The organism is Streptomyces sp. NBC_00400, assembly GCF_036048035.1.
In the GTDB taxonomy this organism is placed as follows: domain Bacteria; phylum Actinomycetota; class Actinomycetes; order Streptomycetales; family Streptomycetaceae; genus Streptomyces.
In genome coordinates, this window is sequence record NZ_CP107940.1 from 7296790 (window position 1) to 7412132 (window position 115343).

Genomic DNA, 115343 nt, shown 5'->3' on the forward strand with positions numbered 1-115343 from the left:
TCTCCCAGGACCCCTCGGTGTCGTGGATGACGATGGTGCTGATCCGCAGGTCCTCGGGCCGGTCCGCCTTGTCGTGGTTGCCGTAGTCTCCGTCCCCGAACTCCTCGTACGGCGCCGGGACGGACTCGCAGGCGACGCTGTGCGGGCACTCCAGCTTGCGGCCGGCCCGTGTCGGCGAGGCCTTCGCGGCCGGGGTGCCGAGACGTTTCTGCTGCGCGGCGTCGGGGATCAGCCCCGGCGTGGCGGCCAGCGTGACCCGCTGTCCCGCGTCGGTCGTCCGCGTCTGGCCGTGGCGCATGACCGCGTAGACCTCGTCCGCGAAGGCCCGGCCGCCGCGCGTACTGTCCTGACCTCCGTAGCGCGCCACCGCCTCGTACCACTGCGCCGGGTTGCCGCCCGTCCGGTGTCCCAGCTTGCGCTGTTCCGCGGCGAGCAGCGCCGCACCGCCGAGCACATTCGCCGCGGGGTCGGTACGCAGCCGCTCGGCCGACAGCCCGGCCAGCGTGGCGGCTGTCGTCAACGTCCGCAACCGGGCGGGGAGTTCGGCGGGAAGCGCGGCCCGTTTCGCCGGGCCGGCCGGCACCCGCTTACGGGGCCGCGCGCCGTCGCCGCGGGCGTCCTCGGTCCCCCCGCTGAACTCCGGCGTGCGCGTCAGCGCGGTGCGGGCATCGGTCAGATGCATCGGACCGTAGCCCCCGGAGACGCTGGGCGCGCCACCATGGGCGTCCCAGCGCGACTCCAGGTACGAGACGCCGAGCAGCACACTGCGCGGCACCTGGAAGCGGGCGGCGGCATCGGTGAAGGCCTGCTGCAGCGCGTCCGGCCGGGGCTGGCCGGCGTGCGCGGACGGTGCTCCCGAGAGCGGCAGCAGCAGCACCGCCGCCGCAACGGCGGTGGCGGACCTGCGCAGGGCGGGGCGGTGGAATCTCTTCTCGTCTTCCGGGGCGGATCCTCGCAAAGCAACCTCCTCGAGCCGGCCCGAGCCGGGGCGGTGTGACGGTGGGTGCGCAAACGGCCGCACGGGCGGGACCCGAGACTAGAGCCCCCGTCGGCTTAGAGCTATACGTTTGCCGAGGGTCCGTCAATCACCGCGCCCTCTCGGGATTCCGCATGTCAGGGCATCTCCACAGGAGCCTTCCCGGACGGGTGTCCGGCCTGCGGGGCGTCAGTGGAACGGACCAATGGCCGGGCGGATGCGACCTGACGCGGAGGGGGCGCGCAGACGGACGGCCGGGGGAGGGAGGCCCGGGGGCCGGGGGAGGGAGGCCGGTCGGCGCGCATGGGTGAGCGGCGCACCCCGTACCCGGGTGCGCCGCTCACGATCCCCCCTTGCGGTGCCGGGTGACGTCCGGCACCTGTCGGCGGTCAGCGGGTGCCGACCGCCGCCCGTACCGCACGACGCGCCATCTGGCAGTCGTCGTGCAGCCGGCGGAGGAGCAGCCGCTGCTCCTCGCCCGCCGCGGGCACGCCGGGTAGTCCCGGACCCGGTGTCCCCGTCGGCGTGGGTTCGCGCATGGTCCGTTGGACCGCGGTTTCATAGCGTCGGATCTCGCGGGTGAGCACCAGCATCAGATTCACCAGGAAGGCGTCCCGCGAGGCCGGGCCCGCGTTCTGGGCGAGCTGGCTGATGTGCCGGCGGGCGACCGGCGCGTCGCCGAGCACCGACCACAGGGTCGCCAGGTCGTAGCCCGGCAGATACCAGCCCGCGCTGTCCCAGTCCAGCAGGACCGGGCCCGCGGGGGAGAGCAGCACGTTGTTCAGCAGTGCGTCGCCGTGGCAGAACTGGCCCTGGGTGTGCGACAGACCGTGCAGCAGTTTCTGCAGATCGCCCAGGTCACGGTCGGTGAGCAGCCCCAGGTCGTGGTACCGGCCGATCCGCCCCGCGTAGTCCAGCGGGGTGTCGAACAGCCCGGCCGGCGGACGCCAGAGGTTGATCCGGCAGATCGCGCCCAGTGCGGCCCGTACGTCGGCCCGGGGCGGAGCCTCGGACGGATGGCGGGTCAGCGCCGCGACGCGGCCGGGCATCCGCTCCACGATCAGCGTGCAGTTGTCGGGATCGGCCGCCACCAGACGCGGCACCCGTACCGGCGGACGATGCCGGACGAATGCGCGGTATGCACTTATTTCCTGCCGGAACCTGTCCGCCCACGCGGGGGAGTGGTCAAGTAAACACTTGGCGACCGCGGTCATCCGGCCCGTCGTGCCGACGAGGAGGACGGACCTGCCGCTGCGCCGCAGCACCTGTACCGGGTTGAACTCCGGGCAGATGCGGTGCACCGAGGCGACGGCGGCGCGCAACTCGGCGCCCTGCGGGCCGGACAGGTCGATTCTCCCGCTGAGCGGTTGGGAGCTCGTCCCCTGCATCCGCCGGGTACGGCCGCCGGGGAGACCGGTGACCGCTCCCGCGGAAGGTGCGGGGTCGAGATACGGCCCGCTTCCGGTGGGATGCGGGCGGTACGGCCGGGTGGGGGCGGTCACGGCGGACGATGCTGCATACATGGGTGAAACAGATCCCTTCGTGCGCCGGCGAGTTGCGTGCGCTCCCCGGCCCGGTGGTGGGAACCCGTGAACGGGCCCCGTGCAGGAGGCCGATCCAGGGTCCCCGTGAGGGGCGCGCACCCTGGGGAATGCGGTCCCGCCACCAGGCCGGGGGCGGCATATCTACAGAACACGTGCCTGCGGGTGGCAGACCATCTGGCGCACCCTGGCGAACCCTGGCGAATGCCCACAGCCCATGTCAGCGGCCGTTACTGTCAACTCAGTCGAGGAACCTGGGGGCTTGACGTGGACAGGCAGCCGAACACCCGTCTCGCGGACCTTTTCGGCCTGGCCGGCTGGTCCAAAGGAGAGCTGGCGAGAATGGTCAACCGGCAGGCGGCGGCCATGGGGCATCCGCAGCTGGCGACCGACACCTCGCGAGTGCGGCGCTGGATCGACATGGGGGAGACCCCGCGCGATCCGGTGCCCAAGGTCCTGGCTTCCCTGTTCACCGAGCGCCTCGGCCGTGTCGTAACCATCGAGGACCTCGGGTTCGCAAGAACCGGTCGCTCGGGGAAACGGCAGGCCCTGGACGGTCTGCCGTGGGCTCCCGAACGGACCGCCGCGGTCCTCACGGAATTCACGGGAATGGACCTCATGCTCAACCGACGCGGCTTGGTGGGTGCGGGCGCCGCACTCGCCGCGGGCTCCGCACTCACCGGCGCCATGTACGACTGGCTGCACACCGACCCGGCCCCGGCCGGCGCCCCACGCCACGACGCCATGTTCGCCTCCGACTCCTTCGACGAACTCGACCAGATCGGCCTCGACCGCTATGAGGCGGCCCCTGTGGGATCGCAGGAGATCGACGCGCTGGAGCGCTCGGTCGAGGTGTTCCGCGCCTGGGACGCGGCCCGCGGGGGCGGGCTGCAGCGCAAGGCCGTGGTGGGCCAGCTGAACGAAGTGGGCGGCATGCTCGCCTACCGCCACCCCGATCATCTGCAGCGCCGGCTGTGGGGGGTGGCCGCCAATCTGGCGGTGCTGGCGGGCTGGATGTCCCATGACGTGGGCCTGGAGCCCACCGCCCAGAAATACTTCATCATCGCCGCCCACGCGGCGCGCGAGGGCGGCGACCGCCCGCGTGCCGGCGAGGCGCTTTCCCGTGCCGCCCGTCAGATGGTGCATCTGGGCCGTCCCGACGATGCGCTGGATCTGATGAAGCTGGCCAAGTCCGGCTCCGGCGCGGAAACCCTGCCGCGCACCCGCGCCATGCTGCACACCATCGAGGCCTGGGCGCAGGCGTCCAAGGGCCACGGCCAGGCGATGCGCCGCACCCTGGGCGAGGCGGAGGACCTTTTCGTCTCGGACAAGGGCGATGTGCCGCCACCGAGCTGGATGCAGATGTTCGACGAGGCGGATCTGCACGGCATGCAGGCGCTGGCATTCCGTACCCTCGCCGATCACGATCCGTCGGCCGCCAGGATTGCCCAGCACCATGCCCAGCGGGCGCTGAGGCTGCGGGAGAACGGCCGCCAGCGGTCGCAGATCTTCGACTACATCTCGATGGCCTCGGCCTGCTTCATCGGAAACGACCCCGAACAGGCTGACCGCTATGCCCGGTTGGCGCTGGTGTCCATCGGCGAGAACTCCTCGCACCGCACCTGGGACCGGCTCCGCGAAATGTTCCGGCTGACGGGGCAGTATGCGAACTACGCCAAGATCCAGGACCTGCGCGAGGAGATCCAGCATGTCCTGCCGAAGGAGAAGCCCAAGGCCAAGGGGTCAGGCCTCGGCCCCGGCATCGGATCGGGAGTCGCGAAGAACTTCTCGGCCTGAGGCGGGTGGATGCACGGAGCGTGATGGTGCGTCATCCGTAAGGGTGGCGTCCTTCTCAGCTCCGCTGCCTCACCCGGGGGCCGGCGGACTGCCCGCCGACACGGCCGACATGTGCGCCGGCGCGTGCGGGGCGACCGGCTCCGGATGCGCCGGTCCGCCGCCCGCACCCGCCGCGGTGTGTATCAGTCGCCGACCCTGGCGACCAGGACGCAGGCGTCGTCCTCGCGATCGGTGCTGCCGAACTCCTCGACGACGATGCGGACGCCGTCCTGGGCGCTGCGGGCCGCGGCGAACCGCGGTGCCAGGGCGAGGAGCCGTTCGGTGCCTTCGTGGAGGGCTTCCGCGCCATGCGTATGGCGGGGGACGAGGCCATCGGTGTGCAGGACGAGCAGGTCACCGGGCTCCAGTTGCTCGGTGCGCTGGGTGTAGGACGCACCCGAGGTCGCCCCGAGCAGGACACCCTCGGGCGGGTCCAGCGCGCGCCCCGTGCCGCCGCGGAACAGCAGCGGTGCGGGGTGCCCGGCCTGGGCCCACTCCAGGGTCCGCGCAGCGGCGTCGAAGCGGCCGCACACCGTGCTGCCCAGCGCCGGCTGAGCGGCGGTGTCCAGCAGTTGGTTGAGGAAGCACATCAGGGGCCCCGGCCGGTGGCCGGCGACGGCCATACCGCGCAGCGCGCCGAGCACCATCGCCATCCCGGACGTTGCCGTGACGCCGTGCCCGGTGAGATCACCGACGCTCAACAGCGTGGTGCCGTCCGGGAGTTGCAGCGCGTCGTACCAGCCCCCGCCGACCAGGGCGCGGGTGCCGGACGGCAGATACCGCCCGGCGAGGTCGAGGGCTACGGGACCGCCTTGCGGGAACCGCAGGGAGCCGCGCCACGGGGGGAGCACGGCCTCCTGCAGCTCGACCGCAAGCCGGTGCTCGGTCTGCGCGATATGCCGCTCACGGTGCAGCGAGTCACGGGTCTCGCGTACCGCCTGCTGGCTGCGCCGCAGCTCGCTGACGTCCCGCAGCACGGCCCACATACAGGCGGTACTGCCGTCGGCGTCGAGCACCGGCTCGCCCACCATGTGCACCGTGCGCAGGCTTGCGTCCGGGCGCACGATGCGGAATTCGCCGTCGATCGGGCGGCCGTCCACCAGGCAGTCGGTGACCATCGTGGCCAGCCCCTCCTGGTCGTCGGCGTGGACCAGGGACGGCAGCTCGTCGAGGGTGAGCGGGCCGTCGGACGGCGCCCTGCCGAACATCGCGAACAGCTCGTCGGACCAGCTGACCTCGTCGGTGAGGAGGTTCCACTCGGCGCTGCCCACCCGGCGCAGCAGCGCGCCGCGTTCATGGGGCGCGGGCTCCGGCGGTGCCGACGGCGGCCCGGCCTCCGGCGCGTCCTCCTCGCTGTCCTCGCTCTCGGCGGGCAGGCCCTCTCTCAGCTGGTCGAGGTGGCCCCCGAGGTCGTCGAGGTGATGCACGGCGAGATCGCACAGCGCCCGCTGCCAGCGCAGCTGCGGGTCGGCGGGGAGGCCGGTGTCCACCCCGGACTCCCTGCGCACCGCATCGAGGTCACCGCGCAGGCGGCGGGCCTGCGTGATAAGTGACTCGACCGTGTCGCGCTCGGGGGGCCGGTCTGCTGGGTGATCCGCGAAGAGAGGGGACGGCATGACGTACTCCGTGATCAGGCGGCGCCGGGCTGAAGGGCCGGTAACGACTGTTGCACAGGCGGCGACCGTCCGTAAGGGATTTGGCACTACCCGATACGGTGGTGCATCTGGCATATGCCCCCGGCTTTCCGGGGCAATCCCGGGGCGAATCGGCGGAATGACAGCTTCCAAGCTAGGCTTCGGCCGCTGTACAGCAGGCGTTCCCGCCGATCCATGGTGGGAACGAGGCTTACGGCCCGCAGTCACCGGCAAGAATGCCGGTCAGCGGAAATCCCGTTGCCAGCCTGTCCCCCGCACCGGATGCTGACCTCATGTTCGATCCAGACATAGCGCCCAGTGGCACCCTGCTCGGCCTCCTGCAGCGAGGCCGCGGCGACGGGACCCTGCATGCCCTCGCGGCGCCGCGGGCCGAGGCGCTCGCGGCACTCAACGACAGCGTGCTGCGCGATCCCCGTCGCGACTGGCAGGTCGAGAACCGCTCGCTCTACTACGCGCGCCTCTACATGCAGCTCGACGGTGCGCTCGAAGAGATCGAACGCCACCTCTTCCACCCCGACGACCTCGTCGACACGGGCGAGGAGCGCACCGGCCTCGCCCTGGCGGTCCTCGGCCACCTCGCCGCCTACGGCAAGGACGCCGCCCGTCTGCTGCTGCGCAGCTATGCCGCGGCGGGCAGCAACTGGCGCTGGGCCCTGGACGAGCTTGCGCTGCGTGACGACGACGCCGGGCTGATGACCCTCGCCCCCGCCGTCCTCGCCCGCTTCCCGGAGACCGAGGAGGGCGACGCCGAGCTGGCCGTCGCCGTCCGCGACGCCTTCGAGCCCCGGCCCTGGCGGCTGTGGGCCGAGGACCCCCGTTACGGCACGCGGCTGGCCGCCGCCGGGGAACAGGGCTCCTTCGACCGCTGGCAGCGGCAGATGCGGCCCCGGGGGCCGCGCCCCGGCTGGAGCGTGACCGAGGTGCTGCAGTGGGCCGAGGAGAGCCCGGAACAGGCGGGAGAGGAGCACCGCCACCTCGCCGCCGCCCGCTGCCTGGCCGCCGTCGCCGGGCCCGAGGACCGCCCCGAGCTGCTGCGCGCCGCGCGCAGCGCACCGGACGCGGCCCGCGCCGCCGTCCTGCACCACCTCGCCGGACGTGGCGATCCTGACGTGCTCGACCTGATCGAGGACGCGGTCGTCGACCCCTTCTCCTCCGAGCGGCTGGCCTTGGCGGCGCTCGCCGCCTTCGCGCGGATGCGCAGCGTGGCCGCCGTCGCGCGGGCCAGGGTCTGGGCGCCGCGCGCCGACCGGCTGGGTGCGGCCGCCGCCGCCATGCTCGCCCGCCGCGGCGGGCGGCGGGACGCCGAACCGGTGCTGGCCGCCCTGCGCCGGACCATCCGCGAGGAAGGGCCGGACGCCGACGGTCTGTGGGAGCTGGTCGACGGCACCGGACGCCTCGGGGTCGCCTGCGCCGCCCCCGTCCTGCGGCACATCTACCGCGAGACATCCTCCTCGCACCTGCGCGGACGGGCCGCCGGTGCGCTCGCCGCCACCGACCCCGGCTTCGCGGCCGGCTTCGCCGTCGAGTGCCTGTGGGACTGTGAGGAGACCACCAGGGAACTAGCCGCTCGGCACGCCGCCACCGGTGACGACCGGGTCGTCGAACAACTCCGCCGTCTCGCCGCGGACCCGGCCGAGGAGGCCGAGGTCCAAACGGCTGTGCGCAGCCGGATCGGACCCGAGTCCTAGGCTTTTCCCACGTTTTCGGCTTTCCCGCCGTTTCGCTGCGCTTTGCCTCGCCCCGTTTTCGGCTTTCCCGCCGTTTCGCCTGCGGCGGGCGGGGTCCGCTGCGCGGGGCTGTGGGTGCGGTGACGGGCCTGCGGGGCCTGGTGTGTGGACTGCTTCGCTTTACGTCCACACACCAGGCCCCTCCGGCCCGTCCCCTCCCGTGGGTGGGGAAGTGAATGTGGGTGGGGGCGGGCCACGGTCGTAGGCATTTCCACGTGTTCCACGAGCAGCACCGGGCCACCCACGCTCACTCCCACCGGCCTTCTTCCCACCCTCCAACGGGAGGGGACGGGCCGGAGCGGGTGGGGTGCCGGACGTAAAGCGAAGCAGTCCGGCACCCCACCCGCGCAGGCCCGTCACCGCACCCCGACAGCCCCGCGCAGCGGACCCGGCCCGCCGCCAGGCGCAACGGCGAGAAAGCCAAAAACGGGGCGGAAGCAAAGCGCAGCGGATCGGCCCGCCGCCAGGCGCAACGGCGAGAAAGCCAAAAACGGGGCGGAAGCAAAGCGCAGCGGATCGGCCCGCCGCCAGGCGCAACAAAGAGAAACCCCCACGGCGGGACAGCCGAAAACGTGGGGCACAAGCACATCGCAGCGGACGGTCATGGGACGTTCTCCGGCTGGAAAGATCCCTTTGGTCCCCTCCACGCACGGTGCGCCGACAACAGCGGTATGCGTGTCGCCCTGGTCACCGAATCCTTCCCGCCCGATGTCAACGGCGTCTCCCATTGCGCCCTGGAAACCGCCCGGCACCTCGTCCGGCGCGGCCACGATCCGCTGGTCATCGCGCCGCTCGGTGGCCCTTCGCCGGCCGCCGGTACGCACGAGAGTCCCTGCCCCGTCGTGCGGGTGCCCTCGATGCCGCTGCCCGGCTATCCGCAGGTGCGGATCGCGCTCCCCGGACGCCGGCTGTCCGCGGCGCTCGACGGGCACCGCCCCGATCTCGTCCACCTGGCCAGCCCGTTCGTGCTGGGCGCCCGCGGGATGGCGGCCGCCGCCCGCCGCCAGGTGCCCGCGATCGCCGTGTACCAGACCGATCTGGGCCGCTACGCCCGTACCTACCTGGGCGGCGGCGCGGCCACGGCCTGGCGCCGCATCCGGGCGGTGCACGGTGCCGCCGACCGCACCCTGGCGCCCTCCAGCGCGGCGCTGCTGGATCTGACCGAGCACGGTGTGCCCCGGGTCCATCTGTGGCCGCGCGGCGTCGACTCCGAGCGGTTCCACCCCGGGCGGCGCGACGCGGTGCTGCGCAGCTCACTCACCGCGGGCCGGGAGCTGCTGGTGGGGTACGTGGGACGGCTCGCGCCGGAGAAGGACGTAGGGCTGCTGGCCGAGACCTCGCGGCTGCCGGGCGTCCGCACCGTCGTCATCGGTGAGGGGCCCAGCGCCGCCGGGCTGCGGACCGCGCTGCCCGGGGTGCGCTTCCTCGGCCGCCGTACGGGTGATGAACTCGCCCGGCTCTACGCCTCGTTGGACATCTTTGTCCATACCGGGCCGCACGAGACCTTCTGTCAGACCGTGCAGGAGGCAATGGCCTCCGGTGTGCCGGTGGTGGCGCCCCGGGCGGGCGGCCCGCTCGACCTGGTGGACCACGACCGTACGGGGCTGCTGGTGACACCGGGGGACGGTGGCGCGTTCCGGGACGCGGTGCGCCTGCTCGCGGGCAGCGCCGAGCTGCGCGTCCGGTACGGCGCCGCGGGCCGCAGAGCCGTGGAGGACCGTACGTGGGAGGCGGTCGGCGACCAGCTCCTGGGTCACTACGAGGCCGTGCTGAGCGACCGGACGGCGGTGGCGGCATGAACGCGCGACACCCCCGTGGGGCGGGCCTGCGGATCGTCCGGATCGCCAACTTCGTCACGCCGGCCTCCGGTGGGCTGCGCACCGCGCTGCGGGAGCTCGGCGCGGGCTACCGGGCCGCCGGGCACGAGCCGGTGCTCATCGTGCCCGGACCGCCGGGGGCGGGCGGCCCGGACGGATGGTGTGACGAAGTCACCGCGCAGGGACGGGTGATCACCCTGCCGGGGCCGGAACTGCCCGGCAGCGGCGGCTACCGCGTGCTGACCGACCGCCGCAGGATCCAGCGGCTGCTGCACTCGCTGGCTCCCGACCGGCTGGAGGTCTCCGACCGGACGACGCTGCGTTGGACGGGGGAGTGGGCGCGCCGGGCCCGGATCCCCGCGGTGATGGTCTCGCACGAGAGCGTGGACGGGGTGCTGCGCACCTGGGGCGTACCGCAGCCGCTGGCCCGCGCCGCCGCTGACCGGCTCAACCGCCGTACGGCGCACGCCTACAGCCGGGTCGTGTGCACCACCGCATGGGCGGCGGCGGAATTCACCCGGGCCGGTGTGCGCAATGTGGTGCGCGCTCCGCTCGGTGTCGATCTCGCCGCCTGGCACCCCGGCTGCCGCAGCACGGAGCTGCGCCGGCGCTGGGCGGGCCGGGCGGAGGTCCTGCTGCTGCTCTGCTCCCGGCTGTCGCAGGAGAAGCGGCCGGGGCGGGCGCTGGACACGCTGGCGGAGCTGCGGCGGCGCGGGGTCGACGCGACGCTGGTGGTGGCCGGTGACGGGCCGCTGCGGCCCCGCCTGGAGGCCCGGGCACGGTCCGAACGGCTGCCCGCGGCGTTCCTCGGGCACCTCGCCGACCGGTCCCGGCTCGCCGCGCTGCAGGCCGGCGCCGATGTCGCACTGGCGCCGGGCCCGGCCGAGACCTTCGGGCTGGCCGCCCTGGAAGCGCTCGCCTGCGGTACCCCGGTGGTCGCCAGCGCGGCATCGGCGCTGGCGGGGCTGGTCGGCAGCGGCGGCGACACGGCGCTCGACGACGGGCCCTCGTTCGCCGATGCGGTCCAGCGCGTGCTGGCCCGGCCCGGTCCCGCCCGGCGCGCCGCCGCCCGCCGCCGCGCCGAAGGCTACGGCTGGCAGCCCGCCGTCGAGGCCTTCCTGGCGGCGCACGACGTGGCCGCCCCGCTCGACAGGCCGGTCACCGCCTCGCCCTTCCCGTCCCCGGCCGGCCCGCTGGGCGGGTGGTGACGGTGCGGCCCGAGGGAGCGGTGATACCGGGCGGCGGAGCAGTGAAACCGGACAGGGGAGTGGTGACACCGGACGCGCCGGCAGGGACACCGGACGGGGGAGCCGTGATCCCGGGGCAGGCGCCGGAGGGTGGCCGTTTCCCGGCCCCGGCCCGCTTCGTCGCGCTCGGCGACTCGCTGACCGAAGGGCTCGGTGACCCCGTACCGGGCGGCGGCTGGCGCGGGTGGGCGGCTCTGCTCGCCGGGGCGCTGGGCGAGCGGCCGGGCGGCGTGGAACTGGTGAACCTGGCGCGCAGCGGGGCGCTGGCGGCGGAGCTGGCCGAGCGGCAGTTGCCCGCGGCGCGCGACCTCGGGCCGCGCTTCGCCTCGCTCGTCGTCGGCGCGAACGACACCCTGCGCGCGGCCTTCGCCATCGAGCGGGTCGCGGCCGCGCTGGACCGGGCGCACGGCGCACTGAGCGCCGACGGGGCCGTGGTGCTGACGGCATGCCTGCCCGATCCGGGCCGGATGCTGGGCCTGCCCGCGCCGCTGGCGCGTCCGCTGGCCCGCCGGATGCGCGCCGTGAACACCGTCGTCCATGCGGTATCGGCGCGCTACCAGGGAGTTCATCTGCACCTCGCCGAACACCCCTGGGTCGCCGAACGTGCCTGCTGGAGCGTGGACCGGCTGCACCCCAGCGAGCGCGGCCACCGGCTGCTGGCCCGTGGTTTCCATACGGCGCTGACCGCGGCCGGCCTGCCCGTGGGACCGCCGCCCACGCTCACTCCCGACGGCCCGCCGCCGACCCGCGCCGGATCGGCCCGGTGGATGGCGACCCGCGGCACCCGCTGGGTCGCCGACCGGTGCACGGACCTGCTGCCCGGCCTGCTGGGTCTGGCACTCCAGGAGTGCCGGCACGGGTTGGCGGGATCCGGGCGGTTGCTGGACGCCGCGGCCGACCAGGCCACACGTACCGCGCTCGCCGCACTGGACGGGGCGGACAGGGCGGACGGGGCGAAGGGGTCGGAGGGGGCGGACGGGGCGAAGGGGGTGAAGGGGGCGAAGGGGGCGAAGGGGGCGAACGGGCCGTACGGGCCGGACAGGGCTGACGACCCGGCCAGGCCCGGCGGGTCAGGCGATGCCCGGCCGGGGAAAACCGCCGCGACGGTGAAGGGCGCTGCGACAATGACAGGATGACCGGACGCTGGGAGTTCTGGATCGACCGCGGTGGCACGTTCACGGACGTCGTCGGCAGGCGCCCGGACGGACGGCTGGTCACCGGCAAGCTGCTCTCGCACCACCCGGAGCGCTACCGCGACGCCGCGGTGGCCGGTATCCGGATGATGCTGGGGCTCGGCCCGGACGAACCGGTGCCCGCCGAGCGGGTCTCCGTCGTCAAGATGGGCACCACCGTCGCCACCAACGCCCTCCTGGAGCGCAAGGGCGAACCGACCGTGCTGCTGATCACCGAAGGGTTCCGGGACGCGCTGCGGATCGCCTACCAGAACCGGCCGCGGATCTTCGACCGGCACATCGTGCTGCCCGAGGCGCTGTACGACCGGGTGATCGAGGTGCCGGAGCGGATCGGCGCCCGTGGTGAGCCGGTCCGGCCGCTGGACGCCGACGCGGTCCGCCGGGCGCTGATCCGGGCCCGCGCGGACGGCCTGCGCAGCGCCGCCGTCGTCCTGCTGCACGGCTACCGCCACGCCGACCACGAACGAACCGTCGCCGAACTGGCCAGGCAGGCAGGGTTCTCCCAGGTCAGCTGCTCGCACGAGGTCAGCCCGCTGATGAAGCTGGTGCCGCGCGGCGACACCACCGTCGTCGACGCCTATCTCTCCCCGATCCTGGGCCGGTACGTCGACGACATCGCCGTCCAACTCCCCGGTATCCGGCTGATGTTCATGCAGTCCAACGGCGGACTGCGCAAGGCCGCACACTTCCGGGGCAAGGACGCGGTGCTGTCCGGGCCCGCGGGCGGCGTCGTCGGCATGGTGCGTACCGCCGCCGACGCGGGCGGCGGTCACGACCGGGTGATCGGGTTCGACATGGGCGGCACGTCCACCGATGTGTCGCACTACGCCGGTGAGTTCGAGCGGGTCTTCGGCAACGAGGTCGCGGGTGTACGGATGCGCGCGCCCATGATGAACATCCACACCGTCGCGGCCGGCGGCGGCTCCGTCCTGCACTTCGACGGCCGCCGCTACCGGGTCGGCCCCGACTCGGCCGGTGCGGACCCGGGGCCGGCGTGCTACCGGCGCGGCGGCCCGCTCACCGTCACGGACGCCCAGGTGATGCTCGGCCGCATCCAGCCCGCCCACTTCCCCGCGGTGTTCGGGCCGGACGGCGACCAGCCGCTGGACGCCGAGGTGGTCCGTACCCGCTTCGCCGAGCTGGCCGCGCGGGCCGCCGACGAGACCGGGGACGACCGCGGCCCCGAGGAGGTCGCGGCCGGCTTCCTCGACATCGCCGTGCTCAACATGGCCAACGCCGTCAAGAAGATCTCCGTCCAGCGCGGCCGCGACATCACCCGCTACGCCCTCACCAGCTTCGGCGGCGCCGGCGGCCAGCACGCCTGCGCCGTCGCCGACGCACTGGGCATCGACACGGTGCTCGTCCCGCCGCTGGCCGGGGTGCTCTCCGCGTACGGCATCGGGGTCGCCGACGCCACCGCGATGCGCGAGCAGGCCGTCGAGGCGGAGTTCACCGACCCCGCGGCCGTCGAGCGGGTGCACGAGGTGTGCGAGGTCCTTGCCGGACAGACCCGGCGCGAACTCCTCGACGACGGGGTGCCAAAGTCCTCGGTCACCACCCGGGCCCGGGTGCTGATCCGCTACGCCGGGACCGACTCCACCCTCGCCGTCCCGCTGGCCGACGCCGGCACCATGACCGCGGAATTCGTCCGGGCACACCGTGAGCGCTACGCCTTCACCATGGACAAACCGCTGGTGGCCGAGGCGGTGTCGGTCGAAGCGCTGGGCGCGGCCGGCGGCGCGGGCGGGTACGAGGCCCGGGCGGGCAGCAGGGAAGGAGAGCTGGCACCGGCCGCCACGGTACGGATGTACACGGCCGGCCGCCGGCAGGACACCGGCCTCTACCGCCGCACGGACCTGCGCCCCGGTGACACCCTCACCGGTCCGGCCGTCATCGCCGAGGAGGACGCGACCACGGTCCTCGACCCGGGCTGGCAGGCGGCCGCCGGCGAGAACGGGCACCTCCTGCTGACCCGGGCCCGCCCGCGCACCGGCCGGGTCGCCGTCGGCACCGAAGCCGACCCGGTGATGCTGGAGGTCTTCAACAGCCTCTTCATGGCCATCGCCGAGCAGATGGGCGTCCGGCTGGAGAACACCGCACACTCCGTCAACATCAAGGAGCGCCTGGACTTCTCCTGCGCCCTCTTCGAAGCCGACGGCAACCTGATCGCCAACGCCCCGCACATCCCCGTGCACCTGGGCTCGATGGGGGAGTCCATCAAGGAAGTGCTCCGGCGCCGCGGCGGCGAGATGCGGCCGGGCGACGTGTATGCGATCAACGACCCGTACCACGGGGGCACCCACCTCCCCGACGTCACCGTCGTCACCCCCGTCTTCGACACCGACGGGGACGAGCTGCTGTTCCTGGTGGCCTCGCGAGGCCACCACGCCGAGATCGGGGGCATCACCCCGGGCTCGATGCCCGCCTTCAGCAGCACCATCCAGGAGGAGGGCATCCTCTTCGACAACTGGCTGCTGGTGCGCGACGGCGAGCTGCGCGAGGACGCGACCCGCGACCTCCTCGCCGCCGGCCCCTACCCCTCCCGCGCCCCCGACGCCAACCTCGCCGATCTGCGTGCCCAGATCGCCGCCAACGAGAAGGGCATCCAGGAACTGCGGCGGATGACCGGCCAGTTCGGGCCGGCCGTCGTCCGGGCCTATATGGGGCACGTCCAGGACAACGCCGAGGAATCGGTGCGGCGCATCATCGCGCGGCTGTCGGACGGCAGCTGCCGCTACGAGACCGACAGCGGGGCCGAGATCCGGGTCGCGCTGACCGTCGACCGTGCCGCCCGCAGTGCGGTGGTGGACTTCGCCGGCACCTCGCCCCAGCAGCCGGGGAACGCCAATGCGCCCCGCTCGGTGGTGATGGCCGCCGTGCTGTACGTCTTCCGCACCCTGGTCGCCGACGACATCCCGCTCAACAGCGGCTGCCTCAAGCCCGTGGAGGTCCGCATCCCGGAGGGCTCGATGCTCGCGCCCGTCTTTCCGGCGGCCACCGTCGCGGGCAATGTGGAGACCTCCCAGGCGGTCACCGGCGCGCTCTACGCCGCGCTCGGTATCCAGGCCGAGGGCTCCGGCACGATGAACAACCTCACCTTCGGCAACGACCGGGTGCAGTACTACGAGACCGTCGCCAGCGGCTCGGGCGCGGGCGACGGCTTCGACGGCGCGGACGCCGTACAGACCCATATGACCAACTCCCGGCTGACCGACCCCGAAGTGCTGGAGTGGCGCTACCCCGTCCGCGTCGACGCCTTCGCCATCCGCGCCGGCAGCGGCGGCAGGGGCCGCTGGCACGGCGGCTGCGGCGTCGAGCGGCGGCTGCGCTTCCTGGAGCCGATGACCGTCGCCCTGCTGACCAACCACCGCAGGGTCGCGCCGTACGGCATGGCGGGCGGCGCCCCGGGCGCACTGGGCGCCAACTGGGTGGAACGGGCGGACGGTTCGCGGGTGGAACTGGCGGGCTGTGACGTGGCGGACGTCGGAGTGGACGACGTGCTGGTGCTGCGCACCCCGGGCGGCGGCGGATACGGGGCGGTGGGCGAGGGCTGACGGCTGCCGCCCGCCCCCTGCTACCGCATCCGGAGAAACCGGACCGGTGTCCCCGGTGCCGCCTGGGCCGCGGGGGCCAGGTAGCGCTCGGGGACGACGCCGATGACCGGGTAGCCGCCGGTCGTGGGGTGGTCGTGGAGGAAGAGGACCGGCAGGCCGTCGGGCGGGACCTGGAGGGCGCCCAGGGGCATGCCCTCGCTGGGGAGTTCGCCGCTGCGGGCGCGCTCCAGGGGCGGGCCCTCGGTGCGCAGGCCGATGCGGTTGCTGGCGGGGGAGACGCGGAAGCGGCCGGTGGCGAGGGTGTGCAGGCCGGCGGCGGTGAACCAGGCGTCGCGGGGGCCGGGAAGGAACGGCAGGACGAGCTCCGTCACCGGGCCGGCGTGCCAGACGGCGTCGGCGGTGGACGGCGGGCCGTGCGGGGTGCCCAGCGGGAGGACCGCTCCCTCGGTGAGCGGGTCGGGGCCCAGGCCGGAGAGCAGATCGGCGGCGCGGCTGCCGAGGACCGGTTCGGTGTCGATGCCCCCGGCGAAGGCGAGGTGGGAGCGCAGGCCGTGGGTGGCGGGCCCGGCGTCCAGGACGGCGCCCGCCGGGACGCGGACCGGCGCGCCCCAGGGGGCGGGGCGGCCGTCGACGGTCACCGGGCAGGGCGCGCCCGTGACGGCGACGGTGGTGGCCGTACGGACCCGCAGGGCGCAGCCGGTGAGCGTGGTCTCCAGGGCGGCGGCGGACTCGGGGTTGCCGACCAGGCGGTTGGCGAGCCGGTGCGCGGGCGCGTCGAGGGCGCCGGCCCGCGGCACACCGAGGTGGGCATGGCCGGGCCTGCCGAGGTCCTGGACGGTGGTGAGCGCACCGGCCCGGACGACCGAGAAGGCGCGGTCGGTCATCGGGCGGTCTCCTGCGGGACGAAACGGACACGGGTGCCGGGGGCGAGCAGGGCGGCCGGCTCGCGGCGCGGCTCCCACAGCACGGTGTCGGTGGTGCCGATCAACTGCCAGCCGCCGGGGGAGGAGCGCGGATAGACCCCGGTGTACGGGCCGGCCAGGGCGACCGAGCCGACCGGGACCTTCGTGCGGGGAGTGTCCCGGCGCGGTACGTGCAGCGGTTCGGGCAGTCCGGTCAGATAGCCGAAGCCCGGGGCGAAGCCGCAGAAGGCGACATGGAACTCCGTTGCGGAGTGCCGGCGCACCACCTCGTCGGGGGTGCAGTCCCACAGGGCGGCGACGTCGGCGAGGTCGGGGCCGTCGTAGCGGACCGGGATGTCCACGGTGGGCCGGTCGCCGGCGCGGAGCGGCAGGATGTCCCAGGCGGCGAGCTCGGCGAGGAGCCCGCGGGGGTCGGTGAGGCCGTCGAGGAGCACCGTACGGGCGGCCGGCACGATCTCCCGCAGCGGCGGCAGGGCGCCGTCGGCGGCCCGGCGCAGCAGTTCGGCGTGCAGCGCCTCGACCTCCTCGGCGCTGTCCAGCTCGATCAGCAGGCCGTGTTCACCGACCGGCAGCGGCCTCATGCGAAGCTCCGGATGTGCACGCCGGCCGCGGCCAGCTCGGACCGTACGCGCCGGGCGAGGTCGGCGGCGCCGGGGGTGTCACCGTGCAGACACAGCGAGCGGGCGGTGATGCCGACGCGGCGGCCGTCGCGGGAGGTGACGGTGTGGTCGCGGGCCATGCCGAGGGCCCGCTTGACGACCTCGTCGGCGTCGTGGACCACCGCGCCCGGTTCGCGGCGGGGGACGAGGGTGCCCTCGTCGGTGTAGGCGCGGTCGGCGAAGGCCTCGCCGACGACGGGCAGTCCGGCCCGCCGGGCGGCCTCGTGCAGCCGCGAGCCGGGCAGCCCGAGGACCGGCAGGCCGCCGCCCGCGGCGCGGATGCCGTCGATGACGGCAGCGGCCTGCTCCCCGTCGTGGACACAGCGGTTGTAGAGCGCGCCGTGCGGTTTGACGTAGCGGACCCGGGTCCCGGCGGCGCGCGCGAAGACGTCCAGCGCCCCGATCTGGTAGGTGATCTCGGCGGACAGCTCCTCCGGCGGCACCTCCATCGCGCGGCGGCCGAAGCCGGCCAGGTCGCGGTAGGAGACCTGGGCGCCGATGACCACACCGCGCTCGGCGGCGAGTTCACACACCCGGCGCATGGTGGCCGGGTCGCCGGCGTGGAAGCCGCAGGCGACATTGGCGCTGGTGACGACGGAGAGCAGGGCCTCGTCATCGGTGAGCTGCCAGCGGCCGAAGCCTTCCCCGAGGTCGGCGTTGAGGTCGATGACGGGAGGGGGCGCCGGGTCGCTCATGTGGGTCCGTTCCATGGGGCTCGGGGCCGGCCGGGCGTGCGGGGGCACCGGTGCGACGGCTCGGGCGCGGGCAGGGGCGGCGGGACGTTCCGGCCGGCCCGTATCCGTAGTGACTCTCCCCCGAGGGCACTCGAGCCGACCGGTGTCGAGGACAACGTAGAGGATTGTTCAACGATCCGACAAGAGGTGTTCGGGGTGCGATCACGGATGCGTTGTTTCGTTCTCCCATCTGGGATTGACTTTCGCTCATACGACTCCGGGACGGCCCCGACTGCCGCCCGGTACGGCGCGAGAGCGGGGAGCGGCATGGCGGGCGGAGCGGCGAAGAGCGACCAGAGGCGGCTCACCGAGGTCGCGAGCCTGGAAGGCGACCGTGCCCTGCTGGGGCGCTCCAGCACGGCCGAACGGGTCGCCGACATCCTGCGCGACCGGATCACCGAGGGCTACTTCCCGCCCGGCGCCCGGCTCTCGGAGGAGAGCATCGGCGGCGCGCTGGGCGTCTCGCGCAACACGCTGCGCGAGGCGTTCCGGCTGCTGACGCACGAGCGGCTGCTGGTGCACGAGCTCAACCGCGGGGTGTTCGTCCGGGTGGTGACGGTCGAGGACCTGGAGGACATCTACCGGGTGCGGATGCTCGTGGAGTGTGCGGCGGTACGGGGCCTGGGGCCGGGGCCCTACGACGCCGCGGCGACCGACACCATCGCGGCCATCGCGGCCGCGGTGGAGGCCGGCGAGGCGGCGTCCGAAGACCGGGAGTGGCAGGCGCTCTCGACCGCCAACATCCGCTTTCACCAGGCAGTCGTGGCCCTGGCGGGCAGCCCGCGCACGGATGAGCTGATGCGGGGAGTGCTCGCCGAGCTCCGGCTCGTCTTCCATGTCATGGCCGACCCCCGGCGCTTCCATGCGCCCTATTTGACCCGTAATAGGCAAATTATCGAGTCCCTGCAGGCGGGCGATACCGCCGAGGCCGAGCGACTGTTGCTGTCGTATCTGGAGGACTCGCGCACGCAGCTGTCGGGGGCGTACGCGCAGCGCATCGCGGAGGGGTGAGGCCCCGCGGGGGCGCCATGCCGCCCCTGGTGACACCCTCCGTGGAGGCCGCCTGAGATCCGCCCCGGCAGACCCCTTGTCGGATCGTTGAACAATCGCCTAACCTCCGCTGCAATCTCTTCATCTCCCTGTGGACCCGGGCGGGTCCCTGTACGCGGAAGGCGGATCCATGATCGTGCTCCTCGGCGTGCTCGTGGTCGTGATCGGCTTCGCCACGAAACGCAATCCCCTGCTGGTCGTGGGGGTGGCCGGCATCGTGACCGGCCTCCTCGGCGGGCTGTCGCCGGGCAAGGTGCTCGCCGCGTTCGGCGACGGCTTCGCCGGCAGCCGGGCGGTGACGATCTTCGCGATCACCCTCCCGGTCATCGGCCTCCTGGAGCGCTACGGCCTCCAGGAGCAGGCCCGCAACCTCATCGCCCGGTTCGCCGGGCTCACCACCGGACGTTTCCTGGCGCTCTACCTCGGTCTGCGGCAGATCGGCGCCGCGGTCGGGCTGACCAATGTCTTCGGCCCCGCCCAGACCGTCCGCCCGCTCGCCGTCCCGATGGCCGAGGGCGCGGCCGAGCGGAAATACGGCGAACTCCCGGACCGGACACGGGAGAAGGTCAGGTCGTTCGCCGCCAGCGCGGACAACGTCGGCCTCTTCTTCGGGGAGGACGTCTTCCTCGCCGTCGGCTCGATCCTGCTGATCACCGGCTTCGTCAACACCACCTACGGGACCCACCTCGAACCGCTGCAGCTCGCGCTGTGGGCGATCCCCACCGCCGTGTGCGCCTTCGTCGTCCACGGCTGGCGACTGCTGCGCCTGGACCGCCATTTGGAACGCGAACTGCTCACCGCCCATGTCCACGACACCGCCGAAGTGGAGGCCGCCAAGTGATCAAGGCAGAGTGGTTCTACTGGCTGGTGGGCCTCAGCTTCCTGGTGATGGCCGCCCAGATGGTCACCGACCGCAGCAACCCCAAGCGCCTGGGCACCGGCGCCTTCTGGGGCCTGATCGGTGCCGGCTTCTTCTACAGCAGCTGGGTCGTCACCAAGCAGGCGCCGGCCGAGCCGCTGGGCGCCGCGGTACTCGTCATGGCCTGCCTGGCCGGCTTCGGCTTCACCGGGCGCGGCACCCCGCGCACCACGACCTCCGAACAGCGCACCGCCGGCGCCGCCAAGCTCGGCAACAGGCTGTTCGTCCCCGCGCTCACCATCCCCGCCGTCGCCATGGCCTGCGCCATCGGCGTCAAGCACCTGTCCTTCGGGGGCGAGCCGGTCCTCCAGGAGGGCAGTGAGACCATCCTGGGCCTGGGGATCGGTGCCGTCGTCGCCCTCGTCGTCGCGATGATCATGCTCCGCGAGAAGCGGATCTCCGTGCCCGTGCAGTCCGGCCGCTCGATGCTCGAGGCGATGGGCTGGGCGATGCTGCTGCCCCAGATGCTGGCCACGCTGGGCGCCATCTTCCAGGTCTCCGGCGTCGGCGACCAGGTCGGCAAGCTCACCACCTCCGTCCTGCCCGAGGGCTCGCTCTACATCGCGGTCGTCGTCTACTGCGTGGGCATGTTCGCGTTCACCGTGATCATGGGCAACGGTTTCGCCGCCTTCCCTGTGATGACCGCCGCGGTCGGCTGGCCGGTCCTGATAGGCCACTTCGACGGCAACCCCGCCGCCGTCCTGGCCATCGGCATGCTCGCCGGCTTCTGCGGCACCCTGGTGACGCCCATGGCCGCCAACTTCAACATCGTTCCGGCGGCGCTGCTGGAGCTGAAGGACCAGTACGGACCGATCAAGGCGCAGCTGCCCACTGCGGGGATCCTGCTCGGCTGCAACATCCTGATCATGGCGCTGTTCGCCTTCTGACCCCCTGGGCCCATGGTGCCGCGCCCTGCGGCACCATGGGCCCGCCGCCTCCCGCCCCGCTTCCGACGCCGGACGCGCCCACCGCACCGCACCGAGGATGACCGTATGACCCGGGTACTGCTGACCGGATTTGCACCCTTCGACGGCGAATCCACCAACCCCTCCTGGCAGGCGGTCCGCGCCGCCGCCGACGAACCGCCCACCGGCATCGAGGCCTTCGCCGTCGAGCTTCCCTGCGTCTACGGAGCGTCGGTGGCGGTGCTGCGCGCCGCGATCGAGGAGACCCGCCCCGGGATAGTGGTGTGCGTCGGCCAGGCGGGCGGCCGTCCCGACATCACCGTCGAACGCGTCGCCGTCAACGTCGACGACGCCCGGATCCCCGATGCCTCGGGTGCCGAACCGGTCGACGAGCCGATCGTGCCCGGCGGCCCCGCCGCGTACTTCTCCACCCTGCCGGTCAAGGCGTGTGTGGCCGCCGTCCGCGCCGCCGGTCTGCCCGCCTCCGTCTCCAACACCGCGGGCACCTTCGTCTGCAACCACGTCTTCTACGGCCTCGCCCACCTCATCGCCACCGAACTGCCCGACCTGCGCGGCGGATTCGTCCACGTCCCCTACACACCGGACCAGGTCGTCGACCGCGCCCAGCCGTCGCTGCCGGCCGACGCGGCCGCCCGGGCGCTGCGGGAGATCGCGGTCACCGCCGCGCACACCCGCACCGATCTCCGGATCGCGGGAGGGGCAACCCATTGAGAATCCCGTTGAGCACCGGCACGGGCTCCGGCGCACCCGCCACGGGACCTGGCGCCGGGCCGCCGCGGGCCACGCCGTAGACTGACGCGCCGGCCCGGCGAGTGGTCCGTCAACGGATCCACCAGCGGTTCCACCCATGAACGGATCCGCGCCGTTTCGTCCGTTGTCAGTGCGACCGCCTACTCTGTGCGACGTGACTTTTTCCGCCCCGGGGCCCGCTGCGCCCCAGCTCAACGGGCCGAACCGGCCCGCGCCGGGCCCGGCAGCCGACGAAGGCCTGGCCCGTCGGCTGCGCGCCCTCGCGTGCACCGCGCCGCTGCACGACCTCGACGTGCGCAAGGCCAACCTCGCGGGCGAGTACGGGATCTACGCCATGGCGGAGGTGGCGCTCTCCGTCATCGATCTCGTCACCCTCCACATGGACTTCGACACCGGCGCCGACCATGAGGAGATAGTGGCGAAGGTCCTCCCGCGGATCGCCGCCCAGGCTCCCCGCCGTTCCACGGGCGAGCACGAGCGGGTGGCCCGCTGGGTGCTGGAGAACCTGATCAACGTCGGCAGCGTGGACCGCGGCTTCCGGGCCGTCTACGGCACCTTCAACACCGAGGGTCAGTACGTCCGACGCGACTACGACTTCAAGCTCATCGAGGAGGTCCCCGGCGCCGGCGGCACCGTCTTCCTGCGGGCCACCGACGAAGCGGTCAACGTCCTGGTCGGCGCGCTCGACACGGACGTCACCAGCGCCCAGATCGCCGCCGAGGTCAAGCTGGAGGTGCTGATCAACCGCGGCCGGCTGGCCGACGCCCAGCTCGCCGCCGAGCAGGCACGCTACCGCACCGTGCAGTACGCCGAGACGCTGCGCAGGACCCTGGACGCCACCCGCCGCAACGTCCGCGCCGTGGACTGGCTGGAGACCGTCCCGGACATGATCAACGAGGCGCTGGACCACGTCGCGGACCGCTACCGCCACGAGAACGCCATTCTGACGAACATCCGCAAGGCCCGGGACGAGACCGAGGAGCCCGAGCACAAGCGCCGCGCCGCCGAGCTCGTCGACATCGTCAAGGACTGCATCCGCCGCCACACCCAGCTCCAGTCCCGGCTGCTGGAGGCCGGACCGCTCTTCCGCGCCGAGCAGGACCGGCAGGCCTTCGCCACCCCCGTCGCCCGCTCCGGACTCGACCTCTACGGCCAGCTCGTCGCCCCCCTGCTGCCGCTCCCCGCAGAGCAGGCCATCCGCGTCACCGACGCCTTCTTCGCCCATGGCACGGGCCTGCGCACGCCCTCGGCCGTCCGGGTCGGCGACCTCGTCGAGGTGCTGCTCACCCCGCCCGTGGAGCGCGAGCACCTGGGCGCCGAGATGCCCGAGCCCGATCTGGTGGCGACGCCCGACGACAGCCGCTTCAGCGAGGCGCAGCTCGACGCCGCGATGACGCTGCTCGACCTGCCCGCCGACGCACCCCGAAGGCTCTCCGGACTGCTCGCCGACGCACGCCGCAGCGATCCCGAACTCCCCTATCTCGTCGCCCTGCTGGCGGTGCACGCCGCCAGCCCGCCGGTCGGTACGGCGTACCGGCAGGGCGAGCAGCAGCTGCTGTTCGCCGTCGACGACGGCACGGAGCTGACCGACCCCGAGTTCGGCGGCGCCGACCTCATCGTCGGCACGGCCCTGCTGGACTCCGCCGGAATGGCCGCGGACCGTTCGGAGGTGGCGTGATGGCGGACCGTGTCCAGGGCGGGCGGCCGGCGAGCGGCGTGGCGCGCCCGGTCCGGCAGGGTCCCGGCCCGACGCCGCCCGGCCGCCCGGTGTCGTGCCGGCCAGAGATTTCCGAGACCGTCCCCAGCAAGGAGCTTGTTCCGTGACCCAGTACGACGAGACGCCGCAGCCGGATCCGGCGTCCGCGGCCGGTGAACCGGGCTGGGGCGCACCCACCGCCGACACCGAACCGGCCGCGGCGGGACCCGCCCCCGAGTTCTCGGCTTCTGCTCCCCTCTCGCCTCCGCCCTCGCCGTCGCTCGACCGGGGGGACTCCCCTGAGCAGGGGCGGCCCCACCCCCTCACCCCGGCCGACGCCGCCGATGCCGCACGGTTGGTGTCCTTCGGCCTCCAGCCCAAGCTGCTGCCCGCCCGTGACGCCGAATACGGCGAACTGCTGCGCCGCTATCGCGACGAGCCCGCCTTCGCCCGGCTCGCCGACGCCGTCGCCACCGGACTCGGCCTGGTCGTCCTGGAGGTCTCCACCCGCGCCGGGATGGCCGTCACCGCCCATGAGGACTCCGTCTTCGCCGTACGGATGGGTGACTACGCGCGTCGCGCCTCCGCCGACTCCGCCGACCGCTTTCTGCACGGCCTGGCCCATCTCGCCGTCGCCGCACTGGCCTTCCCGCGTCCCGAAGACCTCGCCGACGACGGCTATATCGGCCGGATCACCGTCAACGGCGTCGACGCCTTCGTCCGGCAGGCCTGCCGTCGCCTGGAGGAGCGCGCCGAGCAGGAGGGCGAGAACACCGACCCGGCCACCGATGCCCCCGGCCTGGAATCCGCCTGGCGCCTCTACGCGCGGCGCAGCGCGACCGGCGCCACCAAGGACGCCCGCCGGCTGGCCGGTTCGACCACGGGCATCATCGCCAAGGCCGTCACGTTCCTCGTGGACTCCGGCTTCCTGCAGCGCACCGGCGATGACTCCGGTGGCGCCTACCGCACCACCGCCCGCTATCAGCTCCAGGTCCGCGACATGGCCGGCAGCGCCGCCATGGCCGAGTTGCTGGAGCTGGGCATCGTCCCCGTCGCCGACGGCAGCGCCGCGCTGCTGCCGGGCGAGGACACCGAAGACCTCGACCTGGTCGCGGACGCCGGACTGCCCTTCCACTCCGGATGACGGGCCGGCCCACGACCGCTGACCTTTCGGCCGGCGGGCCGGCGGGCCGGCGACCGCGCCGGCCTGCCGTCAACGACCGCCCGCCGACAACTGACCGCAGACGACCGACCGCCGCCGACCGCCTCTCGCTCCCCCCACCCCCGCCCCCTCCCCCGAAGGGGTAGGAGGGGGAGCGGCACCAGCCCTGCCCGACACGACAACTTCCGACACAACAACGAGAGTCCGCCATGTACGAGCTGTCCCGGGTCCGCCTCTACTCCATCGGGCCCGCCGGTGCGCGCTATGCCGACACCGTGCTGGACCTGCGCGGAGTCGGCGCGCCCGTACCCCGACCGGCCCCGGCCCAGGCGGACTTCTTCGAGGACGAACCGGTCGGCCCGCCGCGCCGCCCGGCGCCCGCGGGCGTGCTCTTCCTGGAGAACGGCGGCGGCAAGTCCGTCCTGCTCAAGCTGATCTTCTCGGTGATGCTGCCCGGCCACCGCAACACGCTCGGCGGCGCCAGCTCCGGCGTCCTGCGCAAATTCCTGCTCGCCGACGACTGCGGCCATGTCGCCCTGGAGTGGCAGCACGTCCTCACCGGCGAGAGCGTGGTCGTCGGCAAGGTCAGCGAATGGCGTGGCCGGCAGGTCTCCAACGACCCCCGGAAGTTTGCCGAGGCCTGGTACAGCTTCCGGCCCGGCCCGGGCATGAGCCTGGACTCCCTCCCCGTCGCCGAGGCCACCGTCGTCCGTCCCCGCCAGGAGAGCGGTGAGGGCAGCTCCGGAGCCCAGGGCCGCCGACGCACGATGAAGGGCTTCCGCGACGTCCTCACCGAGGCGGGGAAGAGCTACCCCAATCTGGACGTGGTCTGGGAGGAGACCCACGAGCGCTGGAACGTGCACCTCGGCGAGCTGGGCCTGGACCCGGAACTCTTCCGCTACCAGCGGGAGATGAACGCCGACGAGGGTGAGGCGGCCGGTCTCTTCGCGGTCAAGAACGACTCGGACTTCACCGACCTCCTCCTGCGCGCCGTCACGGACACCCGGGACACCGACGGCCTCGCCGACCTCGTGCACGGTTTCGCCCACAAGCTCGGCCGGCGCGCCGAACTCACCGCCGAACGGGACTTCACCGCCGGTTCCCTCGATCTGCTCTCCCGCATCGCCGACGCCGCCGAGCAGCGCGAACGTGCCCGTGAGGTGCATGCGGGCGCCGAGCGCCGCACCCGAGCCCTCGCCCAGCGGCTCTCTGCCCGCGGCACCGAGGAGCGCGGCCGCGCCGCCGAGCTGGCCGAACAGGTCGCCGCCGCGGCCCATCGCGTCACCGACGCCGAGCGGGGCCGCGAGCGCCGCTCCCTGGTCTCCGCCGAACTCGCCTACCGGCACGCCTCGCTGGCACTGGCCGCCGCGGAGAAGGGCGCCGCCGCCCAGCGCCGTGAGCTGAACGACGCCCGTACGCTGCACAGCGCCTGGCAGGCCGCCGAGACCGCGCTGCGGCACCGCGCCGCCGCCGACCGCTCGGCGCGGGTCGCCGCCGCCATCCGCGAGGCCGAGCGGGACGCCGCCCCCGCACTCGCCGCCCGGGCCACCGCTGCCGCCGACCTCGTACGTGCCCTGCACAGCGCGGCCGAGGCCGGCGAGCAGGTCGCCAACGAGGAGGAGGAACGCTCCGCGGCCCTCCAGGAGGCCGGTGAATCCGCGCACCGCGATGCCACCACGGCCGCCACCCACGCCCAGCGCGCCCGCAGCGAGGCCGACCACCTCAAACAGCGTCTGGCAGAGGTCACCGAGGAGACCGCCGAAGCCGTCCGGGCCGGCTGGCTGGACGACAGCGCCCCCGACGCCGACCCGGCCCGTGCCGCGCTCGCCGCCTCGGACGCCGAGAAGACCGCCGTCGAGGCCTGGGACTCGGCCCGGGAGACCGCCCGGCAGGCCATCGACCGCGCCCGCGAGGCCACCGCGCGGCACTCCGCCGCCGAGCTGGCGGCGGCCCGTGCCGACGACGCCGCGCAGGCCGCCGAGCGTGCCCACGACGCCGAGCGCCGGGCCGCCGAGTCCATCGGCGCCGAGCAGCGGCTCGCCGACCTCCTCGGGCTCCCGCAGTCCGGGACCAAGTCCCCGGGCGTACCCGGCCCCCGTACGGCCACGCCTGGCACGGACCCGGTCACCCCCCGCCGTCCCTCCGCAGGCCCGCTCACCGCCGAGGAGCTGGACCGCAACGCCGACGAGCTGCACGCCCTGCTGGAGGAGGGCGTCGCGGCCGCCGAACGGCAGCTGTTCGACCTGCGCACGGCCGCCGCCGACGATGCGCGGATCCTCGGCGCGCTGGGTGACGGCGGACTGCTGCCCCCGGGGCCCGATGTGCTGGCCGCCGTGGAATACCTCGGCGAGCACGGCGTCCCCGCGCTGCCCGGCTGGCGCTATCTCGCCCAGTCCGTCGACCCGGCCGACCACACCCGGGTGCTCGCCGCCCGCCCCGAGCTCGTCGACGGCGTGATCATCACCGACCCGGACACCCATGCGCGGGCCCGCGAAGTGCTCGCCCAGGCCGCGCTGCTGCCGCGCTCGGCCGTCGCGGTCGGTACCGCCGCCGCGCTGCTCGCGCCCACGCCCGCGCCCGAGGAGCAGGACTCCGGCGTCTTCCTCGTCCCGCCGAACCCGGCGATGCACGACGAGTCCGCCGCCGACGAGGAGCGCCAGGCGCTGCGGGCACGCGCCATAAAGCGCGACGACGAGATCCGGGCACTGGCCGCCCGGCTCGCCGGGGACCGGGCGCTGGCCGCCCGGCTCGGCTCGTGGCGGGCGGGCTGCCCGGCCGGCCGGCTCGCGGAACTGGCCACCGCCGCGGAAGAGACCGCCGCCGCGGCCGAGGAGGCCGCCGCCGAACTGGCCGAGGCCCGTGCCGCCCGCGCCGAGACCGAGGAGGTCGCGGCCGAGGCCACCCGGGTGCGCGACGAACGCCAGGAGGCCGCACAGCGCGCCCGCCGCGCCGCCGACCTGCTGGCCGGACTCGCCCACCGGCTGCGGGAGCGCGCCTCCTGGCAGTCCCGGATGCGTGAACTCGCCGATGAGGCGGCCGAGTTCGAGGCCCGCGCCGAGGAGTGCGTGGACCGCGCACGGGCCGCCGACGAGGACCGCAGGGCCGCCCAGCGCGCCGCCGACGATGCGCGCCGCACCGCCCGTGCGCTGCGCGCCGAGCGTGCCGAGATCGCCGGCGTACCGGACGAGGTGGGCGAGGCCCCGGAGAGCGCCGGCGCCTCGCTGCCCGCGCTGCGTGAGGCCTACCGCGCCGCCTCCCAGCTCTACGAGAAGGTGGGCGTCGGCGCCGACCTGCGCGCCGAACAGGCCCGCGCCGAGGGCGACGAGAGCGCCGCCCTGGCCGAGCTGAACCGCCTCACCAACAAGGTCCGCACCCGCGCGGAAGCGCTGCTGGAGAGCCCGGACGCCGCCGACGGCCCGTCCCGGCAGGCCGCCGCGGCGCGTGCCGAATCGCTGGTGCACATGCTGGAAACCCGCGCCTCGGCCGCCAGTGAACAGCTCGGCCGGCTGCGTGGCGAGGCCGAGCGGCTGGCCCCCACCGACGGCGAGGCACACACCGAACTGCCCGACGAGCTGGTGCCCAAGGACGCCGACCGCGCCAAGGAGCTGCTGCGCGCGGCCTCGGGTGAACTGGCCACCGCCACCGACACGCTGGAGGCCGCCCGGGCGCAGCACGAGGAGCTGCTGCGCGCCCACCGGGCCGCGGAGGACGCCGCGGGCGGCTTCGACGAGACCGCCGCCCTGCTGCGCGATCTGCTCCGCGACCACCAGGACGCCGAGGACGCCGCCGACGGACCGACCGAGCCGTACGCCGGCCGGGTGGAGGACGCCCGGCAGGCCGCCGCCGAGTCCCGCCGCTCGCTGCGCGGCTGCGCCGCCGACCTCTCCACCGCCGAGTCCGCGGTGCGCGAGGCGAGCGACATCCTCGTACGGCACGCCAACTCCACTCGCTACGAACAGGTCCGTACCCCCGCCCGGCAGCAGATCCGCGAACTGCCCGCCGCGGCCCTGCCGGACCATGCGGCCAAGTGGGCGGAGGCCTTCGCGCCCCGGCTGCGGGTGCTCACCGACGAGCTGGAGCAGCTGGAGCGCAACCGCGACTCCATCGTCGACCGGCTGCGCGGGCTGGTCGAGTCGTCGCTGACGACACTGCGCTCGGCCCAGCGGCTGTCCCGGCTGCCCGAGGGGCTGGGGGAGTGGTCCGGGCAGGAGTTCCTGCGGATCCGCTTCGAGGACCCCGACCAGGCCACGCTCGCCGAGCGGCTGGGCGAGGTGATCGACGAGGCGACCCGGGCGGCCGTCAAGAAGAACAGCGATCTGCGCCGGGACGGGATGTCCCTGCTGCTGCGCGGGGTCAGCGCGGCGCTGCAGCCGCGCGGGGTGGCCGTGGAGATCCTCAAGCCGGACGCGGTGCTGCGCGCCGAGCGGGTGCCGGTCGGGCAGATGGGCGATGTCTTCTCCGGCGGCCAGCTGCTGACCGCCGCCATCGCGCTGTACTGCACGATGGCGGCGCTGCGCAGCAACGACCGGGGCCGCGACAAGCAGCGGCACGCCGGCACGCTGTTCCTGGACAACCCCATCGGCCGCGCCAACGCGACCTATCTGCTGGAGCTCCAGCGCGCCGTCGCCGATGCGCTGGGCGTCCAGCTGCTTTACACCACCGGCCTCTTCGACACCACGGCCCTTGCCGAGTTCCCGCTGGTCATCCGGCTGCGCAATGACGCGGACCTGCGGGCCGGGCTGAAGTACATCAGCGTCGAGGAGCATCTGCGGCCGGGCCTGCCGCAGCCGGACCCCTCCGGTGAGGCGATCCACGGCCAGATCACGGCGACGCGGATGTACCGGCGTCCGGAGGATCAGGCTCCCGAGGAGGAGGCGGATCCGGCCACCGGGTGAGCCGCGGCACGGGAGGTCCTGCGGACGGTCACACCACCACGACCGACCGCAGGACCTCCCCGCGCTGCATCTTCGCGAAGGCCGGTTCGATGTCGTCGAGTGTGACCGTTTCGCTGATGAACCGCTCCAGGTCGAGCTTGCCGCTCAGGAACAGGTCGATCAGCACCGGGAAGTCCCGGCTGGGCAGACAGTCGCCGTACCAGGACGACTTGAGCGCGCCGCCGCGGGAGAAGAGGTCGATCAGCGGCAGTTCGATCCGCATGTCCGGGTCGGGCACGCCGACCTGGACCAGCGTGCCGGCCAGATCGCGCATGTAGAACGCCTGCCGGTAGGTCTCCGGGCGGCCCACCGCATCGATCACCACATCGGCGCCGTGCCCGCCGGTGAGCGCGCGGACCGCCTCGACGGGGTCCGTACCGCGGGAGTTGACGGTGTCGGTGGCGCCGAACCGCTCGGCGGCGTCCAGTTTGCCCTCGTCGAGATCGACGGCGATCACCCGTCGGGCGCCGGCCCGGGAGGCGCCCGCGATCGCGGCGTTGCCGACGCCGCCGCAGCCGATGACGGCGACGGTGTCCCCGCTGCCCACCCCTCCGGTGTGTACGGCCGCGCCGTACCCGGCCATCACCCCGCAGCCGATCAGGCCCGCGGCCTCCGGGCGGGCCGAGGGATCGACCTTCACCGCCTGCCCGGCGGCGACCAAGGTCTTCTCGGCGAAGGCCCCGATGCCCAGGGCCGCCGTCAACTCCGTCCCGTCCAGCAGGGTCATCGGCCGGCCGGCGTTGCGCGAGTCGAAGCAGTACCAGGGACGGGCGCGGCGGCAGGACCGGCACTGTCCGCAGGGTGCCCGCCAGGCCAGCACCACATAGTCGCCGGGCGCCAGGTCCGTGACCCCGGCGCCGACCGCCTCGACGACCCCGGCCGCCTCGTGGCCGAGCAGGTACGGGAAGTCGTCGCCGATCGCGCCGTCGCGGTACTGCAGATCGGTGTGGCACACCCCGCAGGCCTGCACGGTCACGAGCACGTCGCCCGGACCGGGATCGGGTACGAGGATCGGCAGCACCTCGACGGGGGCGCCCTTCTTGAGGGCGACGACGGCGCGGGCTTCGTGCGGCATGTCTCACTCCTAAAACGGCGCCTGCGGGGGCGGCAGGGCGGGTAGCACGCGTGAGGTGGCACGGATGCCTGTGAGGGGTTGGAGTGGTGCGCGGTGCTGGAAACCTGGAGACCAGGAAACCCGGGACGGAGGACGGCGGTGGCGAACGGCCCACCTCTGTCACCGTGTTGCCTATAGCGCGCTGGGTTGCGCTATAGGAGACATGCTGGAAGTCGGGTCAGGATCCGTCAAGGGGGATTTTTCGCTAGGGGACACCCCCTCGGGGCAGTCGCCCCGGCAGGGTCCGGGCCCCGGCGGGCTCAACCCGGGTACCCCATCAGGCGGGACAGCTCCGCGGCTGCCTTCGCGGCCCGCTCCGCCAGCTCCGGCAGCAGCTCACGCTCCATCCGGTACGCCGGGCCCGAGACGCCGATCGCGCCGATCACCGCACCGTCGTGCGCATGGACCGGTGCCGCCACCGCGTTCAGGCCGATCTCCAACTCCTCGCTGGTGCAGGCGAATCCGTCCGCGAGCGCGGCGGCGAGCTGTGCGCGCAGACCGGCCGCCGTGGTCAGGGTGTTCTCGGTGAACCGCGGCAGCTTGCGGGTCACCAGGGTCTCCCGGCGCTCCGGCGGCAGATGCGCCAGCAGTACCTTGCCGCTGGCGGTGGCGTGCAGCGGGGTGCGGCGGCCCAGCCAGTTGTACGCGGTGACCGCGGCGGAGCCCCTGGCCTGCATGATGTTGACCGCCGCATCGCCGTCGAGCACCGCGATGTTGGCGGTCTCCCCGGTGTCCTCGGCGAGCGCGCGGCACACCGGCTGGCCCTCCTGCGAGATGTCCAGCCGGATGGCGGCGGCGCCGGCCAGCCGCAGCACCCCGGCGCCCAGGTAGTACTTCCCGCGGTCCCGCTCCTGCTCCACCAGTCCGCGGTTCTCCAGCACCCCCAGGATCCGGAACGCGGTCGATTTGTGGACGCCCAGTTCCTCGGAGATCTCGGTCACCCCGGCCTCGCCCAGCTTGGCCAGGATCTCCAGCACGCTCACCGCGCGGTCCACGGACTGGACGGATCCCGCCCCGCCGCGCCGCTCCTCGGACCGGTCGTCTGCCGTATCGGAAGTCTTCGACATGGGTCTTTGCGTCACCACCCGGTGGCCCCGCGGGCCACGTCTGAGGGCATCTGCCGGGAAGCCCTTGACGGCCCGGTCCCCGGCTTGGATTCTGTTGCGCATCGCGCTCTGCGGTGCGTTATTCAGAACACATGATACCGATCAGCGAGAGGGGGGCCAGATGATTCCCGTCTGCCGCATCGAGGACCTGCCCGAGGGCGAGTCCGTACGGATCGAGATCGACGACCTCACACCGGCCATCGCGGTCTTTCATGCCGAGGGCGGCTACTACGCCGTCGACGACACCTGCAGCCATCAGGACGCCTCGCTCTCCGAGGGCTGGGTCGAGGGCTGCTTCGTCGAATGCCCGCTGCACGCGGCCCTGTTCGACCTGCGTACCGGTGCGCCGACCTGTCTGCCGGCCCGCCGGCCGGTGCACACCCACGAGGTCAGTGTCCTGGACGGCATGATTCATGTCCGGCCCGCCGTGAGGGAAGAGGCGGTGGCGTAAGGACCCGGCCGCTCAGGCGGCCGCCCGGTCGATCCGCGACGGGCCCTCCCGTGAGGCCCGGCGCTGCCGACGGCGTGCCCTGCGCCGCTCGCGGCGCAGCTCCCGGGCCGTACTGCTCGGCTGCGACTGCACCCCGTTGCGCTGCACCCACACCTGGCGGGTCACCCAGACGTCCAGCACCGCCCAGGTGGCGACCACGGTGCTGGCGACCGTGCTGAGCACCGCGGGGAACGCGAACCAGGAGCCCGCGAGGGTGCACAGAAAGGCCACCATCGCCTGGATCAGGGTGAGCGCCACGATGATCACGGCACGCACCGCGGCGGTACGCACCGGATCCGCCATCCGGCGCCGGACCGCCGGTTCCTCCTGCCACAACGGCTGTCTGCCGGTGTCCATGAACGCGTCACTCTCCCCGCACTCTCCCCGCGTGTCCGACTCCTCAGTGGCTGCCCGGATTTCGCCGGGTATATGCCCTTGGTGTCGCACCCCGTCCCTCCTCATCGTCACGTACCGGAGCCGCGCAGAGTTACCCGGGGTAGAGCAAAACCGGCCAACCGTCCGGCATGGTGCCGCAGGGTACGGAGGCGGTCCGGGGTGTGAACGCGGGCGGGTTGTCCGGGAATCGGTGGACAACGGACCGCGATCTTGCTCCGGTTGCTTCCCGACGGCAGGAGAGGTCTTCGGGTTGGTCCCCCGACAGTAGTAGGCTCGCGCCGTTTGTTGACGGAACACCACCCCCGTGCGCCGGGGTTGACGTAGGGGAGGCCATGCGCTTTCGCGGGAAGTCGGTCCGCCGGAAGATCGTGGCGTTGCTGCTCGTACCACTGGTGTCCCTGACGGCCTTGTGGGCGTTCACGACCTATATCACCGGGCGCGAGGCGAACCAGCTGCTGGACGTCGGCAACATCGTGAAGAACCTGGGCTATCCGGTCGAGGACGTCATCCAGGCCCTCCAGCGGGAGCGCCGGCAGAGCCTCCTGTACCTCGCCGACCGGCGCGGCGCCAACGCGCTCGACGAGCTCCACCGGCAGACCCGGGCCACCGACGACGCGGTCACCCAGCTGCGCGCCGACATCGACCTGCGCGACATCCATGAGGACCTGAGCGCCGGCAACGCCGACCGGATGAACGGCGTCCTCAAGGGCCTGGGCACCCTCGGCGCACTGCGGGCCCAGGTCGAGCACAACACCGTCTCCCGCGACGAGGCCATGGAGAGCTACAACTCCCTCGTCGACCCCGGCTATGACTTCCTCGCCGCGCTCCACGCCCTGGAGAACGTGGAGATGGACAAGCAGGCCCGGGTGCTGGTCAACCTCACCCGGGCCCGGGAGGCGGTCTCCCGCGAGGACGCCCTGATGTCCGCGGTGTTCCTCTCCGGCAGCATGAGCAAGCGCGATCTGCGCGCGCTGTCCGACCGGGTCGCCGAACGCCGGGTCCTCTACAGCACCGGCCTGCCCGGTCTCCCCGCCAAGGACCGCGGTCTCTTCGAGGACTACTGGCGCTCCGCGAAGGCCCGCGAGCTGACCTCGTACGAGGACCGGGTGATCGCGGCCGGCGCACAGGACGGACCGCGTGCGGTCAACGCCGAGCGCTGGAACACCACGGCGGGCAAGGTGCTCGGCGACCTCCAGCGGATGGACAAGGACGCCGGGGACCGCTACCAGGAGCGCGTCGCCCCCGTCGCCATGAACGTCCTGCTCAAGGCCGCCATCGCCGGCGTCCTCGGCTTTGTCGCGCTGCTGGTCTCGGTCGTCGTCTCGTTCCGGATCGGCCGCCGGCACGTCCGGGACCTGATCCGGCTGCGCAAGGCCGCACATGACGTCTCCGGGGTGCGGCTGCCCAGCGTCATGCGCCGGCTGGCGGCCGGCGAACAGGTCGATGTGGAGACCGAGGCGCCCCGGCTCGCCTTCGGACCGGACGAAACCGGCCAGGTCGGGCAGGCGCTCCACACCCTCCAGCGGGCCGCGATCGAGGCCGCCGTCAAACAGGCCGAAATGCGCCGCGGCGTCTCCGAGGTGTTCGTCAACCTCGCCCGCCGCAGCCAGGTCCTGCTGCACCGTCAGCTGACCCTGCTCGACGCCATGGAACGGCGCACCGAGGACACCGACGAACTCGCCGACCTCTTCCGGATCGACCATCTGACCACCCGTATGCGACGGCACGCGGAGGGCCTGGTCATCCTCTCCGGTGCGGTGGCTTCCCGGCAGTGGCGCAAACCGGTCCAGCTGATGGACGTGGTGCGCGCGGCGGTCGCCGAGGTGGAGGACTACGAGCGGATCGAGGTGCGCCGGCTGCCGCGGCTCGCGGTGGAGGGCCCCGCGGTATCGGACCTCACGCACCTGATCGCCGAACTCCTGGAGAACGCCACGGTCTTCTCCCCGCCGCACACCGCCGTACAGGTCCTGGGCGAGCGGGTCGCCAACGGCTACACCCTGGAGATCCACGACCGCGGGCTGGGCATGGCCCCCGACCTGCTGCTGGAGGCCAACCTCCGGCTCGCCGAGACCCCCGAGTTCGAACTGTCCGACACCGACCGGCTCGGCCTGTTCGTGGTCAGCCGGCTCGCCCAGCGGCAGGATGTACGGGTCTCCCTGCAGCCCTCGCCGTACGGCGGCACCACCGCCGTGGTCTTCATCCCGGCAAGGCTCCTCACCGACGCCGCTGTCGGTGGCCGGGAGGACGACGGCCCGGCGCAGGACGGACTGCCCGGCGGCCCCGTCGGCAATGAACTGGAGCATGCGGCGGGCAAGCTGGCCGCACTCTCCCAGGCACAGCAACCGCACCGGCGGGAGCGGCGCACCCCGTCCGTCATCGACGGACCGGTCGAACTCGAGGCGCCGCTCGGCCCGGACGAGCCGGTCCCCGCCGACGACGAGAACGCGCCCTTGCGGAAGCGGATCCGTGGCGACGGCCGGAAGAAGCCCGCGATCCCGGGCGGCCCGGACGCCGCACCGCGCGGCATCGCACCGGTGCCGCCCGTCCCCGACGGTGAACAGCATCAGCAGACCCAGGACCAGGCGCCCGGCGGGCTGGCACCGCTGCCGCGCCGGCCCCGCCCGCCGGTGCTGGTCTCCGACCACGGCAGAACGGTCGACGACCGTGACGGGAACGGGAACGGGAACCGTGACGGGGACAGGAACGGGAACCGTGACGGGGACGGGAAACGGGCGGCGGAACGCCCCGGCCCCGGGCGCCAGGACCCGGCCGCGGACGGAGCCCGGACCGCCGGGGACCGGGAGACGCCCGCGCCCACCACGGCCCAGGGCCTGCCCCGCCGGGTACGGCAGGCGAGCCTCGCGCCCCAGCTCAAGACCGATCCCACCGGGCAGACCGAAGCGCAGGGGCGGCGGGCGGCGGACGCGGACGACCGCGACGCGGAGGCGGTCCGCGCCCGGATGGCCTCGCTCCAGCGCGGCTGGCAGCGCGGCCGCCGCGACAACGGCGAGGACCCGCGCGCGACCGGAACGCCACCGGGCGAGAACCCGCCGGCCGCCGGCACGGCGCCTGCCGGCAGCACGCTCCCGGACGCCACCGGTCCGGACGCCACCGGCCCGGACACCACCGGTCCCGACACCCTCGGTCCGGACACCACCGACCCGGGCGTCACCGGTCCGGTCACCACAGACCCGGACACCACAGACCCGGGCGTCCGTGACACAGCCACGCACCACGGCAACGGCACGGGCACCACAGCACCACCAGGAACCACATCGGGAGGGGACGGTCCATGACCGCACCGAAGGCAGCAGCTTCCACCGCACCGGTCTTTGAGAGGGGATCCGGGGAGCTGAACTGGCTCCTGGACGAGTTGGTCGAGCGGGTGGGCTCCATCCGCAAGGCCCTGGTCCTCTCCAGCGACGGCCTGGCCACCGGGGCCTCGAAGGATCTGACCCGCGAGGACGGCGAGCATCTGGCCGCGGTCGCCTCGGGCTTCCACAGCCTGGCCAAGGGCGTCGGCCGGCACTTCGACGCGGGCCACGTCCGGCAGACCATGGTCGAACTGGACGAGGCCTTCCTGTTCGTCAGCGCGGCCGGCGACGGCAGTTGCCTTGCCGTACTGGCCGACGCCGACTCCGATGTCGGGCTGATCGCATACGAGATGACGCTGCTGGTCAAGCGTGTCGGCACGCACCTGGGCACCGCGCCCCGGTCCGGCCTTTCCACCTGAGCACGACGACGGTGACGCCATGAGCGAGCGCGGCGAGCGAAGAAGCGAGAGGTGCGCGCCGCGCGAATGCGAGGCCGAGCGAAGCGAGGTTTCGGCATGAGCGAGCAGGACGGCCGGCCGGCCCGGGACCGGGAGGCGGCCCGCTGGTTCGACGACGACGCGGGCCCGGTCGTCCGGCCGTACGCCATGACGCGCGGGCGCACCCGTACGGCTGCGGAGGGGCGCCTCGATCTGATCGCGCTGGTGATCGCCGAGAGCCGGGCGCAGGAGACGGTCGACGACCAGACCCTGTCGCCCGAGCACGTCGAGATCGTCGAGCGGTGCCGGGAGGAGCCCCTGTCGGTCGCCGAGCTGGCGGCCGAACTCGACCTGCCGGTCGGCGTCGTACGGGTCCTGATCGGGGATCTGCTGGATGCCGAGCTGGTCCATGTCAGCCGGCCGGTGCCGCCGGCCGAGCTGCCGGACGAGAAGGTGCTGCGCGAGGTCATCGACGGCCTGCGCGCACTGTGACCCGCCGGGCCCGGCGGCCGCCGTCGCCTCGGCGCCGGTCCGCCGGCCCCGGGAGGGGTGGCCGCCGCGGCGAGTGGCCCGGGTACGGTGCCTGTTGAGCACTTGTCAACAGGAGGAGATCCGCCGCCATGGCCACGGACGCGACCCCGGCACCCGTTGAACACCTGGAGATCCAGGCCGGCCCGCACACCTACGACGCTCTGGCCTGCGGCCCCGCCGACGGTGCGCTCGTCCTGTTGCTGCACGGCTGGCCCGAGTTCGCCGACTCCTGGAGCGCCGTGCTCCCCGCCCTCGGCGCGGCCGGCTACCGCGCCGTCGCCGTCGACCAGCGCGGCTACTCCCCGCGCGCCCGCCCGCCCCGGATCGCCGACTACGCCGTCCCCGAACTCGTCGCCGACGCCCTCGCCTTCGCGGAATCCCAGGGCGCGGACCGCTTCCACCTCGTCTCGCACGACTGGGGCGGCATGGTCGCCTGGGCGCTGGCCGGCGCCCACCCCGAGCGGCTGAAATCCCTGACCGTACTGGCCACCCCGCACCCCGACGCGCTCAACCGGGCCGCCGCCGAGGACCCCGGCCAGCACCACCGCCTCGACTACGTCCGCTTCTTCCGCCGTGACGACGGCGCCGCGGAGACCGCGCTGCTCGCCGACGACGCCGCCCGGCTGCGCGCCGCCTACGCCGGCAAGGTGCCCGCCGCCCTCGTGGACGGCAATGTCCGAAGGCTCTCCGCCCCGGGCGCGCTCACCGCCACGCTGAACTGGTACCGCGCCCCGGAGTCGGTCATCTCGGTGCCCGCGGGCCGGATCACCGTCCCCACCCTCTTCCTGTGGGGCAGCGAGGACACCGCCCTGGGCCGCGGCGCCGCCGAGTCCACGGGGGAGTGGGTGGACGGCCCCTACCGCTTCGAGGCCCTGGAGGGCGCCAGCCACTGGCTGCCCGAAGAGGTCCCCGACGTGGTCACACCCAAGATCCTCGACCACCTCGGGCAGTACGCCTGAAGGCCGGGGCGGGGCCGGGGCGCTGTCCGGGGCAGCTTGGCGGCCTCTGCCCCCCCGGTGCCCCCCGGCGACCCCCGGCGTGACGCATCTCAAGTGGGCGCCGTGCCGAGCACGTTGTACCGTTCCCTTGCGCCTGCTGCCCCGTGCACCGTCGCTCGGGTGACAAGCGTGAGCTCCACCCGTATACACGGCAATTCAGGAGAAGAATCCCATGGCCTTCGGGCGATCCGATCGCCGCCGACGGTCCGCCGCCGTCGAGCCGGTGACGCTCAAGATCCTGGTCGCGGGCGGATTCGGGGTCGGTAAGACCACCCTGGTCGGTGCCGTCAGCGAGATCAAACCACTGCGTACCGAGGAGCGGCTGACCGAGGCAGGGCGGCCGCTCGACGACCTCGACGGGGTGGAGAGCAAGACCACCACCACGGTCGCCATGGACTTCGGGCGGATCACCGTCCACGACAAACTGGTCCTGTACCTCTTCGGCACCCCGGGGCAGGACCGCTTCTGGTTCCTGTGGGACGAACTCGCCCGGGGCGCGCTCGGTGCGGTGGTGCTGGCGGACACCCGGCGGCTGGCGGACAGCTTCGCCGCCATCGACTACTTCGAGCGGCGCGGACTGCCCTTCACGGTCGCCGTCAACTGCTTCGACGGCGCCGACCGCTACCCGCCGGAATCCGTACGCGACGCCCTGGACCTCGACCCCCAGGTGCCGGTGATGCTGTGTGATGCCCGCCTCAAGGACTCCGCGCGGGATGTGCTGATCTCCGTCGTCGAGCATGCCAGGGAGGCCGGCGCCCGCCGCCGGGAGCCCGCGCTCCCCTGACGGGCTCCCTGACGGGCTCCCTGGCGGGGCGCGGAAGTACGGCCCGTACCCCGCCGTCCGGGGTACGGGCCGTACGTCTGCGTGCTGCCGGCGCTGTTACCCCGCCGAGCCGTCCCCGGCCAGCCAGCCGAAGCTGCGCTCCACGGCCCGGCGCCAGTTGGCGAACTCGCGCTCGCGGGTCTGCGTGTCCATCCGCGGTGTCCACTGCGTGTCCCGCTTCCAGTGGGTCCGCAGCTCGTCGAGATCCTGCCAGACACCGGTCGCCAGACCGGCCGCGTACGCCGCTCCCAGACAGGTGGTCTCCGAGATCACCGGCCGGATCACCGGTACGTCCAGCACATCCGCCTGATGCTGCATCAGCAGATGGTTGGCGGTCATGCCCCCGTCGACCTTGAGCTGGGTGATCTGCACACCCGAATCCTGGAACATGGCGTCCACCACCTCCCGGGTCTGCCAGCTGGTCGCCTCCAGTACGGCGCGCGCCAGATGCGCCTTGGTGACGAACCCGGTCAGACCGGTGATCACGCCGCGTGCGTCGGAGCGCCAGTAGGGCGCGAACAGACCGGAGAACGCCGGTACGACATACGCCCCGCCGTTGTCCGGGACGCTCGCCGCCAGCGGCTCGATCTCCTCGGCCGACGCGATGATGCCCAGCTGGTCGCGGAACCACTGCACCAGCGAGCCGGTGACGGCGATGGACCCCTCCAGACAGTAGACCGGCGGCTCGCCGGCGAGCTGGTAGCCCATCGTCGTCAGCAGCCCGTTCTTGGACGGGACCGGGCGGTTTCCGGTGTTCAGCAGCAGGAACGAGCCGGTGCCGTAGGTGTTCTTGGCCTCGCCGACGCCGTAGCAGGTCTGGCCGAAGACGGCCGCCTGCTGGTCGCCGAGGGCGGACGCCACCGGCACGCCGTGCAGCTGCCCCACGGCCGTGCCGTACACCTCGGCCGACGACCTGATCTCCGGCAGCATCGCGGCCGGCACATTCATTGCCGACAGGATCGCCGGATCCCACTGGAGGGTGGCGAGGTTCATCAGCATCGTGCGGCCCGCGTTGGTCACATCGGTGACATGCACCCCGCCGTCGGTGCCGCCGGTCAGATTCCAGATCAGCCAGGAGTCGATGGTGCCGAACGCGATCTCGCCGCGCTCGGCACGGGCCCGCAGCCCCGGCACCTCGTCCAGCAGCCAGGCGGCCTTCGGCCCGGAGAAGTAGCTGGCCAACGGGAGCCCGGTGGCCTCACGGAAACGGTCCTGGCCGTCCGCGCCGCCCAGTTCCGCGCACAGCTGGGCGGTACGGGTGTCCTGCCAGACGATCGCGTGGTGCACCGGCCTGCCGGTGACCCGGTCCCACAGGACCGTGGTCTCCCGCTGGTTGGTGATGCCCAGCGCGCTGAGCTGGTCCGCGCGCAGCCCCGCCCCGGCCAGCGCGCCCGCCACCACGGCCTGCACCTTCGACCAGATCTCGGTGGCATCGTGCTCCACCCAGCCCGGCCTGGGGAAGATCTGCCGGTGCTCGCGCTGGTCGACGGCGACGATCGCCCCGCCGTGGTCGAAGATGATGCAGCGGCTGGAGGTGGTGCCCTGGTCGATCGCGGCTACATACTTCTCGGTCTTCGCGGTTCGCTCCGTCATGCCGTCACGCCTCCTGAAGTCCTGGTGAGTGGGTGCAGCGGGGCCCTGGGCGCCGGGCCCGGGCAACGGGCCGCCCGGGCGGACACGCCCCGGCCGGGGTCAGAACGCCGCGTGGTAGACCAGGCCGGACAGCACCGCGCCGATCAGCGGCCCGGCCACCGGGATCCAGGAGTAACTCCAGTCCGAGGAACCCTTGTTGGGGATCGGCAGCAGCGCGTGCACCAGACGCGGCCCGAGGTCACGGGCGGGGTTGATGGCGTAGCCGGTGGGCCCGCCCAGCGACAGCCCGATCCCGACGACCAGCAGGGCGACCAGCAGCACATTGATCCCGGAGCCGTAGACGCCCACCTGCCCGCCGGGAACCTGGCCGATGCCGATGCCCGGGTTCCGGCCGAAGAACAGCAGCGGCAGCACCAGACCGATGGTGGCGATGATCTCGGTGACGAGGTTGGCGGCCGGCTTGCGGATCTCCGGGCCGGTGGAGAAGATCCCCAGCGTCGGCTGGGCCTTGTCCCGATCCGCGTTGGCGGCGAACTGCGCGTAGTACAGCGCCCAGGCCAGTACGGCCCCGATCGCCGCACCGGCCATCTGGGCCAGGATGTACAGCGGCACCTTCGACCACTCGGTGCCGCCCGCGACCGCCGAGCCGAGCGTCACCGCGGGGTTGAGATGCCCGCCGGACAGCGGCGCCGCGGTGTAGGCGCCGGCCAGCACGCCCATGCCCCAGCCGAAAGCGATCACGACCCAGCCGGCGTCCTTCGCCTTGGAGTGGTGCAGGGTGACGCCGGCGCACACACCGGCCCCGAAGAGTATGAGTATCGCGGTGCCGATCACTTCACCGACGATGATGTCCCCATTGGAATACATGGCGGCTCCTTGGCCCTCGCCCGGGGACGTCCCCCGGTCCTCCGTGCAGGGTGCGTGCCACCGGCGGGCAGCGGACGACCGCTGCCACCGGCCGGGGTGCCTGAGTGCGGCGATGCCGACTGGCATCCGGAAGTGTTCACCGGTGATGAGGGGGCGTCAAGGTCGCGCACCGCGGCGGCTGCCGTCGGCAGCCGACGGGTGGAGTGGGGGCGCGCGTCCGTCATCCAAGGGTCCTCGCGCCACGCGCGTCCACCACGGTCACGGCTCCCCGCACCACCACGTCACCGCACCGCGACCACCGCCGACCCGTGCCCGAACAGCCCTTGGTTGGCGCTCACCCCCACCCGGGCATCCGCCACCTGCCGCGCGCCCGCCTGCCCCCGCAACTGCCAGGTCAGCTCGCAGACCTGGGCGATGGCCTGGGCCGGTACGGCTTCCCCGAAGGAGGCCAGACCGCCGCTGGCATTCACCGGCAGCCGCCCGCCCAGCGCCGTCACCCCGTCCCGCAACAGCTTGGCCGCCTCACCCGCGCCGCACAGCCCCAGGTCCTCGTACCACTCCAACTCCAGCGCGGTGGACAGGTCGTAGACCTCGGCCAGGGACAGTTCCCCGGGTCCGATCCCGGCCTCCTCGTAGGCGGTGTGCGCGACCGACGCCCGGAAGCCGGTCTCCGGTTCCGGAACGGCGGCCGCGGAATCGGTGGCGATTTCCGGCAGATCCAGTACGGTCCGCGGATACCGCGGGGTGGCGGTGGAGACCGCGCGGATCCGTACCGGATCCGTGACGCCATGCCGGCGGGCGAAGTCCATGCTGGTCAGGACCAGTGCCGCGGCGCCGTCGGAGGTGGCACAGATGTCCAGCAGCCGCAGCGGATCGCAGACCACGGCCGACGCGGCGACCTCCCGCGCGGTGACCTGCTTGCGGTAGCGGGCGTACGGATTGGCCGCGCCCGCCGCCGAGTTCTTGACCTTCACCTGCGCGAAGTCGTCGGTCGTCTCGCCGTACAGCGCCATCCGGCGGCGCGCGTACAGCCCGAAGTACGCCGGGTTGGTGGCGCCCAGCACCCGGAACCGCAGCCAGTCGGGATCGTCGGGCCGGTCGCCGCCCGCCGGGGTGAAGAAGCCCTTGGGCGCGGCGTCGGCGCCCACCACCAGGGCCACCTCCGCCATCCCCGAGAGGATCTGTGCCCGCGCGGCGCCGATGGCCTGCGCGCCGGATGCACAGGCGGCATAGACGCTGGTCACCCGGGCGCCCTGCCAGCCCAGCGCCTTGGCGAAGGTCGCGCCCGCCACATAACCGGGATAGCCGCCGCGTACCGTGTCGGCGCCGACGATGCTCTGCACGGCGCGCCAGTCGAGCCCGGCGTCCGCAAGCGCCTCCCTGGCCGCCTTCGTGCCGTACTCGACGAAGCTGCGCCCCCACTTCCCCCAGGGGTGCATACCGGCGCCCAGTACGGCCACGTCGCCGGGCGTGGCCAGGTCGCCGGCTACGGCCAGGTGTAGAGATGCGGTTTCCGCCCGCGGGCCGGCGCTCGCGGCATCCTCGGCACCGGCCACCGCCCCCGCGGCATCGGCCACGCCCTCCGCCGGATCCGTCACAGCCTCCGCGCCCTCCGTCACGGCCCCTTGACCCGGCCCGCACGGCCGCCAATGCCACGTCGTCCGGACGTCCCCGTCGTCCCCGTCGTCGCCCACGTCCGCGGCGACGGTCCCGGGAACCAGCTCGACCTCCGTGCCCACGCCGAGATCCGCGGCGCGGACGCCGGGCGCAGCCTGCCCGAGGACCACCATCCGTTCCTCCGCCAGCTCCACGGCGACCAAGGCGTACGGCCGCCACTCGGCCTCCGGATCGGAGACGTAAGGCGAGGGCGGACGGTAGCGCGCGTCGGTGTAGGACCAGACCGTGCCGCGCCGGGACAGCGGCACCTCCACCAGCTCGTCACTCCCGCACGCGGGGTTGCGGCAGAAGGTGTCCTCGCGGGGGAAGAACACCGCACCACAGGCCCGGCAGCGCGTCCCCAGCAGCCGGAAGTGCGCCGCGTCCTGATCGAACCACCCCGGCACCACCGGCTTCCGTGTCTGTGCCACAGACCCTCCCCGACCGCAGACCGACCACAACGGAGCACAACGGAACTGACCGAACGCAATGGAACTGATGGAACGGTTGGAACTCTTGGAACGGTTGGAACTCTTGGAACTCAAGAACTGACGGAACGTCAGGAGTGTGCCACGCTGCCGCCCCGCACGGAACCCCGGTACAGTCGCCGGGCGATCAAGCCGTTCACGAGGGGGAGCGCCCGTGACCGAAGCCGCCCGTACCGACGCCCGTCCCGCCCCCACGGCAGCTGCGACGCCCGCCGTACGGCTCACTGCCGTCACCAAGCAATTCGGTGCGCTGCGTGCCGTCGACGGCGCCGAGCTGACCATCGGGGAAGGCGAGTTCTTCTCCCTCCTCGGCCCCTCCGGCTCGGGCAAGACCACCCTGCTGCGCCTGATCGCCGGCTTCGAACGGCCCGCCTCGGGCCGCATCGAACTCGCCGGGAGCGATGTCACCGCACTTCCGCCCAGCCGCCGCGACGTCCACACCGTCTTCCAGGACTACGCGCTCTTCCCCCATATGACCGTCGAGCAGAACGTCGCCTACGCGCTCACCGTCGCCGGGGTGCGCAAATCCGAACGCCTCGCCCGCGCCCGTGCGGCCCTGCGCACCGTACGCCTCGACGGCCACGGCGCGCGCCGGCCCGACCGGCTCTCCGGCGGCCAGCGCCAGCGCGTCGCCCTGGCCCGCGTCCTGATCGACGACCCCGGGCTGCTGCTGCTCGACGAACCCCTCGGCGCGCTCGACCTCCAGCTGCGGCAGGAGATGCAGCGCGAACTCCAGCGCATCCAGCGCGCCACCGGCGTCACCTTCCTCCTCGTCACCCACGACCAGGAGGAGGCGCTGACGCTCAGCGACCGCATTGCCGTCCTCGACCACGGCCGTATCGTGCAGACCGGCTCGCCGCTGGAGATCTACGACCGCCCGGCCACCGCGTTCGTCGCGGGCTTCATCGGTACCACCAATCTGCTGCGTGACCAGGCCGCGGTCCGTGTGATCGGCGCCCCGGGCACGTACAGTCTCCGCCCCGAGCGGATCCGGATCGTCGCTCCGGACGGCCCGAACGGCGGCCCGGGCGGCGCCCCGGCACCGGGGGAGCGGTGTGTGCCCGGCAGGGTCACCGAGATCGCGCACGTCGGTGCCCACACGCGCGTGGTGGTCCGACTCGACGCAGGCGACGACCAGCTCACCGCCGTGCGGCTGAACTCCACGGACCTGCCGGACGCCGCCCGTCCTGGCGCCGCAGTCCATCTGCTGTGGAACGCCGCCGACGCCCTTCCGGTGCCGGGCTGAGGCCGGTGCCGGGCTGAGGCCGGTGTCCGGCTGGGGCCGGTGCCCAGGTGAGGCAGATTCCCCAGCTCAGGCCGCTTGTCCCGCCGGGGCCGGTGCCCGCCTGAGGGATCGTCGTACAACGCACCGGGGCGCATCCCGGTTCCCGACGCGCTCTGGTGGCAGACGGTCAGCTTCCGGATACTGGCGGGGCTCGACAGCCGTGTGCGACAGCGGGAGTTCACCATGCGTAACGCGAATCCGTGGAAGGCCGCAGTGGCGGCCGGGGTCCTGGCGCTGGCCGTCGCCTGCGGCTCCGGCGACGGCGGAACGCAGGGCGGGGGAGCCGCCGAACAGCAGACCGTCGGCAAGGGTGAGGGCCGGGTCGACATCATCGCCTGGGCCGGATATGCCGAGGACGGCTCCAACGACCCCAAGGCCGACTGGGTGCACCCCTTCGAGAAGCAGACCGGCTGCAAGGTCAACACCAAGACCGCCGGGACCTCCGACGAGATGGTCTCGCTGATGAAGACCGGCCAGTACGACACCGTGTCCGCGTCCGGCGACGCCACGCTGCGGCTGATCGCCGCCGGGGACGTGGCGCCCGTCAACACCCGTCTGGTGCCGAACTACCGCGACATCTTCAGCGGCCTGAAGATGCGCCCGTTCAACTCCAAGGACGGGAAGATGTACGGCATCCCGCACGGCCGCGGCGCCAATCTGCTGATGTACCGCACCGACAAGGTCTCCCCGGCCCCCGACTCCTGGAAGGCCGTCTTCGACGGCGCGGCGAAGTATGCGGGCAAGGTCACCGCCTACGACTCGCCCATCTACATCGCCGACGCCGCCCTCTACCTGATGAAGACCCGTCCCGCACTCGGCATCAAGGACCCGTACGCCCTGGACCGTACCCAACTCGACGCCGCCGTGGCCCTGTTGAAGAAGCAGCGGCAGCAGATCGGCGAATACTGGAGCGACTACCAGAAGGAAGTCACCGCCTTCAAGGGCGGCGACAGCGTCCTCGGCACCACCTGGCAGGTCATCGCCAACACCGCCGCCGCGGAAAAGGCCCCCGTCAAGGCGGTCCTCCCCAAGGAGGGGGCCACCGGCTGGTCCGACACCTGGATGGTTTCCGCCAAGGCCGCCCACCCCAACTGCGCCTACAAGTGGCTCAACTGGATCGTCTCCCCGAAGGTGAACGCCCAGGTCGCCGAGTACTTCGGCGAGGCGCCCGCCAACGCCAAGGCCTGCAAGGAAACCGCCGACCCTCGTCACTGCGCCGTCTACCACGCCGATGACGAGGCCTACTACCGCCGCATCCACTTCTGGACCACCCCCGTCCCGCAGTGCCTCGACGGCCGCAGGAACGTCACGTGCACCGACTACGCGGAGTGGACCCGTGCCTGGACGGAGATCAAGGGCTGAGCGCGGGCGCCCGGGTGTCCGCCACGCGCCATGAGCCCCGCGCCCGCGGCCGGCTCGCCGCGCTCCTCGCCCCGCCCCTCGTGTGGCTGCTCCTCGCCTACCTCGGCTCCCTCGCCGTCCTCCTGCTCTCCGCCTTCTGGACCACCGACCCCTTCACCTCGGATGTCGTCCACACCTGGACCACCGACAACTTCCGCGACATCCTCACCACCCCCGTCTACCGCACCGTCGCCCTGCGCACCCTCGGTATCGCCGTCGCCGTCACGCTCCTCGACGCCCTGCTCGCGCTGCCGATGGCCTTCTTCATGGCGCGGGTGGCGGCCGGCCGGCTGCGCCGCGCCCTGCTGGTGGCCGTGCTGACCCCGCTGTGGGCCGGCTATCTGGTCAAGGCGTACGCCTGGCGGGTGATGCTCGGCGAGCACGGCATCGTCAACGCGGCACTCGCCCCGCTCGGCCTGCACGGCCCCGGATACGGCACGGCCGCCGTCGTGCTCGTGCTCGCCTACCTCTGGCTGCCGTACATGATCCTTCCGGTCCACGCCGCCCTGGAACGGCTGCCCGCCCACCAGCTGGAGGCCTCCGCCGACCTCGGTGCGGGCACCGTACGGACCCTGCGCTCCGTCGTGGCGCCCGCCGTCCGTCCCGCGCTCCTGGCGGGTTCCGTCTTCACCTTCTCGCTCTCCCTCGGCGACTACCTCACCGTGCAGATCGTCGGCGGCCGCACCCAGCTCCTGGGCAATGTCATCGCCTCCCAGGTCACCCTCGATCTGCCGCTCGCGGCGGCGCTCTCCGCGGTCCCGGTCGCCCTCGTCGTCTGCTACCTCGCCGCCGTCCGCCGGGCCGGCGCGCTCGACTCGCTCTGACCGGAACCGAAGGAGGCAGCCGGATGCACCTCACCCGCACCGCCCGGATCGTCCTCGGCTGCCTCACGGCCGCCGGTCTCGCCCTGATCTACCTCCCCCTCCTCCTGGTCCTCCTCAACTCCGTCAACGCCGACCCCTCGTTCGCCTGGCCGCCCCGCGCGCTGACCGGCGAGTGGTGGAGCCGCGCCCTGCACAGCGCGGGCGCCCGCGACGCCCTGGGGACCTCGTTGCGGGCGGGCCTCGGTGCCACCGCCGTCGCCCTGCTCCTCGGCTCGCTCGCGGCCTTCGCCGTGCACCGCCACCGCTTCTTCGGACGGCAGACCGTCTCGTTCCTGATCGTGCTGCCGATCGCCCTGCCCGGCATCATCACCGGCATCGCCCTCAACGCCGCCTTCCGCACCGTCCTTGCGCCGCTGGGCATCGGCTTCGGCCTCTTCACGGTCGTTGTCGGCCATGCCACCTTCTGCGTCGTCATCGTCTTCAACAACGTCGCCGCCCGGCTCCGCCGGATCGCCCCGTCCCTGGCCGAGGCCTCCGCCGACCTGGGCGCCCGCCCCTGGCAGACCCTGCGGTACGTCACCTTCCCGGCGCTGCGCCCGGCGCTGTTCGCCGGCGCGCTGCTGGCCTTCGCGCTCTCCTTCGACGAGGTCGTGGTGACCACCTTCACGGCGGGCGCGGGCACCAGGACGCTGCCGATCTGGATCTACGAGAACCTGGCCCGCCCCCACCAGGCACCGGTCGTCGATGTGCTCGCCGCGCTGCTGATCGCCCTGTCGGTCATCCCGGTGTACGCCGCCCAGCGACTCTCGTCGGACACCGCCGGCGGCCGGTTGTGAGCGTACGGACCGGCGGCCGGCTCTGAGCGTACGGCGCAGGTTCCCCGAAAGGGTGACTCCGCAGACTTTCATCGAACCGGACACGGTCCGGCCGCGTCCCTCACAGCAGGGTCCGGGGCACGGGATCGACGGGGGTGATTCGGTGCCCCGGCCCGTCGGCGGTGCGACGGCGGAGGAGAGCCCGGTCCACGGCCCTCCTCCCGCTCGCCTTTGGGCACGTGCCACGAGGGAAGCCAACGACGTGCGCGACCGGTCAGTGCCGCACGAGCGACCGCCGCGCGACCGGGAAGTCGAAGTAGGTGTCCGGAAACGTCTCCGGGGTGAAGGTGTAGTGCCACCACTCCTTGTCGTAGTTGACGAATCCGGCCCGCTCCAGGCCGTCCTTCAACAGCAGCCGGTTGGCCCGCTGTTCGCCCTTGATCCGCGGGTCGAGGGTGTGCGCCAGCGTGTCGAAGCAGTCGAAGCCGGTGCCCATGTCCAGCGAATTGTCCGGGAAGCGGGCCGCCTTCGGGCCGTAACACGAGGACAGCGGCTCCCCGGGGACATACGGCCGGGTGGGCAGGGCCGGCAGCCGCACCAGCGTCAGATCCAGGGTGCTGCCCCTGCTGTGCCCGGAGTTCTCCGCGATATAGCCGTCCCGGAACAGCGTCGACTTGTCGACCCGCGGATAGAACTCGGCCTTCATCCGCTGGTCGCCGAGGTCCTTGGCCCAGGCCACGAAGTGGTCCACCGCGCGCTGCGGCCGGTAGCAGTCATAGACCTTGAGGGAGTACCCGCGGCGCAGGAACGAGCGCTGCGCCCGGTGCAACGCCCGTGCCGCGTCCCGGGTCAGCAGGCACATCGGCGCCCGGTAGCCGGTCACCGGCACTCCCATGAAGTCGTGCGGGGTGAAGTAGCGCATCTCCTGGATGACGGTGGGATCCACGTCCCGCAGCGCGACGAACTCCGCAGGTGCCTTGGGGGCGTTGGCCGGCTGCGACGACGGCGCCGGGAGGTGCGGGACGGTGTCCGCCGCCGCACCCGAAGGGACGGCGGTCACAGTGATCAGCGCGGCGGCAGCGGCAGCAAGGCCGCGCAGCGCGGCAGCAAGTCTCGGCATGGCCCCCGTCTACCAGGCGCGGCAGGGAGGAGGGAAGCCCTGCCGCACAACCGCTCAACCGCGCAACTGCGTAACCGCACAGCCGCGCAACCACTCCGCCGCGCAGCCCGCTCCGCCCCGTAGCGCGCTCGTCTCCCCCTCCAGCCCGCTACGTCCCTACCCCCTCCTCCCACCCCCGTACCCGCACCGGATACCCCACCGCGCCCCCGTCCCGCCGCTCCACGACCACCCGGTCGCCCTCCCACCGCGAGGTGAACCGCTCCACCGTCGGTCGCTGCCAGCCGTCCCCGGCGTCCGGCACCACCAGCCCGCTGCCCCCGCGCCCGGCCACCGGCGCCCACACCTCCAGCTCCGTCCCGCCGTCCGCCCCGGTCACCGGCAGCACCGCACCGGCCCGTGCCAGCACCGGTATCCGCGACAGCGGCGCCTCCACCCACACCTGCCCGGGACCGTCGTACGCCCGCCCCGTCGCGGTGTCGTACCACCGGCCACGCGGCAGCCGCACCGGCCGCCGGGTGACGCCGGCCGCCAGGGCCGGCGCCACCAGCAGCGCATCCCCCAGCAGAAAGGCGTCCTCGCAGTCCCGCAGCGCCCGGTCCCGCGGGGCGCTCCACCACACCGGCCGGACGTACGGCGCGCCGGTCAGCCGCGCCAACTGGCCCAGCGTCCCGAAGTACGGCAGCAGCCGCTGCCGTTCGCGCAGCGCCGTACGGGCGTGTTCGAGCACCTCGTCCCCGTACTCCCACGGCTCCCGCCGCCCCGCCCCGAGCGCCGAATGGGTACGGAACAGCGGCAGGAAGGCCCCCAGTTGGAACCACCGCAGATACAGCTCCGGGGACGGCACCCCGGAGAACCCGCCGATATCGGGACCGCTGTACGGCACCCCGCACAGGCCCAGCCCCAGCACCAGCGACAGCGAAGCCCGCAGCCCCGCCCAGCCCGTCGCCACATCGCCCGACCAGCTGCCGCCGTAGCGCTGCAGCCCCGCCCAGCCCGAACGGGAGAACAGGAACGGCCGCTCGGCAGGACGCAGTTCGCACAGCCCCTCGAAGCCGGCCCGTGCCATGGCAAGGCCGTAGACGTTGTGTGCCTCCCGGTGATCGCCGCCCCGGCCCTCCAGGGCGTGCCGTGCCGAGCGCGGCAGCGTCCGTTCACCGAACGCGGCAAAGGAGACCGGCTCGTTCATGTCGTGCCACACACCCGCGAAGCCCTGCGCCAGCCGTTCCGCGTACAGCGCCCCCCACCACTTGCGCGCCCGCGCATCGGTGAAATCCGGGTACACCGACTCGCCCGGCCACACCACCCCGCGCACCTCCCGCCCGCGCGCGTCCCGTACGAAGGCATCGGCCGCCGCCCCGCCCTCGTACACCGCGTCCCCCGGCTCCGCCTTCACCGCCGGATCCACGATCGACACCAGCCGCACCCCGTCCGCCCGCAACTCCCGCGCCAGACCGGGCAGATCCGGATAGCGCTGCCGGTCGACGGTGAAGACCCGGTGCCGGTCGTAATGGTCGATGTCCAAATGGACGGCGGACAGCGGAAGCCCGCGCTCCTTGTAGCCCGCCACCACCCGGCGCACCTCGGCCTGGCCGCCGAAGCCCCAGCGGGCGTGCTGGTACCCCAGCGCCCACTGCGGCGGCAGCGCGGGCGCCCCGGTCAGTGCCGTCCAGCCCTGCAGCACCCGGGCCGGGGTGCCCGCCAGCACCCAGTAGCGCAGCGGTCCGCCGTCCATCCGCACTTCACAGGTGCCCGGCCGGTCATGCCCCGAGCCCGCACCCTCCGTGCCCTCGCGCAGCGTCACCCGGCCGTCCCAGGAGTTGTCGTGGAAGACCAGATGCGTACCGGCGTCCGCCACCACCAGCTGCACCGGCATCGTCAGCGACAGCGGATCGTCCCCCGGTGCGAAGGCGCCGCCCGGATCCGTGTTCCACAGCCGGTACGCACCGTCCCGCAGCCGCGGCCCGTGCGCCCGGCCGCCGAGCCCGAAGAACCGGGCATCGGCGGCGACCTGTGCCCGCTGCACCCAGCGCGAGGCGCCGCTCCCTCCGGGCCGCCCGCCCGCTCCCTCCGCGGCTGTGCGGTCCCACCAGCGCGGCGGCAACTCCCGCCGCAGCACCGCCCCGCCGGGCGTCCGCACCTCCACCGCACCGTGCCGGGACACCACCACCAGCACCCGCTCGGAAACCACCCGCCAGCCGCCCTCGGTGTCGGGTTCCAGCACCGCCCGCGCGTCCACCTCGGGGCACGCCCCGGCCAGCGCGTACGAGGGCTCCGGCTCGGCGCCCTCCCAGCCGCAGAACACCGCACCGCCCGAGGCCACCCGCACCCGCAGCGACGACCGCTCGAAGTGGATCAGCCCGCCGCCCGGCTGGGGCTCCGCGCCGCGAGCCGCCCCCGGCACCCGCGCCCGCTCGGCGGTGTGCCGCGGCAGCGCCAGCGCATCCGCCCGCCGCGCCCGCCACGCCGTACGCACGGACCGGAGCCCCTGCACCGGCCCGACCGCCTTGATCATCCGTACCGACCGCACCAGATCCCGCCCGTCCATGCCGGTCAGCCTGCCATTGACGGCGGGGTGCGCGGGCACCGTTCAACTGCCGTTCACCTGCGCGGGGTCACGCTCGGCCACCTTCAGGCCCGCGGATCGTCACCCGATGGCCGAATCCCGCCGTATGTCCCACCACCACCCCCGGAACCGGCCCGTAGCACGTGCCGCCACCACACCCGCCACCCCCCGAATGTGGGCAGTCCACCCTGGTGCACAAGTCGATCACATGGCATCGTCCAGGCAAGCCGTGTCACGCGCACACGCCCACCGACTGGGCCGGGGGAACCTCACCGCCGTGCGCACCCGACGCCCACGACGCGTAACCGCCCGGGAGCCGCATCATGACCACCGCACCGCAGTCCGCCCCGCAGCCGGAACCCCTCTGGCAACCAGGCCCGGACCGGATCGCGGGCGCACAGGTCACCCGCTTCCACACCTGGGCGGCCGCGCACCACGGCGCGCCCGCACCCGCCCCCGGTGACCCCGCCACGAGCTACGCCGCCCTGCACCGCTGGTCCGTCGACGACCTCCCCGCCTTCTGGCAGGCCACCGCCGAGTGGTTCGACGTCCGCTTCGCCACCCCGTACGAGACCGTCCTCGCCGACCGCGCGATGCCCGGCGCCCGCTGGTTCCCCGGCGCCACCCTCAACTACGCCGAGCACGCCCTGCGCGCCGCCGAGGACCCGGCCCGCGCCGGCGAGCCCGCGCTGCTGTACGTCGACGAGACCCATGAGCCCACCCCGGTCACCTGGGCGGAGCTGCGCGCCCAGGTCGCCTCGCTGGCCGCCGGACTCCGCCGCCTCGGCGTCCGCCCCGGCGACCGGGTCAGCGCCTACGTCCCGAACATCCCGCAGGCCGTCGTCGCGCTCCTCGCCACCGCCGCGGTCGGCGGTGTCTGGACCTCCTGCGCCCCCGACTTCGGCGCCCGCAGCGTGCTGGACCGCTTCCAGCAGATCGAACCCGTCGTCCTGTTCACCGTCGACGGCTACCGCTACGGCGGCAAGGAGCACGACCGCCGCGACACCGTCGCCGAACTCCGCGCCGAGCTGCCCACCCTGCGCGCCGTCGTCCACATCCCGCTGCTCGGCACCCCCGCCCCCGAAGGCGCCCTGAACTGGTCGGACCTGACCTCGGACGACACCGAACCGGTCTTCGAACAGGTCCCCTTCGACCACCCGCTGTGGGTCCTGTACTCCTCCGGCACCACCGGCCTGCCCAAGGCCATCGTCCAGTCCCAGGGCGGCATCCTCCTCGAACACCTCAAGCAGACCGGCCTGCACTGCGACCTGGGGCCCGATGACCGGTTCTTCTGGTACACCTCCACCGGCTGGATGATGTGGAACTTCCTCGTCGCCGGCCTCCTGGTGGGCGCCACGATCGTGCTCTACGACGGCAGCCCGGGACACCCCGACATCTCCGCCCAGTGGCGGGTCGCCGAAACCACCCGCGCCACCGTCTTCGGCACCTCCGCGGCCTACGTCATGGCCTGCCGCAAGGCCGGCATCCACCCGGCCCGCGACCTCGACCTCTCCGCCGTCACCTGCGTCGCCACCACCGGCTCCCCGCTCCCGCCCGACGGCTTCCGCTGGCTCCACGACTGCTTCGCGGAGAGCGGCGCCGACCTGTGGACCGCCTCCGTCAGCGGCGGCACCGACGTCTGCAGCTGCTTCGCCGGCGCCGTCCCCACCCTCCCCGTCCACATCGGCGAACTCCAGGCCGCCTGCCTCGGCACCGACCTGCAGGCCTGGGACCCCCAGGGCAAACCGGTCATCGACGAGGTCGGCGAACTCGTCGTCACCCACCCCATGCCGTCCATGCCCACCCGCTTCTGGAACGACCCCGACGGCACCCGCTACCACGACAGCTACTTCGACATGTACCCCGGCGTCTGGCGGCACGGCGACTGGATCACCGTCACCTCCCGCGGCAGCGTCGTCATCCACGGCCGCTCCGACTCCACCCTCAACCGCCAGGGCGTCCGGATGGGCTCCGCCGACATCTACGAGGCCGTCGAACGGCTCCCCGAGATCCGCGAATCCCTCGTCATCGGCCTGGAACTCCCCGACGGCGGCTACTGGATGCCCCTCTTCGTCCACCTCGCCCCCGGCGCCACCCTCGACGACGCCCTGCGCGACCGCATCAAGCGCACCATCCGCGAACAGCTCTCGCCCCGCCACGTCCCCGACGACATCATCGAAGCCCCCGGCGTCCCGCACACCCTCACCGGCAAGCGCATCGAGGTCCCCGTCAAGCGCCTCCTCCAGGGCACCCCGCTCGACAAGGCCGTCAACCCCGGCTCCGTCGACAACCTCGAACTGCTCCGGTTCTACGAGCGGGTGGCCCGCGACCGCACCGCCGACAGCGCGCAGTAGGCCCGCCGGCGCGCCGGACCACCAGGCCATCCACGCCCACCGGTCCGGCGCCCGGCCGCATTGTCAGACCCCCCGATTACTCTCAGTGACAAGTGATGTTCGGCCGCCACCGCTCACACAGAGCCGGCGCATCTCACTCAGGGGGAGTCATGACATCCGCATCCCGGCCCACCGACCCGTCCACCGCCCGCCGCGCACTACGCCGCGAAATCCCCAGTAGCGCCGCCGTCCTGGCCGACGAACAGGACTTCACGGCCATGCGCCGCTACCCCACCTTCCCCTTCGACGACCACCGCAGCTACCTCCAGCAGGTGGAGACCTTGCTGCGCAGCCTCGCCGCCCAGGGCGTGCTCACGACCCTCAGTCTCTTCGACCCGGCCGCCTACGAGAAATACTGCGCGGACCTCGCCCTGGACCCCGACCGCCCCGACAGCCGCAGCCGTTACACCGCCGAGGTCGCCCGCACCGGCGCCACGCTGACCTACCAGGGCGAACCGCTGACCGAGCTGCTGCCGCTCCTCGTCGAAGAAGCCGACCGCCAGGCGACCTGGGACCACGCCTCGGGCGTCCTGGCCCGCGCCGGCAGCTGCGAGGAGTGCGGCGAAGACCTCGCCCGCGCCGCCTTCGCCCGCGCCACCCAGGCCCTCCAGGCGCTCCTGGCCTCCCTCGGCGACGGCACCCACCACCTCGTCTGCTCCGTCGCGGCCGGCGAGCCGTCCCTCCTGGCCGTCCTGCACGCCACCAGCAGCGACGGCGCCCGGCCCCAACTCGCCGAATCCGAAACCCTCGTCTTCTGCACGGTCCTCGCCGCCGGTTTCGCCCTGCGCAGCCCGGGCGGCCTCGTCTCCCGCACCACCGCTCCCGCCGCCCGCGACGTCACCGGCGACCGCACCCACGACACGGTCCGCGGCTGGACCCTCGGTGACTCCTGGCCCCGCCCCCTCGGCGCCGCCGAGGTCTTCACCGCCTACTGCACCGACGCCGACACCGGCGAACCGATCCCACCCGAGCACGGCGTCGACTACGCCCCCGGCCTCCCCCTCACACCCCCACCCGACCCGCACAGCCACTGACCGGGCCACCCACCCGGCCCCCAAACACCATGGCCGCCCCGCCACAAGGGCGGGACGGCCATCAACACTCCTGACTGCGACGCACCGCGCCGCGCGGGATCACTCCCCGGAGAGCACCGCCTGCGCGGCAGCCCGCGCATCGTCGGCGGTGTCCGCGGCACGCGCCGCGGCCGCCGCCCGCTCGCACTGCGCCAGCGTGTGCTTGGACAACGTCGCCCGTACGTACGGAATCGACGCCGCCCCCATCGAAAGACTGGTGACACCGAGCCCCGTCAGCACACACGCCAACAGCGGATCGGAGGCCGCCTCACCACAGACACCACAGCTCTTGCCCTCGGCCTTCGCCGCCTCGGCCGAAGCCGCCACCAGGTCCAGCAGCGCCGGCTGCCAGGGGTCCTGCAGACGCGAGACGGCACCCACCTGACGGTCGGCGGCGAAGGTGTACTGCGCCAGGTCGTTGGTCCCCAGCGAAAGGAACTCCACCTCCTGGAGAATCGACCGTGCCCGAAGCGCCGCGGACGGAATCTCCACCATCGCTCCGAACTTCGCCCGCAGCCCGGCCTCCCGGCAAGCATCCGCGAACGCCTTGGCGTCGATCCGGTCCGCCACCATCGGCGCCATGACCTCGAGATAGACCGGCAGCCCCTCGGCCGCCCTGGCCAGCGCCGTGAGCTGCGTACGCAGCACATCCGGGTGGTCGAGCAGGGTCCGCAGCCCCCGTACACCCAGCGCGGGGTTCGGCTCATCGCCCGGCGTCAGGAACTCCAGCGGCTTATCGGCCCCGGCGTCCAGAACGCGCACGACCACGCGGCCCTCCGGAAACGCCTCCAGCACCGCCCGGTACGCCCCGACCTGCTTCTCCTCGGACGGCGCCTTCTTGCTGTCGTCCAGGAACAAGAACTCCGTACGGAAGAGCCCGACACCCTCGGCCCCGGCCTCGACCGCCGCGGGAACATCACCGGGACCACCGACATTCGCCAGCAGCGGCACCTTGTGCCCGTCGGAGGTGGCACCCGGACCGGACGACGCCGCCAGCGCCGCCCGCCGCTCCGCCGCGGCCTGCTCCAGCGCCGCCCGCTTCTCGGCGCCCGGCTCGACAAAGACCTCACCGGTGCTGCCGTCGACGGCGATGACCGTGCCCTCGACGAGCTCACCCGCGCCCGGGAGCGCAACGATGGCCGGCACCCCCAGCGCCCGCGCAAGAATCGCGCTGTGGCTGGTCGGCCCGCCCTCCTCGGTCACAAACCCGAGCACCAGCGTCGGGTCCAGCAGCGCGGTGTCGGCCGGCGCCAGATCCCGCGCGATCAGCACATACGGCTCATCGCTGTCCGGCACACCCGGCATCGGCACACCGAGCAGCCGGGCGACGATCCGGTTGCGCACATCATCGAGGTCGGCCACCCGGCCCGCGAGGTACTCACCCGCACCTGCAAGCAGTGCCCGGTAGGCGGCGAACGCGTCGTACACACCACGCTCGGCGGTGGACCCGACGGCGATCCGCCGCTCGACATCAGCGATCAGCTCGGGGTCCTGAGCCATCAGGGCCTGGGCCTCCAGCACGGCCTGGGCCTCGCCGCCCGCCAGGTTGCCCCGCGCTATCAGGTCAGCGGCGACAGCCTCCACGGCCTGGCGGGCACGCCCCTGTTCGCGCTCCGCCTCGTCCGCAGGGATCTGCTTGGCCGGCGGCTCCAGGACCGCCGTGCCCATGTGCCGCACCTCGCCGATCGCCACGCCGTGGCTGACGCCGACGCCTCGCAGCGTTGTCTCCATTGCACCCGTCTCCGGTTGATGCGGCGGTCCGGGCCGCCGCGATGGATGTCGTCCTGCCGTACGGGACGGCGCCCGGCTACTGCCAGGAGAAGAGCTGGTCGCCCGCCTTGATATCGCCGGCCTCGCTCACCTCACCGAGCGAATCGGCGGTGGCCTCCAGCGCGACGACCGGGCACACCGGCGACTTTCCGGCCTCTTCGACCGCGGCCGGGTTCCAGCGCACGATCTCCTGCCCACGAGCGACGGTGTCACCCTTGTTCACGAGCAGCTCGAAGCCCTCGCCATTGAGCTGAACGGTGTCGATACCGAGGTGGGTGAGCACACCGTGCCCCTCGGAGTCGACGACGACGAACGCGTGCGGGTGCAGTGATACGAGAACGCCGTCCACGGGCGAAACCGCAGCAGACGGCTCACGTACCGGATCGATGGCGGTACCGGGACCCACCATCGCTCCGGAGAACACCGGATCGGGCACAGCCGCGAGTCCGATGGCGCGTCCGGTAAGAGGGGACGTCACGGTGGTCATGGGAAGCCTCCCAGGGGTGGAGATTCATCAGGCCGCCGTCACTACCTGTCCTGGACGGCGCACCGTTCAGAAGCGTAAGTCATAAGAACTGACGGTTCCGCATGAGAGACGCCGGTTGCCCACCGCGCGTCACGCCGAATCGATTTGCCTCGCCCACAGCAGAGCTGTACTGTCTGAGACCTGCCCCGGACAGCAAGGACGCATTCAACTGCGTCCGGCTGAGGTGGGCGGCACTCCTAGCGTCTTGATCGCGACTCAAGAATTGCGCTTTTCTGCTTGCCTGCAGAAAAGCAGCGGTTCGAAATCCGGAAAAGGCCTGATAGAGTGTGAAACACCGAAGGGAAGCGCCCGGCGGAAACCCGAGAGGGAATCCCAAGGAAGCGTCCGTTCCTTGAGAACTCAACAGCGTGCCAAAAGTCAACGCCAGATATGTTGATACCCCGTCCACCGGAAACATCCGGGGGATGAGGTTCCTTTGAAAGTCCACCACGGCCCATGCGGTCGGGGTGGCACACACAGCGAGGACGCTGTGAACGACCGGACCTATTCCGTCTGGTTGTTCCGCTCTCGTGTGTGTTTCACCCGATTACGGGTAAACATTCACGGAGAGTTTGATCCTGGCTCAGGACGAACGCTGGCGGCGTGCTTAACACATGCAAGTCGAACGATGAACCTCCTTCGGGAGGGGATTAGTGGCGAACGGGTGAGTAACACGTGGGCAATCTGCCCTTCACTCTGGGACAAGCCCTGGAAACGGGGTCTAATACCGGATACGACTACCGACCGCATGGTCTGGTGGTGGAAAGCTCCGGCGGTGAAGGATGAGCCCGCGGCCTATCAGCTTGTTGGTGGGGTGATGGCCTACCAAGGCGACGACGGGTAGCCGGCCTGAGAGGGCGACCGGCCACACTGGGACTGAGACACGGCCCAGACTCCTACGGGAGGCAGCAGTGGGGAATATTGCACAATGGGCGAAAGCCTGATGCAGCGACGCCGCGTGAGGGATGACGGCCTTCGGGTTGTAAACCTCTTTCAGCAGGGAAGAAGCGAGAGTGACGGTACCTGCAGAAGAAGCGCCGGCTAACTACGTGCCAGCAGCCGCGGTAATACGTAGGGCGCAAGCGTTGTCCGGAATTATTGGGCGTAAAGAGCTCGTAGGCGGCTTGTCACGTCGGATGTGAAAGCCCGGGGCTTAACCCCGGGTCTGCATTCGATACGGGCAGGCTAGAGTTCGGTAGGGGAGATCGGAATTCCTGGTGTAGCGGTGAAATGCGCAGATATCAGGAGGAACACCGGTGGCGAAGGCGGATCTCTGGGCCGATACTGACGCTGAGGAGCGAAAGCGTGGGGAGCGAACAGGATTAGATACCCTGGTAGTCCACGCCGTAAACGTTGGGAACTAGGTGTGGGCGACATTCCACGTCGTCCGTGCCGCAGCTAACGCATTAAGTTCCCCGCCTGGGGAGTACGGCCGCAAGGCTAAAACTCAAAGGAATTGACGGGGGCCCGCACAAGCAGCGGAGCATGTGGCTTAATTCGACGCAACGCGAAGAACCTTACCAAGGCTTGACATACACCGGAAAACCCTGGAGACAGGGTCCCCCTTGTGGTCGGTGTACAGGTGGTGCATGGCTGTCGTCAGCTCGTGTCGTGAGATGTTGGGTTAAGTCCCGCAACGAGCGCAACCCTTGTTCTGTGTTGCCAGCATGCCCTTCGGGGTGATGGGGACTCACAGGAGACTGCCGGGGTCAACTCGGAGGAAGGTGGGGACGACGTCAAGTCATCATGCCCCTTATGTCTTGGGCTGCACACGTGCTACAATGGCCGGTACAATGAGCTGCGATACCGCGAGGTGGAGCGAATCTCAAAAAGCCGGTCTCAGTTCGGATTGGGGTCTGCAACTCGACCCCATGAAGTCGGAGTTGCTAGTAATCGCAGATCAGCATTGCTGCGGTGAATACGTTCCCGGGCCTTGTACACACCGCCCGTCACGTCACGAAAGTCGGTAACACCCGAAGCCGGTGGCCCAACCCCTTGTGGGAGGGAATCGTCGAAGGTGGGACTGGCGATTGGGACGAAGTCGTAACAAGGTAGCCGTACCGGAAGGTGCGGCTGGATCACCTCCTTTCTAAGGAGCACTTCTTACTCGGACTTGTCCGGGTCAGAGGCCAGTACATCAGCGAATGTCTGATGCTGGTTGCTCATGGGTGGAACGTTGACTATTCGGCACACTTGATTCTCTGGAAGTTAGTACTGCTTCGGCGTGGAACGCATCTGGGGGTTGAGTGGGCCGGGCACGTTGTTGGGTATCTGAGGGTACGGACTGTGAGTCTGGACCTTCGCGATGCCGGCCCCAGTGAACTCAGCCTTCGGGTTGGGGTGGTGGGTGGCTGGTCGTTGCTTGAGAACTGCACAGTGGACGCGAGCATCTGTGGCCAAGTTTTTAAGGGCGCACGGTGGATGCCTTGGCACCAGGAACCGATGAAGGACGTGGGAGGCCGCGATAGGCCCCGGGGAGCTGTCAACCGAGCTTTGATCCGGGGGTGTCCGAATGGGGAAACCCGGCAGTCGTCATGGGCTGTCACCCGCTGCTGAACACATAGGCAGTGTGGAGGGAACGCGGGGAAGTGAAACATCTCAGTACCCGCAGGAAGAGAAAACAACCGTGATTCCGGGAGTAGTGGCGAGCGAAACCGGATGAGGCCAAACCAGTCACGTGTGATACCCGGCAGGGGTTGCGTGGTTGGGGTTGTGGGAGTTCTCTTGATCGGTCTGCCGGCCGGTCGACGAGTCAGAAACCGTTGATGTAGGCGAAGGACATGCGAAAGGTCCGGCGTAGAGGGTAAGACCCCCGTAGCTGAAACATTAGCGGCTCGTTTGAGAACCACCCAAGTAGCACGGGGCCCGAGAAATCCCGTGTGAATCTGGCGGGACCACCCGTTAAGCCTAAATATTCCCTGGTGACCGATAGCGGATAGTACCGTGAGGGAATGGTGAAAAGTACCGCGGGAGCGGAGTGAAATAGTACCTGAAACCGTGTGCCTACAAGCCGTGGGAGCGTCGCGCATCGAGCTTGCTCGGTGCGTCGTGACTGCGTGCCTTTTGAAGAATGAGCCTGCGAGTTTGCGGTATGTTGCGAGGTTAACCCGTGTGGGGAAGCCGTAGCGAAAGCGAGTCCGAATAGGGCGTTGAGTAGCGTGCCCAAGACCCGAAGCGGAGTGATCTAGCCATGGGCAGGTTGAAGCGGAGGTAAGACTTCGTGGAGGACCGAACCCACCAGGGTTGAAAACCTGGGGGATGACCTGTGGTTAGGGGTGAAAGGCCAATCAAACTCCGTGATAGCTGGTTCTCCCCGAAATGCATTTAGGTGCAGCGTCGTGTGTTTCTTGCCGGAGGTAGAGCACTGGATAGGCGATGGGCCCTACCGGGTTACTGACCTTAGCCAAACTCCGAATGCCGGTAAGTGAGAGCGCGGCAGTGAGACTGTGGGGGATAAGCTCCATGGTCGAGAGGGAAACAGCCCAGAGCATCGACTAAGGCCCCTAAGCGTGTGCTAAGTGGGAAAGGATGTGGAGTCGCAGAGACAACCAGGAGGTTGGCTTAGAAGCAGCCACCCTTGAAAGAGTGCGTAATAGCTCACTGGTCAAGTGATTCCGCGCCGACAATGTAGCGGGGCTCAAGCACACCGCCGAAGTCGTGTCATTGCAGCAATACTCCCAACGGAGGCTGTGATGGGTAGGGGAGCGTCGTGTGCCGGGTGAAGCAGCCGTGGAAACGAGTTGTGGACGGTTCACGAGTGAGAATGCAGGCATGAGTAGCGATACACACGTGGGAAACGTGTGCGCCGATTGACTAAGGGTTCCTGGGTCAAGCTGATCTGCCCAGGGTAAGTCGGGACCTAAGGCGAGGCCGACAGGCGTAGTCGATGGACAACCGGTTGATATTCCGGTACCCGCTTTGAAGCGCCCAATATCGAATCCATTAATGCTAAGGCCGTGAAGCCGCCCTGGAGTCTTCGGACAAAGGGGAGTGGTGGAGCCGCTGATCCAAGGTGGTAGTAGGTAAGTGATGGGGTGACGCAGGAAGGTAGTCCAGCCCGGGCGGTGGTTGTCCCGGGGTAAGGGTGTAGCCCGTCATCCAGGCAAATCCGGATGACATGAGGGTGAGACCTGATGCCGAGCCGATTGTGGTGAAGTGGATGATCCTATGCTGTCGAGAAAAGCCTCTAGCGAGTTTCATGGCGGCCCGTACCCTAAACCGACTCAGGTGGTCAGGTAGAGAATACCGAGGCGTTCGGGTGAACTATGGTTAAGGAACTCGGCAAAATGCCCCCGTAACTTCGGGAGAAGGGGGGCCATTGCTGGTGATGGAATTTACTTCCTGAGCTGGTGGTGGCCGCAGAGACCAGCGAGAAGCGACTGTTTACTAAAAACACAGGTCCGTGCGAAGCCGTAAGGCGATGTATACGGACTGACGCCTGCCCGGTGCTGGAACGTTAAGGGGACCGGTTAGTCACATTTCGGTGTGGCGAAGCTGAGAACTTAAGCGCCAGTAAACGGCGGTGGTAACTATAACCATCCTAAGGTAGCGAAATTCCTTGTCGGGTAAGTTCCGACCTGCACGAATGGCGTAACGACTTCTCGACTGTCTCAACCATAGGCCCGGTGAAATTGCATTACGAGTAAAGATGCTCGTTTCGCGCAGCAGGACGGAAAGACCCCGGGACCTTTACTATAGCTTGATATTGGTGTTCGGTTCGGCTTGTGTAGGATAGGTGGGAGACTTTGAAGCCGTGACGCCAGTCATGGTGGAGTCATTGTTGAAATACCACTCTGGTCGTGCTGGATGTCTAACCTGGGTCCGTGATCCGGATCAGGGACAGTGTCTGGTGGGTAGTTTAACTGGGGCGGTTGCCTCCTAAAGAGTAACGGAGGCGCCCAAAGGTTCCCTCAGCCTGGTTGGCAATCAGGTGTTGAGTGTAAGTGCACAAGGGAGCTTGACTGTGAGACTGACGGGTCGAGCAGGTACGAAAGTAGGGACTAGTGATCCGGCGGTGGCTTGTGGAAGCGCCGTCGCTCAACGGATAAAAGGTACCCCGGGGATAACAGGCTGATCTTCCCCAAGAGTCCATATCGACGGGATGGTTTGGCACCTCGATGTCGGCTCGTCGCATCCTGGGGCTGGAGTCGGTCCCAAGGGTTGGGCTGTTCGCCCATTAAAGCGGTACGCGAGCTGGGTTTAGAACGTCGTGAGACAGTTCGGTCCCTATCCGCTGTGCGCGTAGGAGTATTGAGAAGGGCTGTCCCTAGTACGAGAGGACCGGGACGGACGAACCTCTGGTGTGCCAGTTGTCCTGCCAAGGGCATGGCTGGTTGGCTACGTTCGGAAAGGATAACCGCTGAAAGCATCTAAGCGGGAAGCCTGCTTCGAGATGAGTACTCCCACCCCCTTTGAGGGGTTAAGGCTCCCAGTAGACGACTGGGTTGATAGGCCAGATATGGAAGCCCGGTAACGGGTGGAGTTGACTGGTACTAATAGGCCGAGGGCTTGTCCTCAGTTGCTCGCGTCCACTGTGTAGGTTCTGAAGTAACGACCTGTGATGATGCCGGGTTGGTTAACTTCATAGTGTTTCGGTGGTCATTGCGTTAGGGAAACGCCCGGTTACATTCCGAACCCGGAAGCTAAGCCTTTCAGCGCCGATGGTACTGCAGGGGGGACCCTGTGGGAGAGTAGGACGCCGCCGAACAAATTTTAAGAAAGCCCCGTGGGAACCAACATTCCCGCGGGGCTTTTCTGCTTTGTCGTGATCTGGGGACCCGGGGGACGGCCCGGCCGGGGGGGCAGGTAAGGTCAGGGGGCATCGTTGGCACATTTCCCCCACAGGAGGCCCCCGCGTGGAGGTCCAGGAGACGCGGGTCCAGACGGATCGCGTCCTCACCATCCCGAATATCCTGAGCATGGCCCGTCTCGTTGGCGTGCCGGTGTTCCTGTGGCTGATCCTGTGGCCGGAATTCGGTGGCCCGAACGCTGACCTCTGGGCGCTCCTGATCCTCGCTCTGAGCGGCGTCAGCGACTACCTGGACGGCAAACTCGCCCGGCGCTGGAACCAGATCAGCAGCCTCGGACGCATCCTCGACCCGGCCGCCGACCGCCTCTACATCCTGTCGACCCTCGTCGGTCTGACATGGCGCGAGATCCTGCCACTCTGGCTGACCGCGGCCCTGCTGGCGCGCGAGCTGATGCTGCTCATCGCGGTCGGTTTCCTCGGACGCCACCGTTACGGGCCTCCCCAGGTGAACTTCCTGGGCAAAGCGGCTACGTTCAACTTGATGTATGCCTTCCCGTTGCTCCTCCTGAGCGACCGGAGGGGCTGGCTTCACGAACTCGCCACTGTTTTCGGATGGGCGTTCGCAGGATGGGGTACGGCCCTCTACTGGTGGGCAGGGATCCTCTACGTGGTCCAGGTCCGTCGAATCATCAGGGCGGACGCCACGGCCGACTGAACTCTCCGAACCGGCAGGTTGTGTCAGGGCCCGGCGCCCGTACGTAAAACAGGATCAGCGGGTGATTTGGACAGGTGAAGTCGGCAAGACCGTCGTCTCTTAGAGGAGGACGCTTCCGACATGAAGGCCGTTGTGATGGCCGGCGGCGAAGGAACACGCCTTCGCCCCATGACGTCCAGCATGCCCAAGCCCCTGCTTCCGGTCGCCAACCGGCCGATCATGGAGCATGTACTCAGGCTGCTGAAACGGCATGGTCTCAATGAGACCGTCGTAACCGTGCAATTCCTTGCCTCGCTCGTCAAGAACTATTTCGGCGACGGCGAAGAGCTCGGGATGGAGCTCACCTACGCCAATGAGGAAAAGCCACTCGGTACCGCAGGCAGCGTGAAGAACGCCGAGGAAGCCCTCAAGGACGACGCCTTCCTCGTCATCTCCGGTGATGCCCTCACTGACTTCGATCTCACCGATCTGATCAGGTTCCACAAGGAAAAGGGCGCCCTCGTCACCGTCTGTCTCACACGGGTTCCCAACCCGCTCGAGTTCGGCATCACCATCGTGGACGAGGCCGGCAAGGTCGAACGTTTCCTGGAAAAACCCACCTGGGGCCAGGTCTTCTCGGACACCGTCAACACCGGTATCTACGTCATGGAGCCGGAGGTCTTCGACTACTTCGAGCCCGATGTGCCGGTCGACTGGTCGGGCGATGTCTTTCCGCAGCTCATGAAGGAAGGCAAGCCGATCTACGGCTATATCGCCGAGGGTTATTGGGAAGACGTCGGCACACACGAAAGCTATGTGAAGGCACAGGCCGATGTGCTCGAAGGCAAGGTCGATGTCGAGATCGACGGCTTTGAGATCTCGCCGGGCGTCTGGGTCGCCGAGGGCGCCGAGGTCCACCCCGACGCGGTGCTCCGCGGGCCGTTGTACATCGGCGACTACGCCAAGATCGAAGCGGATGCGGAGCTTCGGGAGCACACCGTCGTCGGCTCGAATGTCGTCGTCAAGAGTGGTGCCTTCCTGCACCGTGCCGTGGTGCACGACAACGTCTACATCGGGCAGCAGAGCAATCTGCGCGGCTGCGTGATCGGCAAGAACACCGACATCATGCGGGCCGCCCGTATCGAGGACGGCGCCGTCATCGGCGATGAATGCCTCATCGGTGAAGAATCGATCGTGCAGGGCAATGTACGGGTCTACCCGTTCAAGACCATCGAGGCCGGCGCATTCGTCAATACGTCGGTGATCTGGGAGTCCCGGGGCCAGGCGCATCTGTTCGGCGCCCGCGGTGTGTCCGGGATCCTCAACGTCGAGATCACGCCGGAACTCGCCGTACGACTCGCGGGCGCCTATGCCACCACGCTCAAGAAGGGCTCCACGGTCACCACCGCGCGCGACCACTCCCGTGGCGCCCGGGCCCTCAAGCGCGCGGTGATCTCCGCACTGCAGGCCAGCGCCATCGACGTACGCGACCTGGAGAACGTCCCGCTGCCCGTCGCCCGCCAGCAGACCGCCCGCGGCAGCGCCGGCGGCATCATGGTCCGTACGACGCCCGGCGTGCCGGACTCCGTGGACATCATGTTCTTCGACGAGCGGGGCGCGGACCTCTCGCAGGCCGGGCAGCGCAAGCTCGACCGGGTCTTCGCGCGCCAGGAGTACCGTCGCGCCTTCCCCGGCGAGATCGGCGATCTGATCTTCCCGGCCAGCGTCTTCGACTCCTACACCGGTTCCCTGCTGCGGGCCGTGGACATCACGGGCATCAGCGAGTCCGGGCTGAAGGTCGTCGTGGACGCCTCGAACGGCAGCGCGGGCCTGGTCCTGCCCAGCCTGCTGGGACGGCTCGGCGTGGACTCCCTGACGATCAACCCCGGGCTCGACGAGTCCCGGCCGACCGAGACGCCCGACGCGCGGCGCTCGGGGCTCGTCCGGCTCGGCGAGATCGTGGCATCGGCCCGGGCCGCCTTCGGTGTGCGCTTCGACCCCGTGGGCGAACGGCTCTCCCTCGTGGACGAGCGCGGCCGGATCATCGAGGACGACCGTGCGCTCCTGGTGATGCTGGATCTGGTGGCGGCCGAGCGGCGCACCGGGCGGGTGGCGCTGCCGGTCACCACGACCCGGATCGCGGAGCAGGTGGCGGCTTATCACGGGACGCAGGTGGAGTGGACGACGACCTCGCCCGACGATCTGACCCGGGTGGGGCGCGAGGACGGCACCGTCTTCGGCGGGGACGGCAGGGGCGGTTTCATCATCCCCGAGTTCAGCAGCGTCTTCGACGGCGCTGCCGCATTTGTCCGGCTGATCGGCCTGGTGGCCCGCACCCAGCTCACGCTGAGCCAGATCGACGCACGGATCCCGCGGGCGCACGTCCAGCGCCGTGACCTGGCCACCCCCTGGGCGGTCAAGGGGCTCGTCATGCGGCGTGTCGTCGAGGCGGCCGGTGACCGGGACGTGGACACCACCGACGGCGTACGGGTCGTGGAGCCCGACGGCCGCTGGGTCCTGGTGCTGCCCGACCCCGCTGAGGCGGTCACCCACCTGTGGGCGGAAGGGCCGGACGACGCCTCCGCCCAGCAGCTGCTGGACGAATGGTCCGCAGTGGTGGACAGCGCGGGACGCTGACCCGGACCCCACCGGCGGCCCGTGCCTCGGCACGCCGGTGGGGCCATTGGGAGACCACGCGGCCGACGTGCGACGATGTGCGGCATGTCGCAGCAGCGCCCCGATCGGAGCAACCCGAATACCTCGGCCGCGCGCCCCGATGCGTCCATGTCGCTGCTGACCAATGTGATGGATCACAGCCTCGACGACGGATACGCCGAGGCGGCCGCCCGGAAGTCCGAGGCCGGGGTGCGCGGTCTGCCGCGTACCCTGCGGGCGAAGTTGGGCCTCGCGGCCGGTCTGGTGCTCGCCGCGCTGGTGGTGACGGTGGGTGCGGCGCAGGCGCGGATATCCGCACCGACGCTCGCCAAGGAGCGCGAAGAGCTGATCAACCGCATCCAGAAGGGCACCGGCGAGGCGGACCGGCAGCAGCAGCGGGTCGATGCCCTCCGGGACGACGTCAGCAAGATGCAGCGCGAGGCGCTGAAGCAGCACGGCAGCGACAAAGCGGAACTGCTGGCCCTGCTGTCCGGTTCGACCCAGGTTTCCGGACCTGGCGTGAAACTGGTCGTGGACGACGCCAAGGACGCGGAGTCCAGCGGCGGCGGACCGCGCGAGAGCAGTGGTTTCTCGGACACCGGGCGGGTACGCGACAGAGACATGCAGCGCGTGGTCAACGGCCTGTGGGCGTCCGGTGCGGAGGCCATCTCCGTCAATGGACAGCGGCTTACGTCACTCTCGGCGATCAGAGCCGCAGGAGACGCCATACTGGTCGACAACAAGCCACTGGCGCCGCCTTATACGGTGCTGGCGGTGGGGGACGGGCAACGGCTGAGCACCGCTTTCCAGGACAGCGCCGACGGTCAGTACCTCCACGTGCTGCAGGAGAACTACGGGGTACGCACCAGGATTTCCGTGGAGAACGAGGTCAGGCTGACGCCCGCGCCCAGTTTGATCGTACGTACCGCAAAGCCGCAGGCCGGTGCCGCCAAGGCGGACGGCACCGACACAGGGAAGGGCACATCGTGATCGCCGTATTGGGCCTCATCGTGGGAGTCGTGGTCGGGCTTGTCGTCCGACCCGTGGTGCCGACGGTGGTCGAGCCCTACTTGCCGATCGCTGTCGTCGCGGCGCTGGATGCCGTGTTCGGCGGTCTGCGCGCGATGCTGGACGGCATCTTCGACGACAAGGTCTTCGTGGTCTCCTTCCTGTCGAATGTCGTCGTCGCCGCGCTGATCGTCTTCCTCGGTGACAAGTTGGGCGTCGGTGCCCAACTCTCCACCGGCGTCGTCGTGGTGCTGGGTATCCGGATCTTCTCCAACGCCGCCGCGATTCGCCGGCACGTCTTCCGGGCGTGAGGCGGATGTCGACGGAGGAGATCCCGGAGCCGGAGAAGAAGCCGGAGCAGGCGGAACAGCCGGAGCCCGAGAAGCAGCCGGAGCCCGAGGAGAAGACCGAGCCGGAGAAGGAGTCGGAGCAGCCGGAGCGGGACCAGGACAGCGGCCCGGCCGGCCGGCGGCCGATGCCGCCCGAGAGCCGGACCACGCCGGAGTGGTCGGAGGCCGAGGAAGATACCGAAGCTCCGGAACCGGACAGTGCTGGACAGAAGGCCGACAAAGGGGCAGACTCCTCGACTCCGGAGGCGGTTGCCGATAACGGGAGTGCGGAGCGCCCGAAGAGCGGTCGGGAGCGGCTGGTGGCGAGCCTGTGGCCGCCGCGGCTGACCCGGGCTCAACTGATCGTTGCGTTGCTCCTGTTCATTCTCGGCCTCGGCCTGGCGATTCAGGTACGTTCCACAAGTGACAGCAGTGCGCTGCGGGGTGCGCGTCAGGAGGACTTGGTGCGCATTCTGGACGAGCTGGACAATCGCTCCCAGCGGTTGACCGACGAACAGCGGCGCCTGGAAGGGCAGAAGACCGAGCTGGCGAACAGCTCGGACCAGGCCGAGGAGGCCCGTAAGCAGACCGTGGAGAAGGAACAGCAGCTGGGTGTGCTGGCCGGGACCGTCGCGGCGCAAGGGCCCGGCATCAGCCTGACCATCGACGACCCCACGCACTCCGTCGAGGCGGACAAGCTGCTGGACACCATCCAGGAGCTGCGGGCGGCCGGCGCCGAGGCCATCCAGGTCAATGATGTCCGGGTCGTCGCCAACACTTCTCTCTCGGATCTCCGGGGTGGCGTGGGGATCGACGGCAAGCGCGTCGTGCAGCCGTACCGCTTCAAGGTGATCGGTAAGCCGCAGGACCTGGAACCGGCGCTGAACATCCCCGGTGGAGTGGTCCAGACGCTGGAAAAGGAGCAGGCCAAGGTGTCTGTGACCCGTGAGGAGAAGATCATTGTGGACGCCTTGCGAGAGGCGAAGCGGCCTGACTACGCTCGGTCGTCATCGCAGTGAGGCGTACACGTATGTCGAGTGCCCGGCGAGGGCATGAGGTAGCGGGGGGTCGACGCACCGTGCGTGTGGTGTGTGGTGGAAACTGTCTGAAGGCCACGGACGTTCACAGGATGTCCGGATCGGCCGGTGTGTGCATCGAGGGTTCGTCCTGCCCCACGGGCGGGTCTATGTCGTTCAAGGGGAATCGCCCGTGAAGTTGTTTGGAAAGCTGTTCGGCAAGAGCGCCCGCCAGGATGGCGGCAGCGGCTCCGCGCGGCACCGTGCGTCGGGCCGGCCCGACGAGAGTGGCGCGGCGGAGGACCGTCCGCTCTTCCGTGACGAGGTCAGCGGTCCGTCCGGGGGGCACGGCGCGGGTTCTGTTGACCCCTCCGGTGCCGGCCGCATAGGTTCCCAGGAACCATCAGCCGCACGCACGGGTGGAGGGTCGGCCTTGCCGGTTTGTACGAGGTGTGGGAACCGGAACGCCGAGGCGAGCCGGTTCTGCTCCAACTGTGGTGCGCCGCTGCGTCCGGGCGCTCAGCCCGAGCGGGCATCCGAGACGACCTCCACCATCTCCATTTCGGGGCTGGAGGCCTACGACTCGGAGGCGACGGGCCAGAATCTGTCGCCGTCGCTGTCCCCCGAGGCCCAGGCGGCTGTCGATGCCCTCCCGCTGGGATCGGCGCTGCTGGTCGTCCGCCGGGGCCCGAATTCGGGCAGCCGCTTCCTTCTGGACAGCGAGCTGACGACGGCGGGCCGGCATCCGCAGGGCGACATCTTCCTCGACGACGTGACGGTCTCGCGCCGTCACGTGGAATTCCGCCGGGGTCCGGACGGGCTCTTCACGGTCGCCGACGTCGGCAGCCTGAACGGCACCTACGTGAACCGCGAGCGGATCGACTCCGTCACCCTTGCCAACGGCGACGAGGTCCAGATCGGCAAGTTCCGCCTGGTCTTCTACGCCAGCCAGCGAGGCGCCGGTATCTGACCGGCCGGGGAAGGTATATGCGCGATACACCGAAAGGCGGTGCCGGCTTCGCCGGCGCCGCCTCCTCGGACGGTAAGCCGGTGAGCATCGGCACGGTGCTCACCCTGCTGCGCGAGGAGTTTCCCGAGGTCACCATCTCCAAGATTCGCTTCCTGGAGGCCGAGGGATTGGTAGAGCCGAAGCGCACGCCTTCCGGATACCGCAAATTCGCGGCGGCGGACGTCGAGCGGCTGGCCGCCGTCCTGCGGATGCAGCGGGACCACTATCTGCCGCTGAAGGTCATCCGGGAGCATCTGGACGCCCTGGAGCGCGGTGAGCGGGTACAGCTGCCCGCTCCGGCGACACCCTCCCGCGACCTCGTCGAAGGCGTGCACGAGCCGGGTGAGGACCGTCCCACGGCTGCCCGCATCGGCCGGGCGGAGCTGCTGGCCGCCGCGGAGGTGGACGAGGCGGCCCTCGCCGACTGGGAGTCCTACGGACTCATCGTCCCTCATGCGGAGGGCGGATACGACATCGAGGCCGTCACGGTGGCCAAGCTCGTTGCGGACCTGGGCCGTTTCGGTCTGGAACCGCGGCATCTGCGTGCCGTGAAGGCGGCCGCCGAGCGCGAGGCGGGCCTGGTCGAGCAGGTCGTTGCACCCCTTCGGCGGCACCGTAATCCGCAGACCAGGGCCCATGCCGAGGCCACTGCCAGAGAGCTGGCGACGCTGTCCGTACGGCTGCATGCGGCACTGGTGCAGAGCGCTTTGCGGGTCCGGCTGTAGTGAGCAAACGAGTGCCCGACTACCCAAACCGGCCGGGCACGTCCTAGGGTTGCTGTGTGAACGAGCTCGACGTCGTGGGTGTCCGGGTGGAAATGCCTTCCAGCCAACCGATCGTGCTCCTGCGGGAGGTGGGAGGCGACCGATACTTGCCCATTTGGATCGGGCCAGGGGAGGCCACCGCCATCGCCTTTGCCCAGCAGGGCATGGTCCCTGCCAGGCCGCTGACGCATGACCTTTTCAAGGACGTGCTCGAAGCGGTGGGCCAGGAACTGACGCAGGTCCGCATCACGGATCTGCGCGAGGGGGTTTTCTATGCCGAACTTGTCTTCGCGAGCGGAGTCGAGGTCAGCGCGCGTCCGTCCGACGCGATAGCGCTGGCATTGCGCACCGGAACGCCGATCTTCGGTACCGACGGTGTGCTGGACGACGCGGGCATCGCCATCCCGGACGAGCAGGAGGACGAGGTGGAGAAGTTCCGCGAGTTCCTCGACCAGATCTCGCCCGAGGACTTCGGGACCAACAGCCAGTAATACCGGCCAGGCGAACCACCTGTTTCCGGCCAAACCTGTAGCCGTTCCCCGTGTGGGGTCACGAGAAACCACTCGTAGGGTGATTATCACTCGGCGTGGCGAGCGCGGCGATCGTTGACGCACCCCGAGTGACTGCATACCGTCGATGTGGCAGGTCCCGTCCGGGACGTGGAGGACGGAGGGCGGCGTGGCAATCACCGGCGACGGTATGGCGGCGGAAGGGGCGTTGCCGCTCCACTCGGGCGCAGCAGCGAACCCTGCCCCGGCACCGGCCGCGGCGGTGTCGGGGGACTGCGAGGCTCAGAACATCGGCTATCGCGGCCCGACCGCCTGTGCGGCAGCGGGCATCACCTATCGGCAGCTCGACTACTGGGCGCGTACGGGCCTGGTGGAGCCGAGCATCCGGCCGGCGTACGGCTCCGGCACCCAGCGGCTCTACAGCTTCCGGGACGTCGTGGTCCTGAAGATCGTCAAGCGGCTGCTGGACACCGGGGTGTCGCTGCAGAACATCCGCACCGCGGTCCAGCATCTGCGGGCGCGCGGACTGGCGGATCTGACACGGATGACGCTGATGAGCGACGGTGCGACGGTTTACGAGTGCACCTCGCCCGACCAGGTCGTGGATCTGCTCCAGGGCGGCCAGGGCGTCTTCGGGATCGCCGTGGGCGTGGTGTGGCGGGACGTGGAGGGCGTGCTGTCACAGCTCCACGGGGAGCGGGTGGACACCGGCGAGACCCTGATCGGGAAGAACCCGCACGACGAGCTGGCGCGGCGGCGCAACCGGGCGGGCTGAGTCCCTGACCGCGTCACCGGCCCGGCACGGGGCCGATTGTCAGTGGCATGGGGCAGCATCGGAGATGTGAGACCCGCGCCGACGATCCTGCATCTCGACATGGATGCGTTCTTCGCGGCCGCCGAGCAGGCGGCCAAGCCGAGCCTTCGCGGCAAGCCCGTGGTGGTCGGCGGGATCGGCCTGCGCGGGGTGGTCTCCACGGCGTCGTACGAAGCCCGGGTGTTCGGGATCCGCTCCGCGATGCCCACGGCCCAGGCGCGCCGGCTGTGCCCCAACGCCGCTTACCTCACCCCGCGCTTCTCGCTGTACCGCCAGGTGAGTGAGACGGTGATGGAGCTGCTGCACGGGCTGTCGCCGCTGGTGGAGCCGCTGAGCCTGGACGAGGCCTTCGTCGACCTGGAAGCGGGCGGGGTGCCGCCTCGGACGGCCGCCGCGCGGGCCGTGGGGGAGCGACTGCGCCGCGAGATCCGTTCCGCCACGGGCCTGACCGGCTCGGTGGGGCTGGCCGGCGCCAAGATGCTGGCGAAGATCGCGTCCGAGGCGGCCAAGCCGAACGGTCTGGTGGTGATCGAGCCCGGTACCGAACGCGAGCTGCTGGGCCCGATGACGGTGCGGACACTGCCCGGGGTGGGGCCCGCGACGGCCGAGACGCTGCGCCGGGCCGGGATCCACACCGTCGCGGAGACCGCGGAGGCCGGGGAGGCCGAGCTGGTGCGGCTGCTGGGCAAGGCGCACGGTGCCGGGCTGTATGCGATGGCGCTGGGCCGGGACGACCGGCCGGTGGTGGCCGAGCGGGACGCGAAGTCCATCTCGGTCGAGGACACCTTCGAGGTCGATCTGACCGACCGGACGCGGGTACGGAGCGAGGTGCTGCGGCTGGCGGACCGCTGTGTGGAGCGGCTGCGGTCCGCCGGGCGCTCCGGGCGGACGGTGGTCATCAAGGTGCGCAACTACGACTTCTCGACCCTGACCCGCTCCGAGACGCTCCGTGGGCCCACCGACGACCCCGCGGTGATACGGGAGGCCGCCGTGCGGCTGCTGGAGATGGTGGACACCACCGGCGGGGTCCGGCTGCTGGGCGTAGGGGTCAGCGGCCTGGCCGACTTCACACAGGAGGATCTGTTCGCCCAGTTCGCGACGGAGCGCGAGGCGAAGGAGGCGGAGAAGGCCGCGAGAGCGGCGGCGGAGCTGTCCGGTGGCGCGGCGGCGGCTCGGGAGGCCGAGGAGGAGCGGCCTCGGCGCTGGCATCCCGGACTGGACGTGGTGCACGACGAGTACGGCGCGGGCTGGGTGCAGGGGAGCGGGGTGGGGAGGGTGACCGTGCGCTTCGAAACGCCGTGGTCCGCACCGGGGAGGGTGCGGACCTTTGCTGTGGAGGATCCGGCGCTGCGGCCGGGGGAGCCCCTGCCGCTGGTGGGCGGGGGACCGGCGGACGGTCAGTCGTCCGAGCCGGCGATCCTGCCGAAGTCCTTGTCACCGGAGCCGGGCGAGGACACCGGGTCGGATGTCGGGGAGGAGATATCCAGTCGGTAGTGGTGATAGAGCTGAAGTTCCTGCTCAGGGGAGAGATGGCGGCCGACGCCGAAGTCCGGCGCGTCCTTGATCAGCTTGCGGTCGTAAGGAATGTGCAGGCCCTCACCGACCATCTTGCTGGGTTCGAGGGGGACGAACGCGTCCCGGCTGAAGAGTCCGGTGCGCACGGCCGCCCACTCCGGTTCCCCCGTCGCGTCGTCGAGATACACCTCGTCGATCGTGCCTATTTTGGCGCCGTTACGGTCGAACGCTTTGCGGCCGATCAGGCTCCGGGGATCGATATCGGTTTGCACGGTCCCTCCAATTGGTCGCAACTGCCCTCTGACAACAACCAAACGGCACATTTCATGCCCTGGCCACTCGAAGGATCCTTCGAGTGCCGCGCTGGTAGGCTGGCCAATGGCCGCAGACCCCGTGCGGGAGAGTCCTTTGCCGTTCGCGGCGAGGGCGCCGAAGGAGCAAATCCTCCCCGGAATCTCTCAGGCACACGTACCGCGTGGGCGAGGTCACTCTGGAAAGCAGGGCGGGCCGCGGAAGGCACACCTCCGGGACCCCTCCTCACCGACGGTGAAAGCCGGGCCGCTTCGCGCGGGCCGGTGAAGCTCTCAGGTTGAGATGACAGAGGGGGAGGCCGTCCGGGCACCCGCGCCGTGGTGCCCCTCGTAGGTCGCACGACCAGGAGGCCCCCGCAGATGACCACCAATCGCATCTCCTTGACCGAGCTGGAAAGCGGCACTCCCTTCGAGCACCGGCACATCGGTCCCGACCACGAGGCGCAGGCCAAGATGCTCGCGCACATCGGGTTCGGATCGCTGGACGAGCTCACCGCCACCGCCGTGCCCGATGTCATCAAGAGTGCCGAGGCGCTCGGCCTGCCGCAGGCCCGTACCGAGGCCGAGGTGCTGCAGGAGCTGCACGGCCTCGCGGACCGCAACCAGGTGCTGGCGTCCATGATCGGACTCGGCTACTACGGCACGTTCACCCCGCCGGTGATCCTGCGCAATGTCATGGAGAACCCGGCCTGGTACACGGCCTACACGCCCTACCAGCCGGAGATCTCGCAGGGCCGCCTCGAGGCGCTGCTCAACTTCCAGACGATGGTCGCCGACCTGACCGGTCTGCCCACCTCCGGCTCCTCGCTGCTGGACGAGGGCACCGCGGCCGCCGAGGCGATGGCGCTCTCCCGCCGGGTCGGCAAGGTCAAGCAGGGCGTCTTCCTGGTCGACGCCGACTGTCTGCCGCAGACCATCGCCGTGATCGAGACCCGTGCGGAGCCCACCGGCGTCGAGGTCGTGGTCGCCGACCTGTCCGACGGCATCCCGGCCGGGATCGCCGAGCGCGGGGTGTTCGGTGTGCTGCTGCAGTACCCCGGCGCCTCCGGTGCGGTCCGCGACCCGCGCGCCGTCATCGAGCAGGCCCACGAGCTGGGCGCGGTCGTCACCGTCGCCGCCGATCTGCTCGCCCTGACGCTGCTGACCTCGCCCGGCGAGCTCGGCGCGGACATCGCCGTCGGCACCACCCAGCGCTTCGGCGTCCCGATGGGCTTCGGCGGACCGCACGCCGGCTTCATGGCCGTCCGCGACCAGTTCGCCCGCAGCCTGCCCGGCCGCCTGGTGGGCGTCTCCGTCGACGCCGACGGCAACAAGGCCTACCGCCTCGCACTGCAGACGCGCGAGCAGCACATCCGCCGGGAGAAGGCCACCAGCAACATCTGCACCGCGCAGGTGCTGCTCGCCGTCATGGCCGGCATGTACGCGGTCTACCACGGCCCCGAGGGTCTGCGGACGATCGCCCGGCGCACCCACCGCTACGCCGCGGTCCTCGCCGAGGGCCTGCGGGCCGGCGGGGTGGAGATCGTGCACGGCGCGTACTTCGACACGCTGACCGCGCGGGTGCCCGGCCGGGCCGCCGAGGTCGTGGCTGCCGCTCGCGAGGCCGGCGTCAACCTCCGGCAGGTCGACGCCGACCTCGTCGGCATCGCGTGCGACGAGACCACCGGGCGCGCGCAGCTGGCCGGCGTCTGGGGCGCCTTCGGGGTGCACGGCGACGTCGAGCAGCTGGACGCGGCCGCCGCCGAGGCGCTGCCGCAGGACCTGCTGCGCGGCGACGACTACCTCGCCCACCCGGTCTTCCACCAGTACCGCTCCGAGACCGCGATGCTGCGCTACCTGCGCACCCTCGCGGACAAGGACTACGCACTGGACCGCGGCATGATCCCGCTCGGCTCCTGCACCATGAAGCTGAACGCGACCACCGAGATGGAGCCGGTCACCTGGCCCGCCTTCGGGCAGCTGCACCCGTTCGCGCCGGCCGCCCAGGCGCAGGGCTACCTCACCCTGATCCAGGAGCTGGAGGAGCGGCTGGCCACCGTCACCGGCTATGACAAGGTCTCCATCCAGCCCAACGCCGGATCGCAGGGCGAGCTGGCCGGTCTGCTGGCGGTGCGTGCCTACCACCGCGCCAACGGTGACGAGCAGCGCACGGTCTGCCTGATCCCGTCCTCCGCGCACGGCACCAACGCCGCCAGCGCGGTGATGGCCGGGATGAAGGTCGTCGTCGTCAAGACCGGTGAGGACGGCGAGGTCGACGCCGACGATCTCCATGCCAAGATCGAGAAGCACCGTGACGAGCTCGCGGTCCTGATGGTCACCTACCCCTCCACCCACGGCGTGTTCGAGGAGCACATCACCCAGATCTGCGCCACGGTGCACGAGGCGGGCGGCCAGGTCTACGTCGACGGCGCCAACCTCAATGCGCTGGTCGGCCTCGCCGAGCCCGGCAAGTTCGGCGGCGATGTTTCGCACCTCAACCTGCACAAGACGTTCTGCATCCCGCACGGCGGCGGTGGCCCGGGCGTCGGCCCGGTCGGCGTACGCGCCCACCTGGCGCCGTACCTGCCCAACCACCCGCTGCAGCCCGGCGCGGGCCCCGAAACGGGCGTGGGGCCGATCTCCGCGGCGCCCTGGGGCTCGGCCGGCATCCTGCCGATCTCCTGGGCGTACGTCCGCCTGATGGGCGGCGAGGGCCTCAAGCGTGCCACCCAGGTGGCGGTGTTGAGCGCCAACTACATCGCCAAGCGCCTGGAGCCGCACTACCCGGTGCTCTACACCGGCCCCGGCGGTCTGGTCGCGCACGAGTGCATCATCGACGTGCGGCCGCTGACCAAGGCGACCGGTGTGAGCATCGACGACGTCGCCAAGCGGCTCATCGACTACGGCTTCCACGCGCCGACGATGTCGTTCCCGGTGGCCGGTACGCTGATGATCGAGCCGACCGAGAGTGAAGACCTCGGCGAGCTGGACCGGTTCTGCGACGCGATGATCGCCATCCGTGCGGAGATCGAGAAGGTCGGCACGGGGGAGTGGGACAAGGACGACAACCCGCTGCGCAACGCCCCCCACACCGCGGGCGCGCTCGGTGGCGACTGGTCGCACCCGTACACCCGTGAGGAGGCCGTCTTCCCGGCCGGCGTCGAGGCCTCGGAGAAGTACTGGCCGCCGGTGCGCCGCATCGACGGTGCCTTCGGTGACCGCAACCTCGTCTGCTCCTGCCCGCCGCTGGACGCGTACGACAGCTGAGTCACGGTAACGGACTCGCCGTAGGGGATTGACCGCGACGGGTTCACCGCAACATTCAAGGGCCCTCGGCAGATCTGCCGGGGGCCCTGTGGTGCGTGCCGCGCTCGCGGGTCAGGCAGCGGCGGTGGCGCGAGTGCGGTGCGGGGCGATGACCTGCCCGTCCGGCAGCAGCTCACCGGTGTCCTCGAAGAGCAGGACGCCGTTGCAGAGCAGGCTCCAGCCCTGCTCCGGGTGGTGCGCCACAAGGTGTGCGGCCTCCCGGTCGGTGGAGTCGGCTGACGGGCATGGCGGTTGGTGCTGGCACATGGAAGTTGTCTTTCGCTGCGGTGTGGTGAACGTCGTTGTGCGGCTCGATGAGGTGTGCATGGCCGCTCCCCCGTTTCCATCGGTCGGTCCCAGTGTTGCCCCACGGGCGGGATTCCGCAGGGATTTCGCAGCAGCGGTACTCACTCGGTAGGGACGTGTCACCCGTGCGGGCGGTTGCTCCCAATTGCACTCCTCCCCAAGCGGGTTGGGAGTGGTGGCCGCGGACTAGCCCGCCTGGGTGAGCGCGACAGAGCGCCCCGTGGCCCGAAGAGGCCGCGGGGCATGCTCATGACGGGTGACGGGCGCCCGTCTCCGCTGGGGAGAACCGGGGCCGGCGTGCGGGATCAGGCGGGTTCGGCGAGGAGCGGGGTGGCCGGGGTGAGGCGCAGGGTGAGCCGGGGGAGCAGGTCGGCGATGCGCTGCGGACGGTGCGCGGCGATCCCCGGCGGGGCGGGCGCCAGCGGCACCAGGAGGTCGCCGGGCGCGGCCAGTCCTTCGGTGCCGTCCGAGGTGATGTCGTGGTGCAGCCACAGGGTGAGCATGTAGAGCTCGGGTACGGACAGCAGGCGCGGCTGGTAAGGGGTGGCGAGCGATTCGGCCTGTGCCAGTGCCTGCTCGGTCGCGGCGACATAGGGGCCGCCGCAGAACCGTGCGAAGGTCCAGCCGTCCGCGGTGAGCACCGCTTCGGCGGTCGCCACGGCCCGCTCCCCGCCGCGGACCAGGAAACGCCAGCCGGCCAGGCGGGTCCGCGGCATGCCGCCGCTCCGGCTGACGTCTTCCCAGACGTGGACGGGCAGCGGGTGGTCGGGGCTGAGCGGGCCCTGATGGGTGCGCAGCGCGGAGACCGGGGCTTCGCGGACCGCGGTGGGGGAGCCGAGGGCGGCGAGAACGCAGCGCAGGGCAGGCGTGGGGGCAGGGGGGAGGTGCAGCGGCATGGTGGGTCGCCTCTCACTTCGGAGACACGGTGGAACCTGGCAGGGTGCAAACGACGCTGTCTGCGTGCGGGGTCAGAGCGTGGCCGGCCGGGGCTGCGGCCCGGCGAGGTCAGTCGCTGTGCCCCCGTGCCGGTGGGAACACCGGGACGCTGGGCGCCAAGTCTCTGCCTCGTAAGCGGAGTTTATACGACGTATGTTCTGAAAGTGTTTCGGCTACCGGCCTTGTGGATTTCGGGCAAGGGGAAATCCGGACCCCTGTGTGAGGCGCTTTCTTCCGCTTTGTGCCTCACTTTTACGGCGCCATCTCGTATTCCTTCGGCGGCGCGGTAGGCCGGATCTCGCCGGTATTTCTTGTGACGGATATGCGGAAGGCGATCGCCGCCCAGATATGCCTGGGGGAGGTGCCGGAGGCCGGTCTGATTCGAGCCTATCGGTACCGGCGTGCCGCCGCGGCGTTATCGATCAGATTGCCGGGGCATCATCGACCGTAGCGTGATCCCCGCCGCAGTCGGGGAAGGCCCCAAGTGGTCCGTGGTCGCGGGCCGTTCACTCGAGGAGGGACCCTTCGATGGGGGAGAAGGTCGCCGCGGACGGGATCGATCTGGCGGACCGGGAGCGTTATCGAAGAAAGCTCCACGAGTGTCTTGCGGGATTGCGGAGGCTGCTGGAGGAGGAGAGGTTCGACCGGCCCAAGAATCTCATGGGCCTGGAGATCGAACTCAATCTGGCGGGCGCCGACGGGCTGCCCCGGATGATGAACTCTCAAGTTCTTGAGCGCATCGCCAGCTGTGATTTCCAGACCGAACTCGCCCAGTGCAATCTAGAGGTCAACACCCTGCCGCACCGATTGAGCGGCCGGGTACTGGACCAGCTCGCCGAAGAACTCCGTACGGGACTCGCCTATGCCGAAAGGAAAGCACGCGAGGTCGCCGCCCGGATCGTGATGATCGGCATCCTGCCCACCCTGCACGCCACCGACCTCACGGCCGCCAGCCTCTCCGAGAATGACCGCTATGTCCTGCTCAACGACCAGATGCGGGCGGCTCGCGGCGAGGACTTCGCACTCGACATCCGGGGCGTCGAGCATCTGGTTTCCCGCTCGCCCTCCATCGCGCCGGAGGCCGCCTGCACCTCGGTCCAGCTGCACCTCCAGGTGACACCGGGCCGCTTCGCCGCGGTCTGGAACGCGGCACAGGCCATCGCCGCCGTGCAGGTGGCCGTCGGCGCCAACTCACCCTTCCTCTTCGGCCGTGAGCTGTGGCGTGAATCCCGGCCTCCGGTCTTCCAGCAGGCCACCGATACCCGGGCGCCCGAGCTGCAGGCCCAGGGGGTACGCCCCCGCACCTGGTTCGGCGAGCGCTGGATCGACTCCGCATACGACCTCTTCGAGGAGAATCTGCGCTACTTCCAGCCGCTGCTGCCGTTGTGCGGACCGCAGGAGCCGCTGCGGGTCCTCGACGAGGGCGGGGCCCCCGACCTGGCCGAACTGGTACTGCACAACGGCACCATCTACCGCTGGAACCGCCCCGTCTACGCGGTCGCCGACGGTGTCGCGCATCTCAGGGTCGAGAACCGGGTGCTGCCGGCCGGCCCCACCGTCGCCGACGTCATCGCCAACACCGCCTTCTACTACGGACTGGTACGGGCGCTGGCCGAGGAGCCGCGCCCCCTCTGGTCGCGGCTCCCGTTCGCCGCCGCGTCCCGTAACTTCGACGTCGCCTGCCGGTACGGCATCGACGCCACCCTTGACTGGCCCCGCCCCGGACGGGCCGGTGGGATCGCCGAGATCCCGGCCGTACGGCTGGTGCGCCGGGAGCTGCTGCCCCTGGCGGCTCGCGGGCTGGACGCCTGGGGGGTGGAACCGGCCGACCGTGACCACTACCTCGGCATCATCGAGGAACGCTGCCGGCGCCGGGTCAACGGCGCGTCCTGGCAGGCCGAGGCCTGCCGGCACGCCCGGCGCCAGGGCCTGGACCGGGAGGCCGCGCTCGCCGCGATGACCCGGCGCTACAGCGAGCTGATGCACACCGGGGAGCCGGTGCACACCTGGCCGGTTGCCTGGGCGGTCGGCCGGCGGCCCGCCGTACGGGAGCCACAGGAGGCGGCGGCCGACGGGATGTAGCGGGGCGGCGGGGCGTACCCGGTGGGTGCCGGTGCGGCGGACGGGTTCCGGCCGTCGCGCCCCGTGCTCAGCGCGGCCCCTTGCCGCCCGCCGTCATCAGGGCCTTGAGGAGCACCTGGTGGATCTGTGACGGGGCGCCGACCCGGTGGGCCGATCCGCCGGTCGGCGCCACGATGCGGTCCAGGGCCGCGGTGTCGGCCGCCGGGCCGATCGCGAGGGCGATCACCGGCACCGGTTTCCTGGGGTCGACGAGCTCCTTGACCTTGTCGACCAGGGCGTCGAGGCCGAGGCCGGCGTCGTCGTTGGCCCCGTCGGTGACGATGACCAGGGAGTTGAGCTTGCCGCTCGCATACGTGGCGCAGGCTTCCCGGTACGCCGCGAGCGTGGTGTCGTACAGGCCGGCGGCCGCACGAGGCGCCGGGGCCAGCGAGCCGAACGCGGCGGTGAGGGCGTCACGGTGGGTGCCGCCGGCCGGTTCCCGGTCGCCGAGGCGGCCGGTGGGGGACAGCTCCGCATAGTCCTTGTCGCCGTCCAGGGAGGCGGCGAACTTCCACAGCCCGATCTCGTCCTCGGGCGTGAAGGTGGCCAGCGCCTGGAGCAGGGAATGCTTGGTGAGATCCATCCGGGACCGGCCGCTGCCGCCCGGGACGGGGCTGCCCATCGACGCCGTGGCGTCCACGACCGCGGTGAGGCGGATGTTCTGGACGGTGACCGTCCACCTGCCCATCACCGCCTGGAGTTCCTTGACGGTCGGCGGATCGGCGGGGGCGGCGGAGTACGGCTGCGGGGCGCGCCCGCCGGCCGCGGCAACCACCTTCGGGTCCGCCTCGCCGTTACCGGCCCGGAAGCCGTGCCGGCGCAGCGTGCGCTGTCCGTCGGCCTCGCCCAGCAGCGTCATGAAACGGCTGGCGGCGCGGGTCTGCTCGGGACTCATCTCCACGTCGTCGACCAAGGTGTACGGGTAGTCCAGCCGGGCCGTGCCGTCCTGGGGATAGAACAGGTCCAGACGGGGGCCGCCGCCCGCCGCGGCGTTGTGGGCGTAGGCGGCCTGTTCCGACAGCAACAGCGCCTGATTACGGCGCGGATTGCCCTGCTCCGCACCGGAGCCGTCCCGCGGCAGGGTGGCCAGGGCCTCTCCGTCGCTGTCCGCGATCCGCTGGTGGAGAAGCTTGGCCGTCGCGGCGGTGCGGGTGCCCGCCTCGCCGCTGTCCTGGGTGTCCTTGGCGTTGGCGGCGCCGATCCGGTCCAGCGCGAGCAGCCCGGTGGCACTGTGCGCCGGGTCGGCGACGCCCAGGCGCGGTGCGTCGCCGGAGGTCGCGGTCCGGATCAGCTTCGTCCAGGTGTAGGTCTTCCCGGGCCAGCCCAGCGAGCCGGCGGTCCGGGCCACGACGCCCAGCGCGATGGGGGACGAGGCGAGGGTGCTCGCTGCGGTCAGCGGAGTGCCGCGCTCCGCGTCGACCCGGTCCACCCACAGGCTCGAATCCGGTATCCATACCTGGAATTCGGGGTTGACCGGCCGCTGCCCGAACGCGTCGGCGACGTCGCCCGCGGTGCGTGTGGTGATCCTGACGTCCAGACATCTGCCGTCGGTGCGCGTCGCGTCCTCGCGGGCGGTGTTGGCCACCGCTTCGAGCGCCGGGGCGATATCGGGCGAGGCGGCCACGTCGAGCCGCGCCGACTGGCCGTCGCACGGGCCCCCGAACGGGAGCAGACCGCTGCCCAGCGCCACCACCGAGCCCGCGACGACGGCCAGCACGAGGCCGGTGGAGAGGACGAGGGTGCGCCGGCGTGTACCTGAGCGGGCCCCCGTGCGCTCCGGTGCGGAGCCGTCGGGCAAGCTGTGTCGTCCCATTGCGGTAGCGCCTCTCCTTCTCGGAGCTCGATCGGGATTCGATGAGGAGAGGGGAAGCGCGCCACGTGGATGGCGCCCGTCCCCGGCCTGTCGCGCGCGATCTTCGTACCTGCTGCCGCGACCCTAGCGGGGCGGTGGTGGCGAAGAGGCGGTAATGCGGAAGTGGAGGAAGCGTGCAGTCGGATACAAGTCCCGTGGCTGATGCGGACGTTCCCGGTAAAGGGCCTGGTGCGGGGCCGGGAACGGGAGTGGCCGAGGAGCCGTCCCGGAGCATCCTGCGGAGCGAGACGCTGATCGTCCTGGCCCTCTCGCTGGGCGCCAGCGGGGTGTCGGCGCTGATCAGCTTCATCGGATCGCTGACCAAGCCCGGCGGTCTCAAGCACCAGGCGGCGACGCTCAACGGCTCGCATGCGCCCGGCCGGCCCTGGCTGGATCTTGCCTGGCAGCTGTTCGGTATCGCGACCGCCCTCGTCCCCGTGGTGCTGGTGGCACATTTTCTGCTGCGCGAACGGGCCGGGGGGCTGCGGGCGATCGGCTTCGACCGGCGGCGGCCCGGCTTCGACCTGAGCCGTGGGGCCGGGCTGGCCGCCGTCATCGGCGGCAGCGGGCTGCTGCTCTATCTGGGCGCGCGGGCGGCCGGATTCAACCTGACGGTGGTCCCCGAGGCGCTGCCCGCGGTGTGGTGGAAGATCCCGGTGCTGATCGCCTCCGCGGTGCAGAACGCCGTCCTGGAGGAGGTCATTGTCGTCGGGTATCTGCTGCGCAGGCTGGGGCAGTTGGGCTGGTCCCCGATGGCGGCGCTCGCGGCCAGTTCCTTGCTGCGCGGTTCCTACCACCTCTACCAGGGCATCGGCGGCTTCGTCGGCAACATGGTGATGGGCGTGATCTTCGTCCTGCTCTACCGGCGATGGGGGCGGGTGGGGCCGCTGGTCGCCGCGCATGCCCTGATCGACACCGTGGCGTTCGTCGGTTATGCGGTGCTCGCCGGGCACGTGGGGTGGCTGCCGACGGCGTGAGACGGACGAGGCGCGGAGCACCGCCGGTGCCGGCCGCGCACCCTGAGTGCTGCCCCGTAACCCCTGACGGGCGCAGGGGTTACGGGGCAGCACTCAGGGACTGCTTCTGCCCGGTCCGGCTCAGCCGGTGACCAGCAGCTCGCCGTCGATGACCGTGACCGCCGAGCCGGTCAGCAGCGTACGGTCGCCGCGCAGCTCGGTGCGTACGAAGCCGGTGCGGGCGGCGCCCTGCAGGCCGACGAGCGCGTCACGGCCCAGGCGTGCCGACCAGAACGGGGCGAGCGCGGTGTGCGCGCTGCCCGTCACCGGGTCCTCGTCGATACCCACCCCGGGGAAGAAGCAGCGCGAGACGAAGTCGTAGCCGCCGCCGGGGTTTTCGGCGCGCGCCGTGGTGATCACGCCGCGGCCGCCGTGTCCGGCCAGCGCCTTGAGATCCGGGGCGAGCGCCCGTACGGACTTCTCGTCGGCCAGCTCCACCAGCAGATCCCCGACACCGGGGCCGGTGTCGTGCGCCGAGCGGATCTCGGTGCCCAGGGCGTCCGCGACGAGCGGTGGCACCTCGACGGGCGTGAGCGGGGCGGTCGGGAAGTCCATGGTGATCGCCCCGCCGGTGCCGGCCGTCGTGGTCAGCACCCCGCTCCGGGTGCGGAAGCGGACCGTCCCGGTGGCCGTTCCGGTGGTGTGCAGGACATGTGCGGTGGCCAGTGTGGCGTGCCCGCACATGTTGACCTCGGCGGCCGGGGTGAGCCAGCGCAGTGCCCAGTCGGCGTCCTCGCCCTCGGGCAGCGGGTGCGCAAAGGCGGTCTCGGAGAGGTTGACCTCGGTGGCGACCTGCTGCAGCCAGGCCGTATCGGGGAAGGCGGCGGAGTCGAGGAGCACGACTCCCGCGGGGTTTCCGGCGAACGGACGCGCACTGAAGGCGTCGACGATACGAATCCTCATGGCCGCGAGCGTAGAGGTGCCGCAAAGCCGCAGGCCAAGGCCAATTCGAGGGAATTGGCCACGGGGCGCGGGGCCGGCCATGGCTGCCCGTGGCGCACCGCTTGCACAAGACGTACATCCACCGACTCCACTCGGAGGCTTGCTTCGACGAACAGTCCCGATATATCGTTGAGGTATCGCGACCGATCAACGAGAGAAACGGAGGACGCATCATGCGTTCCCACGGACACGAGCACGGACACGAGCACGGACATGAGCGCTGCGGTCCCGGCCGTCATGGCGGCCGCGGCGACTTCCCGGGCGGCGAGCGGAGGCGTTCCCCCTTCGGCCCGTTCGGCCCGCCGTTCGGGGGTCCGCCCTTCGGTGGGCCGCCCATGGGCGGACGGGGGCGCGGCGGACCGCGCGGCCGGGCGCGGCGCGGCGATGTGCGCGCCTCGATACTGGCGCTGCTCAAGGACCGTCCGATGCACGGCTACGAGATGATCCAGGAGATCGCCGAGCGCAGCGGCGGGGCGTGGAAGCCCAGCCCCGGCTCGGTCTACCCGACGCTGCAGCTCCTCGAGGACGAGGGGCTGATCGCCAGCGCGAGCGAGGGCGGCAAGAAGCTGTTCTCGCTGACCGACGCTGGGCGTTCCGAGGCCGACAGCGGCTCGGACGCTCCCTGGGAGGACGCCGGCCGCGGCGTCGACTGGGAGGCGATGAACGAGATCCGCAAGGCCGGCAGCGGTCTGGTCGAGGCCTTCCGCCAGGTGTGGGCCACGGGCAGCCCCGCCCAGCGGGAGAAGGCGATGGCGGTGGTCAACAGGGCGCGCAAGGAGCTGTACCTGATCCTCGCCGAGGAGGACTGAGCGGCGCGTGGCGGGGATGCGGGCGGCGGAGGCTTCGGGGGCGGGGTGTGTGGGCGGCTCCCGAAGTCTCAGGTGACCAGGCCGGCGAGCCTGCGCAGTGACTCGTTCAGTGCGGCACCCGCCGAGTCCCTGAGTTTGCCGGCCATCAGCGAGACCGCGGCGCCGGTGAACGCCCCGTCGATCCGCACGACCGTCGCCCCGCCGTCCGGAATGAGCTCGTAACGCATCCCCAGGCTGACACCCATCGGGCCCTTGCCCTGGATGTCGAGGAGGCGGCCGGGCTCCAGTTCCCGCACGGTCCAGACGACCTCGGCGGGGAAGCCCATCAGCTTCATGTTCTCCTCGTAGCCCGCGCCGACCTGGAGCGATTCCGGCCCGCCTGTGGGGAAGGCGGTGTGGGTGGCGTTCCACTCCCCGTACGAGTCGAAGTCGGTGAGCCGGTCCCAGAGCTTCTCGGCCGGTGCTTCGATACGGGCCTGCGCGGTCACTTCGGCCATGCGATCACCCCTTCGGTGACGGTCCCTGGCTGGTGCCGCGGAAGGTAGCCGCACGGGGGTGAAGGTTCAATACCGATGACCGCCTCTTGCTGATGGTCCGTCAGGAGATCTGCCAAGGCCCGCCAGGGGTGGCCGCGAGGCGCCGGCGGCCGCCCCGGGCTTGCCTGTCCGGCCTCCACGATTCCCCCGCATCTCCTCCGTAAGGATGAGATGGTGTGGGGCCGTGCCCAACCATCGTGGGATGTACAAATGCTTCCCGCCGGGGATGTTCCGGCGCTCGGGGGCTGGTGGGGTGGGTGGTGTGCAAAACCGTACTGCGTACAGTGGTGGCGACGGGCCCGCCCAGGAGGAGCTCGACAACCTGCTCACCGTCGAGCTCGCGACGGTCGTCTCCGCCGCCCGCAGGCGGGCCACCCGCGACGGCGACCGGCAGGTCGACACCGCGCATCTGCTGCACGGCCTCCTGGAATCGGACCCCGCCGTACGCGACGCCTTCGACGGTGCCCCGCAGATCGCCCGGCTGCTGGGCTACCTCGTCCAGCGCAGCATCGGCTACGGACTCCAGTGGCACGGCACCATCGAGGACTCCGGCGCGGTCCCCATGGTCGCCGAGGGCGGGGTCCCCGGCTGGTCCCCGGCGGCGGCCGCTGCCATGGACGGCGCCCTGGACCGCGCCCATGCCCGCTACGCCACCCGCGCGGGCTGCCTCGACCTGCTCGCCGCTTTGGTGGACGACCCCGAGTCCCGGGCGGTCGAAGTGCTGCGCCGGGCCTCCGTCGACACCGGCCGGCTCGCCGCCCGTCTGGACGGGGAGCCGGCTGCGACGGAGGGAGCGCGCCGGCTGTGACGGACGGGGAACACCCCGGCGGGTGAGGCGGGTAAGGACAGGGACATCGGGGGTGTCACTGCTGACGGCGCCTGCGATGATGACGCGATGCACGCGTCATCGGGGAGCCCGGCAGGTTCATCGACCGGTCCGGGCCAGGGAATGTCCGGGTCCTTTGAGACCCAGCCGTCACCACCCGCTCTCGGGGCGAGCCGTGACGCAGCGCCCCGGGGGCGCGGTGCCGGCCTCGGGATCGCCTTGCTGTCCGCCCTCGCCTTCGGTGGTTCGGGCGTTGCCGCCAAGCCCCTGATATCCGCCGGTCTCGAACCGCTGCACGTCACCTGGCTACGGGTCGCCGGCGCCGCGCTGGTCATGCTGCCCCTCGCCTGGCGCCACCGGGACCTGCCGCGCCGCCGCCCCGCGCTGCTCGCGGGCTACGGACTGCTCGCCGTCGCGGGGGTGCAGGCCTGTTACTTCGCCGCGCTCTCCCGTATCCCCGTCGGTGTGGCGCTGCTCATCGAATATCTGGCGCCCGCCCTTGTGCTGGGCTGGGTGCGGTTCGTTCAGAAACGGCCGGTCACCCGTGCCGCCGCGGTCGGCGTGGTGCTGGCCGTCGGCGGACTGGCCTGTGTCGTCGAGGTCTGGTCCGGGCTGAGTTTCGACGCCCTCGGGCTCGCTCTCGCGCTCGGCGCGGCCTGCTGCCAGGTCGGCTACTTCGTGCTCTCCGATCACGGCACCGACGGCGACGACACGGTGGACCCGCTCGGCGTGATCGCCTACGGCCTGCTGATCGGCGCCGTCGTCCTCACTGCGACCGCCCGGCCCTGGAGCATGGACTGGTCGGTGCTCGGCGGCGGCGCGGAGATGAACGGCACCCGGGTGCCCGCTGTCCTGCTGCTCGCCTGGATCGTGCTGATCGCGACGGTGGCCGCGTACCTCACCGGAGTGGTCTCGATCCGCCGGCTCTCGCCGCAGGTGGCCGGGGTGGTCGCCTGCCTGGAGGCGGTCATCGCGACGGTCCTCGCCTGGGTCCTGCTCGGCGAACACCTCTCCGCGCCGCAGATCGTCGGTGGAGCGGTGGTGCTGGCCGGCGCCTTCATCGCGCAGTCGGCCAAGCCGAAGGCGACGGAGACCGTGCGGGTGGCGGGCGCCGGTGCCGGGCCGGGCACGGGAGCGGAGGACGGGGCGGATGCCGGCGTGCCGGGAAGCGGTGTCTCCCCGGCATCTCCGACCTCGGCATCCTCGGCCTCGTAGGGGCTGTTGCGGGGCGGGCGGGTCAGGGGCGCCGTTCAGGAGGGAGGCGGGCCGGTGGGTGTGCCGGTGCTGCCAGCCGGCGCTGCTGGTGCGTGCGGGCCGCCGCGTCCCCGGGGCCGTCCCGTTCGGCGAGGCGTTCCGAGATGCGCTGCTGGACGGCCTCGCTCCGCTTGCCGCCGTACTTGAACTTGGCGCGGATCTCGCGCACTTCGAGGCGCAGACCGCGGATACCGGACAGCATCCGCCCGTACGGAGCCGCGCCGGCGGTGACCGGGGCCGAGCCGCCGTCCGGCTGGAAGTGGCCCATCTGGCGCTGCAGCAGCTCGGCCTTCTCCTCCGGACCGTCCACCACATGGGCGGTGCAGGTCAGCTGGACCGCTGCGTAGAAGCTGGTGGGGACGCCGTGCTCGGGTGGCTGGTCCTCGGCCGCCTGCCAGGGGCCGGGGATGAAGGTGTAGTCGTCCACCACGCTCAGCAGCACCGTCGGCCGGTCCTCCAGCGCGCCCCAGAGGGGGTTGGGGCGGGCGAGATGGGTGATGACCTCACGGCGGGAGGCGTCGTAGGCGAAGTGCAGCGGTTGCACCACCGGAGGCTCACCGGGCCGTCCGTTGGCGGCCAGCTGGCCGAAGTCGTGCACCGCGAGCCACTGTTGCCACTCGGCATCTTCGGTGGGGGCGTCCCAGGGGTGGATCAGCACGGTCGCTCCTCAGCGGGCGGAGAGGTACGCCGGCTCCGGCGTGCCGGGCGCGAGATCGTCGGAGGGTATGGGCGCGCCGTACACCGGTGCCACGGGGAGGACGCCGCTCCAGTACGGCAGCGCCAGGTCCTCCGGCTCGTCGTTGGGGCCGCCGCTGCGGATCTTGGCGGAGACCTCGCGCAGGTCGAGCCGGAGCACTGCGGTCGCCGCCAGTTCCTTGGCGTTGCCGGGCCGGGAGTCCGCGGCACGTCCCGGCACCACATGGTCGACGAGCGCATCGAGGGCGGCCTTCTTCTCCTCGGGGTCGGTGACCTGGTGTGCGGTGCCGTGGACCACCACGCAGCGGTAGTTGACGGAGTGGTGGAACGCGGACCTGGCCAGCACCAGGCCGTCGACGTGGGTGACGGTGACACACACCTCCAGGCCGGGGTCCGGTGCTTCGCCTGTTGCTTCACCTGCCATCCGCAGCGGGCGGGAGCCGGACGATCCGTGCAGATAGAGGCGGTCGCCGACGCGGCCGTAGAGCGTCGGCAGGACGACGGGGGAGCCGTCGCGGACGAAACCCAGATGGCAGACGTACCCCGCGTCGAGGATGGCGTGCACCGTTTCGTGGTCGTAGGCCGCGCGGTCACGGGCGCGGGTGGGGGTCGTGCGCGTGGTGGGTTCGTACGCCTCGCCTCGGGGCATTGCCAACTCCATTGTGCTAGTGCATAATCATGTTTGTGCTAGGAGAGTATCGGATCGCAGGGCGGCGTGCATCGGAGATTGCCGCCAGTGTCGAGCGGGCCGTCGGTGCCGGTGAGCTCCAACCGGGCGAAGTCCTGCCCCCGATGCGGGAGTTGGCCGTCTATCTCGAAGTCAATCCGAATACGGTCGCGGCCGCGTATCGCACGCTCCGCGACCGCGGGGTGATCGAAACCGCGGGCCGGCGAGGCAGCCGGGTGCGCCCCCGTCCGGCGAGCACGCCCCGGGAGGCGCTGCGGGTGGAGGTCCCGCCCGGCGTCCGTGACGCCTCCGACGGAAACCCCGATCCGGCCCTGCTGCCCCCGCTCGAACGGGCGCTGGCGCAGGCCGCGGCGCGCAGTGCGCGGCGCCCCGTGCTCTATGGCACGCCTGCGATCGACGACGACCTTGCGGCCCTCGCCCGTGCGGCCTTCGACGGTGACGGCGTGCCGGCCGGCCCCGTGGCCGTCACCAGCGGCGCACTGGACGCCATCGAGCGGGTGCTGGCCGCCCATCTGCGGCCCGGCGACACCGTGGTGGTGGAGGATCCGGGGTGGGGCAGCCTGCTGGATCTCATCCCGGCGCTCGGGCTGCGCCCCGCCCCGGTCGGGGTGGACGACGAAGGCCCGCTGCCGGAGCACCTGGCGCGTGCGCTCCAGGACGGCGCGCGTGCCGTCGTCGTCACCGACCGGGCGCAGAATCCCACCGGAGCCGCGGTCAGCCGCGCCCGCGCCACCGAACTCCGCACCCTCCTGGCCGCCCACCCCGGTGTTCTCCTCATCGAGGACGACCACGGCCACGGCATCGTCGATTTCCCGCTTCATCCGCTCTCCGGCGTCACCGACCACTGGGTCCTGGTGCGCTCGACGGCCAAGGCGTACGGCCCGGATCTGCGCCTGGCGGTGCTCACCGGTGACGCGCTGACGATCGACCGGGTGCGGGGTCGTCAGGGCCTCGGTCCGGGCTGGGTCAGCCATCTGCTCCAGGACGTGGTCGTCCACCTCTGGCGGACGTCTGCGGTCGACCCGGGGGCGGTGGCCGGAGCGTACGGACGGCGGCGGGATGCGCTGATACGGGCCCTGGCGGAGCGCGGAGTCCTCGCCCGGGGACGCAGCGGAATGAATGTGTGGGTACCGGTCCCGGACGAGACCGGTGCGGTGGCCCGGCTCCTGCACGCCGGCTGGGCGGTGGCTCCCGGTGCCCGCTTCCGGCTGCACTCCCCGCCGGGCATCCGCATCACCGTCTCCGCCCTCACCGATGACGACATCGTCCCTGTGGCGGACGCCGTTGCCGCGGCACGGGGCGTGGGGGAGGCGCGGCGGTACGAGTGAGGAGGCCCGACCACGGGGCAGGAGCCTCCCGCGCCGAAGTGCGGGAGACCTCGCGCGGAGGTGTGGGAGACCTCGGGATGAGGCGCAAGAGCCCCCGCGCCGGGGTGCGGGGGCTTGGGATCACGGAGTGGGGGGGGCTCGGAAGTACGGGGGTTCGGGAGGACGGGGGTTCGGGAGCCCGGGCTCGATGCCCGGACGGTGCCGTCAGCCGGTGGTGGAGCCGGGCCGGGGGAGTGAGGGGGTGCTCGGGCGGGGCTTGCTCTGGGTGAGGGCGGCGCCGGCCAGGACGACAAGAGCGCCGACGGGCGTGTTCCAGCTCAGCTGTTCGTGCAGGAGGGCCACTCCGGCCGCGGTGGCGATCACGGGGATGAAATACGTGACCATCTGTGCGGTGGTGGGACCGATCTCGGCGACCAGCCCGTACTGGATGAGGAAGGCGAGGCCGGTGCCCAGGGCGCCGAGGGTGATGACGGCGAGCAGCGGGATGACCGGGTAGCCGGCCGGTGCGGTGGTGAACAGGGGTGTCACCACCGCCAGTTGGACGGTTGCCGGCAGCAGTTGGGCGCTGACCATGGACAGGTGGGAGTGCGGGACGCCCGCCAGGGTGCGGCGAACGTAGATCCAGCCGATGGCGTAGCTGAGCGAGCCGCCCAGTGCCATCGCGGTGCCCGTCAGGTCCGTACCGGCGAAGCCCTGCCAGGCGCCGAGCACGGTGAGCACACCCAGGAATCCGAGGCCGAGCCCCGCGACCCGGCGCCGGCTGGGACGGTCCTCGGCGAGCGCGATGACCGACAGCGCCATGCCCCACAGCGGGGAGGTGGCATTGCAGATGCCGGCCAGTGTGGAGGGGATGGTCAGCTCGGAGTAGGCGAAGAGGGAGAACGGCAGTGCATTGAGGAAGAACGCGGCGACGGTGAGGTGGGCCCAGACGCGGGGGGAGCGGGGGAGCCGCTCCCGCTTGAGCACGAGGACGATCAGCAGCACCAGCGCCCCGAACGCCATCCGGCCCAGCGTGACCTGCAGCGGGGCGAAGCCCTGGGTGCCCACCTTGATGAAGAGGAAGTTGAAGCCCCAGACCAGGGAGAGGGCGGCGAAGCGGAGTGGCCAACCGAGGGTCCGGCCAGTGGACTTCGGGGCCTCGGCGCCGGTGCGGGGCGAGGCGCCGGCGCGGGCTGAGGTGGTCGCGGTCGCCGTGGCGTGTGCGTCGGCAGCGGGGGACGTGGTCGTGGCCGTCGTCGAAGAGTTCGTGGTGGTGGTGGAGGAGGCGGTGGCTGCGCCGGTGGCGGTGCTCATGACGACCACGATGCGGCGTACAACTTCGTAGCACAAGCGAGTATTCGTGGCGGGTATCGCTTAGCATTGCTTACATGTTGAACCTTGATCGCCTACGGACGCTGAGTGCGGTCGCCCGGCACGGCTCGGTGAGCGCGGCCGCCGACGGACTGCATGTGACGACCTCTGCCGTCTCCCAGCAGATCGCCAAACTCGAGCGGGAGACCGGACAGCAACTGCTGGCGAAGAGCGGGCGCGGGGTCCGGCTGACCGACGCCGGACGGCTGCTCGCCGACCATGCGATGCGCATCCTCTCCCAGGTCGAGCTGGCCCAGGCCGAACTGGAAGCACATCGCGGCCAGGCGGTGGGCGAACTGCGGCTGGGCGCGTTTCCCACCGCGGCACGGGGGCTCTTCCCCGCCGCGCTGGTCGCCCTCCGGGCCGAGCACCCGCAGCTACGGGCGCGGCTGACGGAAATGGAACCGGGCGAAGCGGTACGCGGCGTGGTGCGCGGCGATATCGACCTGGCCGTCGTCCTCGACTGGTACAACCGGCCGCTGTCGCTGCCCGAAGGGCTGGCGAAGGCCCCGCTCCTGGACGATCCGGCCGATGTGGCGATGCCGTCCACCCACCCGCTCGCCGGACGGCGGTCCGTGGAGCTGGAGGAATTCGCGGACGATGAGTGGATCTCCTGGCCGCAGGGGGAGTTCTGCAATGAATGGCTGATGTTCACGCTGCGCAGCAACGGCATCGAACCGCAGATCGCGCACATGGCCGAGGAGCACCACACCCAGCTGGCTTTGATCGCATCCGGGCTGGGCGTCGCGGTGGCTCCCCGCCTCGGCCGTGGGCCGGTACCGGACGGGGTGAGTGTGGTGCCCGTCCGCCATACGATGCGCCGTCATGTCTACGCCATCTGGCGCGCGGACGCTGACCGCAGGCCCTCGATCCGCGCTGCCGTGGGGGCGCTCCGCGCGGCCGGGAAGGACGTGGAGGCCCGCTGAGACGGAGCCTGCTGCCGGCCGTCTGTCGTCTGCGTCCGCTGCCGTCTGCCGTCTGCCGTCGGTCAGCTCCTGCCTCCTGTCTCTTGACTCCTGCCCCCCGGCTCAGGGCGGTGGGACGATGCCTTGGATGACGCCCAGTTCCAGCAAGTCCTGCGGGCGGATGCGGAGTTGATCGGCGGTGTCGTGGATCTGCGTTTCGTCGCGTTTGAGGATGGCCGCGGCCAGCTCCGGGGCGATCACGGAGAAGTAGCTGTCCGGGGTCGCCCACAGCCGGCCCGGTGCGGCAAGGGCCAGTGCACCGCCCGAACCGCCCTCACCGATGAGCAGGGAGGTGACCGGCACCTCGGCCGTGGCGAGCGCCGCGAAGACCTCGGCGATGGCCGCGCCGGCACCGGCCCGCTCGGCCGCGGCATCGTTGGCGGCGCCCGGGGTGTCCACGAGGGTGAGGACCGGGATACCCAGCCGGTCGGCGAGCCGGATCAGACGTGCGGCGGTACGGAAGCCGGCCGGGCGGGTGGCCGTGCCGCATTGGGCGGCGAAGGCGATCGTGCGCCCCTCACGACGGCCGAATCCGCACCGTATCCCGGGGTCGGCGCCGCCACAGCGGTCCCCGCTGATCTCCTCCCGGTCGTCGAAGTACGCGCCCAGATACGCCTCGGCACGCGGCCGCCCGGGCTCGCGGGCACGGACCACCGCGCCCCAGCCGGTCTCCGGCAGCGCGGGAGCCCCGAGCGCGTACGGCGGAGGCGCGGGCTCCACGGTGCGGGTGCGGGACTGAGGGGGCGGGCACAGCAGGTGCATCCACCGCTGGAGCGTGCCCCGCAGCGGGTCGGGCGGCACGACGGCATCGATCTGACCGGAGGCGAGCTGTCCCTCGGCGGAGTAGGCGTAGGGGTCGGCGTCCAGGGGGCGCACCCGCGAGCCCGCGAAGCCGACCTGCGCCCCGGGAAGCGCGAGGATCACATCGGCAGCCGCGCCGAGGGTGGCCCAGCCGCCGCCGGTCGTCGGATCGCGCAGCACGGCGATCTGCGGCAGCCCCGCGGCGCGGTTCAGCGCCGACTGCCGGGCCACCCGCTGGAGTTGGGTCAGCGCGCGCATCCCCTCCTGCATGCGGCTGCCGCCCGTGGCGATCAGCGAAACAACCGGCAGACCGCGCTCGCGGGCGTGCGCGTAGGCGGCCTCCAGACGGTCGCCGGTGCGCTCGCCGAGGGAGCCGCCCAGATAGCGGAACTCGAAGGAGAGCACGACGCTCTCCCTGCCGCCTATCGTGGCCAGGGCGGTGACCACCGACTCCTCCTCGCCGGTCCGTGCGCGCGCCCGGGCCCGGGCGTCGTCGTAACCACGCCAGCCGAGCGGGCCGTCCGGTGGGGCCGATGCCGCATCCGGCGTTTCGCGGCCGGCGGCAACGGTCGTCACGGTGGTCTCGGTGTACGTATCCGCCACCGCCGCTATGGCTTGACGCGCCGTGAGCCGGGCGCATGGCTTCGTCGTGGGAGTCGTGGGAGTCGTGGGAGTCGTGGGAGTCGTGGGAGCGGTGGTGGCGGCCGGAGTCCGGTTGTCGTCCGCGTCCCGTTCGCCGTTACGCACGGAGCTCACGCTTCAGGATCTTGCCCATGTCGTTGCGCGGCAGGGCGTCCAGGAAGTGCACGGTGCGGGGGCGCTTGTGCGGCGCGAGCTGGCGGGCGACATGCTCGGCGAGCTCCTGGCCCGAGGGCGCGGGGCCTGCGTCCGGACCGGTCTCCGCCACGACCCAGGCGACGATCCGCTCACCGAGGTCTTCGTCCGGCGCGCCGGTGACGGCGGCCTCGGCGACCCCGGGGTGTGCCAGCAGCGCATTCTCGATCTCGCCGGCGCCGATTTTGTAGCCACCGCTTTTGATCAGGTCGGTGGCCTTGCGGCCCACGATGCGGTAGTTCCCTGCACCGTCCCGGATGGCCATGTCGCCGGTGCGGAACCATCCTCCGTCGAAGGCGGCGGCGGTGGCATCGGGGCGGTTGAGGTATTCGACGAAGAGGTTCGGGCCGCGGACCTGGATCTCGCCCACCGTTTCGTCGTCGTTCTCGCCGATGGCCCGGCCCGCGTCGTCGACGAGCCGGACGTACACCCCCGGCAACGGCACGCCCACCGTGCCCGTGGCATCGGGGCCGTCCGCCCGCACGCTGGTGTTCATGAGCGTTTCCGTCATGCCGTAGCGCTCGATCACCCGTCGGCCGGAGGCTGCCGCGATCCGCTCATGATCGGTCAGCGGCAGTGCGGCCGAGCCGGAGACCAGCAGCCGGGCACGGGAGAGCGCCTTGGCGAGCGCGGGGTCACGGCCGGCCTCGGCGGCCAGGCGGTGATACATCGTCGGCACGCCGAACAGCATGGTGCCGTCCGCGGAGAGCTCACGGGCCACCGCGTCGGTGCTGAAGCGCCCCAGGTGGTGGACGCAGCCACCGCGGCGCAGCGGTCCGAGGATGCCGAGAATCAGGCCGTGTACATGGAAGAGCGGCAGGGCGTGGACGAGGACGTCGTCGGCGGTCCACTGCCAGGCGTCCTCCAGGGCGTCGAGGGTGTGCGCAATGGCGCGCCGGGGGAGGACCACGCCCTTGGGCGGGCCGGTCGTGCCGGAGGTGTAGACGATCAGGGCCGGTGCCTCGTCGCCCGGTTCGTTCGGCAGTGGGCCCGGCTCGGCGTCCTCCGGCGGCTGGGCTGTCTCGATGTCGACACGAGGCAGCGCGGCGAGCGGGCCCGGCAGATCGTCGCCCGGTTCGGCGAGGATGAGCGACGGCGCACTGTCCGTCACGATATGCGTCAGCTCGTATGCGCCGACCTTCGGATTCAGGGGCACCACGGCCACTCCGGCGAGCAGCGCGCCCACCACACCGACCGCGGTCTCCAGCGTCGGCGTTGCCCACACGGCGATACGGGTCTCACCGGCGATCCGCTCGGCGACCGCGCCCGCCACCGACGCCAATTGCCGATAGCTGAGGGTGCGGTCACCGAAGCGCAGCGCGGGTGTGGGCGAAGCGTCGCGCAGCGCGGGGAAGAGCACGTTCACCGGATCTCCTTCGTCCTCGTCGGCACCCGGCCCGTCGCGGCCGGACCGTCCCGCTCCCGCACCTGCCGGTACCGAAGCGGGCTGACCCATACCACTCTCGCAGAGACCACTGACAACGCGATCAGATCCCGGGGGCCGATCTCATTTCGTGCGCGGTGATCGCCCTCCCATGCCGCCCCGCACCACCCCGCACCACCCCACTCCCGCCCTGACCCGCTCACCCCGGGATCTTGCGGAAGTCCCACGACGCGACCGACTCCGGCGTCAGGCGCAGCCATGCATGGCGGCCGTCGTGCGGCATCGCGGACATCCCGAAGTACTTCTCCGAGAAGAGCCGTTCCGGGGTAGCCAGCCCGGGGCACGGCTCGCCGGTGCGCGGCGCCTCGCCGACGAAGTCCGCGCGGCCCGTCAGCTCGGCCCCGCGCAGCTCGCCGTACTCGTGCCCGTCGTCGACGACCACCGCGAGCCGCGGGTCCCTGCGCAGCTGTGCCCACCGCTTGCTCCGGGTGATCGAATACAGCCACAGGGCCGTACCGTCCCAGACGAACCAGAGCGCTCCGACGTGCGGCGCGCCGTCGCCACCGACCGTCGCGACCCGGCAGGTGTGCTGCGCCGAGAGAAACGTGTCGAGCTCGCCCCGCGTCATCATGATCCGGCGCCCGCGCCGCTGTGTGTCGGCCATGCTTCATCGCCCTCCGTCGCGTGCCCCCCGGGGGCGGCACTGAACTGTCTGTCCCGCTTGCCTGGCACCGGCCTCGCTGCAACCTGACGAGGTGTCAGAAATCATGCGGGCTCTTCCTGACGTGCGCAATGCCCGGTACCCTCGCTCGGCTCGGCTCGGCTCGGCTCGGCTCGGCCCGGGTGGGGTGAGGGGTCAGACTCGCCGCCAGGCCGGCAGGGAATCACGTCCGTCAGAGGGGAATGCGATGTCTTCGGGCGCTGCACAGCTCATCGAGCAACTGGACCCGGCCTCGACGGTGCTGCTCACCGTCGAGTGCCAGCGCGGCGTGGTCGGCCCGGACAGCGCGCTGCCCGAACTGGCGGACGCGGCCCGCAATTCGGGTGCGCTGGCGCGGGTGGCCCGGTTGGTGGCGGCCGCCCACGACGCCGGCGTCCAGGTGCTGCATGCCGTGGCCGAACGCCGTCCCGACGGCCGCGGCGCCGGCCGCAACGCCCGCCTCTTCCGGGCGGCCGAGCGGTTGCCCGTCCAGCAGCTCACCGGATCCACCGCGGTACGCATTGCCGATCCGATCCCCGTCTCGGAGGACGATCTGGTGGTGCGCAGACTGCACGGCCTTTCGCCGGTCGCCGGCACCGAAGTGGATGCGTTGCTGCGTAACTTCGGATGCCGGACGCTCGTCGTCACCGGGGTGTCGGCGAATGTGGCGATCCCCAATGCCGTGTTCGATGCGGTCAACCTGGGCTACACGGCCGTGGTGCCCGCGGACGCCATCGCGGGGGTGCCCGCCGACTACACCGCCGCGATGGTCCGCAACACCCTCGCTCTGGTCGCCACCGTCACCACCACCGATGACGTCCTGGCCATATGGCGACGACTGCGCGGTGGCCGCTGACCCGCTGACCCGCTGACCCGCTGAACCGGGTCCGGGGCGCCCGGCGTCGGCTTGGCCGCCGGACGCTCCCGGATGTCACGTCCGGCACGGGAGGGAAGGCCACGACCGGCGCCGGAGCGTCAGAGCCGGCCCCATGGCGTCAGGACCGGCACCGGGATATCAGGGCCGGTACGCCTGGCGCAGGGCACAGGTCCAGACGACGGCACGGGAAGTCGACGCGGCGTCGGCCGCGGAACCGCCGACGCGCTGGTCGTCGCTGACCGCGTACGCCTGGGAGGCGCCCTCCGGGGAGAGCCGGGGCAGCGCCAGCAGGGGGCCGGTGCCCGGCCATATCTGGGCCTGTTCCGGGGGAGCCGTCTCCGGCGGGAACGGACCGACCATGTGGCTGTCCATAGCGGTGCCCACACTCACATGGGTGGTGGGGCTGATGGCCTCAAAGGTGCCGCTGGTGCGCTCCCCGAGCAGCCCCGGTTCGTTCTCGGTCGCGTACGGCGGAAGCCACTGGGTGGGGGTCCGGGTGTCCAGCCGTGTGAAGTCGTGGGTGCCCACGATCCGGCCGGCGCGGTCGATGTCGCGGGGGTACCAGTAGTCGTAGGGGACTCCCGAGGGCCAGTACCGCTGGAGCGGTACGGCCGCGGTGTCGCGCCGGGCGGACCAGAAGAGGCCCGCCGACCACGAATCCTCGTCCTTGAAGGCCTCGCCGGAACCGGCGATCTGCCCGGCGTCGTTGATGGCGGTCACCGATCGGAGCGAGTACCCGGCCGGCGGTGTGAGCCGGCGGTGGATCCGGGCGCCCTCCCATTCGAGTCCGATGAGGGCGCCGTCCTTGACCGCGTCGCCGACGATCAGACCCCGGTCGTTGACGTCCGCCGCGTGGGCCCCTTCGGGCAGCAGGGTCACCGTGCGGGCCCCGGAGTGGAAGCTGAAGGCGGCGGCACCGCCCGGCCCGTTCAGGGATCCGGCCATCAGCCCCTGCGCGTTGACGGCCGCGACCTCACCGCCGGTGAATCCGGCGGGCAGCGGTACGCGGTGGACCCGGGTGCCGGTCCAGTACACCGGCAGGCCGCGCGATGCCCCCACCGCCAGGGCCTTCGGCCCGAGTCCCTTGACCTGGCTGGCTCCTGAACCGGGCAGGGAGGCCAGGACCTGGAGGGCGGGCCGGCAGTCCGCGGGCTTGCCGGCGCCGTCGGCGGGCCGGGCCGACGCGGCGGACGCGGCGGACGCTGCGGATGCTGCGGATGCGGCGGATGCGGCCGGAGCCGGACTCGCCGTCAGCAGGGGCGTGAGGAAAGCGGCCGCGACAACTGCCACCGCGGCACGGATAGGTCTTCGCATCATGGTCTCCGTTTCGAGAACGCTGGCATGTTCCCCGTCAGCACTGGAATGCGCCGTGAACATGTGAAACGTGAACGCTTGAAACGAGCAGCGAGCGCTTGGGTTTCCGTGTTTACCTGCCGACAATTCCCGTGACTTCCTGGGACATACCTGGACCTCAGGAGACCCCCGTGGTGTGGATGAGCTTTCAGGAGTCGGTGCGGGAGGTCAGGCAACGGACGAGTTCCACGGACCGGTACCTTTCCTACCGCACCCGGGGGAATGTGGGATGTTTCCTCCGCCCAATGGCCGGAATTCGTCCGGGAGCGTCCGGGTCCGTGCCCGGCGAGCGCCGGTGGCGCCCGGCCGAGCCCGGAACCGTCGCGACCAAGGGGCCAAGGGATCAAGGGATCAAGGGACCAAGCGTCCAGGCGTCCAGGCGGCCAACCCACCGCTCAGAAGTAGGGGCTCCACCGGCCCAAACGTGCCATCAGCTTCCGCGCCCCGTCCTCGTTCAGACCCAGGGCGGCAGCGGCCTGCTCGGTGGTCGCGTCCTGCCGGGCATCGTGGGCCGGCCAGTACCCGACCCGTACAGCGGTCACCTCCAGCCGACGGGCTGCCCGAACGGCCGCCAGCGGTGAGGACTTCGCCAGCTTCTCGATCTCCTCCTCCAGCCGGGTCAGCAGACCGGTGACCGTCTCCGGCAGGGAAATTGCCGATTTCTCCACTTCAACGGTGTGCTCATCCCAGTCCTGCAGGGATGCGTCCGCTGCGGACGCGCCCGCCTCGGCCAGCTCCTGTTCGCCGATCTCGTCCCAGTCCAGCCGGTGCTCTGTGCCGGTCCAGCCGCAGGAACACACCGCGCGCAGTGCCGCCGCCCGCGGTACGTGCGCGAAGTGGCCGTCGTAGACACTCCACTGCGAGACCGACGGCCCGCCTCCACCGGAGTTCATCGGGAAGAAGACAGGGCCCGGAACGGTGCCGTCGGCCAGAAGTACACCGACCGCGCCCTCGTGCGAGGCGCCGAACTCCTCCGTCGTCCATGTCTCCCGCTCACTCATGGCACCCTCCAATTGCTTCGCTTCACCCGAGCGCGCCCGGGAGGGGCGCCGGAGACGACGATGCCGCAGCCATGGCGGGCGGACTGCCGGATTCCCCAAAGAGGTGAGACGCGTCCCTACGCCGCCCTGCCCTTCTTGCTTGGCTTTGATGCGTCGGGCATCGGCGCACATGCATCACGGTTCGTCGTGCCACAGACCATCGAGAGCGCAACCGAAAGGCCCGGTTCCCCTCTCTCGCAGAGCGGAGCCACAGCCCCGCCCCTGTCCGCTGCCTGCATCACCTGCACCAGCCGAGGAGACGCCTGCTATGTCCGACACATCCATCTGCGTGATCCGGCGTCTTCGTGGCCGGGCCATGGGACTTGCCGTGGTCGGTACGTCCCTCGTCCTCGCCGCCCCGATCCCGGCGACGGCGGTGGCGGGCCAGGCCACAAGCCGCGGCCTGGTGCGTCCCGTTCCCGTGTTCCAGGCGGCTTCCCTACCCCCTGGTCAAGGCTCATCTTTCCGTTCCATCATCCCGAACTGACTGAATTCCGTTGCCTCTGGGACGAATCACCTCACATGCTCGGCTCACCGAGCACCACATCGACGCCACTCGCGGTGGTTGCGACGTGTGCTCCCGGTTCGACATCCGAAGTGAGGAGACCTTGTGATCTCACAAACGAAGAAGGCGGTGCGTTCCGTAGCGGTGGCGTTCGCCGCAGCCGCCGCGTTCACCCTGACCGTGCCGACCGGCAATGCCTTCGCCATCGACCACGTCCCCTGTCGCGGTGGGGAAAACTTCCTGAAGATATGGTCCCACAACGGCGGGCAGCAGAGTGTGGACTGCTACGCGAACCGTGGGAGGATCTCCTTCGGCGGGTGGTGGGTTGACAAGATCTCCACGGGCAACAACGACCTGATCTACTACGACGCCAATGGTGACTCAGTCAAGATCGATCGCTGGCACGAGATCTCCTTCCCGAACCGTCCGCCGAGGGTCAACGCCATCGAAATCCTGTGACGAGTTAACGGGCTGGTGTCGCGGCGTGTCCCTTGCCGCTGATCGTCCGCTTCTGGATACCGACGCTTCCCGGGCCTGCTCGATATCGCCATCCTTCAAGGGCGTGACGTGATCGCCGACTGGTAATCGCGGGTATCGCCCGATGGGGCCGCACGCCTGGGCGTACTCCGGGCGTCGCGGCCATGGCGAGACCCGGTCCCGGGGACTGCCTGCGACGGCGGGACGGCGGGACGGCGGACGGCGGCTCGAAGCGGAGCGGGCTCGATATTCCCCAGATCCTCCCCAGCGACCGACGCACTGCGACTGGTCGCTGCCGCGCGCACGGCCGTGGCTTTCACGAGCGGAAATCCCTCAGCCGCCGGCGAGAGTGGTCCTGCCGGTATCCAGCGTCGCTACCCACCGGGGTCTGCTGATCCGTTTCCAGGCGTACTCAGATGCCCACCCCGGCCTCCCACTTGCGCCGGCGCAGCACGTGGTCGCTGAAGAGGTGTCGGCTTCGGTCGAGCAGTTCCCCCGCCTCCGCGGCGCAGCACGGCACGTCCGCCGACGGATGCCAGCGCTGCACGGACTGCCCGGCCCAGGTGCGCAGCTTCGCATCCGGGTCCTCCAACAGACCGACCGCCGCCCGTAGCGCCACGATGCCGCCACGTGCGTCGAGCAGCCGGAACGCGCCGACGCGGACGTGCCGCGGCCGCTCGGAGCCGGTGCGTTCCAGTAGCCAGTCGGCGGGCAGTTCCTTTGCCGAGGGCAGCAGGGCGACGGCTGTCTCGCGGACAACACTGACGCCAGGGTCGTCGAGGAACGGCCGCAACTGCTCCACATCCACGCAGTCCAGTGCCCGCAGTCCAGCCACCGCCCGCGCCCGCACCCCGGCCGTCGGGTGCGCGAGCAACGGCCACAGCAGCCCGGCGTCCGCGCGGTTCCCGCACTCGGCCAGCCCGATGACCGCACCGGGCGGCAACTCGAGGCCGTCCGGTGCCGTGCACCGCTCCCGGTACCAGGCCACCGGATCACCTCCCTGCTGTCGCACGACATACCGGGCGCAAGCACGCACGAGCGCGGACCGGTCGCCGAGAAACGACTTTGCCTGTTCTGTCCATCCCGCTCGCCGCAGCCCGGTGACGCCGGCCGAACGCGTACGCGGGTGGCGCGCGGACAGCAGTGGAGGCAGCACATCCTCGTACGCCTCCCCATCGCCCAGAGCCGTGAGCGCCGCTGTGGCACACAGGTCCTGGACCACGGTGTCCTCGTCCCGGGCGGCCGCGCGGGCCAGCTCAGCGGGATTGAGCAGCCGGCCCTCGACGGCCAGTCGGTACGCGAACCGCCGGACGCTGCGGTCGGGGTCAGCGAAGAGAGCAACGAGCTGCCCGCGGGATGCCCGGCGCAGGACCTGCCCGAGCACACCGACGCCGAAGGCACCTCTGTCGCGACGGCCGACGCGGAGGATGAGCGGCGCGAGGTCGCGGGCAGTGTCCACGTCGAGGGCCTCGCGCAGTAGTTGCCGGGCGCTTTCGCGTACCGGGCCGACCCAATCGGCGCAGCGGATCACGACCAACGGCAGCAGGCCGGGGTATCGGGCCGACCGGCCGACCGCCTCCTGACGGATCCGCCCGTTGCGGTGGCAGAGAGCGAGTGCGAGCTGAGACTCGCCGAGCTGAGTCAGATCGGCGGGCAGCGGGGCACAGTGCTCCCACTCCGGCAGGAACTGCGGGCGGTACCGGGCCACCTCACGCACTCCTGCATCCAGCGCGAGCCAGTCACTGGGGTCGGCGGCATCAAGCGTTCCCCGAAGCGGCGCACCTTCCACGAGTCGCATCGCTGCCGCTGTCCCGCCCTCGGTGCCCTCCAGCATTCCCGCCCCCTGCAGTAGCCGTACCGGCTGATCGTAGGGTGTGGGGATCGCGCGGTGCGCGCGAAATATGGCCCGTGATCTCCGAGGGGCACCGCGCGGCACCCCGCCCACCGGAAGCCGAAGACCAGCGCATGGACAGGCCCCCTGTCCCTCCCGCTTCGATGCAGGTGGCGAGCCTGGAGGAGTACTCGCTCAGTGCGGCGGCCGGCAGCGAGTGGAACCCGACTGCACCTACTCCACGCCACGTCGGGGCGTGGCGCCCGGCCTGTCCTTCTTCAGCACCCGCGGGTCCGGGGTGTAGCGCACGCCATCAGTCGAACCTGTACGTAGAGAGGGACGGTGGAACGGATACGCGGTTTCATCGTGGGGCCCGCCCGCCGGGGCTGTAGCCCGGCGGGCGGCTGGGCGGACGTGCCGTCAGCCGAGGCTGAGGGAACCGCTCTTGACGTTCGCCTTGGCCGGCGCCGGCCCCTTGGTGGCGGGGCTTTTCTTCACGCTGCCGTTGGTGATGTCGAAATTGCTGCCGTGGTACATGCAGTTGATGGTGCCGCCGGTGACCTCGCCGACGACGCAGCCCGCGTGGGTGCAGATCGCGGAGAACCTGCGGGGCCCGGCTGCCGAGGAGCGCGTCAGCCAGGCGCCGGTACTGCGACGACGTATGCCGGGCCCAGGCGTACCGGGACGGACGGAAAGCAGCGCGACCTGGCGCTCGGGCCGATGCCGGCCGAAGCCGAGTGGCAGGGCGACACCCGCATGATCAGACTGCTGACCTGCCCGGAGTGCGGCCAGATCACATTCGCTGGTGGCGACCGCCGCCAGACGCGGTCTTCCCGGTCAAGTCCATGTGTTCTGGATGCTATTGCGCGGGCTGCAGCAAGGTGCCGCGCTGGTCCCCGTAAAAGCCAGTGCGACCAGGAGGGTTATTCAAAAGCCCTTAAGGTCAGACGGGCGGCATCAGATCGCTCTCGCTGATGGTGTATGCCAGCAGTGGGTAGGTGAAGTCCGTTTCATTGTTCTCACGGCGCCGTAGTCGGTAAAACTCGCTCTTCTGCTCATCGTCGGCCGACATGAGGCGCGCACCCTGCGAGAGGTGTGCATGTCCGTCGTGAAACCGAACGAAGGTCTTCGACGTTCGAAAGGTTACACCCAGCCATTGATTGTCCGCCGTCGGGACGGGTGTGTCCAGTACGATCTTGTGCCTGAGTCGCCGATTCGAGTCGACAGAAAACGCGACGATACTGTTGTGGGCGAGGGGGATCTCGAACTTCTCGCCACCGGACCCCTTTGATTCGAAGATCAGCTTCCTTGGCGGGCTCGCTTCGGGATGTTGGTAGCAGGAGAAGACAGCGATAAGCGAATCGTCGGCCAGGTCGAGGGCTTGGTCGGAATGGCTGCCCATTTTTTTGTAAGCGTTCGTGTAGTTCTCGATGAGAGCGTTGTTGAAGCCGACCGAAAGCGCCGCATGTTCTTGAATCTGTTGCGCCAGTCGTTCGTGCACTGCCCGGAAACGCTGCGTCGGGCTGCTGTATCGAGTGGTAGTGCGTACGAGAGGCACCCCACCCGCCTCGTCGATCTTGGTAATCACGGCGCCTCGCCGACCTTTTCCTACGTCTTCCAAACGAGCCGATGTGGACAGCTCCGCAAAGAGATTCTCCTCGGTCGGCAAAGTGCACGAGATGATCTCATCCGAGATCCTATACTCGGGGGGCAACGTAGTCTCCCGTGTTCATACTGAAGAGAAATTCGTCGCCGTAATCAATGAAGGACGAGGCCCTGTTCTCCTCGGCGTACAGTCTGCGCAGCTCGTTCATGCCGGCCGGTGTGGGTGGCCCCAGCTTCACCAAATCTTCGGCCAGTTTGAGGAACGTGTGGCCGTTCTTGTGAACGGCTTCGGCGCTCGAACAGCGCACCACGTACCCCAGGCGGGTCGGGAGCAACTCGGCGTCCAACGTCGAGGGCCGGATTTCGTGCGTATACAGGCGGTTGGTGGACAGCGGCATGAAGAACACGGAGCCGGGGTGGAGAGTCAGGGTGAACTGCGGCGGGAGCGCGCCTCCGTCGCGTTTTTCGGTCCGGTCCTTGAGACGAAAATGGAGTTTGGTCAGCCCGCTGGCACCCTTCGCGCCGTAGTCGAAGGCGTCTTCGGCCAGGGGCTGCAGCTTGTCGAGCCGGTCATAGAAGGTGCAGAAGGCCATGATGCCATTGACGGGCATGTCCTTGGTCTTGTCGGCATGGGCCGAAATCTTGGCCTTGGACTGTTTGCGCTCGGTCGTGGCGCGGGTGTTGTGGTAGATCTGAGCGAGGACGTGATTGAGTGGTGCCTGATTCCGGAAGACGGCGGCGGCCTCGCGGTTCAGAGCCTCGACGATGTGCGTGTCGGTCGGGCGAAAGCTCTCGGTCGGCCCCGAGAGATTCGTGGAGCACCGGAGCAGGCGGAAATGCAGTTCGTCACCGTTTCGTGTGACGGGCGTCAGATAGATTCCGCTGCGATGGGCCGTTCCAGGCTTGGTGGACTCCGTCAGGGACTGGAACGCGTGCTCCGTACGGATCCGTCCGAAGTGATCGTCGTCGAGTCCGAAAAAGCGGCGGTAGAACACGCCAACGCCGTGTACGCGGATGGGGACTTGCCCGAGACCGACGAGGGACCAAGGTTTGTCGACGTCCTCGTGGTAACCGTGTGACAGCTCCCGAACAACGAATACCCGGGCCGCCGCATGCAGTTGGCGGCCGCTGATCCCGGATATATCGCCACACAGGTAGACGGTCTTCTGCGTGAGGTCGGGCGAACCAGAAGCAAGGTCCTCTGGCGTGATTGTTGACCCGAAGAAGTCCCTGATCGAGTCCTCATCTTGCAACATCGAAGGCGCAACCAAGATGTTGCCTGCATCCTCGATGCGGGCTTCTGTCGGCTCTGTTGTGTACATCAAACGGTACCTGTCATTCGCAGGTCTTGGCAGATTGCTCAAAACCGTGGACATGGCAACGGCCCGCACTCTTTCCTTTGCGTTGCGAAGCGAAAACGAAAGGAGACGGGACCGTTGGACCTTGATGCTCTCACCAAGCTCGACAGCGGGCAACGGATTCTGCTGTACGGGCGGTGTGCGGAGCAGTCCGGCTAGTGCTGTGACCGGGAAGGTTCACCGGGTTGCTGGTCGCGGTGGCGGGGCAGCCGGGTGCAGGTTGGATGTTGCTGTGACGTTCAACCGGAGTGGGGAGGCTCGGTGGCACAACCGGTCAAGGTCCGCAGAGTGACCGATCAGGAGGGGCAGAAGCTTCAGCGGATCGTGCGACGGGGCAGTACCAGCACGGTGCGTTGCCGGCGAGCGATGATGCTGCTGGCCTCGCCCGCCACGGGGTTACCTTCCAGCGCACCAAGACCTGGAGGGAGTCCGGGGACCCGGACTACGACGCCAAGCTGGACCGCATCGAGTACGCGCTCACCCATCGGCCGGACCGCACCTTCGCCTTCGACGAGTTCGGGCCGCTGGGTATCCGCCCCACCGCCGGATCCTGCTGGGCCCCGCAGGGGAAGCCTGACCGGCATCCCGCGACCTACCACCGCACCCACGGAACCACCTACTTCCACGGTTGCGCCTCGGCCGGCGACGACACCTTGTGGGGCGTCAACCGCCGACGCAAGGGCATCACCCCCACCTGGGCCGCACTACCGACGATCCGAGCGGCCCGTCCGGACGGAGCTCCGATCTACGTGATCCTGGACAACCTCTCCGCCCACAAGAATTGGCGGATCAGGAGAGGGGCGAAGAAGAACAAAGCCGAACTGTGCTTCACCCCGACCAACGCCTCCTGGGCGAACCCGATCGAGGCGCACGTCGGACCCCTTCGGCAGTTCACCCTCGCCAACTCCCGCCATCCCAACCACACCTTCCAGACACGGGAGTTGCACGCCCATCTGCGCTGGCGCAACCAGAACGTCCGGCACCCCGACATCCTGGCCGCCCAACGCCGCGAACGCGCCCGGGTCCGCAGTGAGAAGGGCATCCGCTGGGGTGGACGCCCCCTCCCGGCAGCAGCCTGACCGTCTGCCGCAGGATCAGATGTCGCCCTGGACGAGAGCGTGCAGGTGCTCGTCGTGCCATCCGTCCGCGTGCAGCAGGGCGCTGCGCATGGTGCCTTCGAGGGAGTAACCGGCCTTGTCCGCTACACGGCAGGATGCCGGGTTGGCCACCGAGTGACACAGCCGCAGGCGATGCAGACCAAGGTCGTTCAGGGCCCACGCGCTGACGCTTTTCGTGGCCTCGGCCACCACACCGCCCCCGCGCGCTGCGGGAAGGATCCAGTAGACGATCTCGGCGCTTCCGCCGGTGAGGTCGATGTCGCCCCATCCGATCAAGCCCAGGGCCTCGCCGCCCGGTCGCGCAATGGCCCAGATCGCGCTCAGCTCGGCCTGCCACCGCTCGCGCATGCGTTCAATCCGGCGGCGCGCGTCTTCCGATGTCTCTACCAGCAGGCGGTTCCACTGGCGAACCCCGGGATCCTGGCCGGCGGCGACCAAGACGTCGGCGTCGGAGAGACGCCAGGAACGCAGCTCCAGGCCGCTCGGAAGGCCGAGCACCGGCTGATCCATCTTGGCCATCCGGCCTGCGGGAACGACTGCTGGCATGGGTGAGCTGGAGATCATCGCGGCATCCTGCCATAGCCGCCGGCCGCGAAACTCTCACCCCACCATCAACCCGGCGAACCTATGTGGTCACAGCACTAGGTGTGCTGTCCGGACAGGTTGGTGACGCGGCTGGTCGAGAGCGTGGCGCCGAACGTGCTGCCCGTCGCGCAAGGCGCCGGGCGTGACGTACAGCCGTCACGGAATCGAGTAGTACTGCCCGTATGACGGCTCGACGTCACGCTCGGCCCGGTGCTGTCCGTTCTCGGGTTCTGGCTCACTTTCCGTGGTGCGGTCGCGCTGAGCAACCTGTTAGGGCCAGGAGCACTGGATGACTAGGCTCGCGCCATGAGTGGACCGGTGTTGGTGATCGAGTTGGCGATGCCGGCTCTGGGGCAGCGTTCGCGGTCGTCGGTCCAGGAGGTGGGCAGATACAGCCGGCGGTCGATCAGCGTCCGGCCGGATGAGGTTGCGTCGCATCGGGGTTGTGAAGCGATCCCGGGCGGGCCGGCTCCCCTGCTCCGAGGTCGTGGGTCCTACCCGCATCGGGCCACGCGTTCCGCGGCCAGGCAGGTACGAACCATTGCCACCCGGACCGTCGGGCCGCCGATGCCGCACTTGATGACGTAGAAGAGGAAGATGTTGGTCGAGGTGACGGCGAGCGCGTACACGTAGACGTCATGAAGGATCTGCACGTAGAGGCAGGCGCCGATGGTCAGCACGGCCGTGGCGTAGAAGAGTGAGGTCGGTACCCACTGGGCGAGCGCGGAGAGCCCGGTGATCTTGCCGTCGTCGCTGGGGAGCGTACTGAGACCGAGCCGCCGGGAACGCGCGATGACCGCGCGGACGTAGGCGAGGGTCAGGAAGTTCGCGAGCCAGGTCAGGCACTGCCCGATCGCGGAGTTGAGCGGCCACCAGCGGGGTTCGACCAGGGTGATCGCCAGGACGAGCAGGCAGGGCACGACGGCCATGATCCGGATGATCACCTCGGTCGCCAGGGCCAGCCGGCTCAGCGCGCCGGCCCGCCACCCGATGGCGAGCGGCGTGAGGCCGGAGAACAGCGTCTGGTAGTACTTCGGCGCCGCGATGGCGTAGGAGAGCCCGACCATCCGGGCCGGGAGGTTGGCCCGCCAGTCCGGCAGCCGGTAGTCGCTGTGCCGCCACGAGTCGACGATCGGGAAGCCCTTGGAACCGCCGTCGAGGTGCTGCACCAGCTCCACCAGCTTGTTGCCCCAGTCGAGGTCGAAGTCCCGCAGCAGCCAGGTGATGACGGTGGAGTTCGTCACCGCCCAGATCAGCGCCGACACCAGCGACCAGGCGAGCAGCCAGTTGGTGAAGGGCCTGCGGTACCCCTCCGGGCGGCCGCTCTGCTGATGGTGCATCCGCCACAGCCGCCACTCCCGGCCCGGATCCCCGGCCAGCGGGCGCAGCAGCTCGCGCAGCGCCCGCCAGCCGGTCTCGACCCGCAGGTCGGACTCGCCCTGCTCGGCAGCCTGCACCGTCTCCAGCTCCGCCAGAAACCCGCTCTTCAACTCACCGAAGGAGAAGGCATGTTCCGTACCGGTGCCGAAGAGGAGCAGCCGGCGCGCCGGATCGGCGTCGATCAGATCCTCGATGAAGCGCGCCAGCTGCACGGCGCGCATATAGAAGATGTCCGGGACCACACCGTCGGTGCTCGCCCGTCCGGTGCCGAAGAGGATCAGCAGCCGGCCGAGCGAGTAGAGGTCGGCCCGGGCGATCTCGCTGTCGCCGGCCTTGACCTCCGGGGCGATGTAGGAGGACTCGGCGCCCGACGTTCCGGTGATGGTGTGGGTGTAGAGGTAGTTGCGTCCGAGGTCGATGAGTTTGAAGGCGCCGTCGGCGTCGGACACGATGATGTTGGACGGCGAGAGGTCGGCGTGTACGCCTTTGATCCGGCCGTGTACGGGGGCGTCCCGGGCGATGCGCTGCAGGTCCTCCAGCGCCTCGAAGAGCAGCACCCCCTTCTCCCTGAGCCGGTCGAGCCGGAGGGAGAGTGCGCCCGCGCCGGCAGTCTCCGGCTCCCACTCCTCGCGGGCGAGTTCCGCGAGCGTCCTGCCGGCGATGAAGTCCATGAGGATCCAGCTGTCGAAGCTGGCCCAGACGCGTACCAGATGCCGGGAGCCGGTGGCGGCGGTGCCGTACGTCTCGGCGTAGTCGCGCGTGGCGTGGGTGAGGGTCCTGATCCTGGTGAACGGGTACAGGATCAGCTTGAGGGCGAACTCCGGGCGGGTGCCGTGCACGGTGCTCGCGGTGCTGCCGCGCAGGATCATCGAGGTGCTGCCGTGCCGGTGGAACCTCAAGTTGCCCTGCATCGCCCGCCATTCGCGCTCGGCGGGCTCCACCGCCGCGTCCGCGCGACGCCGGCCGGGTCGCGGCTGCGGGTGGTAGATCTCAGCGATGACCTCCGCGACCGCGTCCTCCGTGACGAGTACGCCGCAGACGGCGCCGCAGTCATGGGTCAGTGCCCGGCCACCGGGGCCGGGGTCGGGAGAGGGCTGGGGGAGCGAGCGCTGTGCCTCGGATTCGGCGAGACCGAGCAGGGTCAGCAGGTACAGGCTGATGAACCCGAAGAGCGGGGCCAGGGTCGCCCGGCGCCGTTCGCTCTGTGCGCGGTATCCCAGGCACCAGTCGGTCAGGCGGGAGACCGTGGCCTGTCGGCCGGCGAGTCCGAACCGGCTGTCGAAGGTCCGCTCGTCCGGCGGTATGTCCTGCAACAGGCGCCGCCATGACGTGAGGCGGCGGGTCCGCTGACGGGCGGTCTCCGGCCCGCCGTCGGCGGTCAGTTCCAGCAGCTCCCGTAGCTCCGCCAGGTGCCGGTCGCTATACCCCCTCAGTTCGCCCAGTGCCGCGAGTAGCAGGTCCGGCGTCGCGCCTCGGTTCTCCATTCGCGGTGTCCACCACCATCAGTCTCGGCATGGCACGGATGCTTCCCCGGCGGATCAGCTCGGCCGGCCTGCCCTCGGTGGCGCAGAAGGCGATTCCGTACGCCAGCCGCGCGCTGTCGAGGAGCCGGCGCTGGTCCAGCTCGTGTCGCTTGAGTTCGGGCATCCAGGGCAGCGGGGCCAGATCGAGAACGTACGGGGCACCGGCCGCGGGGGACGTACGCATCCGGCGCAGCCAGTCCTGGTCGCGGTGCTTCTGACGGATCGCCGCCAGGTAGCCGCTGCCGAGACCGGGGCGCATCCGCTCGAGGTGCAGAGAGGTGAAGCGGTGCAGCAGGGAGAGCCCGCTGTCCGCCGACCGCATCGGGCGCGTACTGAGGGAGAGGATGTGTGTGCAGCCGTCGTCGACCGCTAGCCGGAACGGCAGGGCGGTGAGCACTCCGCCGTCGACCGCACGCCGCCCGTCGGGCGTCGGGACCGTACCGGGCAGGGCGATGGGCAGCCAGGCGGAGGCGCGCAGCGCGGCCTTCAGGTCCTGGCGGGAGGCGAAGTCCCGCAGTACGACGGTCCGCAGGGCATCGACATCGGTGACCGGGACGGCCAGCGGTATCGCCGACCCGAGAACCGCCTCGTAGTCGAGGGGCTTGACCCGTTCCATGACGCGGTCGAAGGAGTACCCCAGGTCCAGGATCGGGCGCCGGCGCAGCGCCCGGGAGAAGTCCACGAACTGCTTGGTCGTCAGGTCGTCGTAGTAGATCGACAGTGGGTACCAGGTCTCCCCGGCGAGAAAGTAGGCCCCGTTGATGCCGCCGGCGGAGCAGCCGTACACCACGTCGAAGGCGTTCTTGAAGCCGTAGTCCTCAAGCTGGGACAGCATCGCCGCGGAGATCACCCCCCGCATGCCGCCGCCCTCTACGGCAAGGGCCACGGTCGCCCCGTCGTTGCGCCGGCCCGGTAAGCTCCCGGAGTCCCGTCGGGCACGCAGGATCGCTAATACAGGATGCGCCGCATCCCAGTATTCAAGCCCGTTCTTGGCATCACCGGCCTGCATGGCACCCCCGCAGGATCAGGCCCCTGATCTCCCGTCACCACACGCCGGGTAATACCCTGCCAGACGCGAGGTATCTCCGGGAAGCCCTGGGCGCCGCTGAGATCACCCCATTCTGCGGGACCGGGCTCGCGTGCCGGATCTTCTCCGTTCGGCGGAAATTCCTGCGACGCCGTCATCGCCGGCCTCAGCCCGCCCTGGAACTCCGGCGTTGTCGAGGGACACGTCAACCGCATCAAGATGCTCAAACGGCAGATGTCCGGCCGTGCCGGCTTCCGGCTTCTCCGAAAGCGCGTTCTCTTCGTGTGACGGACAGTCACCATGTCACGGAGAGCGCGCCAGGACCGTGAGTCGTCGATAGAGCCAATCGTGCAGTATCCCTGAGCCGGACCATGCCGGGCGTTCCGCACGGTCCCCGTCACAGCACAGCAAGTCATGGAGGGCCGTGACGGGACGGTCGCTGTGCCGGCGTCCCCGGCTGGTTCCGGGCCGGGGGGCCGGAAGGTATCCGGACGAGGAACATCCCGTGCATACGGGGAAGTTATGTCAGTGACAGGGGGCACACTGAGAGCAAGCTGACGTGTGAGCCCGGGGGAGTGCGATGGACATCAGGTTCGAGCTGATCGGTCCGGACAGCCGGCAGGAACTGCGGTCGCTCTACACCTGGCTGTGCGACGACCGTTCGCTGCGCGGCCGGATCCCGATCGAGCCGGTGCGCGGACCGGCCAGGCCGGACGAGATGGGCGGCGACCTGGAGGCCGTGCTCGCGCTGGTGTCCACGCTCGCGACGCTGGCGCAGCTGCCGTTCTCCTACGCTGCTTGGCGGGACGGGCGCAGGCCTCGGTCCCAGGTCATCATCCAGGTCGTGGGCGCCATGCCCGGGGAACTGGAAGCGGTCCGGGAGGCCTTCCCGGACGTCTCGGTGCGGCCGATCGCCGGGGACGGTCAAGAGCCGGAGCCGGGTCCAGGTACGGAGCAGGAGGCGGGGAGGTGACCGTCGACGCGACGACGGAGGACACGGGCACCGAGGACGCACTCGGGATCGACGCCGCGCGCTCGGCCTGTGTCCTCATCGGCGTCGACCATTACTCCGAACTCGAACCGCTGCGCAGCGTACGGCACAACCTCACCGAACTGGCTGCCGCGCTGACCGACGAAGCGATCCTGGGTATCCCCGCGGAGCGGATCACCACGGTCCGGAACCCGGAGTCCGCGGCCGCTCTTGTCGGCCCGATCCGCGCGGCTGCCCGGGTGGCCGCCGACACCCTGATCGTCTACTACGCGGGGCACGGCCTGCTGGACCGCGCGGAGGAGGAGCTCTACCTCACCCTCCCCGACTCCGTCGAGGACCAGCCCGAGACGGCCGTCAGCGACTCCTACATCCGCCGCGCCATGCGCGATCACGGCTCCGCCGAGCGCCGGGTCCTCCTGCTGGACTGCTGCTACAGCGGCCGGGTCCTCAAGGGCGGCATGTCCGTCGCGGACCGTGGCGTGCGGGCATCGGGGAAGACGCTGAAGGGCGTGCGCGGCGCCTATGTGATGACGTCCACGTCAGCGGACCGCAAGTCCCATGCTCCTGATCCCCGCCGGTGTACGGCATTCACCGGTGAATTCGTGGGCGTACTGCGCGAGGGCGTGCCCGACGGGCCCGAGCTGCTGGGGCTGCACGCGATCTTTGAGGCGGTCCGGGACCGGATGGCCGAGCGCCGGTTGCCGCAGCCGCAGGAGCCCCAGGACCGGGACGAGGGCGGGGTCGGCCTCCTGCCGTTCATCCGCAATCTGGCGATGGTGCCGCCCCCGAGAGTCACGGACCCGCCTGTTGCGCCGCGCGTGCGCATCCCGCGCCGCGCGCTGGCGGCAGGCGCCCTGGTGCTCGGCCTGGTGGCAGGACTCGCCGCACCGCCCGTGTGGCAGTGGGTGCGGGAACTCCGTCCCCGCCTGCCGGGCGGCGCCTGCTCGCCGCGGGCCACCCTGCTGAGCTACTCCGACGCGCTCGACAAGCAGCAGGCGTCGGGCGAGACCATCGGCGGCCTCTCCGCGCTCGCGCTCACCGGGCCCGGCCGGGCCCTGGCCCTGACGGACAATCAGACGGGGCGGGTTTTCCCGCTGCGCCTCGGTTCACCGGAGAAGCTCCGCCCTGAGGCCCTGACCGCCAAGACCCTGCGCACCCAGAGCGGCACCAAACCCTCCGAGTGGTTCGACGGCGAGGGCCTGGTCGTCGAGCGCGGCGGAAAGACGATCCTGGTCGCCTCGGAGTCCGGGCCCGCCATCCGCCGCTTCAAGATGGCCACGGGCACACAGGTGGGCGCCGACCTGCCCATTCCGCCCGAGTTCCGGGCGAGCCCGCAGGGCCAGGGACAGGCCGGGCGAACGATCGAGTCGCTGACCGTCTCCCCGGACGGGAGGTATCTCTACGCCGCGATGGAGGGCGCGTTGGCCAAGGACGGTGACTCCCGCGGCCGCAACATGCTCCGCATCCAGCGCTACGTCGGCACCCCGGGCGGCGCCTACCGCCTCGACCAGCAGTACGCGTACCAGGCCAAGGAGGGCATGTACCTCGCTGAACTGGTCGCGTCCGCCGACGACCGGCTGCTCGCCCTGGAACGGCAGTACGTGGACGGCGTCGGCAACGCGATCCGGGTCTACGACGTCCCTCTCAAAGGCGCCCAGCCCGTGGACGCGCGCAAGGCGCTCTACGACCAGCCGGCCGATGTGTTCGTCGAGCACAGTCTGCTCTTCGACCTCGGGCAGTGCCCTGCCGGTGATCCCGGTGTCGTCCCCACCCACTCGGGACGGATTGTCAGTCCGCTGCTGGAGAACGTCGAGGGAATGGCCCTCGGCGCGCCGTGGACCACTGGCCCGCACAAGGGCCAACGTCCGCTGTACCTCGTGTCGGACGACAACACCAACAGCGAACAGACGACCCGTCTGTACGCGTTGAGCGTGCAGCTCCCCTGAGTTCGCCCAGGCAACCCGGGCCGGTCCGATGGGTGCGGTGCGACCGGGTGTGCCCGGTGCAAGAAGGAGGGGCTGTCGGAGTGCCTGCCATGTTCCGGCCTGGCATGACCGTGTAGCGGCTTGGAGATCATCCCGGGCGGTCTGTGGAACGTCGAGTCCGGCCTCCGCGGCCTCGTCGGCCGCGTCGGCGCCCTCCACACCTGGGACGCGTATCGGGTCGTGATCAATGAGCATCGCAGCTTCCGGGGCGGGTGCCCGTCTGGGGTACGGGGCCCGACGATCTGCGCCTGCGCCGTATGGGCGCGAGGGACCAAAAGCGATGCCGCAGGCAGGCAGCGGCGGGGCCCGAGGGCGCCGGCTGCGTGCCCGCCGGGACGGTGTGTCAGACCATGGCGAGCCGGTCCACCAGCAGCTCTGTCCTCCGCTCGGTGTCCTCCGGCGGCAGCCGTCCCGCCCGGGTCAGGGTCGCCAGCCCGTGCAGGGACGCCCAGAACACCTCGGTGAACAGCCCCGGGTGGACGCCGTCCCCGGCGACCTCGCCCAGGTTCTCCAGCAGGGCGGCGAAGGCGTCCTTGAGAGGTTCCGGGGTGTCCTCGTCCGCGAACGCCAGGCCGCCGTCGAGCTGGAACATGGCGTCGTAGACCGCCGGGTTGCGTTCGGCGAAGTCGAGGTAGGCGCGGGCGAGGGCGGCGACCCGCTCGCGCGGGCTGTTCGCGCTGGTGGCCGCGGCACGCACCGCCGCGGCCATCTCGGCGGCGCCCTCGAGGGCAACGGCGCCGATGATCTCGCGCTTGCCGTGGAAGTGGCTGTAGAGGACGGGCTGGCTGTATTCGATGCGCTCGGCGAGCCGGCGAGTGGTGACCGCGTCCCAGCCCTGCTGCTCGGCGAGTTCGCGGGCCGTCGCCAAGATGAGGCGTTCGCGGGCCGCCCGTTCGCGCTCCTTGCGTTCCTGTACCGACATGATTCGATCCTAGCACCGCTAGACAAGCAAGCGGCAGCAGCACTAGCATTGCCACATCAGCTAGCAGTGCTAGATGTCAAGAGGAGCCATCATGCTCAACGCACTCCAGGTCTTCACCACCGTGGTCGTCGGCGTGATGGTGGGGGTGGAGTTCTCCGTCGCCTTCGTCATCACCCCGATCCTCAACGCACTCCCCGGCGACAGTGGCCAACTCGGCCGCGCCCACGGGGGCCGGATGCTCGGCGCCGTGATGCCGGTCTGGTACGTCACCTCGCTCGCCCTCGTCGCGATCTGGGCCATCGCCGGATGGCACCACCACGGCACCGGCCTCATCGTCACCTCCGCCGCGCTGCTGCTCCTCAGCGTGATCATGTCGATCCTGCTGCTCGTCCCGATCAACAACCGGGGCAAGGCCTGGACCCCTGACAACCGGCCCGCCGACTGGAAGCAGCAGATGAACCGCTGGGACCGCTTCCACTACGTCCGCGTCGCCGTCATCATCGCCGCCTTCACCCTGCTGGTCGCCGCCCTCACCTGAGCCCGCGGGCTCACCCGCCCGGTCGTCAGCCGCGACACCAACACCCTCGAACTCCGCTGGTATCCCCAGGACGTGGGCCCCAGCGACGGACCGATAGCGAGAGGAAGTACCGAAAATGGCCAAGCTGCAGAGTCTCGACCCGCACACGCCGATGTTCGCGCAGTTCAAGGAGAAGACCGGGCCCATCGTCCTGGCCAACACCTTCTTCGTCCCGAAGGAGAGGACTGAATGGTTCCTGGCCCTCTTTCGCAGGCAGGCCGAGTTCATGAAGGCTCAGCCGGGATTCGTCTCCCTGCAGATGCACAAGGGAACGGCGGACAGTCAGCTTCTGATGAACGTCGCGG

87 protein-coding genes, 3 rRNA genes, 3 pseudogenes and 2 riboswitches (2 of these 95 only partly in view) are annotated in these 115343 nt (G+C 70.9%); of the genes and pseudogenes, 53 read left to right on the forward strand and 40 right to left on the reverse strand.

Annotated features, from left to right (window positions below; translation table 11 throughout):
- Both OHS81_RS32075 and OHS81_RS32080 read right to left on the reverse strand, forming a co-directional pair.
- A protein-coding gene (locus tag OHS81_RS32075) for an N-acetylmuramoyl-L-alanine amidase (protein WP_328389052.1) crosses the window boundary here: on the reverse strand, positions 1–958 show its start. Its footprint begins 1049 nt before the window's first position; only the first 958 of its 2007 coding nucleotides appear in the window; its start codon is at positions 956–958; its stop codon lies off the left edge, out of view.
- A 407-nt stretch (positions 959–1365) separates the two neighbouring features.
- On the reverse strand, positions 1366–2499 hold the full coding sequence (locus OHS81_RS32080) for an aminoglycoside phosphotransferase family protein (protein WP_328389054.1): 1134 nt from the start codon (positions 2497–2499) through the stop codon (positions 1366–1368).
- Between the two features lie 285 nt (positions 2500–2784).
- Between OHS81_RS32080 and OHS81_RS32085 the strand changes: the two genes are divergently transcribed.
- On the forward strand, positions 2785–4314 hold the full coding sequence (locus OHS81_RS32085; RefSeq protein ID WP_328389056.1) for a DNA-binding protein NsdB: 1530 nt from the start codon (positions 2785–2787) through the stop codon (positions 4312–4314).
- Positions 4315–4496: 182 nt separating this feature from the next.
- Here the strand turns inward: OHS81_RS32085 and OHS81_RS32090 are convergent, their stop codons facing one another.
- Positions 4497–5969: a PP2C family protein-serine/threonine phosphatase gene (locus OHS81_RS32090; RefSeq protein ID WP_328389058.1), complete on the reverse strand. Its 1473-nt coding sequence runs from the start codon at positions 5967–5969 to the stop codon at positions 4497–4499.
- 311 nt (positions 5970–6280) lie between these two features.
- On the opposite strand from OHS81_RS32090, the gene OHS81_RS32095 reads away from it, so the two are divergent.
- From OHS81_RS32095 to OHS81_RS32115, 5 genes are all read left to right on the forward strand, one after another.
- Positions 6281–7696 carry a HEAT repeat domain-containing protein gene (locus tag OHS81_RS32095; protein ID WP_328389060.1) on the forward strand — a complete coding sequence of 472 codons (1416 nt, stop codon included), beginning with the start codon at positions 6281–6283 and terminating at the stop codon, positions 7694–7696.
- Between the two features lie 710 nt (positions 7697–8406).
- Positions 8407–9534 carry a glycosyltransferase family 4 protein gene (locus OHS81_RS32100; RefSeq protein ID WP_328389062.1) on the forward strand — a complete coding sequence of 376 codons (1128 nt, stop codon included), beginning with the start codon at positions 8407–8409 and terminating at the stop codon, positions 9532–9534.
- Positions 9531–10760: a glycosyltransferase gene (locus OHS81_RS32105; RefSeq protein ID WP_328389064.1), complete on the forward strand. Its 1230-nt coding sequence runs from the start codon at positions 9531–9533 to the stop codon at positions 10758–10760. The genes OHS81_RS32100 and OHS81_RS32105 overlap by 4 nt, the downstream gene beginning before the upstream one ends.
- A gap of 104 nt (positions 10761–10864) precedes the next feature.
- On the forward strand, positions 10865–11935 hold the full coding sequence (locus OHS81_RS32110; protein ID WP_328389066.1) for an SGNH/GDSL hydrolase family protein: 1071 nt from the start codon (positions 10865–10867) through the stop codon (positions 11933–11935).
- Positions 11932–15546 carry a hydantoinase B/oxoprolinase family protein gene (locus tag OHS81_RS32115; protein ID WP_328389069.1) on the forward strand — a complete coding sequence of 1205 codons (3615 nt, stop codon included), beginning with the start codon at positions 11932–11934 and terminating at the stop codon, positions 15544–15546. Before OHS81_RS32110 ends, OHS81_RS32115 begins: the two co-directional genes overlap by 4 nt.
- Positions 15547–15566: 20 nt before the next feature.
- Here the strand turns inward: OHS81_RS32115 and OHS81_RS32120 are convergent, their stop codons facing one another.
- From OHS81_RS32120 to OHS81_RS32130, 3 genes are read right to left on the reverse strand one after another with little or no spacing between them, the layout of a single operon-like run.
- Complete coding sequence (locus OHS81_RS32120; protein ID WP_328389071.1) at positions 15567–16430, reverse strand: biotin-dependent carboxyltransferase family protein; 864 nt, start codon at positions 16428–16430, stop codon at positions 15567–15569.
- Positions 16427–17050, reverse strand: a complete 624-nt coding sequence (gene pxpB / locus OHS81_RS32125; RefSeq protein ID WP_328389073.1) for a 5-oxoprolinase subunit PxpB — start codon at positions 17048–17050, stop codon at positions 16427–16429. Before pxpB ends, OHS81_RS32120 begins: the two co-directional genes overlap by 4 nt.
- Positions 17047–17823, reverse strand: a complete 777-nt coding sequence (locus tag OHS81_RS32130) for a LamB/YcsF family protein (protein WP_328389075.1) — start codon at positions 17821–17823, stop codon at positions 17047–17049. The genes pxpB and OHS81_RS32130 overlap by 4 nt, the downstream gene beginning before the upstream one ends.
- 306 nt (positions 17824–18129) lie before the next feature.
- Between OHS81_RS32130 and OHS81_RS32135 the strand changes: the two genes are divergently transcribed.
- From OHS81_RS32135 to OHS81_RS32165, 7 genes are all read left to right on the forward strand, one after another.
- On the forward strand, positions 18130–18873 hold the full coding sequence (locus tag OHS81_RS32135; RefSeq protein ID WP_328389077.1) for a GntR family transcriptional regulator: 744 nt from the start codon (positions 18130–18132) through the stop codon (positions 18871–18873).
- A 169-nt stretch (positions 18874–19042) separates the two neighbouring features.
- A complete protein-coding gene (locus OHS81_RS32140; protein WP_328389079.1) occupies positions 19043–19753 on the forward strand; it encodes a DUF969 domain-containing protein in 711 nt (236 codons plus the stop codon).
- Positions 19750–20718: a DUF979 domain-containing protein gene (locus OHS81_RS32145; RefSeq protein WP_328389081.1), complete on the forward strand. Its 969-nt coding sequence runs from the start codon at positions 19750–19752 to the stop codon at positions 20716–20718. The genes OHS81_RS32140 and OHS81_RS32145 overlap by 4 nt, the downstream gene beginning before the upstream one ends.
- A 105-nt stretch (positions 20719–20823) precedes the next feature.
- On the forward strand, positions 20824–21468 hold the full coding sequence (gene pcp, locus OHS81_RS32150; RefSeq protein WP_328389083.1) for a pyroglutamyl-peptidase I: 645 nt from the start codon (positions 20824–20826) through the stop codon (positions 21466–21468).
- A 193-nt stretch (positions 21469–21661) separates the two neighbouring features.
- A complete protein-coding gene (locus OHS81_RS32155; RefSeq protein ID WP_328389085.1) occupies positions 21662–23185 on the forward strand; it encodes a hypothetical protein in 1524 nt (507 codons plus the stop codon).
- Between the two features lie 142 nt (positions 23186–23327).
- Positions 23328–24347: a hypothetical protein gene (locus OHS81_RS32160; protein WP_328389087.1), complete on the forward strand. Its 1020-nt coding sequence runs from the start codon at positions 23328–23330 to the stop codon at positions 24345–24347.
- A 227-nt stretch (positions 24348–24574) separates the two neighbouring features.
- Positions 24575–29260, forward strand: a complete 4686-nt coding sequence (locus OHS81_RS32165) for a hypothetical protein (protein ID WP_328389089.1) — start codon at positions 24575–24577, stop codon at positions 29258–29260.
- Positions 29261–29288: 28 nt separating this feature from the next.
- Here OHS81_RS32165 and OHS81_RS32170 read toward each other — a convergent pair whose 3' ends face one another.
- Positions 29289–30374, reverse strand: coding sequence for an S-(hydroxymethyl)mycothiol dehydrogenase (locus tag OHS81_RS32170; protein ID WP_328389091.1), 1086 nt, complete (start codon positions 30372–30374; stop codon positions 29289–29291).
- A gap of 299 nt (positions 30375–30673) precedes the next feature.
- Entirely contained in the window at positions 30674–31480 is an 807-nt protein-coding gene (locus tag OHS81_RS32175; protein WP_328389093.1) for an IclR family transcriptional regulator, read from the reverse strand.
- Positions 31481–31640: 160 nt separating this feature from the next.
- Between OHS81_RS32175 and OHS81_RS32180 the strand changes: the two genes are divergently transcribed.
- Positions 31641–31970: a bifunctional 3-phenylpropionate/cinnamic acid dioxygenase ferredoxin subunit gene (locus OHS81_RS32180; protein ID WP_328389095.1), complete on the forward strand. Its 330-nt coding sequence runs from the start codon at positions 31641–31643 to the stop codon at positions 31968–31970.
- Positions 31971–31982: 12 nt separating this feature from the next.
- On the opposite strand, the gene OHS81_RS32185 is transcribed toward OHS81_RS32180, so the two are convergent.
- Positions 31983–32366: a hypothetical protein gene (locus tag OHS81_RS32185; RefSeq protein ID WP_328389097.1), complete on the reverse strand. Its 384-nt coding sequence runs from the start codon at positions 32364–32366 to the stop codon at positions 31983–31985.
- Positions 32367–32737: 371 nt separating this feature from the next.
- On the opposite strand from OHS81_RS32185, the gene OHS81_RS32190 reads away from it, so the two are divergent.
- The 5 genes from OHS81_RS32190 (at position 32738) to OHS81_RS32210 (ending at position 38469) form a co-directional block, all read left to right on the forward strand.
- Entirely contained in the window at positions 32738–35701 is a 2964-nt protein-coding gene (locus OHS81_RS32190) for a sensor histidine kinase (RefSeq protein WP_328389099.1), read from the forward strand.
- Positions 35698–36138, forward strand: coding sequence for a roadblock/LC7 domain-containing protein (locus OHS81_RS32195; RefSeq protein WP_328389101.1), 441 nt, complete (start codon positions 35698–35700; stop codon positions 36136–36138). Before OHS81_RS32190 ends, OHS81_RS32195 begins: the two co-directional genes overlap by 4 nt.
- Before the next feature lie 96 nt (positions 36139–36234).
- A complete protein-coding gene (locus tag OHS81_RS32200) occupies positions 36235–36648 on the forward strand; it encodes a DUF742 domain-containing protein (RefSeq protein ID WP_088796487.1) in 414 nt (137 codons plus the stop codon).
- Positions 36649–36776: 128 nt separating this feature from the next.
- Positions 36777–37646, forward strand: a complete 870-nt coding sequence (locus OHS81_RS32205) for an alpha/beta fold hydrolase (RefSeq protein ID WP_328389104.1) — start codon at positions 36777–36779, stop codon at positions 37644–37646.
- A gap of 211 nt (positions 37647–37857) precedes the next feature.
- Positions 37858–38469: a GTP-binding protein gene (locus OHS81_RS32210; protein WP_328389106.1), complete on the forward strand. Its 612-nt coding sequence runs from the start codon at positions 37858–37860 to the stop codon at positions 38467–38469.
- 96 nt (positions 38470–38565) lie between these two features.
- Here OHS81_RS32210 and glpK read toward each other — a convergent pair whose 3' ends face one another.
- From glpK to OHS81_RS32230, 4 genes and pseudogenes are all read right to left on the reverse strand, one after another.
- The gene (gene glpK / locus OHS81_RS32215) at positions 38566–40101 is read right to left on the reverse strand and encodes a glycerol kinase GlpK (protein ID WP_328389108.1); all 1536 of its coding nucleotides are present in this window, start codon (positions 40099–40101) and stop codon (positions 38566–38568) included.
- A gap of 99 nt (positions 40102–40200) precedes the next feature.
- Complete coding sequence (locus tag OHS81_RS32220) at positions 40201–40968, reverse strand: MIP/aquaporin family protein (protein ID WP_328389110.1); 768 nt, start codon at positions 40966–40968, stop codon at positions 40201–40203.
- A 281-nt stretch (positions 40969–41249) separates the two neighbouring features.
- Positions 41250–42446 (reverse strand): lipid-transfer protein, encoded by a 1197-nt coding sequence (locus OHS81_RS32225; protein ID WP_328391565.1) that lies wholly within the window; start codon positions 42444–42446, stop codon positions 41250–41252.
- 150 nt (positions 42447–42596) lie between these two features.
- A pseudogene (locus OHS81_RS32230) lies at positions 42597–43055 on the reverse strand (Zn-ribbon domain-containing OB-fold protein); the annotation flags it as partial.
- A gap of 211 nt (positions 43056–43266) precedes the next feature.
- On the opposite strand from OHS81_RS32230, the gene OHS81_RS32235 reads away from it, so the two are divergent.
- The 4 genes from OHS81_RS32235 to OHS81_RS32250 all read left to right on the forward strand — a co-directional run bounded on the left by OHS81_RS32235 (position 43267) and on the right by OHS81_RS32250 (position 47458).
- Positions 43267–44358 carry an ABC transporter ATP-binding protein gene (locus tag OHS81_RS32235; protein WP_328389112.1) on the forward strand — a complete coding sequence of 364 codons (1092 nt, stop codon included), beginning with the start codon at positions 43267–43269 and terminating at the stop codon, positions 44356–44358.
- 222 nt (positions 44359–44580) lie between these two features.
- A complete protein-coding gene (locus tag OHS81_RS32240) occupies positions 44581–45759 on the forward strand; it encodes an ABC transporter substrate-binding protein (protein WP_328389114.1) in 1179 nt (392 codons plus the stop codon).
- Positions 45760–45773: 14 nt separating this feature from the next.
- Entirely contained in the window at positions 45774–46622 is an 849-nt protein-coding gene (locus OHS81_RS32245) for an ABC transporter permease (RefSeq protein WP_328391567.1), read from the forward strand.
- Positions 46623–46645: 23 nt separating this feature from the next.
- A complete protein-coding gene (locus OHS81_RS32250; protein ID WP_328389116.1) occupies positions 46646–47458 on the forward strand; it encodes an ABC transporter permease in 813 nt (270 codons plus the stop codon).
- Positions 47459–47711: 253 nt separating this feature from the next.
- Here the strand turns inward: OHS81_RS32250 and OHS81_RS32255 are convergent, their stop codons facing one another.
- On the reverse strand, positions 47712–48557 hold the full coding sequence (locus tag OHS81_RS32255; RefSeq protein WP_328389118.1) for a M15 family metallopeptidase: 846 nt from the start codon (positions 48555–48557) through the stop codon (positions 47712–47714).
- A gap of 148 nt (positions 48558–48705) precedes the next feature.
- Positions 48706–51102, reverse strand: a complete 2397-nt coding sequence (locus OHS81_RS32260) for a glycoside hydrolase family 31 protein (protein WP_328391569.1) — start codon at positions 51100–51102, stop codon at positions 48706–48708.
- 341 nt (positions 51103–51443) lie between these two features.
- On the opposite strand from OHS81_RS32260, the gene OHS81_RS32265 reads away from it, so the two are divergent.
- Both OHS81_RS32265 and OHS81_RS32270 read left to right on the forward strand, forming a co-directional pair.
- Positions 51444–53474 carry an acetoacetate--CoA ligase gene (locus tag OHS81_RS32265; RefSeq protein WP_328389120.1) on the forward strand — a complete coding sequence of 677 codons (2031 nt, stop codon included), beginning with the start codon at positions 51444–51446 and terminating at the stop codon, positions 53472–53474.
- 149 nt (positions 53475–53623) lie between these two features.
- Positions 53624–54547, forward strand: a complete 924-nt coding sequence (locus OHS81_RS32270) for a hypothetical protein (RefSeq protein WP_328389122.1) — start codon at positions 53624–53626, stop codon at positions 54545–54547.
- Between the two features lie 99 nt (positions 54548–54646).
- Here the strand turns inward: OHS81_RS32270 and ptsP are convergent, their stop codons facing one another.
- Both ptsP and OHS81_RS32280 read right to left on the reverse strand, forming a co-directional pair.
- Positions 54647–56317, reverse strand: coding sequence for a phosphoenolpyruvate--protein phosphotransferase (gene ptsP / locus OHS81_RS32275; protein WP_328389124.1), 1671 nt, complete (start codon positions 56315–56317; stop codon positions 54647–54649).
- A gap of 76 nt (positions 56318–56393) precedes the next feature.
- Positions 56394–56843, reverse strand: a complete 450-nt coding sequence (locus tag OHS81_RS32280; RefSeq protein WP_328389126.1) for a PTS sugar transporter subunit IIA — start codon at positions 56841–56843, stop codon at positions 56394–56396.
- A 599-nt stretch (positions 56844–57442) separates the two neighbouring features.
- Between OHS81_RS32280 and OHS81_RS32285 the strand changes: the two genes are divergently transcribed.
- From OHS81_RS32285 to OHS81_RS32345, 13 genes are all read left to right on the forward strand, one after another.
- A 16S ribosomal RNA gene (locus OHS81_RS32285) occupies positions 57443–58971 on the forward strand.
- 305 nt (positions 58972–59276) lie between these two features.
- Positions 59277–62398, forward strand: a 23S ribosomal RNA gene (locus OHS81_RS32290).
- Between the two features lie 74 nt (positions 62399–62472).
- Positions 62473–62589 (forward strand): 5S ribosomal RNA (rrf, locus tag OHS81_RS32295).
- Together the 16S, 23S and 5S rRNA genes form the textbook arrangement of a ribosomal RNA operon.
- Positions 62590–62737: 148 nt before the next feature.
- Positions 62738–63346, forward strand: coding sequence for a CDP-alcohol phosphatidyltransferase family protein (locus OHS81_RS32300; protein ID WP_088796473.1), 609 nt, complete (start codon positions 62738–62740; stop codon positions 63344–63346).
- Between the two features lie 120 nt (positions 63347–63466).
- Positions 63467–65962: a mannose-1-phosphate guanyltransferase gene (locus tag OHS81_RS32305; protein WP_328389128.1), complete on the forward strand. Its 2496-nt coding sequence runs from the start codon at positions 63467–63469 to the stop codon at positions 65960–65962.
- Positions 65963–66037: 75 nt separating this feature from the next.
- Positions 66038–66970, forward strand: coding sequence for a DUF881 domain-containing protein (locus OHS81_RS32310; protein ID WP_328389130.1), 933 nt, complete (start codon positions 66038–66040; stop codon positions 66968–66970).
- Positions 66967–67299 (forward strand): small basic family protein, encoded by a 333-nt coding sequence (locus OHS81_RS32315; protein ID WP_003984969.1) that lies wholly within the window; start codon positions 66967–66969, stop codon positions 67297–67299. Before OHS81_RS32310 ends, OHS81_RS32315 begins: the two co-directional genes overlap by 4 nt.
- Positions 67300–67463: 164 nt before the next feature.
- Positions 67464–68336, forward strand: coding sequence for a DUF881 domain-containing protein (locus OHS81_RS32320; RefSeq protein WP_443058878.1), 873 nt, complete (start codon positions 67464–67466; stop codon positions 68334–68336).
- Positions 68337–68454: 118 nt separating this feature from the next.
- Positions 68455–69303 carry an FHA domain-containing protein gene (locus OHS81_RS32325; protein ID WP_256338902.1) on the forward strand — a complete coding sequence of 283 codons (849 nt, stop codon included), beginning with the start codon at positions 68455–68457 and terminating at the stop codon, positions 69301–69303.
- Positions 69304–69320: 17 nt separating this feature from the next.
- Positions 69321–70067 carry a transcriptional regulator FtsR gene (ftsR, locus tag OHS81_RS32330; RefSeq protein WP_328389134.1) on the forward strand — a complete coding sequence of 249 codons (747 nt, stop codon included), beginning with the start codon at positions 69321–69323 and terminating at the stop codon, positions 70065–70067.
- A 56-nt stretch (positions 70068–70123) separates the two neighbouring features.
- Positions 70124–70597, forward strand: coding sequence for a bifunctional nuclease family protein (locus tag OHS81_RS32335; RefSeq protein ID WP_006606439.1), 474 nt, complete (start codon positions 70124–70126; stop codon positions 70595–70597).
- 187 nt (positions 70598–70784) lie between these two features.
- Positions 70785–71390, forward strand: a complete 606-nt coding sequence (locus OHS81_RS32340) for a MerR family transcriptional regulator (protein ID WP_088796467.1) — start codon at positions 70785–70787, stop codon at positions 71388–71390.
- 66 nt (positions 71391–71456) lie between these two features.
- Positions 71457–72923 carry a DNA polymerase IV gene (locus OHS81_RS32345; RefSeq protein ID WP_328389136.1) on the forward strand — a complete coding sequence of 489 codons (1467 nt, stop codon included), beginning with the start codon at positions 71457–71459 and terminating at the stop codon, positions 72921–72923.
- Here OHS81_RS32345 and OHS81_RS32350 read toward each other — a convergent pair.
- On the reverse strand, positions 72827–73216 hold the full coding sequence (locus tag OHS81_RS32350) for a PRC-barrel domain-containing protein (RefSeq protein WP_176963700.1): 390 nt from the start codon (positions 73214–73216) through the stop codon (positions 72827–72829). The two genes, OHS81_RS32345 and OHS81_RS32350, sit on opposite strands and share 97 nt — an antisense overlap.
- A 114-nt stretch (positions 73217–73330) precedes the next feature.
- A riboswitch (glycine riboswitch) is annotated at positions 73331–73428 on the forward strand.
- Positions 73429–73555, forward strand: a riboswitch (glycine riboswitch). It abuts the riboswitch before it with no gap.
- 60 nt (positions 73556–73615) lie between these two features.
- Here OHS81_RS32350 and gcvP point away from each other — a divergent pair.
- Entirely contained in the window at positions 73616–76501 is a 2886-nt protein-coding gene (gcvP, locus tag OHS81_RS32355) for an aminomethyl-transferring glycine dehydrogenase (RefSeq protein WP_328389139.1), read from the forward strand.
- Between the two features lie 111 nt (positions 76502–76612).
- On the opposite strand, the gene OHS81_RS32360 is transcribed toward gcvP, so the two are convergent.
- Both OHS81_RS32360 and OHS81_RS32365 read right to left on the reverse strand, forming a co-directional pair.
- The gene (locus OHS81_RS32360) at positions 76613–76807 is read right to left on the reverse strand and encodes a DUF5999 family protein (RefSeq protein WP_182496663.1); all 195 of its coding nucleotides are present in this window, start codon (positions 76805–76807) and stop codon (positions 76613–76615) included.
- 344 nt (positions 76808–77151) lie between these two features.
- On the reverse strand, positions 77152–77742 hold the full coding sequence (locus OHS81_RS32365; RefSeq protein ID WP_328389142.1) for a hypothetical protein: 591 nt from the start codon (positions 77740–77742) through the stop codon (positions 77152–77154).
- 568 nt (positions 77743–78310) lie between these two features.
- Between OHS81_RS32365 and OHS81_RS32370 the strand changes: the two genes are divergently transcribed.
- Entirely contained in the window at positions 78311–79864 is a 1554-nt protein-coding gene (locus OHS81_RS32370) for a glutamate-cysteine ligase family protein (protein ID WP_328389144.1), read from the forward strand.
- A 67-nt stretch (positions 79865–79931) separates the two neighbouring features.
- Here OHS81_RS32370 and OHS81_RS32375 read toward each other — a convergent pair whose 3' ends face one another.
- Positions 79932–81716 (reverse strand): substrate-binding domain-containing protein, encoded by a 1785-nt coding sequence (locus tag OHS81_RS32375; protein ID WP_328389146.1) that lies wholly within the window; start codon positions 81714–81716, stop codon positions 79932–79934.
- Positions 81717–81889: 173 nt separating this feature from the next.
- On the opposite strand from OHS81_RS32375, the gene OHS81_RS32380 reads away from it, so the two are divergent.
- Complete coding sequence (locus tag OHS81_RS32380; protein WP_328389148.1) at positions 81890–82732, forward strand: CPBP family intramembrane glutamic endopeptidase; 843 nt, start codon at positions 81890–81892, stop codon at positions 82730–82732.
- 120 nt (positions 82733–82852) lie between these two features.
- Here OHS81_RS32380 and OHS81_RS32385 read toward each other — a convergent pair whose 3' ends face one another.
- The gene (locus OHS81_RS32385; RefSeq protein WP_328389150.1) at positions 82853–83674 is read right to left on the reverse strand and encodes a PhzF family phenazine biosynthesis protein; all 822 of its coding nucleotides are present in this window, start codon (positions 83672–83674) and stop codon (positions 82853–82855) included.
- A gap of 212 nt (positions 83675–83886) precedes the next feature.
- Between OHS81_RS32385 and OHS81_RS32390 the strand changes: the two genes are divergently transcribed.
- Positions 83887–84522: a PadR family transcriptional regulator gene (locus tag OHS81_RS32390; protein ID WP_328389152.1), complete on the forward strand. Its 636-nt coding sequence runs from the start codon at positions 83887–83889 to the stop codon at positions 84520–84522.
- Between the two features lie 68 nt (positions 84523–84590).
- On the opposite strand, the gene OHS81_RS32395 is transcribed toward OHS81_RS32390, so the two are convergent.
- Positions 84591–85019 carry a type II toxin-antitoxin system Rv0910 family toxin gene (locus OHS81_RS32395; protein WP_328389154.1) on the reverse strand — a complete coding sequence of 143 codons (429 nt, stop codon included), beginning with the start codon at positions 85017–85019 and terminating at the stop codon, positions 84591–84593.
- Between the two features lie 301 nt (positions 85020–85320).
- Here OHS81_RS32395 and OHS81_RS32400 point away from each other — a divergent pair, with 301 nt between their 5' ends.
- Entirely contained in the window at positions 85321–85866 is a 546-nt protein-coding gene (locus OHS81_RS32400) for a Clp protease N-terminal domain-containing protein (RefSeq protein ID WP_328389156.1), read from the forward strand.
- An 87-nt stretch (positions 85867–85953) separates the two neighbouring features.
- Positions 85954–87099 (forward strand): EamA family transporter, encoded by a 1146-nt coding sequence (locus tag OHS81_RS32405; protein WP_443058798.1) that lies wholly within the window; start codon positions 85954–85956, stop codon positions 87097–87099.
- 22 nt (positions 87100–87121) lie between these two features.
- Here OHS81_RS32405 and OHS81_RS32410 read toward each other — a convergent pair whose 3' ends face one another.
- Positions 87122–87796, reverse strand: a complete 675-nt coding sequence (locus tag OHS81_RS32410) for an FMN-binding negative transcriptional regulator (RefSeq protein ID WP_328389161.1) — start codon at positions 87794–87796, stop codon at positions 87122–87124.
- Positions 87797–87805: 9 nt separating this feature from the next.
- The gene (locus OHS81_RS32415; protein ID WP_328389163.1) at positions 87806–88483 is read right to left on the reverse strand and encodes a pyridoxamine 5'-phosphate oxidase family protein; all 678 of its coding nucleotides are present in this window, start codon (positions 88481–88483) and stop codon (positions 87806–87808) included.
- 35 nt (positions 88484–88518) lie between these two features.
- Here OHS81_RS32415 and OHS81_RS32420 point away from each other — a divergent pair, with 35 nt between their 5' ends.
- Positions 88519–89850, forward strand: a complete 1332-nt coding sequence (locus OHS81_RS32420; protein ID WP_328389165.1) for an aminotransferase class I/II-fold pyridoxal phosphate-dependent enzyme — start codon at positions 88519–88521, stop codon at positions 89848–89850.
- Between the two features lie 204 nt (positions 89851–90054).
- Here the strand turns inward: OHS81_RS32420 and OHS81_RS32425 are convergent, their stop codons facing one another.
- Positions 90055–91143 carry a DMT family transporter gene (locus OHS81_RS32425; RefSeq protein ID WP_328389167.1) on the reverse strand — a complete coding sequence of 363 codons (1089 nt, stop codon included), beginning with the start codon at positions 91141–91143 and terminating at the stop codon, positions 90055–90057.
- A 74-nt stretch (positions 91144–91217) separates the two neighbouring features.
- Here OHS81_RS32425 and OHS81_RS32430 point away from each other — a divergent pair, with 74 nt between their 5' ends.
- Positions 91218–92126: a LysR family transcriptional regulator gene (locus OHS81_RS32430; RefSeq protein ID WP_328389169.1), complete on the forward strand. Its 909-nt coding sequence runs from the start codon at positions 91218–91220 to the stop codon at positions 92124–92126.
- A gap of 102 nt (positions 92127–92228) precedes the next feature.
- Here OHS81_RS32430 and OHS81_RS32435 read toward each other — a convergent pair whose 3' ends face one another.
- The 3 genes from OHS81_RS32435 to OHS81_RS32445 form a co-directional block, all read right to left on the reverse strand.
- Entirely contained in the window at positions 92229–93569 is a 1341-nt protein-coding gene (locus OHS81_RS32435; RefSeq protein ID WP_443058879.1) for a carboxyl transferase domain-containing protein, read from the reverse strand.
- A 136-nt stretch (positions 93570–93705) separates the two neighbouring features.
- A complete protein-coding gene (locus OHS81_RS32440) occupies positions 93706–95166 on the reverse strand; it encodes an acyl-CoA synthetase (protein ID WP_328389171.1) in 1461 nt (486 codons plus the stop codon).
- A 217-nt stretch (positions 95167–95383) separates the two neighbouring features.
- Positions 95384–95848 (reverse strand): pyridoxamine 5'-phosphate oxidase family protein, encoded by a 465-nt coding sequence (locus OHS81_RS32445; protein ID WP_328389173.1) that lies wholly within the window; start codon positions 95846–95848, stop codon positions 95384–95386.
- A 244-nt stretch (positions 95849–96092) separates the two neighbouring features.
- Between OHS81_RS32445 and OHS81_RS32450 the strand changes: the two genes are divergently transcribed.
- Entirely contained in the window at positions 96093–96740 is a 648-nt protein-coding gene (locus tag OHS81_RS32450; protein ID WP_328389175.1) for an isochorismatase family protein, read from the forward strand.
- A 159-nt stretch (positions 96741–96899) separates the two neighbouring features.
- On the opposite strand, the gene OHS81_RS32455 is transcribed toward OHS81_RS32450, so the two are convergent.
- Together OHS81_RS32455 and OHS81_RS32460 are read right to left on the reverse strand one after the other, a co-directional pair.
- A complete protein-coding gene (locus OHS81_RS32455; protein ID WP_328389177.1) occupies positions 96900–98051 on the reverse strand; it encodes a hypothetical protein in 1152 nt (383 codons plus the stop codon).
- A gap of 458 nt (positions 98052–98509) precedes the next feature.
- Positions 98510–99115 carry a hypothetical protein gene (locus OHS81_RS32460; RefSeq protein WP_328389179.1) on the reverse strand — a complete coding sequence of 202 codons (606 nt, stop codon included), beginning with the start codon at positions 99113–99115 and terminating at the stop codon, positions 98510–98512.
- Positions 99116–99764: 649 nt separating this feature from the next.
- Here OHS81_RS32460 and OHS81_RS32465 point away from each other — a divergent pair.
- Positions 99765–100118, forward strand: coding sequence for a beta/gamma crystallin domain-containing protein (locus tag OHS81_RS32465; RefSeq protein ID WP_328389181.1), 354 nt, complete (start codon positions 99765–99767; stop codon positions 100116–100118).
- Positions 100119–100548: 430 nt separating this feature from the next.
- Here the strand turns inward: OHS81_RS32465 and OHS81_RS32470 are convergent, their stop codons facing one another.
- The 4 genes from OHS81_RS32470 to OHS81_RS32485 form a co-directional block, all read right to left on the reverse strand.
- A complete protein-coding gene (locus OHS81_RS32470) occupies positions 100549–101970 on the reverse strand; it encodes a hypothetical protein (protein ID WP_328389183.1) in 1422 nt (473 codons plus the stop codon).
- A 417-nt stretch (positions 101971–102387) separates the two neighbouring features.
- Positions 102388–102789, reverse strand: a complete 402-nt coding sequence (locus OHS81_RS32475) for a Rieske 2Fe-2S domain-containing protein (RefSeq protein ID WP_328391575.1) — start codon at positions 102787–102789, stop codon at positions 102388–102390.
- Positions 102790–102910: 121 nt separating this feature from the next.
- Positions 102911–103681, reverse strand: coding sequence for a hypothetical protein (locus OHS81_RS32480; protein WP_328389185.1), 771 nt, complete (start codon positions 103679–103681; stop codon positions 102911–102913).
- Positions 103665–104894, reverse strand: coding sequence for a hypothetical protein (locus OHS81_RS32485; RefSeq protein WP_328389187.1), 1230 nt, complete (start codon positions 104892–104894; stop codon positions 103665–103667). Before OHS81_RS32485 ends, OHS81_RS32480 begins: the two co-directional genes overlap by 17 nt.
- Positions 104895–105191: 297 nt before the next feature.
- On the opposite strand from OHS81_RS32485, the pseudogene OHS81_RS32490 reads away from it, so the two are divergent.
- Positions 105192–106009, forward strand: a pseudogene (locus OHS81_RS32490) (transposase).
- A 15-nt stretch (positions 106010–106024) separates the two neighbouring features.
- On the opposite strand, the gene OHS81_RS32495 reads toward OHS81_RS32490, so the two are convergent.
- The 4 genes and pseudogenes from OHS81_RS32495 to OHS81_RS32505 all read right to left on the reverse strand — a co-directional run bounded on the left by OHS81_RS32495 (position 106025) and on the right by OHS81_RS32505 (position 110422).
- Positions 106025–106612 (reverse strand): GNAT family N-acetyltransferase, encoded by a 588-nt coding sequence (locus OHS81_RS32495; protein WP_328389189.1) that lies wholly within the window; start codon positions 106610–106612, stop codon positions 106025–106027.
- A 317-nt stretch (positions 106613–106929) separates the two neighbouring features.
- Positions 106930–107064 (reverse strand): annotated as a pseudogene (locus OHS81_RS37530) (IS701 family transposase); the annotation flags it as partial.
- A 63-nt stretch (positions 107065–107127) separates the two neighbouring features.
- On the reverse strand, positions 107128–109497 hold the full coding sequence (locus OHS81_RS32500) for a hypothetical protein (protein WP_328389191.1): 2370 nt from the start codon (positions 109495–109497) through the stop codon (positions 107128–107130).
- Positions 109433–110422: a patatin-like phospholipase family protein gene (locus OHS81_RS32505; protein WP_328389193.1), complete on the reverse strand. Its 990-nt coding sequence runs from the start codon at positions 110420–110422 to the stop codon at positions 109433–109435. Before OHS81_RS32505 ends, OHS81_RS32500 begins: the two co-directional genes overlap by 65 nt.
- 721 nt (positions 110423–111143) lie before the next feature.
- Here OHS81_RS32505 and OHS81_RS32510 point away from each other — a divergent pair.
- A complete protein-coding gene (locus OHS81_RS32510; RefSeq protein WP_328389195.1) occupies positions 111144–111536 on the forward strand; it encodes an effector-associated constant component EACC1 in 393 nt (130 codons plus the stop codon).
- Complete coding sequence (locus OHS81_RS32515; protein ID WP_328389197.1) at positions 111533–113500, forward strand: caspase, EACC1-associated type; 1968 nt, start codon at positions 111533–111535, stop codon at positions 113498–113500. Before OHS81_RS32510 ends, OHS81_RS32515 begins: the two co-directional genes overlap by 4 nt.
- Positions 113501–113882: 382 nt before the next feature.
- Here the strand turns inward: OHS81_RS32515 and OHS81_RS32520 are convergent, their stop codons facing one another.
- Complete coding sequence (locus OHS81_RS32520; protein WP_328389199.1) at positions 113883–114461, reverse strand: TetR/AcrR family transcriptional regulator; 579 nt, start codon at positions 114459–114461, stop codon at positions 113883–113885.
- Between the two features lie 91 nt (positions 114462–114552).
- Between OHS81_RS32520 and OHS81_RS32525 the strand changes: the two genes are divergently transcribed.
- Both OHS81_RS32525 and OHS81_RS32530 read left to right on the forward strand, forming a co-directional pair.
- Entirely contained in the window at positions 114553–114999 is a 447-nt protein-coding gene (locus OHS81_RS32525) for a DUF1772 domain-containing protein (protein ID WP_328389201.1), read from the forward strand.
- 115 nt (positions 115000–115114) lie between these two features.
- A protein-coding gene (locus OHS81_RS32530; RefSeq protein ID WP_328389203.1) for an antibiotic biosynthesis monooxygenase family protein crosses the window boundary here: on the forward strand, positions 115115–115343 show its 5' portion. Its footprint extends 122 nt past the window's final position; only the first 229 of its 351 coding nucleotides appear in the window; its start codon is at positions 115115–115117; the stop codon falls past the right edge of the window.

Excerpts from the sequence above, each read along its gene's own strand:
- OHS81_RS32260 (WP_328391569.1), bottom strand. The coding sequence starts at position 51,102 with ATGGACGGGCGGGATCTGGTGCGGTCGGTACGGATGATCAAGGCGGTC.
- OHS81_RS32080 (WP_328389054.1), bottom strand. The coding sequence starts at position 2,499 with ATGTATGCAGCATCGTCCGCCGTGACCGCCCCCACCCGGCCGTACCGC.
- OHS81_RS32460 (WP_328389179.1), bottom strand. The coding sequence starts at position 99,115 with ATGAGTGAGCGGGAGACATGGACGACGGAGGAGTTCGGCGCCTCGCAC.
- OHS81_RS32120 (WP_328389071.1), bottom strand. The coding sequence starts at position 16,430 with ATGACCGACCGCGCCTTCTCGGTCGTCCGGGCCGGTGCGCTCACCACC.
- OHS81_RS32200 (WP_088796487.1), top strand. The coding sequence starts at position 36,235 with ATGAGCGAGCAGGACGGCCGGCCGGCCCGGGACCGGGAGGCGGCCCGC.
- OHS81_RS32450 (WP_328389175.1), top strand. The coding sequence starts at position 96,093 with ATGTCTTCGGGCGCTGCACAGCTCATCGAGCAACTGGACCCGGCCTCG.
- OHS81_RS32370 (WP_328389144.1), top strand. The coding sequence starts at position 78,311 with ATGGGGGAGAAGGTCGCCGCGGACGGGATCGATCTGGCGGACCGGGAG.
- OHS81_RS32415 (WP_328389163.1), bottom strand. The coding sequence starts at position 88,483 with ATGCCCCGAGGCGAGGCGTACGAACCCACCACGCGCACGACCCCCACC.
- pxpB (WP_328389073.1), bottom strand. The coding sequence starts at position 17,050 with ATGAGGCCGCTGCCGGTCGGTGAACACGGCCTGCTGATCGAGCTGGAC.
- OHS81_RS32180 (WP_328389095.1), top strand. The coding sequence starts at position 31,641 with ATGATTCCCGTCTGCCGCATCGAGGACCTGCCCGAGGGCGAGTCCGTA.
- OHS81_RS32220 (WP_328389110.1), bottom strand. The coding sequence starts at position 40,968 with ATGTATTCCAATGGGGACATCATCGTCGGTGAAGTGATCGGCACCGCG.
- glpK (WP_328389108.1), bottom strand. The coding sequence starts at position 40,101 with ATGACGGAGCGAACCGCGAAGACCGAGAAGTATGTAGCCGCGATCGAC.
- OHS81_RS32280 (WP_328389126.1), bottom strand. The coding sequence starts at position 56,843 with ATGACCACCGTGACGTCCCCTCTTACCGGACGCGCCATCGGACTCGCG.
- OHS81_RS32360 (WP_182496663.1), bottom strand. The coding sequence starts at position 76,807 with ATGTGCCAGCACCAACCGCCATGCCCGTCAGCCGACTCCACCGACCGG.
- OHS81_RS32100 (WP_328389062.1), top strand. The coding sequence starts at position 8,407 with ATGCGTGTCGCCCTGGTCACCGAATCCTTCCCGCCCGATGTCAACGGC.
- OHS81_RS32175 (WP_328389093.1), bottom strand. The coding sequence starts at position 31,480 with ATGTCGAAGACTTCCGATACGGCAGACGACCGGTCCGAGGAGCGGCGC.
- OHS81_RS32525 (WP_328389201.1), top strand. The coding sequence starts at position 114,553 with ATGCTCAACGCACTCCAGGTCTTCACCACCGTGGTCGTCGGCGTGATG.
- OHS81_RS32205 (WP_328389104.1), top strand. The coding sequence starts at position 36,777 with ATGGCCACGGACGCGACCCCGGCACCCGTTGAACACCTGGAGATCCAG.
- OHS81_RS32090 (WP_328389058.1), bottom strand. The coding sequence starts at position 5,969 with ATGCCGTCCCCTCTCTTCGCGGATCACCCAGCAGACCGGCCCCCCGAG.
- OHS81_RS32170 (WP_328389091.1), bottom strand. The coding sequence starts at position 30,374 with ATGCCGCACGAAGCCCGCGCCGTCGTCGCCCTCAAGAAGGGCGCCCCC.
- OHS81_RS32105 (WP_328389064.1), top strand. The coding sequence starts at position 9,531 with ATGAACGCGCGACACCCCCGTGGGGCGGGCCTGCGGATCGTCCGGATC.
- OHS81_RS32310 (WP_328389130.1), top strand. The coding sequence starts at position 66,038 with ATGTGCGGCATGTCGCAGCAGCGCCCCGATCGGAGCAACCCGAATACC.
- OHS81_RS32115 (WP_328389069.1), top strand. The coding sequence starts at position 11,932 with ATGACCGGACGCTGGGAGTTCTGGATCGACCGCGGTGGCACGTTCACG.
- OHS81_RS32365 (WP_328389142.1), bottom strand. The coding sequence starts at position 77,742 with ATGCCGCTGCACCTCCCCCCTGCCCCCACGCCTGCCCTGCGCTGCGTT.
- OHS81_RS32195 (WP_328389101.1), top strand. The coding sequence starts at position 35,698 with ATGACCGCACCGAAGGCAGCAGCTTCCACCGCACCGGTCTTTGAGAGG.
- OHS81_RS32130 (WP_328389075.1), bottom strand. The coding sequence starts at position 17,823 with ATGAGCGACCCGGCGCCCCCTCCCGTCATCGACCTCAACGCCGACCTC.
- OHS81_RS32135 (WP_328389077.1), top strand. The coding sequence starts at position 18,130 with ATGGCGGGCGGAGCGGCGAAGAGCGACCAGAGGCGGCTCACCGAGGTC.
- OHS81_RS32185 (WP_328389097.1), bottom strand. The coding sequence starts at position 32,366 with ATGGACACCGGCAGACAGCCGTTGTGGCAGGAGGAACCGGCGGTCCGG.
- OHS81_RS32305 (WP_328389128.1), top strand. The coding sequence starts at position 63,467 with ATGAAGGCCGTTGTGATGGCCGGCGGCGAAGGAACACGCCTTCGCCCC.
- OHS81_RS32240 (WP_328389114.1), top strand. The coding sequence starts at position 44,581 with ATGCGTAACGCGAATCCGTGGAAGGCCGCAGTGGCGGCCGGGGTCCTG.
- OHS81_RS32095 (WP_328389060.1), top strand. The coding sequence starts at position 6,281 with ATGTTCGATCCAGACATAGCGCCCAGTGGCACCCTGCTCGGCCTCCTG.
- OHS81_RS32265 (WP_328389120.1), top strand. The coding sequence starts at position 51,444 with ATGACCACCGCACCGCAGTCCGCCCCGCAGCCGGAACCCCTCTGGCAA.
- OHS81_RS32425 (WP_328389167.1), bottom strand. The coding sequence starts at position 91,143 with ATGAGCACCGCCACCGGCGCAGCCACCGCCTCCTCCACCACCACCACG.
- OHS81_RS32395 (WP_328389154.1), bottom strand. The coding sequence starts at position 85,019 with ATGGCCGAAGTGACCGCGCAGGCCCGTATCGAAGCACCGGCCGAGAAG.
- OHS81_RS32250 (WP_328389116.1), top strand. The coding sequence starts at position 46,646 with ATGCACCTCACCCGCACCGCCCGGATCGTCCTCGGCTGCCTCACGGCC.
- OHS81_RS32510 (WP_328389195.1), top strand. The coding sequence starts at position 111,144 with ATGGACATCAGGTTCGAGCTGATCGGTCCGGACAGCCGGCAGGAACTG.
- OHS81_RS32500 (WP_328389191.1), bottom strand. The coding sequence starts at position 109,497 with ATGGAGAACCGAGGCGCGACGCCGGACCTGCTACTCGCGGCACTGGGC.
- OHS81_RS32165 (WP_328389089.1), top strand. The coding sequence starts at position 24,575 with ATGTACGAGCTGTCCCGGGTCCGCCTCTACTCCATCGGGCCCGCCGGT.
- OHS81_RS32385 (WP_328389150.1), bottom strand. The coding sequence starts at position 83,674 with ATGAGGATTCGTATCGTCGACGCCTTCAGTGCGCGTCCGTTCGCCGGA.
- OHS81_RS32270 (WP_328389122.1), top strand. The coding sequence starts at position 53,624 with ATGACATCCGCATCCCGGCCCACCGACCCGTCCACCGCCCGCCGCGCA.
- pcp (WP_328389083.1), top strand. The coding sequence starts at position 20,824 with ATGACCCGGGTACTGCTGACCGGATTTGCACCCTTCGACGGCGAATCC.
- OHS81_RS32140 (WP_328389079.1), top strand. The coding sequence starts at position 19,043 with ATGATCGTGCTCCTCGGCGTGCTCGTGGTCGTGATCGGCTTCGCCACG.
- OHS81_RS32495 (WP_328389189.1), bottom strand. The coding sequence starts at position 106,612 with ATGATCTCCAGCTCACCCATGCCAGCAGTCGTTCCCGCAGGCCGGATG.
- gcvP (WP_328389139.1), top strand. The coding sequence starts at position 73,616 with ATGACCACCAATCGCATCTCCTTGACCGAGCTGGAAAGCGGCACTCCC.
- OHS81_RS32255 (WP_328389118.1), bottom strand. The coding sequence starts at position 48,557 with ATGCCGAGACTTGCTGCCGCGCTGCGCGGCCTTGCTGCCGCTGCCGCC.
- OHS81_RS32470 (WP_328389183.1), bottom strand. The coding sequence starts at position 101,970 with ATGCTGGAGGGCACCGAGGGCGGGACAGCGGCAGCGATGCGACTCGTG.
- OHS81_RS32210 (WP_328389106.1), top strand. The coding sequence starts at position 37,858 with ATGGCCTTCGGGCGATCCGATCGCCGCCGACGGTCCGCCGCCGTCGAG.
- OHS81_RS32375 (WP_328389146.1), bottom strand. The coding sequence starts at position 81,716 with ATGGGACGACACAGCTTGCCCGACGGCTCCGCACCGGAGCGCACGGGG.
- ptsP (WP_328389124.1), bottom strand. The coding sequence starts at position 56,317 with ATGGAGACAACGCTGCGAGGCGTCGGCGTCAGCCACGGCGTGGCGATC.
- OHS81_RS32390 (WP_328389152.1), top strand. The coding sequence starts at position 83,887 with ATGCGTTCCCACGGACACGAGCACGGACACGAGCACGGACATGAGCGC.
- OHS81_RS32445 (WP_328389173.1), bottom strand. The coding sequence starts at position 95,848 with ATGGCCGACACACAGCGGCGCGGGCGCCGGATCATGATGACGCGGGGC.
- OHS81_RS32430 (WP_328389169.1), top strand. The coding sequence starts at position 91,218 with ATGTTGAACCTTGATCGCCTACGGACGCTGAGTGCGGTCGCCCGGCAC.
- OHS81_RS32190 (WP_328389099.1), top strand. The coding sequence starts at position 32,738 with ATGCGCTTTCGCGGGAAGTCGGTCCGCCGGAAGATCGTGGCGTTGCTG.
- OHS81_RS32520 (WP_328389199.1), bottom strand. The coding sequence starts at position 114,461 with ATGTCGGTACAGGAACGCAAGGAGCGCGAACGGGCGGCCCGCGAACGC.
- OHS81_RS32485 (WP_328389187.1), bottom strand. The coding sequence starts at position 104,894 with ATGTACACAACAGAGCCGACAGAAGCCCGCATCGAGGATGCAGGCAAC.
- OHS81_RS32405 (WP_443058798.1), top strand. The coding sequence starts at position 85,954 with ATGCACGCGTCATCGGGGAGCCCGGCAGGTTCATCGACCGGTCCGGGC.
- OHS81_RS32320 (WP_443058878.1), top strand. The coding sequence starts at position 67,464 with ATGCCGCCCGAGAGCCGGACCACGCCGGAGTGGTCGGAGGCCGAGGAA.
- ftsR (WP_328389134.1), top strand. The coding sequence starts at position 69,321 with ATGCGCGATACACCGAAAGGCGGTGCCGGCTTCGCCGGCGCCGCCTCC.